Genomic DNA, 115,343 nt, shown 5'->3' with positions numbered 1-115,343 from the left:
CAGTGCCTCGCCGACCCGGCTGAGCCCGGCGGCCAGGGCCAGCAGGACGCCCGCGGCCAGTCCGATCGTGAAGCCGGACGCCGCCCGCCGGAGCGAGGTCAGGATGTCGGTGGGCAGGGTCCCGGCGGTCCACAGATGGGCGCCGGTCTCCACCACCGTCCACGGCGCGGGGATCGCGGCCGGGTCGAGCCGTCCCGCGGCGGAGGCGGCGGCCCACAGGGCGAGGAGGAGGAGAGGACCGACGAGCCGGGCCGCGGGCAGTCGCCGGCCGGGGGAGAGCCGCCGGCGCCTGCGGACCTCCGTGCTCACCTCGGGGGTGGCGACGGCGACCGTCGTGGTCACGGCGCTCACCGCCGGTACTCCGCCGGTACGGACTTCGCGGCGATGCCCTCGAAGCGGTGGTCGAACAGCTCGCCGACGTCGAACTTCTTCACGAAGCCGCCCTCCGCCAGCAGATCCGCGGTCTCCTGCTCCCACTTGATCGCCTCGTCCCACTTCGGCGGGAACAGCGGCTTGTTGGCCAGCGCGGACACCGCCTTCGCCTGTGCGAGGGTCAGGTTCTGCGTCTTCACGTAGAACTCCTCGTTCCAGATGTCGGGGTTCTCGTACGTCCACACCTGGCCCTTGGCCCAGTACGGGATGTACGCGGCGACCGCGGCGGCCTTCGCGGGGTCGCCCAGCACCGAGGTCGGCGCCCACAGCAGATTGAGCAGGTCGACCACGTCGGTGGTGATGGACCGGGCGCCCTTGGCCTCGTACTGCTTGAGGTAGGCGGGGGCCTGGCTGTTGGCGAGCGGCGCCACGTCCACCTGACCGGACTGCAGGGCCGTGAGGAACTGGTTGCTGGTCAGCGGGACCAGCTTCACCTCGTCGTAGGCGATCCGGGCCTTCTTCAACGCCCGCAGCAGGACGACACCCTGGGCCTGGCCCTGGGAGAACGCGAGCTTCTTCCCCCGAAAGTCCTCGACCGTGCGGATGTCACTGCCGGGCTTGGTGGCGAAGAGGTAGTTCGGCTTGCGGGTGATGTTGAGCGCGACGATTTTCGCGTCGTATCCCTGGAAATGCGCCTGGATCGGCGGGATTCCCGCGTTGTTGCCGACGTCCAGGGAGCCCGAGCGGAAGGCGTTGATGACATCGGGGCCGGCTCCGATATTGGCCCAGCTGCTCACCTTGAACGGTGGATCCCCCAGCCTGCCGAGTTTCAGTTGGAGTTGCTGCGCGCCCAGATATGAGGCGATCTTCAGGCTCGTGCCGGCCGGGACCTCGGTGGCGAGCGGGGCGGACAGGGCGTCCTCGGTGTCGGCGGCGGCACTGCTGTCGGCGCAGCCGCTGAGGCCTGCGACACCGGCCGCGGCGCCGAGGACCGAGGAGAGGAACAGCCGCCGGTCGATGCCCGGCGAGCTGATACCGGACGTGCGGAAATGACGCATGGGAAGACTCCCAGGATCGGTGCAGGAAAAAGTCACGAAGAAATGCGTTCATGCAGGGGAAATGAGCGCGTCACGCGGGGCAACGTGTCAGCAACAAAGGGCGCGACAGTAAAGGTGCGGGCTCATGGAAAGGATGTTCTCGGTTCTCCGGAAGCCCTGTCAACATTCGGAGTTTCTGAATTAAATAGCCTCAGGTGACGCGGCCAGCGGATCCCGGTAGAGCACGTCGAGCGCCACCGAACCGCCGGCCACGGCAAGGACGGAGTCCGGGAAACCCGACGGAACGACGGAAGCCGCGCGGTCGTCGCCCACGCCCGCGCGCAGGGCGGCCAGGCAGTCCTCCCGGTGCAGGATGCCGACCTCGGTCACCACGACCGTCTCCGGGTTCAGCACGTCGAGGAGCAGCCGCGCGGCCCGCCCCACGGCACCGGCCCGCTCCACGAGCAGCCGAGCCGCCACCGGGTCCCCCGCGGCCGCCGCCGCGACCACGTGCATCGGGTTCACGCCCTCGACGACCCCCGCTCGCCGGGCCCGCCGGCACAGGGCCCGCTCGCCGAGCTCCACTTGCAGGCATCCGGTCCGCCCGCAGTCGCAGGGCTCGGTGCCGCCCGGCACGGGGAGATGGGCGATCGCGCCCGCCTGGGAGCGCGGCCCGTGATGCACCTCGTCGTTGGTGGCGAACGCCGCGTCCACCATGTTGCCGACGAACAGATGCAGCACGCTCCGGCTGCCGCGCGCCCGCCCGAACAGCCGCTCGGCGTTGACCAGCGCCCGCGCGTGCCCGTCCACATGGACCGGCAGGCCGGTCCGGGCGCCGAGCAGCTCCCGCACCGGCACCTCGTGCCAGCCCAGCAGGGGGTGCTCGACCACGGTCCCGCAGTCCCGGTCCACCCAGCCACCGGCCGCGAAGCCGACGCCCAGGCAGCGCAGCCGCGGCGACCGGGCGAGGAGCGCGGCGAGTCCGTCGGCGGCCCGCGCCAGGACCGCGTCGGCGTCGGCGCCCTCGGCCGCGTCGTGCCGCAGTTCCCGCACGGCCACCACCCGGCCGCGCAGATCGACCAGCGCCACGGTCGTATAGGGGACGGCCACATGGACTCCGCCCACCACGAACCGTGACGCGTCGAGGTCCACGGGCACATGGGGGCGGCCCACACCCTGGGAGCGCCGGGGCGTCTCCGACTCACGGATCAGGCCGAGTTCGGTGAAGCGGGAGCAGTAGTCCGTCACGGAGGCCGGGGACAGCCCGGTCAGCCGGGCAATGGTGCTGCGCGCCACCGGCCCGTGCTCCAGCACGGACCGCAGGACGACGCTGGCGCTGGTCCGGCGCCGGGACGTGACAGGGGGAGAGGGGCGGGAAGGGGCAGGGGGTGCCACGGAAGGGGGCATGGAGGACCGTCCTCGGAACGGGGGCCGACACGTCTCGGAGAGTGAGGCGGGCCGGAGCCCGCCTCACACCGGACGGCGACAGACGGCCGTGCCCACGCGTCGCAGGTCGACATGGCGACGCGAGGAGAAGTACCGGGACTGGGCGACCATGTCTGGAAGGGTAGGTCAGGAACGGTGAATCCGACCAGACCACTAGGGTTCATTGGTGATTCCCCACAGTGAGCTCCCCGGCGTCCGCTGTACCCCGCCTCACCCCACCTCAGTGACAGGCATCACGCCGGACCCGGTGTAGGCCACACTCTTTGTTCGGAGTCCACCAAGCCGTCGTTCAAGGCTTTGTCGACCGTTGACGGTGGTCGGCTCGAGGGCGCCGGGATAGCGTCACCGTGTCCCCTGTCGATCACACCCGCGGAGTCCCCATGAGCACCGCCGTCGCCCCCGTCCGCACCGGCCAGGTCCTCGCCGACCTGATCCCCGCCTCCCGCGTCCGGGACATCGCGCTCGTGGTCGGCGGCGCCGCCCTCACCGGACTCGCCGCGCAGCTCTCCGTGCCCGTGCCGGGCTCCCCGGTGCCGGTGACCGGCCAGACCTTCGCCGCGCTGCTCGTCGGCACCACCCTCGGCGCCCGCCGCGGGGTCGCCTCGCTCGCCCTGTACGCGCTGGCGGGCCTCGCCGGACTCCCGTGGTTCGCCCAGGGCACCTCCGGGTTCTCCGTCTCCTTCGGCTACATCCTCGGCATGATCCTGGCCTCGGCCGCCGTCGGTACCCTGGCCCGTCGCGGAGCCGACCGCAACGTGTGGCGGACGGCCGGCGCCATGCTCGTCGGCGAGGCGATCATCTACGCGATCGGCGTCCCGTACCTCGCCTACGCCGCCGACATGTCGCTGTCCGCCGCCGTCGCGGCCGGCCTCACCCCCTTCCTGCTCGGCGACGCCCTCAAGGCGGCCCTCGCGATGGGCCTGCTGCCCACCACCTGGAAGCTCGTCAAGCGCTGACGCACATGCGCTGACGTACGTGCGCTGACTTACGTGCCGGAGGCATGACCTGACAGATCCCGTCAGGTCATGCCTCCGGTTGTTCTCCCTCGCGGATCAACCGGTGCGCTGTGGCCGCCGTTGCGACCACCACAGCCCGGCCGCACCCGCCGTCAGCAGAGCCGCGCCCGCGGCCCCGAGGGGCAGCAGGTCACGTCCCACACCGGTTTTCGGCAGCTCGCCCGGGGCGTCCCCGCCCGGTGCCACCGGCTTGTTGTCGGTGCCCAGCAGCAGCGGGGTGGCCGGGGCGTTCGGCGACGGGTTCGTCGTACCGAACGGAACCGGGCCCTGCTGCCAGAACGTCTTCTTCCCGTCACTGGTCTGCACCGGCAGACAGATCTTTCCGGTCTTCTTGATATCGAACGTCGCATCGACGGCGTACGACTTCGACTTACCGGCGGCGAGATTGTCGATGGGACAGGCGAAACCGCTGTTCGAGCCCTCCGGTAGATCCTTTTCTTCGATCGGAGAGCAGCCTTGAACGTTTTTGACCGTCATGCCGTCGAAACCGACGACCAAAAGCCTGATCTTTCCGCTGTCCTTGCTCCCGTCGTTCTTCACGGTGGCCGTGAGATCCGTCTTCTGCGAGCTGTTGTCGACGGAGATCTCCTCCGGCAGTGTCGTCGTCAGCTCCACACCGGCCGGTGCCTCGTCAACGGCCTTTCCCCCCTTGCTGCTTGCCGGTCCCTCGTCCGCGCTCGCGGTGAAGGAGAAGATCATCACCGTCGAGAAGGATGCCGCGACCAGCGATCCGGCGATGGTCGTCATACGACGAGAACTCATGTTCGTCCCCCTTGGCTGCGCCTGAATTCGCAGTACTTGAAGAGGTACCACAAGATTTCTCCGCACTATGCTGGTACGGCGCGAAGTGTGACCATTGTGTTCCACTCGGGACATCGTTGAGGGGGTGCAGCGGATTGCCGGGGAATACGGGAGACACGGGAAATACGAGGCGCGGCGGAGTTCCAGGGCTCCTGGTGACGGGGCGCTATCGCCTGGTCGAGAGTATCGGCCAGGGGGGAATGGGGCGGGTGTGGCGAGCCGCCGACGAAATGCTCGACCGGCAGGTCGCGGTCAAGGAGATGCGGATCGACGGCCTCGACGCGGAGGACACCCGCACCCGCCGTGAACGGACCCTGCGCGAGGCCAGGGCGACGGCCCGGATCGACCATCCGAACGTCGTGCGGGTCTACGACGTCGTCGACGAGGGTGAACGCCTGTGGATCGTCATGGAGTTGGTCAAGGGCCGCTCCCTGGAACGGATGACGGTGGAGGACGGCCCGCTCGGCCCGCGCGAGACGGCACTGCTCGGTCTGGGCCTCGTGCGGGCCCTGCGCCAGGTGCACGCGCGGGGCGTCCTGCACCGGGACATCAAACCCGGCAACGTCCTGGTGGAGTCCGGCGACCGCACCGGCCACAGGATCGTCCTGACGGACTTCGGCATCGCCGCGATGCAGGACGCCGAGGCGCTCACCATGGTCGGCATGCTCGTCGGCTCCCCCGACTACATGGCCCCCGAGCGGGTCTCGGGCCGGCCACAGGGGCCGCCGTCGGACATCTGGTCGTTGGGAGCGACCTTGTGCGCGGCTCTCGGCGGCCGCTCCCCCTTCTCCCGCGACACCACCCTCGCCACGCTGCACGCCGTCCTCTACGAGGAGCCCGAACTCCCCGCCACGGCCGGCCCGTTGACCGACATCCTCACGGCCCTGCTGGAGAAGGACCCCTCGATACGTCCGGGCCTGGACGAGGTCGAGTCGTCGCTGAACGCGGTCGCGCTCCCCGCCCCCACACCGACTCTGCGCATGGAGCCGGGGGCGGAGACGGGGACGCCGGAACGGGAACGTCCGGAGGCTTCCGAGCGGGACCGGGATGGAGGCGACGGGGGTTCGGCGGCGCAGGAGGCGGACCTGGGCCGGCGGGACGACCCCAGGGAGCCGAGTGGTGCGGACGGTTCGGGAGTTACGGATGGAGCGGGTACAGCGGGCGGCCGGGGGACAGGGGACTCGCCGGACGCCGTGACTCCGTCGGAGCCATCGGTACCGTCGGTGCCGTCGGGTGCTCCGGCGGAGCCCTCGGGTACTCCGGCGGGCCTGCCCGACGGTTCCGCGGACCCGCCCGACGCCCCGTCGTGGACACCGCGGGAGTCGCCCACGCCGGCCTATCTGGGGACCCGGGTCGTCAGGGCCGTACGGGATCCGAGGGTGCCGACGCCCGAGGCCGTGCCCGAGGCGGCCGTGGACGAGCCCGCCGTCGCGGAGCCGTCGGATGCGGTGCCGGGGCGTACGGGTGTCGCGGAGGGCCCAGTGTCGGAGGCGTCCGCGCCAGAGGCGTCCGCGCCTGAGGAGTCCGCGTCTGAGGAGTCCGCGCCGGAGGTGCCCCGGCCCGCAGAGCCCTCGGATGCCGTGCCGTCCGCCACCCCGCCGGAAGTGGCCGCCTCGTCCGACGCGGAGGGCGCCGAGCCCGTGGCCGTACAGCCGCAGGCCACCGTCGGCCTCCGCCCCAGCGCCTCCACCGAGGCCGTCTCCGAGGAGCGTTCGGAGGTCCGGTCGGAGGCGCCGTCCGGGAACTCGGCGGGGGCCGCGCTGCGCGCCGGGGCCACCACGACCAGCACTCCCCTCGCGAGCGCCCCCACCCAGGACTCCCTCGCGGCGGGCGCCCCCACGGAGCACTTCCCGATGCCGGACGCGCCGACCCGGGACACCCCCACCCGCGTGGCCTCCGCACCCACCCGGGTCGGCCAGGCGCCGACGGCCCGCCGTCGATCCGACCAGCCCGGTGTCTCGCTGGTCCGCGGCGGTCAGGCCGTACCCGGTCAGCACCCCGGCCAGGTCCGCGACCCGGCGGAGTCCGGCGGCACCGACCCCGGCCCCCGCCCTGACCCCCGCACCGACCCCGACCCCCGCCCCGATCCCGGCCAGGACCCCGACCCGGCCCTGGTCCTCGGCCCCCACCCGCACCGCGTCTCCCCGGGCGAACTCCCCGGCGCCGCCCCGCACCGCGGCCGGCGCCGGGCCGCCCTGGTCGCCGCGGGAAGCATGGTGGCCGCAAGTGCCGTCGTGGTCGCGATCATCCTCGCCACCACGTCGGGCTCGCCCGGCGACGACAAGGCGGGCGGCTCCCCGTCGGCCTCCGTCTCCGCCTCGGAACCCGGCGCCTCCACCCCGGGCGGCACCCCGTCCTCCACCGTCGAGGGCACCTCCCGCCCCCGTTCGCTCCCGCCGGGCGCCCACGAGGAGGCCGGCGGATTCGCGTGGGCCACTCCCACCGGCTGGCGGCGCGACGTGAAGACGGGAGCCGAGGTCCACTACACCTCGCCGGACGGGAAGCAGGAGCTCGCGGCCAAGTCCTCGCTCGCCCGGGGCGACTTGATGGAGACCTGGCGGACCTCCGAGCAGAACGCCCACCAGGGCCAGGACTACGAGAAGATCCGCCTGGAGGAGACGACGTTCCGCGATCACCCCGCGGTCGTCTGGGAGTACACCTTCACTCTCGGCGGCGTCCCCTGGCACGCCCGGCTCCTGGGCTTCAACGTGGGTGACAAGTCGTACCAGATCAACACCTGGTACCAGCCGGACGTAGAGAAGCAGGCCCTGGAGACGTACGAAGAGGTGAAGGAGAGCTTCACCGTCCTGTGAGCCGTCCCCACCGGTGAACACGGGAAGGGCCCCGCGGCATACGCCACGGGGCCCCGGTCACACGTCCGTTCAGCCGACGGAGACCTTGTCGGTCACCTCGTCGGCCGGGGGCGCGCCCGCCCGGCCGCGTCCGGCCTTCTCCTTCACCACGGCGATGACCAGCACCACCGCCGCGACGAGCAGCGACAGCAGCACGGTCTCCCGCCCGTCGTGCTCGGTGTCGGTCAGCATGTAGCCGAGGACGAACACGATCAACGCGGCCGTCGCCCAGGTCAGATACGGGTACAGCCACATCTTCACGACCAGCTTCTCCGGCGCCTCGGCCTGGATGATCTTCCGCATCCGCAGCTGCGAGAAGCAGATGACCAGCCAGACGAACAGGGCCACCGCACCGGAGGAGTTGACGAGGAACAGGAAGATCTTGTCGGGGGAGAGGTAGTTGAAGAACACGGCGACGAAGCCGAACACCACCGACGCGAGGATCGCCGCCATCGGCACGCCCCGGCCGTTGACCCGCGCGAACGCCTTCGGCGCGTCACCGCGCTCGCCGAGCGAGAAGGCCATCCGGGAGGCCGTGTAGAGGCCGGAGTTCAGACAGGACAGCACCGAGGTCAGCACGATGAAGTTCATGATCTGACCGGCGTGCGCGATCCCGAGGGAGTCGAGCGCGGCGACGTAGGAGCCGTCGTCCTGGATGGACTTGGAGTCCCAGGGCAGCAGGGTGACCACGACGAAGATCGAGCCGAGGTAGAAGACCGCGATACGCCAGATGATGCTGTTGGTCGACTTGGTCACGGCCCGCTGCGGGTCCTCCGACTCACCGGCCGCGAGCGTGGCGATCTCGCTGCCCATGAAGGAGAAGACGACGAGCAGCACACCGGTGAGGATGGCGCCGGGCCCGTTCGGCAGGAAACCGCCGTGGCCGGTGAGGTTGGACAGCCCCGCCTGGTCGGCGTCGACGCCCGGCAGGACGCCGAACACGGCGAGCAGGCCGATGACGATGAACGCACCGATGGCGACGACCTTGATCCCGGCGAACCAGAACTCGAACTCGCCGTAGGACCCCACGGAGACCAGGTTGGTGGCGGTCAGCACCACCATCACGATCAACGCCCACCCCCACTGGGGTACGGCGGGTATCCAGCCTTCGAGGATCTTGGCACCGGCGGTCGCCTCGACGGCGAGCACGACGACCCAGAAGAACCAGTACAGCCAGCCGATGGAGAAACCGGCCCAGCGCCCGAGGGCCCGGTCGGCGTGCGCCGAGAAGGAGCCGGAGGTGGGGTTCGCGGCGGACATCTCACCGAGCATTCGCATCACGAGGACGACCAGCGTGCCGACGAGCGCGTACGACAGCAGGATGCCGGGGCCGGCGGTGGCGATACCGGAGCTGGAGCCCACGAAGAGGCCCGCTCCGATGACACCGCCGATGGCGATCATCGAGAGGTGACGGTTCTTGAGTCCGGCCTGGAGACCAGTCATACGGGGAATTCCTTCGTGCCGGGTGTGGGGATCCCCGTACGAGCGGTGTACGGGTCGGTCCAGTGAATCGGAGGCAAAGAAATTCGTGAACCTTTGAATCCAGATCGTTACTTGAGGTTTCCTTGAGGTTCCATTGTCAGGTTCACATTTTTCCTGGCCGACACCCGGGGCTGCTTCCCGGAAACAGCCGTGTCACACTCGTCCCATGCGCGTGTATCTCGGCTCCGACCATGCGGGCTTCGAACTCAAGAACCACCTCGTCGACTGGCTCAAGGCGGCCGGTCACGACCCGGTGGACTGCGGCCCCCACATCTACGACGCCCAGGACGACTACCCGCCCTTCTGCCTCCGCGCCGCCGAGCGCACCGCCGCCGACGCCGACTCCCTCGGCATCGTGATCGGCGGCTCCGGCAACGGCGAGCAGATCGCGGCGAACAAGGTCAAGGGCGTCCGGGCGGCTCTCGCCTGGAGCGAGGAGACCGCGTCGCTGGGCCGCCAGCACAACAACGCCAACGTCGTCGCGGTGGGCGCCCGCATGCACTCCACGGAGGAGGCGACGAAGTTCGTCGAGACCTTCCTCGCCACCCCCTTCTCCGGCGACGAGCGCCACCAGCGCCGCATCGACATGCTGTCGGCCTACGAGACCACGGGCGACCTGCCGGCCATCCCGGCTCACCACCCCCAGCAGTAGCCTCCGGCGGTGGGGCGAGGGGTTCGTCGTCGGGTGCGGGGCGGGGCTGGTCGCGCAGTTCCCCGCGCCCCTGAGCGACTCACCTGCACGCAATCCAGCCCCTCCGGCGTTTGAGGAGCGGGGGTCCGGGGGGCGGAGCCCCCTGGGCGGGGTCGAAGGGGCAGCGCCCCTGGAGGATGGGACGGGTAGGGGCGGCGGGGGCGGGAAAGACCCGGCGCTCACCCCCGACACGTACAAGAGGAGCCACCGTGCCTGAAGGGCACACGATCCACCGCCTGGCCCAGGACTACGGTGCGGCGTTCCGGGGGACGAAACCCCGTGTCACCAGCCCCCAGGGCAAGTTCTCCGACGCCGCCGCCCTTCTCGACCGCTCCGAACTCACCCGCACCGAGGCCCACGGCAAACACCTCTTCCTCGGCTTCCGCGACACCGACTGGGTCCACATCCACCTCGGCCTCTTCGGCAAGGTCACCTTCGGCCCGGCCCCCGCACCCCCGCCCACCGACACGGTCCGCCTCCGCCTCGCGAACACCACGGCCTGTGTCGACCTGCGCGGCCCGACGACCTGCGCCCTGATCACCCCCACCGAGAAGCAGTCGATACACGACCGCCTGGGCCCGGACCCGCTGCGCGAGGACGCCGACCCGCACCTCGCGTACCGGCGGATCTCCCGCAGCCGTACGACGATCGCCGCCCTGCTGATGGACCAGAAGGTCATCGCGGGCGTGGGCAACGTCTACCGGGCGGAGGTCCTCTTCCGGCACGGAGTCGACCCGTACCGCGCGGGCAAGGACCTCACCACCGCCGAGTGGGACGCGATCTGGGCCGACCTCGTCGAGCTCATGCGCGAAGGCGTGCGGAACAACCGCATCGACACCGTCCGCCCCGAGCACACCCCGGAGGCGATGGGCCGCCCGCCCCGCGTCGACGACCACGGCGGCGAGGTCTACGTGTACCGCAGGGCCGGCCTGCCCTGTCACATCTGTGGCGGCGAGATCCGCACCGCCGATCTCGCCGCCCGCAACCTCTTCTGGTGTCCGGCCTGCCAGAGCCGCTGAGAACAGGGCCCTAGAAACCGTGCGGCAGCCAGGGCGCCACCGCCGAACCGAAGCCCACCGCCGCCTCGGCGAGCGCCCCCTGCCGCAGTTCCTGCACCAGTCCGGCCCCCGCCAGGGAGGCGAGGCTCACGCCGCCGAGATAGGCCGCGCCCAACTCCCGTACCGACAGGGCGAGATCGGCCGCGTCCGTCGTACGGTCGCAGGAGGCGCCCTTCGCGTCCCCGCTAAGCCGCCAACGCCCGCTGTTCCAGGGGCAGAAGGCGTCCTCGACCTCCAACACCACGTCCACCGGCGTCTGGTAGGTCCGGGCCTCCAGCGCGGCCCCCACGTCCACCAGCCGCACATGCAGTGAGTCCCGCACCAGCAGCGAGCAGCGCCGGACGTCGGAGACGAGGTACTGCCAGGCCTCGTCGACCGGCCGCCGCCGTGCCTCGATCCGCGAGGTGAGGTCCAGGTCGAACAGGAACCGCCACAGCGCGGCGTGCGCGGCCGGATCCAGCGCCTCCAGGTCGGAGACCACCACCGTGCCCTTGGGCCCGGCCGGCTCCCAGTCCGCCTTGACCCGGTACCGCACGAACCCCACGACCTCCCCGTCCCGCTCCGCGACCACGCACTGCAGCGGGGAGGCCCCGCCCCGGTCGCTCTCCGGGTCGAGCAGCCCCAGCTGCTCCCAGCCGGGGATCCTGGCCACCATCCCGGGACGCCGGGGCACCAGGGCTGCGTAGACCGCCTCGCACGCCTCCAGCACGTCGGCGGGCGCCGTGTACCGCAGGTGTACGCCGTCGGTGCCGGGCGGCACGGACAGCCGTACCCGGGTCGTGTCGATGTCCGCGTTGACGTGGTAGGTGCCGGCGCCGTACCCGAACCGGCCGTAGATCACCGGCTCGGAGGCGGTGAGCACGGCCAGCGGCTCGCCCCAGGAGCGCACGTCGTCCAGCTGGCGGCGCATCAGCGAGGTCAGCAGCCCGCGCCGCCGGTGCGTGGCCGCCACGCTCACCATGGTCACGCCCGCGGCCGGCACCCCGGCACCGCCCGGCACGGTCAGCCGGAAGCTGAAGGCCCCCGCCGTGCCCACACACCGCTCGCCGTCCCACACACCGATGGAACGCTCGTGCTCGGTGAGCCGGCGAAACAGCTCCCGTTCCTCGGCCGACTCCGGAACCCCGCCGAAGGCACGGATCAGGTTGTCGTACCACTCGTCCCAGTCGTCCTGCCGAAGCACCCGCAAGTCAGTCCCCATGCACCATGCCTACCAGGGCACCGCGGGACGAGCGAGGGAATTACGCCGGGCCCGTCGCACGCGGGGCGGGCACGGCCCTTGCACGACTGTGAAGTTGGACCTCGCACGGGGGACAAGTCGTACCTCCTGTGCCAAGCAGGGGGTTCGACGGATAAGGTCCCGAACTAATGGCAGCAGGACGAGAGCGGCGCGCGGAAGCCGAGACGTTCACGGCCCGGTTGAGGATGCAGTGGCACCGGGTCCGCGTCGGCCTGCGCAGAAGCGCCGTGGACTACTTCCGCGGCGACGGCTCGGACTGGGTCGCCCTCGCCGGTCTGCTGCTGACCGTCCCGGTGATCGCGGCCATCACCCTGATGAACTCGGTGTGGTGCTCACCGGCCGCACTGGTCCTGCCCATCGTCGCCGGCGGCCTGCTGCTGCGCCCGGCGAGCCTGCTCGGCCTGTACGCGGCGGCGGCGACCGCCCTGATCGTGGAGTCGGTGCAGCTCGGGCCGTACACCGAGGGGCCCTCCCGGGTCACCCCGGGCGTCGTCCTGGTCGTGGCCGCCTGCGGGTTCTTCGGGCTGCTGATCGCCCAGTTCCGCAGCCGGGTCGGGGTGCCCTGGCGGCGTGGCGGCACCATGCTGTTCGACCTGCGCGAACGCATCCGGGTGCAGAGCAAGCTGCCGCACCTGCCGCACGGCTGGCACCGGGAGATGGCGCTGCGCCCCGCGGGCGGGCAGTCCTTCTCCGGCGACTTCGTGGTCGCAGCCCGTACGAACGGCGGCCGGACCCTGGAGGTCGTCCTGACGGACGTCTCCGGCAAGGGCATGGACGCCGGGTCGCGTGCCCTGCTGCTGTCGGGGGCGTTCGGCGGTCTGCTGGGTTCACTGCCCCCGCACGCCTTCCTGCCCGCCGCGAACGGCTATCTGCTCCGCCAGGACTGGGACGAGGGCTTCGCGACCTCCATCCACCTGGTCCTGGACCTGGACTCCGGCGACTACGAGCTCTACTCGGCCGGCCATCCGCCAGGACTGCAGCTCAGCGCCGGCAGCGGCCGCTGGGAGGAGAAAGCCGCGGAGGGTCCCCTCCTCGGGGTCTACGACGGCGCCCAGTTCGACCCCGTCAAGGGATCGCTGCGGCCCGGCGACGTACTGATGCTCTTCACCGACGGTCTGGTGGAGACCTCCGACCGCGACATAGTGGAGGGCATCGACCGCCTGACGGGCGAAGCCGACCGCTATGTGGCCGGCGGCTTCCACGGCGCCGCCTGGCACCTGATCGAGGCGGTGGCCAAGGACGTCAACGACGACCGGGCGCTGCTCCTGATCTGCCGCGAGGGCCCGACGGCCCAGTCGGCGCCGCACCAGCCGCCCATCTGACCGGTACCCGCCCGCGAGCCGCCACACTGGACCCATGACCGACGAGTTGACCCCGGCCGAGGTGGAGGCGCTCGCTCGTGCCGCCCACGAGGGCCAGACGGACAAGGCCGGACGGCCCTACGCCGAACACCTGAGGGCCGTCGCCGAGGGCGTACGCGCGCGTGGCGGCGACGACGACCAGATCGCGGCGGCCTGGCTGCACGACTCCGTCGAGGACGACGCGCTCTCCGCGCAGTGGCTCGAGGAGGCCGCGCTGAGCCGTCGTACGAAGGACATCGTGCTCGCTGTCACGAAGCGGGCCGGGGAGCCGCCCGAGGCGTACGCCGGGCGCATCCTCGCCACCCCGGGCGCGCTGCTGGTGAAACAGGCCGACCTGGCGCACAACGCGGACCCGGAGCGTCTCGCCGTCCTCGACGAGGCGACCAGGAAACGGCTGACCGAGAAGTACGCGGGGATGCGCGCCCTTCTCGGCCTGGCCGCGAGCGACTGACTAGACGCCGGCCTTCTCCCGGGGCGCGGCCTTCGGCTGCTCGTGCCTCCTGACCGGCTCGGCCGCTTCCCGCCGGAACGCCCAGTCCATGTCGGGCTCCATCACACACCGGAAGACCCGCCGCACCGGCGCGGTGCACAGCACGGTGACGGCGACCGCGGCCAGGGCGCTCACGAATACCTCACCGGCCGGCCGGTGCAGCCAGGCGTGGTCGAACCAGCCCGCGAAGTCCGCGCCCTTGATCAGGAAGCCGTGCAGCAGGTAGCCGTACAGCGTGCCCGCGCCGAGCGTGGTGAACCACATCGGCCGGCCCGGCACCCAGGCGAAGAAGCAGGCCGTCAGCAGCAGCGAACTGCCGAACATGACCAGCACCATGACGGGGCCGGTCCACCAGGGCGCACCCATCTCCTGGGCGGCGTTGCGGTGATAGAACCACTCGGTGTTCATGCGCGGCACCGCCCACCAGCCGACGGCGAGGGCCGCGGCGAACACCGGCACCGCCGCGATCCGCAGCGAACGCCGGCGCACCATGCGGAAGTGCTCGGGCTTCATGACCAGGCCCAGCACGAAGTACGGCAGGAACTGGAGCACCCGCTGGAGGTCCAGGTCGTCACCGATGTCCGGGGTCACGGACGCCAGCATCGCGATGCCGAGCGCGAGCGGCAGCGGCCACCGCACCGCCTTCCAGATCGGCGTGGTCAGCCGCCAGATGAACAGCGCCACCAGGAACCAGGTCAAGAACCACGGGTCGAGAAGGCTGATGTCCATGCCCGGGTCGTGGTCGGCGTAGCGCTTGAAGAGGGAGTACGCCGTCTCGAAGACGATGTACGGCACCGCGACGCCGGTGACGAGCCGCTTCAGCCGGTCCGGCCGCATGTCGAAACTGCGCGAGAAGTAGCCGGAGATGAGGATGAACGCCGGCATGTGGAACGAGTACACGACCGTGTACACGCCCTCCAGGATCCGGCTGTCGCCCTTGAGCGGCTCCCAGGAGTGCGCGACCGCCACCAGGACGATCGCCAGGTACTTGGCGTTGTCGAAGAAGGCGTCACGCTGCTTGGCGGCTTGAAACATCTGAGGGACCCTAGCCCCGGCTGTGCGTTTCCGTAAAACCGGCTGTTTCGTACCCCGTTGTTCACTTCTGAGGCGGCTTCAGTCCGCCGCTCTTGTCCGGATTAATCCGTCCCAAACGCCTCATAGGCGTGACCGCCGCACACCTGTGTCGGTCGTTCGAATTCCCTGCGGACGGAATGTGCGGACACCGTGACCGGGGACCGCAAGGAACCGGCCAGTGGGCGCGGGGCGTCTGTCGGCATGGCCAAACGTTGGCTCACCGGCCGCATATGCGGGCCGCGTTGGTGGCACGATGGTTCTGGCGGGGGTCGCGGGGTCGCGTCCCCGGGCCGGGAGAGCGGGACCGACCGAGGGTGTGATCAGTTGTGGCCATTTCGCTGTCAGTGGTGCTGCTGTTGGGGATCATCCTGGTGGTGTTGATGCGGGGAGGGTCCATCAAGGCCGGCCCCGCCATAGTCGCCGTGCTCTTCGGCTTCTTCCTCGCCTCGACCGGCATGGCCGACGACATCCAACGCTTCCTGGACTCGATAGCGGAGACCATCAACTCGATCCAGTTCTAGCCCGGGACCCGGCACCCGGGACCCACACACCAAAAGGCCTCCGGCCCGATCCCCTGGGGGACCGGGCCGGAGGCCTTCTCGGAGCGGGCGACGGGAATCGAACCCGCGTAGCTAGTTTGGAAGACTAGGGCTCTACCATTGAGCTACGCCCGCACAGCACGCGCCGCGGTCCGCTGACCGACGGCACGGAAGCATCGTACCGGGTCGTCACCCCTCGTCGCACACCCCTCCCGCCCCGCGGCCGCCCGCGCGGCGCGCAAAGAGGGCTCGCGGTGGACCGCCGAGGCGCGTGCACCCCTCCGTCGCACTCCCTCACGCGCCGGGCATCCGAAAGCCGGTCCCGGGTCCACGGCCCCCGGCACGCGACGCGCCCGTCGCTCCGGAGGACATCGCGCCCGTGCCGCGGCAGCCAGGGGCAAGGCGCGGCCGGGTCTCGTCGTCCGGGTCCGTTTTCCCGTAACCGCTCGTGAAATGGGGCAACCCCGCTGCCTGCGGGCATGTACCCTACGTGTCGCACCAGACGGGGTGTGGCGCAGCTTGGTAGCGCGTCCGCTTTGGGAGCGGAAGGCCGTGGGTTCAAATCCCGCCACCCCGACCACCTGCGCGATCAGCTCGCGCGACCGAGTCCGTGATCGCCTTTGGGGCGTGTCGCCGCTGCCGTTACTATGCAAGCTGCACGCCCGTGTGTCTCTCCTACTAGAAGTCCTCCGGGCGGCTATCCGCCGGAGCCGTTCTGGCCCCGGCAGAATCCGAGAAGTCAGCCACAAGGAGACCGAACCGTGAAGAGCGCCGTGGAGACCCTGAACCCGACTCGGGTTCGGCTCAGCATCGAGGTGCCCTTCGAGGAGCTCAAGGACAGCCTCGACGCGGCGTACAAGAAGATCAACCAGCAGGTCACGGTGAAGGGCTTCCGGAAGGGCAAGATCCCGGCCCGCGTCATCGACCAGCGGTTCGGCCGCGGTGCGGTGCTGGAGGAGGCCGTCAACGACGCGCTTCCGAAGTTCTACACCGAGGCGGTCAACGAGGCCGAGATCGACGTCCTGGGCCAGCCCGAGGTCGACATCACCGAGCTGAAGGACGGCGAGACGCTGAACTTCACCGCGGAGGTCGACGTCCGCCCGTCCATCGAGATCCCGGACTACTCCGGCATCGAGGTCGAGGTCGACGCCGTCGAGGTCACCGACGAGGACATCGAGAAGTCGGTCGAGCAGCTCCGTGAGCGCTTCGCCTCGACGTCCCCCGTCGAGCGTGCCGCCGAGGACGGCGACGTCGTCACCATCGACCTGGAGGCCAAGGTCGACGGCGAGGTGCTGGAGGACGGCGTCGCGAGCGGCGTCTCCTACACCATCGGCTCCGGCGAGCTGCTCGACGGCATCGACGACGCCGTGAAGGGCCTGGAGGCCGGTGGCGAGGCCACCTTCACCTCCGAGCTCAAGGGCGGCTCCGCGGCCGGCAAGGAGGCCGAGGTCACCGTCAAGGTCACCCAGGTCGCCGCCCGCGAACTGCCCGAGCTGGACGACGAGTTCGCGCAGCTCGCCTCCGAGTTCGACACCCTGGAGGAGCTGCGGGCCGACAGCCGCAAGCGCCTCGAGAACATGAAGCAGTACGACCAGGCCACCCAGGCCCAGGAGCGCGTCCTGGAGAAGCTCCTGGAGCTCGTCGAGGTGCCCGTCCCCGAGAAGCTCCTCGAGGACGAGATCAACACCCGCAAGCACAACCTGGAGCACCACCAGCTCGGTCAGATGGGCCTCGACCTCGCGAAGTACCTGGAGATCCAGGGCAAGACCGAGGAGGAGTTCGACGCCGAGACCAAGGAAGCCGCGGTCAAGGGCATCAAGACCCAGTTCGTGCTCGACGAGCTCGTCAAGCGCGAGAAGCTGAACGTCAACCAGGAGGAGCTCACCGAGCACCTCATGCGCCGTGCCGCCTCCTCCGGCATGTCCCCCGACCAGTTCGCCCAGGCGGTCGTCGAGGGCGGTCAGGTTCCGCTCCTCGTCGGTGAGGTCGCCCGCGGCAAGGCCCTGGCCGTCGTGGTCGAGGCCGCCACGGTCAAGGACACCAACGGCGAGGTCGTCGACCTCGACGACGACGAGGACGAGACCGCCGAGACGGTCGAGGCCTCCACCGAGGAGACCCCGGCCGAGGCCGAGGAGAAGACCGAGGGCTGAGCCCCCGGCACCTCGAACGTCGCAGGAAGGGCCCCGGAGACCAGTTCTCCGGGGCCCTTCCGGCACCCGGCCGCGGGACCGGGCCGGGCGCGCGGGCGGGTGCGCCGCGGGCCACGGATCGCGCGCGCCCGGCGACGAGCCGGCGATACCACGGCGCTACGCCCCCGGCGAACACCCCCCTTACCGGGATTCCCCAAGGGGACCAGCGCGTTAGGGTCCATGAGTACCAGGGCAGGGAAGTCCCGCAGACTGCCCAGCCCCCGGACGGGAACACGTGAAGACGGCCCGGCGCCGTCGTAAGACGAGCAGGTGGATACGTGACGAATCTGATGCCCTCCGCCGCCGGCGAGCCTTCCATCGGCGGTGGCCTCGGCGACCATGTCTACAACCGGCTGCTCAACGAGCGGATCATCTTCCTCGGCCAGCCGGTCGACGACGACATCGCGAACAAGATCACCGCACAGCTGCTTCTCCTTGCCGCCGACCCGGACAAGGACATCTACCTCTACATCAACAGCCCCGGCGGATCGATCACCGCAGGCATGGCGATCTACGACACCATGCAGTACATCAAGAACGACGTGGTGACCATCGCCATGGGCCTCGCGGCCTCCATGGGCCAGTTCCTGCTCAGCGCGGGCACGCCGGGCAAGCGCTTCGCCCTGCCGAACGCCGAGATCCTGATCCACCAGCCGTCCGCCGGCCTCGCCGGCTCGGCCTCGGACATCAAGATCCACGCCGAGCGACTGCTGCACACCAAGAAGCGCATGGCCGAGCTCACCTCGCAGCACACCGGCCAGACGATCGAGCAGATCACCCGCGACTCGGACCGCGACCGCTGGTTCGACGCCTTCGAGGCCAAGGAGTACGGCCTCATCGACGACGTGATCGCCACGGCCGCCGGCATGCCGGGCGGCGGCGGCACCGGGGCCTGAGCCCCGTGCGGGGCCACCACACCCCCGCTCAGCCCCTCAGCCGACCGCCTAAGCCCCTAGGAGACAGACAGTGAACGACTTCCCCGGCAGCGGCCTCTACGCCCGCACCGAGGCCGAGTACACCGGCCCGCGCGCCGAGTCCCGCTACGTGATCCCCCGCTTCGTCGAGCGCACCTCGCAGGGCATCCGCGAGTACGACCCGTACGCCAAGCTCTTCGAGGAGCGCGTGATCTTCCTCGGCGTGCAGATCGACGACGCCTCCGCCAACGACGTCATGGCGCAGCTGCTGTGCCTGGAGTCGATGGACCCCGACCGGGACATCTCGGTCTACATCAACAGCCCCGGTGGCTCCTTCACCGCGCTGACCGCGATCTACGACACCATGCAGTTCGTGAAGCCGGACATCCAGACGGTCTGCATGGGTCAAGGCGGCCTCCGCCGCCGCGATCCTGCTGGCCGCCGGTACGCCCGGCAAGCGCATGGCCCTGCCCAACGCGCGCGTGCTGATCCACCAGCCGTACAGCGAGACCGGCCGCGGCCAGGTGTCCGACCTGGAGATCGCCGCCAACGAGATCCTCCGGATGCGCGCGCAGCTGGAAGACCTGCTGGCCAAGCACTCGACCACGCCGATCGAGAAGATCCGCGAGGACATCGAGCGCGACAAGATCCTCACGGCCGACGACGCCCTGGCGTACGGCCTGATCGACCAGATCATCTCCACCCGGAAGATGAACAACGCGGCCGTCCGCTGACGCGGCCCGTAGGATATGCCGCCCCTTGGCACAGTGCACGTCAAAGTGAACCCTGCCAAGGGGGGCCCGAACGGGGGGCCCGGCAAGGTACCGTCGGACATAAGGCAGCACCAGGAGCCGCTGGACCTAGGCGTCTCCCAGGCGAAGGGGAAGCACACCGTGGCACGCATCGGTGACGGCGGCGATCTGCTCAAGTGCTCGTTCTGCGGCAAGAGCCAGAAGCAGGTCAAGAAGCTCATCGCAGGGCCTGGTGTGTACATCTGCGACGAGTGCATCGATCTCTGCAACGAGATCATCGAGGAGGAACTCGCCGAGACGAGCGAGGTGCGCTGGGAGGAACTCCCCAAGCCCCGCGAGATCTACGAGTTCCTGGAGGGCTACGTGGTGGGCCAGGAGGCGGCCAAGAAGGCCCTCTCCGTGGCGGTGTACAACCACTACAAGCGCGTCCAGGCCGGCGAGAACGGCGGCGGCAACGGCCGTGACGACGCGATCGAGTTGGCGAAGTCCAACATCCTCCTGCTGGGCCCCACGGGCTCCGGCAAGACCCTCCTCGCCCAGACCCTCGCCCGCATGCTGAACGTCCCGTTCGCCATCGCCGACGCGACGGCGCTCACCGAGGCGGGCTACGTCGGCGAGGACGTCGAGAACATCCTGCTCAAGCTGATCCAGGCGGCCGACTACGACGTCAAGAAGGCCGAGACCGGGATCATCTACATCGACGAGATCGACAAGGTCGCGCGGAAGAGTGAAAACCCCTCGATCACGCGGGACGTGAGCGGCGAGGGCGTGCAGCAGGCCCTGCTGAAGATCCTGGAGGGCACCACGGCCTCCGTCCCGCCGCAGGGCGGACGCAAGCACCCGCACCAGGAGTTCATCCAGATCGACACGACGAACGTCCTGTTCATCGTGGGCGGTGCCTTCGCCGGTCTGGAGAAGCTCATCGAGTCCCGGGCGGGCGCCAAGGGCATCGGCTTCGGGGCGACGATCCGCTCCAAGCGTGAGCTGGAGGCCAAGGACCAGTTCGAGGACGTCATGCCCGAGGACCTGGTCAAGTTCGGCATGATCCCCGAGTTCATCGGCCGCCTCCCCGTCATCACCTCGGTCCACAACCTGGACCGCGAGGCCCTCCTCCAGATCCTGGTCGAGCCGCGCAACGCACTGGTGAAGCAGTACCAGCGCCTCTTCGAACTCGACGGTGTGGAGCTGGACTTCGAGCGCGAGGCGCTGGAGGCCATCGCCGACCAGGCCATCCTCCGCCAGACCGGCGCGCGCGGCCTGCGCGCCATCATGGAAGAGGTCCTGCAGGGCGTCATGTACGAGATCCCGTCCCGCAAGGACGTGGCCCGCGTCGTCATCACCGCGGACGTCGTCCACTCCAACGTGAACCCGACGCTGATCCCGAGGGACGCGCGCGGACGGGGTTCGGGCGAGCAGAAGACGGCGTAGGCCCACCGCACACATCGAAGGGGCCCCGGTCGACCGACCGGGGCCCCTTGGCGCTTGCGCCGGCGGAGTCCGTCAGGACTTCACGCGCACGTCGTCGCGGACCTTGGCGGTCAGCTCGGCCGCCTCGTCCATCGTGGTGCTCTTGCCCTCGGTCAGTGCGGCCATGTCGTACGCGAAGACATAGGTGACCGTGCTGTGGTCGCCCCAGATGCACACCGGCATGGTCAGGGTCTGACCGGACTCGGTGGTCTTGATCTCCTGGCACTTCATGACGCCGTTCTCGAAGCCCGCGGGGGTGAACTCCTGGGGGCTGCCCTCGAACGTGCCCGAGTCGGTGTCCTTCGAGGAGCCCTCCTTGGCCTGGGCGAACATCGAGTCGACGACCTTCTCCGGGTCGTCGATCGTGCCGTACACACCGGCGAACATCAGGGACTTCGTGCTGAGGCCCGAGCCCGAGGAGTAGGTGGCGCTGACATCCTTCGCGTCCTGAACGCCCCACGACTCGGCGTCCTTGACGTCGCTCTCGCTCAGCGCGCCCAGCCCGCCGTCGCTGCCCTTCTTGTAGTCCCCGCCGAGGATCGTCGCCGGGGCGGTCAGCTTGTGCGCCCCGTCGTCCGCGATGTCCGACCCGCCGCCGGACCCGCCCCCGCCGATCACCAGGTACGCGCCGACCGCGATCGCGGCCACGACCGCCACCGCCCCGAGGACGAGACCGATCTTCTTGCCGTTGCCGCCGCCCGGCGGCGGGGGCTGGGGAACCCCGTAGGGGGCCCGGCCGTACGGCTGCTGCTGCCCGTAGGGGGCCTGCTGGCCGTAGGGCGCCTGCGGCTGCCCGTACGGCGGGTTCTGCGGAGGGACGCCCCCCTGCTGCGGATAGCCGTAACCCGGCTGCGGGGGCTGCTGAGGAGGCTGTCCCGGCTGCTGGGGCGGCGGCGCCTGCTGCGGGTAGCCGTAGCCGGGCTGGGGCGCCTGCGGGGGCTGGCCGTAGGGGCCCGGCTGGCCGTACGGCCCGGGCTGCGGCGGCTGCCCGGGCTGCTGGGGCTGCCCGTACGGGCCCGGCTGGTTGTGACTCATCTCTGGGTTCCCCTCCAGATGCTTATGTGTTCCCGACATCCTGGCCCAGGCCAGGTCGCCGCACGGCATCGGGGGCCCCACCGTTACAGAACAAACGCGTTTCGGGACACCCCCGCGACACCCCTAAACTGACCCCGTGACCGAGAACGCTCAGCAGCAGCCCACAGCGCCCAGCACCGAACTGCCGACCCAGTACGCGCCGGCCGAGGTAGAGGGGACGCTGTACGAGCGCTGGGTAGAGCGCGGTTACTTCGCCGCCGACGCGAAGAGCGACAAGCCTCCGTACACCATCGTCATCCCGCCGCCGAACGTCACCGGCTCGCTCCACCTGGGCCACGCCTTCCAGCACACGCTCATGGACGCCCTCACCCGCCGCAAGCGCATGCAGGGCTACGAGGCGCTGTGGCTGCCGGGCATGGACCACGCCGGCATCGCCACCCAGAACAAGGTCGAGCAGCAGCTCGCCGAGGAGGGCAAGTCCCGACACGACCTGGGGCGCGAGGAGTTCGTCGAGCGTGTCTGGCAGTGGAAGGAGGAGTACGGCGGCAAGATCCTCGGCCAGATGCGGCGCCTCGGTGACGGCGTCGACTGGGACCGCGAGCGGTTCACCATGGACGAGGGCCTGTCCAAGGCCGTCCAGACCATCTTCAAGCGCCTCTTCGACGACGAGCTGATCTACCGCGCCGAGCGGATCATCAACTGGTGTCCGCGTTGTCTGACGGCGATCTCGGACATCGAGGTGGAGTACCAGGAGGACGACGGCGAGCTCGTCTCCATCAAGTACGGCGAGGGTGACGAGACCCTGGTCGTCGCCACCACCCGCGCGGAGACGATGCTCGGTGACACGGCCGTCGCCGTCCACCCCGACGACGAGCGGTACCAGCACCTCATCGGCAAGCGGATCAAGCTGCCGCTGACCGACCGCTCGATCCCCGTCGTCGCGGACACCCACGTCGACCCGGAGTTCGGCACGGGTGCCGTCAAGGTCACCCCGGCCCACGACCCGAACGACTTCGCCATCGGCCAGCGCCACGGCCTGGAGTCGATCACCGTCATGGACGAGCGGGCGGTCATCACGGCCCACGGCCCCTTCCAGGGCCTGGACCGCTTCGAGGCGCGCAGCGCCATCGTCGCCGCCCTCCGCTCGCAGGGCCGGATCGTCGCCGAGAAGCGGCCCTACGTCCACTCCGTCGGCCACTGCTCGCGCTGCAAGACCACGATCGAGCCGCGTCTGTCGATGCAGTGGTGGGTCAAGGTCGGCCCGCTCGCCAAGGCAGCCGGTGACGCGGTCCGCGACGGCCGGGTCAAGATCCACCCCGAGGACATGTCGAAGCGGTACTTCGACTGGGTCGACAACATGCACGACTGGTGCATCTCACGGCAGTTGTGGTGGGGCCACCGCATCCCGGTCTGGTACGGCCCCGACGGCGAGGTCGTCTGCGTCGGCCCCGACGAGCAGCCGCCCACGGGCGAGGGCTGGAAGCAGGACACGGACGTCCTCGACACCTGGTTCTCCTCCGGCCTGTGGCCCTTCTCGACGCTCGGCTGGCCCGAACAGACCGCGGACCTGCGGAAGTTCTATCCGACCGACGTCCTGCTGACCGGCCACGACATCATCTTCTTCTGGGTCGCGAGGATGATGATGTTCGGCCTCTACGCCATGGACGGCGAGGTCCCCTTCAAGACCATCGCGCTGACCGGTCTCGTCCGCGACGAGCGCGGCAAGAAGATGTCGAAGTCGTTCGGCAACGTGGTCGATCCGCTGGACTGGATGGACAAGTACGGCTCTGACGCCGTCCGTTTCACCCTGGCCCGCGGCGCCAATCCCGGCACCGACGTCCCGATCGGCGAGGACTGGGTCCAGGCGTCCCGGAACTTCGCCAACAAGATCTGGAACGCGACCCGCTTCGCCCTGATGAACGGCGCGACGGTCGAGGGCCCGCTTCCCTCGCCCGAGCAGATGTCGGCGACGGACCGCTGGATCCTCTCCCGTCTCAACAAGACGGTCGCCCAAGTGGACGCGTTCTACGAGGACTTCCAGTTCGCGAAGCTCTCCGACGCGCTCTTCCACTTCGCGTGGGACGAGGTCTTCGACTGGTACGTCGAGCTGTCGAAGACGACCTTCCAGGCGGGCGGCGAGGGCGCCAAGGTCTCCCAGCGTGTCCTCGGTGAGGTCCTCGACGTCACCCTGAAGCTGCTCCACCCGGTCGTCCCGTTCGTCACGGACACCCTGTGGACCACGCTCACCGGCGGCGAGTCGGTCGTCATCGCCGAGTGGCCGAGCGACAGCGGATTCCGCGACGACGCGGCCGAGCGGGAGATCGAGACGCTCCAGTCCGTCATCACGGAGGTCCGGCGCTTCCGCGCCGACCAGGGCCTCCAGCCGGGCCAGCGCGTCCCGGCCCGCCTGACCCTGGACGGCACCGCCCTCGCCCCCCACGAGGCCGCCATCCGCCAGCTCCTGCGCCTCCAGCCGGAGGGCGAGACCTTCGCGGCCACGGCGACCCTCCCGGTCGCCGGTGCCACCGTCGCGCTCGACCTCTCCGGCACGATCGACGTGGCGGCCGAGCGCAAGCGCCTCGCGAAGGACCTGGCGGCGGCCGAGAAGGAGAAGGCCCAGGCCAACGCCAAGCTCGGCAACGAGGCGTTCCTCGCGAAGGCCCCGGACAACGTCGTGGACAAGATCCGAGGCCGCCTGGCCAAGGCGGACGAGGACATCAAGAGGATCCAGGCCCAGCTGGAAAACCTGCCCCAGCAGTAGCCCACGCAGGGGCGCGGGGAACTGCGCGACCAGCCACAAACCTCCCCGCGCCCGCCAGACAGGACCAGCCACCCCTCTCCTCACGCGCAGCCCTAAACTGACCGTGTGAGCGACACCGACCCCTTCGACGAGATCATCGCCAACGAGACCGACCGCGACCCCGACCTCGCGGTCATCGAGGCCGGCAGCCGCACCCTGCGCACCCAGGGCGGAGCCCCAAGCGCAGACGTGCCCGCGCGCCCCGAGGACCCCGAGGTCGACAAGGCTCTGCGCGGGGTCGAGGCGGAGCTCGCCACCCGCTGGGGCGAGACCAAGCTGGAGCCGAGCGTCGGCCGCATCGCCGCGCTGATGGACGTGCTGGGCGAGCCCCAGCGGTCGTACCCCTCGATCCACATCACGGGGACCAACGGCAAGACCTCCACCGCCCGCATGATCGAGGCCCTCCTCGGCGCCTTCGAACTGCGCACCGGCCGCTACACCAGCCCCCACGTCCAGTCGGTCACCGAGCGCATCAGCCTGGACGGCGCCCCGATCTCCGCCGAGCGCTTCATCGAGACCTACGAGGACATCAAGCCGTACGTCGAGATGGTCGACGGGCAGCAGCAGTACCGGCTGTCCTTCTTCGAAGTGCTGACCGGCATGGCGTACGCCGCCTTCGCGGACGCGCCCGTCGACGTGGCCGTCGTCGAGGTCGGCATGGGCGGCTCCTGGGACGCCACCAACGTCATCGACGGCGATGTCGCCGTCGTCACCCCCATCGACCTCGACCACACCGACCGGCTCGGGGAGACCCCCGGGGAGATCGCCGTCGAGAAGGCCGGGATCATCAAGCAGGACGCGACGGTCGTCCTGGCCCAGCAGCCGGTCGACGCGGCGCAGGTCCTGCTGAAGAAGGCCGTCGAGGTGGACGCGACGGTCGCGCGCGAGGGACTGGAGTTCGGGGTCGTCTCCCGGCAGGTCGCCGTCGGCGGCCAGCTGCTCACCCTGCGCGGCCTCGGCGGCGAGTACGAAGAGGTGTACCTGCCGCTGCACGGCCCGTACCAGGCGCACAACGCGGCCGTGGCGCTGGCGGCCGTGGAGGCGTTCTTCGGGGTGGGTGCCCAGCGCCCGGACCCCCTCGACCTCGACACCGTCCGCAAGGCCTTCGCCTCCGTCTCCTCCCCGGGCCGCCTCGAAGTCGTACGGCGGTCCCCGACCGTGGTCCTGGACGCCGCCCACAACCCGGCGGGCGCCCGCGCCACCGCCGAGGCGGTCGGTGAGGCCTTCGACTTCAGCCGGCTCATCGGTGTGGTCGGCGCGAGCGGCGACAAGAACGTGCGGGGGCTCCTGGAGGCCTTCGAGCCGATCTTCGCCGAGGTCGTGATCACCCAGAACTCCAGCCACCGCGCGATGGACGCCGACGAGCTCGCCGCGATCGCCGTCGAGGTGTTCGGCGAGGAGCGCGTCCAGGTCGAGCCGCGGCTGCCGGACGCCCTGGAGGAGGCGATCACGCTGGCCGAGGAGGACGGTGAGTTCGCGGGCGGCGGGGTGCTCGTCACCGGGTCGGTCATCACGGTCGGCGAGGCCCGGCTGCTGCTGGGAAGGAGCTGAGTCCCAGCCATGCGTACGCTCTGTGCATCGACCCTGATCGGCGAGTTCTTCGTGGTCGGCTTCGCCGCGCTGGTCGCGATGAAGGACCCGGACCTGGCCGGCGCCACACTGTGGACGGTCAGCGGCATCGCCATGTTCCTGTGTCTCGCGCTGTGCGGTGTGGTGACCAGGCCCGGCGGCGTCGCCCTCGGCTGGGTGCTCCAGATCGCCCTGATCGCCTCCGGCTTCGTGGTGCCGACCATGTTCTTCATGGGCGCGGTGTTCGCGGCCCTGTGGTGGGCCTCGGTGCACTACGGCCGGAAGATCGACGAGGCCAAGGCGAGATTCGCCGCGCAGGGAGACCGAGCCGCGCAGCCCGACTCCTCTACACCTGACGCTGTGTGACGAGCGCACCGACACGCCCTGTAATCTCGTCCCACCGCACATGTCAGCAGGTTAGGAGCCCCTCGTGAGCCAGCGCACCCTCGTCCTCCTCAAGCCCGACGCCGTCCGTCGTGGCCTGACCGGCGAGATCATCAGCCGTATCGAGCGCAAGGCCGGCTGGCAGATCACCGCGCTGGAGCTGCGCACCCTGGACCAGGAGACGCTGGAGCAGCACTACGGCGAGCACAAGGGCAAGCCCTTCTACGAGCCGCTGGTGGAGTTCATGGCCTCCGGTCCGGTCGTGGCGCTGATCGTCGAGGGCGAGCGGGTCATCGAGGGGGTACGCCAGCTGGCGGGCCCCACCGACCCGATCGCCGCCGCGCCCGGCTCCGTTCGGGGGGACTTCGGTGTCATCGTCCGCGAGAACCTCATCCACGCCTCCGACTCGGAGGAGTCCGCCGAGCGCGAGGTGAAGATCTTCTTCCCCGGCCGCGCGTAGTCTCGCGCAGAGGTCTCGCGCACAGGCCTCGTGCGTAGGTTTGGTGGCAATTTCTGAGGGCGCGTCAGTTCGCACTCCCGTCTGACCTGGGACGGCCGTACTTTTTCGGCCGTCCCTCGGCATATGCGTGCCGATCGGGGGAACGAGTGGCCCTTATGGACCGTCTCCACAAGCGAGGCGGTGTCTGATCTGCTGACAATGGCGAAGACCCTCGCGCAGTGTTCGTGCAGGCGCGTCTACGATGGAAGCCTTCACGTCACAGCACCCACTTCGCCGACCTGAAATGCCCTCAAAAGCTCCCAGGAAGGCCAGACGAATCCTGATGGGGAACTCAATGTCGTTCATCGGCCGTGACATGGCTGTCGACCTCGGGACCGCCAACACGCTGGTGTACGTCAGGGGTCGCGGGATCGTACTCAACGAGCCGTCCGTCGTCGCGATCAACACGAACACCGGTGGAATCCTGGCTGTCGGCGCCGAAGCGAAGAAGATGATCGGGCGGACCCCCGGCAACATCGTTGCCGTGCGGCCGCTGAAGGACGGCGTGATCGCCGACTTCGAGATCACCGAGCGGATGCTGCGCTACTTCATCCTGAAGATCCACAAGCGGCGGTATCTCGCGAGGCCGCGCGTCGTCGTGTGTGTCCCCTCGGGCATCACCGGCGTCGAGCGCCGTGCCGTCATCGAGGCGTCGTCCCAGGCCGGCGCCCGCCAGGTGCACATCATCGAGGAGCCCATGGCGGCCGCCATCGGCTCCGGCCTGCCGGTCCACGAGGCCACGGGCAACATGGTGGTGGACATCGGCGGCGGCACCACGGAGGTCGCGGTCATCTCGCTCGGCGGCATCGTCACCGCCCAGTCCATCCGCGTGGCGGGCGACGAGCTGGACAACGCGATCATCCAGCACATCAAGAAGGAGTACTCGCTCCTGCTGGGTGAGCGGACGGCCGAACAGATCAAGATCACGATCGGTTCGGCGTACGACCTCGACGCTGACGAGCACACCGAAATCCGTGGCCGGGACCTCGTCTCCGGGCTGCCCAAGACCGTGGTCATCTCGGCCGCCGAGGTCCGCAAGGCGATCGAGGAGCCGGTCAACGCCATCGTGGACGCGGTCAAGACGACCCTCGACAAGTGCCCGCCCGAGCTCTCCGGCGACATCATGGACCGCGGCATCGTCCTCACCGGCGGCGGCGCCCTGCTGCGCGGGCTCGACGAGCGGCTGCGCCGGGAGACCGGCATGCCGATCCACATCGCCGAGGACCCGCTGGACAGCGTGGCGCTCGGCTCCGGCAAGTGCGTCGAGGAATTCGAGGCGCTCCAGCAGGTGCTGGACGCCCAGCCGCGCAGATGACGTAACTCTTCGATTCCGCCGTACGAGATGATCTCCTCTCGTGCGGCGGATCGTTGATATCGAGGCATAAGCTCCCACAAACGCAACTCCAATGAGAAGGGCACGGCCGCCGCACGTGAGGGACACACGAGAGAGCCGGCTGCTCCTGGTGCTGCTGATCGCCGTAGCGTTCGCGCTGATCACGGTGGACATCCGCGGCGGGGAGGACTCGCCGGTCGACGGTGCCCGCCAAGGCGCGGCCGCCGTGTTCGGGCCCATCGAGGACGGCGTGTCCTCCGCGGTCGACCCGGTCGGCAACGCCGTCTCCGCCATCCGCGACTCCGGCGAGCGGCACGACCGGCTCGCCGCGCTGGAGAAGGAGAACGCCGCCCTCAAGGCGAAGCTCGGCAGCGACGACCGCAACACCAGCCGCCTCAAGCAGCTCGACAAGATGCTGAAGATCGCCGGCGCGGGGCAGTACGGCATCAAGGGCGCCCAGGTCATCGCCATAGGAGCGGCCCAGGGCTTCTCCTGGACCATCACCATCGACGTGGGCGCCGACGACGGCATCCGGCGCGACATGACCGTCCTCAACGGCGACGGGCTCGTCGGACGCGTCACCACCGTCGGCCCGAACACGGCCACCGTGCTCCTCGCCAACGACCCCGACTTCACCGTCGGCACCCGTATGGAGGCCGGCGACGAGCTCGGCTTCGCCTCCGGACAGGGCGACCGCCCGCTGCGCGTCGAACTGCTCAACGGCAAGGCGGAGGTCAAGAAGGGCGACCGCCTGGTCACCTTCGGCTCGCAGGCCGACAAGCCCTTCGTGCCCGGCGTCCCGGTCGGCGTGGTCTCCCGCGTCGACCCCTCCGGCGGCGACCTCACGCGCACCCTCTACGTCACGCCGTACGTCAGCTTCACCAAGCTCGACATCGTCGGCGTCGTCGTCGAGGCCCCGAAGAAGGACCCGCGCGACACGGTGCTGCCCGCCAAACCGAAGCCGACGCCCACGCCGACCGTGACGGTCACCGTCACCCCGTCCGCCAATGCGCCGGTCGACGGCGAGATCCAGCAAGAGCAGTAGGAGCTGTAGTCATGCGCGTCAACCGGATCCTGCTGTCCTCCGCCCTGATCGTGGTCGCCCTGGTGATCCAGGTGAGCGTCCTCGCCCGCCTCCACCTCCCGGGCGCCGTCCCCGACCTGCTGCTCCTGACCGTCCTCGGCCTGGCCCTCGTCTACGGCCACGTCGGCGGCGCCCTCGTCGGCTTCGCCGCGGGCCTGCTCGCCGACCTCGCCCCGCCCGCCGACCACGCCGCCGGCCGCTACGCCCTGGTGCTGTGCGTCATCGGCTACCTCGCGGGCCTCGCCAAGCCGGAGAACGGCAGACTCAAGTCGGCCACCGGCCCCATGGTCGTCGTGGTCGCCGCGGCCATCGGCACCACCCTGCTCTACGCCGGTGTCGGCGCCCTTGTCGGCGACACCGCCGCCCGCCATGTGGGGCTCGGCAGCCTGCTGTTCACCGCCGCCCTGTACGACCTGCTGCTCGCCCCGTTCGTCGTCCCCGGCATCATGGCGCTCGCCCGCCGCGCCGAGAACGACCCGCTCGCCGAGACCAACTCGGCGGCCAAGTCGGCGGACATCTCCTCGGGCTGGCTCTCCTCGGGCACGGGTCTGAAGATCGGCGGCCAGCGCGGCGGCCTCGGCAGCCTGAAGACGAAGGCGCGCACCCGCACCGCGCGCGTGGGCCGCATCAAGGGGGTCAAGCGGCTGTGACCCCCCGCGAGCCGGCGGACCGCGTTCACAGGTTCGCCGTATATGACACGTACACACACTGAGAGGGGGCGGCAGCCGCAGTGACCAATATCCCCGAGACCGGACGGACCCCACGGGTCCAGATCCGACTCGTCGTCATCCAGATCCTCGTGCTGTCCCTCCTCGGCACCCTCGGCGGCCGCCTCTGGTACCTCCAGATCCGCGAGGGCGACGCGTACGCCAAGGAAGCCTCCGGCAACCACGTCCAGCAGGTCGTCGAGCCCGCCGTGCGCGGCTCGATCCTGGACGCCCGCGGAGTGGCCCTCGCGGACAACGAGACCCGCCTGGTGGTCTCCGCCTCCCGCACCGACCTGCTGAAGATGAAGGACGACGGCAAGGCCGTCCTCACCAAGCTGGCCAAGGTCCTCGGCATGTCCGCCAAGGACGTCATGCTCAAGGTCCGGCTCTGCGACGCGAAGACCCCCCAGCCCTGCTGGAACGGCTCGCCCTACCAGCCCATCCCCATCACCGACGAGGCCACCCCCAAGCAGGCCCTGCAGATCCGCGAGCGCGCCGAGGACTTCCCCGGCATCACCGCCGAGCCGGAGGCCGTGCGCCGCTACGCCGCCCCCGGCAAGTCCAACGCCGCCCAGGTCCTCGGCTACCTCTCCCCGGTCACCGACGAGGAGATCACCAAGGCCCAGGACACCGACTCGCCCTATCTGCGCTCCGACCAGGTCGGCCGCTCGGGCCTGGAGCGCCAGTACGACAAGGAACTGCGCGGCAAGGCCGGCGTGACCCGCTACGAGGTCGACAACCTCGGCCGGGTCATCGGCCAGGCCGAGGCCGACGAGGCGCAGCCCGGCGCCAACCTCGTCACCAGCATCGACGCCCGCGTCCAGCGTGTCGCGGAGTACGAACTGAACGACGCGATGAAGGAAGCCCGCAAGCAGTTCGACGACAACACCGGCGAGAACTACAAGGCCGACTCGGGCGCCGTCATCGTCATGGAGGCCAAGACCGGCCGCATCGTCGCGATGGCCTCCAACCCGACCTACGACCCCAACGCCTGGGTGGGCGGGATCTCCGCCAAGGACTACGCGAAACTCACCGGCAAGAAGTCCAACTACCCGCTGCTGAACAGGGCCATACAGGGTCAGTCCGCGCCCGGCTCCACCTTCAAGGTGATCTCCACGGCCGCCGCCGTCGAGGCCGGCTACGACTTCGACGGCCGCTACCCGTGCACGAGTTCGTACTCCGTCGGCGGCCAGGTCTTCAAGAACTTCGAGTCGGAGAACTTCGGCCCCATCAACCTCGGCCGGGCCCTGGAGGTCTCCTGCGACACCGTCTTCTACGGCCTCGCACACAGGGAGTGGCAGCGCGACGGCGGGATCAACCCGAAGAAGGGCGAGCCCAAGGACTACTTCTTCAAGGCCGCGCACCAGTTCGGCCTCGGCAAGGAGACCGGCATCGACCTGCCGAACGAGGTCACCGGCCGCGTCCCCGACCGCCAGTGGAAGCAGTCGTACTGGAACGCCAACAAGGACGGCTGGTGCAAGACCGGCAAGAAGGACGGCAGCTACGTCGAGAAGATCGCGTACGAGAACTGCCTCGAAGGCAACAAGATGCGTGCCGGTGACGAGATCAACTACTCCATCGGGCAGGGCGACACCCTCGTCACCCCCATCCAGATGGCCACGATCTACGCGGCGATCTCCAACGGCGGCACCCTGTACAACCCGACCGTCGGCAAGGCCGTCGTCAGCGCCGACGGCAAGAAGGTCGACGAGATCAAGCCCACCTCGCACGGCAAGCTGCCGATAAGCCGCGCCACGCTCAGCAAGATGGACGAGGCCCTCGCGGGCGTCGCCACCCGCGGTACCGCCGCCTGGCGCTTCGCCCAGGTCGGCTGGCCGCAGGACAAGATCCCGATGCACGCCAAGACCGGTACCGCCGAGGTCTACGGCAAGCAGACGACGTCCTGGTTCGCCACGTACACCAAGGACTACTCGATCGTCATGACGATCTCCCAGGGTGGTACGGGCTCCGGCGCCTCCGGCCCCGCCGTCCGCAACATCTACGACGCGCTGTACGGCGTCTCCGACGACGGCACCATCGACAAGAAGAACGCCCTGCTGCCGACCCCCCAGAAGAGCCTGCCGAAGGTCCGGACGGACGGGACCATCAAGTCCCCGAAGATCGCCAAGGACCCGGCCAAGGACCAGCGGGCGAGCCAGCAGGGCGCGCCCGAGCCGGACGAGACGCAGCAGGGCGCGACCGTGAACACGTCGACCGGCGGGAACCGTGACACCCGCAGGCGGCGCCGCAGCAGGGGGAGCCGGAGGATGCTGACATGACCGGAGCCAACAGCTTCCAGGTCTCCGGGTACGGCCCCGCACGCGCGGGCTGGACCCGGCTGCTGGCCCGCGACTCGCTCGCCCGCCGCCTCGACTGGCCGATACTGTTCGCGGCCCTCGCCCTGTCCATGATCGGCTCGCTCCTGGTCTTCTCCGCCACCCGCAACCGCACCGAGATCAACCAGGGCGACCCGTACTACTTCCTGATCCGGCACGTCATGAACACCGGCATCGGGTTCGCCCTGATGATCGGCACCGTGTGGGTCGGCCACCGCACCCTGCGCACCGCCGTGCCCCTGCTGTACGGCGCCTCGGTGTTCCTGATCCTGCTGGTGCTCACCCCGCTGGGCTCCACGGTCAACGGCGCCCACTCCTGGATCGTGCTCGGCGGCGGCTTCTCGCTCCAGCCCTCGGAGTTCGTGAAGATCACGATCATCCTCGGCATGGCGATGCTGCTCGCGGCCCGGGTCGACGCGGGCGACAAGCCCTACCCCGACCACCGCACGGTGCTCCAGGCGCTCGGCCTCGCCGCGGTACCGATGCTGATCGTGATGCTCATGCCCGACCTCGGGTCGGTCATGGTCATGGTCATCATCGTGCTCGGGGTGCTGCTCGCCTCCGGTGCCTCCAACCGGTGGGTCTTCGGACTGCTCGGCGCGGGCACGATCGGCGCGCTCGCGGTGTGGCAGCTCGGGGTCCTTGACGAGTACCAGATCGCCCGCTTCGCCGCCTTCGCCAACCCGAGCCTCGACCCGGCGGGCGTCGGCTACAACACCAACCAGGCGCGGATCGCGATCGGTTCGGGCGGGCTGACGGGCGCGGGCCTCTTCCACGGCTCGCAGACCACCGGCCAGTTCGTCCCCGAGCAGCAGACCGACTTCGTCTTCACCGTCGCCGGTGAGGAACTGGGCTTCGTCGGCGCCGGCCTGATCATCGTCCTGCTCGGCGTCGTGCTGTGGCGGGCCTGCCGGATCGCCCGCGAGACGACCGAGCTGTACGGCACGATCGTGGCCGCCGGGATCGTCGCCTGGTTCGCCTTCCAGTCCTTCGAGAACATCGGCATGACCCTCGGGATCATGCCGGTCACCGGTCTGCCGCTGCCCTTCGTGTCGTACGGCGGATCCTCGATGTTCGCGGTGTGGGTGGCCATAGGGCTGTTGCAGTCGATCAAGGTGCAGCGGCCGATGTCGGCGTAGCCGGGGTGCCCCGGGTGGCCGTGGCCCCCTGCCGGAACCGTGGGACGACCACTAGATTCGAATCATGGCGGACACAAAGCGGGAGATCGAACGCAAGTACGAGTCCGACGACAGTGGCCTGCCCGACCTGACCGGAGTCGCCGGGGTCGAGGCCGTCGTCGACAAGGGTGTCGCGCACCTGGACGCCACCTACTACGACACCCCCGACGAACGCCTCGTGGCGTCCTCGGTCACCCTGCGCCGCCGCACGGGTGGATCCGACGCCGGCTGGCACCTCAAGCTCCCCGTCTCCGAGGGCGTGCGCGACGAGATCCGGGCACCCCTGACCGACACCCTCCCCGACGAACTCGCCGCACTGGTCCGCTCCCGCGCCCGGGACGTCGAGCTGGTGCCCGTGGTCCGGCTGCGTTCGGACCGCGACGTGCGCCACCTCCTCGACGCCGACGGGCAGTTGCTCGCCGAGGTCAGCGTGGACGCCGTGCACGCCGAACGGCTCAGCGGCGGCGTCGGCGACGCCCAGTGGACCGAGATCGAGGTGGAACTCGCCGACGGCGGCGACCCGGCCCTCCTCGACAAGGTGGAGAAACGGCTGCGCAAGGCGGGCGTACGGCCCTCCCGGTCCGCCTCGAAACTGGCCCGGGCCCTCGCCGAGACCGCGCCGAAGAAGAAGCGCCCGGTCACCGGGGACCCGGTGACCGCAGGCGACCATGTCCTCGCGTACGCAAGGACCCAGCGGGACGCGATCGTCGCTCTCGACCCGGCCGTCCGCCAGGACGTCGAGGACTCCGTCCACAGCATGCGCGTCGCCACCCGCCGACTGCGCAGCACCTTCAAGTCGTGCGGCAAGGTCCTGGACCGGTCCGTCACCGACCCGATCGGCGACGAGCTGAAGTGGCTGGCCGGCGAGCTGGGCGTGGACCGGGACCGCGAGGTGCTCGCCGAGCGGATGTCGGCGGCCCTGGACGAGGTGCCCGAGGCACTGGTCTCGGGGCCCGTGGCCGACCGGCTGCGGGCGTGGTCGGGGGAGAGCCCCGGCGGGGCCAGCGCGCGGCTGATCGGGGTGCTGGACTCCCGGCGCCATCTCGCCCTGCTCGACGCCCTGGACGCCCTGCTCGCGGACCCGCCGCTGCTCAAGGCGGCCGGGAAGAAGCCGCACAAGGTGATCGCCAAGGCCGTGCGCAAGGACTTCCGCAAGGTCGCCGGGCTGGTCGGACAGGCTCTGGAACTGGAGCCCGGCACCGACCGGGACGTCGCGATCCACGAGGCCCGCAAGAAGACCAAGCGCACCCGCTACGCGGCGGAGGCGGCCCGCCCGGCCCTCGGCAAGCCCGCCAAGACCATGGTGAAGTCCATGAAGGCGCTCCAGAACCTGCTGGGGGAGCACCAGGACGGCGTGATGGCCCGGAGGACCCTGCGCGAGCTGTCCGCGGTCGCCCACGCGGCCGGGGAGAGCGCCTTCACGTACGGGCTGCTGTACGGGCGTGAGGAACAGCGGGCGGCGGCGGTGGAGGCGGAGCTGCCCGGGTTCTGGGACGGGATCAAGGGGGAGGCGGACGCCCTGTGACCTTCCGGGCGTACGGGAGGCGGTCACGGCCGCGTTAGGCTAGATGGTCACCCCTGTCCGTCCATGGAAGTGCGAGATGTCAGCCGAAACCGCCGCGTCGGTGTTCCCGCAGCTCGAAGCTCTGCTCCCGCATGTGCAGAAGCCGATCCAGTACGTCGGCGGTGAGCTCAACTCCACCGTCAAGCCGTGGGAGTCCTGCGACGTCCGCTGGGCACTGATGTACCCGGACGCGTACGAGGTCGGTCTGCCCAACCAGGGCGTCATGATCCTCTACGAGGTCCTGAACGAACAGGACGGCGTCCTCGCCGAGCGCACGTACAGCGTGTGGCCGGACCTGGAGGCGCTGATGCGGGAGCACAAGGTCCCGCAGTTCACAGTGGACAGCCACCGGCCGGTGGGCGCCTTCGACGTGTTCGGCCTGTCCTTCTCCACGGAGCTGGGCTACACCAACATGCTGACGGCGCTGGACCTGGCGGGCATCCCGCTGGAGTCCAAGGACCGCGGCCTCGACGACCCGATCGTCCTGGCCGGCGGCCACGCGGCCTTCAACCCCGAGCCCATCGCGGACTTCATCGACGCGGCGATCATCGGCGACGGCGAGCAGGCCGTCCTCGACATGACGAGGATCATCCGCGAGTGGAAGGCGGAGGGCCGGCCGGGCGGCCGCGAGGAGGTCCTGTTCCGCCTGGCGAAGACGGGCGGGGTGTACATCCCGGCGTTCTACGACGTCGAGTACCTCCCCGACGGCCGTATCGCCCGCGTGGTCCCCAACAAGTCGGGCGTCCCGTGGCGTGTGTCCAAGCACACGGTCATGGACCTGGACGAGTGGCCCTACCCCAAGCAGCCGCTGGTCCCCCTGGCGGAGACGGTCCACGAGCGCATGTCCGTGGAGATCTTCCGCGGCTGCACCCGCGGCTGCCGCTTCTGCCAGGCCGGCATGATCACCCGCCCGGTCCGTGAGCGCTCCATCACGGGCATCGGCGACATGGTGGAGAAGGGCCTGAAGGCGACGGGCTTCGAGGAGGTCGGTCTTCTCTCCCTGTCCTCGGCCGACCACTCGGAGATCGGCGACATCGCGAAGGGCCTGGCGGACCGGTACGAGGAGGACAAGATCGGCCTGTCCCTCCCGTCCACCCGCGTGGACGCCTTCAACGTCGACCTGGCGAACGAGCTGACCAGGAACGGCCGCAGGTCCGGCCTGACCTTCGCCCCCGAGGGCGGCTCCGAGCGCATGCGCAAGGTCATCAACAAGATGGTCTCGGAAGAGGACCTCATCCGCACGGTCTCGACGGCGTACGGCAACGGCTGGCGCCAGGTCAAGCTGTACTTCATGTGCGGCCTGCCCACGGAGACCGACGAGGACGTCCTCCAGATCGCCGACATGGCCACCAAGGTGATCGCCGAGGGCCGCAAGGTCTCCGGCCAGAACGACATCCGTTGCACGGTCTCGATCGGCGGCTTCGTCCCCAAGCCCCACACCCCCTTCCAGTGGGCCCCGCAGCTCTCCGCCGAGGAGACGGACGCCCGCCTGGAGAAGCTCCGCGACAAGATCCGCGGCGACAAGAAGTACGGCCGCTCGATCGGCTTCCGCTACCACGACGGCAAGCCGGGCATCGTGGAAGGCCTCCTCTCCCGCGGCGACCGCCGCGTCGGCGCGGTCATCCGGGCCGTCTACGAGGACGGCGGCCGCTTCGACGGCTGGCGCGAGCACTTCTCCTACGACCGCTGGATGGCCTGCGCCGACAAGACGCTGCCCGCGTTCGGCGTGGACGTCGACTGGTACACGACCCGGGAGAAGACGTACGAGGAGGTCCTGCCCTGGGACCACCTGGACTCCGGCCTCGACAAGGACTGGCTCTGGGAGGACTGGCAGGACGCCCTCGACGAGACGGAGGTCGAGGACTGCCGGTGGACACCGTGCTTCGATTGTGGGGTGTGTCCGCAGATGGACACCCACATCCAGATCGGCCCGACGGGCAAGAAGCTGCTGCCTCTTACGGTCAAGAACGCTGGTCCGGCGCCGGCTTCGAGTGGTCACTCTCACTGAGGTGAGTGGGCACTCGATCGGGTGATTGAGCCGATGGCGGGCCTGGCCTTGTTGGCCCTGGCAGTGCATCGCAGGTTGTCTCCGAAGTCGAGTGGATCTCAGTCGGCTCGTTGTGCTCTCTTGCTGGGAGAGGACTGCCGCTCTGCTCGACCCCGCTGGCAATGAACACGGCGAAATCGTGTGCATGGCTCAGGGGGCCGCTGCGGTCCGGGCTGCTGGGTGAGCGGGGTTCGCGAGCGCGGCGGGGGCTGCGGTGGGGGCAGGCATGGCCGCCCGGGGTGTTCGCATGCAGGCCCTTCGAGTGCGTGAGTTGGAGAAGCAGACCAGGGCAGAGGACGACGCGGACATACGGGTCCCGGCCGAGCCGGACCCGCCGGGTCAGCCCGATCGGCGGCGCGAAAGGCGGGCGATTGGGCGCGCAGGGCAGTGCGTGGCCGCGACCGGTCCTCCGTTCCGGTCGCGGCCTCGTCTGCCTGTATCTCCGTCACGGGCAGGTCGTCAGCAGCCACCGGACGTGGTCGGTGCGCCGATACCGATCTGGAGAGTGGCCGGGGCTGCGCAGCAACCGCCACCGTCGGTGCTCTGGGCAGCCTCGGGGTCGTCGTAGAGGCCGGCGCCCCCGCACACTCCTGTCTCGGGCAGCGTCAGCTCCACGCGTTCGGCGGCCTCACGGTCTCCTGCGATCGCTGCGGGCGACGGACCGGACCTGCTCGTACCCAGTCATGGCGAGGAAGGTCGGGGCACGCCCGTAGGACTTCATGCCGACCAGGTAGATGCCCTGCTCCGGGTGGGAGAGCTCGTTCACGCCGTGGGGGTAGACCGTGCCGCAGGAGTGGACGTTGGGGTCGATGAGCGGGGCCAGCGCGGTCGGGGCCTGGAGGCGCTCGTCGAGCCCGAGGCGGACCTCGGAGAGGAAGGACAGGTCGGGACGGAATCCGGTGAGCACGATGATCTCGTCAACCGGGTCCAGGCGGCGGCCGTCCTCTGCCACGAGGGTCAGCCTGTCGCCGTCGCGTTCGACGGCCTGCGTACGGAAGCCGGTGACCGCGCTGGCGTGGCCGGCCTCGACGGCGGCCTTGGCGCGCAGACCGAGGGCGCCGCGAGCGGGGAGCTGGTCGGCTTCGCCACCGCCGTAGGTGTTTGCACCGATGCCTCGGCGCAGGACCCACGCGGTGTGCGTGCCCGGCTCGTCCTCGGCCAGGTCGGCGAGATAGGCGAGTGCGGTGAAGGCAGAGGCACCGGAGCCGATGACGGCGGTGCGCTTGCCCGCGTACCGGGCGCGGACGGCGGGGTCCTTGAGGTCGGGGACGCGGTACGAGATCTGGCCGACTGCCCTCTTCTCGCCGAGGGCGGGCAGGCCGTCGGCGCCCATGGGGCTGGGAATGGCCCAGGTGCCGGAGGCGTCGATGACGGCACGGGCGGTGAGACGCTCCTCGCGTCCGTCGGCCGTCTCGATGTGCACGGTGAACGGCTGCTCGTCGCGGTCGGCGTCAACGATCCGGTCACGGCCTGCGCGGGCGACACCGGTGACCGTGTTGCCGTAGCGGACCCTGTCGCCGAGGACGTCGGCGAGGGGCTGGAGATACTGCTCTGCCCAGTCACCGCCGGTCGGGTAGGCCGAGCCGTCGGGGCGAACCCATCCGGTCGGGGCGAGGATCTTCTCGGCGGCCGGGTCGACGACCTCGCCCCAGGTGGAGAAGAGACGGACGTGCGACCAGTCGCGCACGGCGCTGCCCGCCGCCGGGCCGGCCTCCAGGACCAAGGGCTCGATGCCGCGCTCGACGAGATGGGCGGCAGCGGCCAGGCCGATCGGACCGGCTCCGATGACCACGACGGGCAGCTGGTCGGTGGTGCGCGCGTTCACAGGGTTCCCCTTTGCTTCGACGTTGGTCGATGTCCTTCGCGGTCAGCGTGCCACCTGATTAGACGGACGTCAACATAGACATGCATCGAATTTGTCGTACGGGAGGGCTCTCGCCAGCGTGGTTTGATGTGTGTCAACATAGATGCATGTCGAATACCAAGGTGCTGCCGCTGCTGGAGTCCGGAGCCGCCGAGCCCGTGGCGCCTTGCTGCCCGCCGCTGACCGAGCGCCCGTTCACGGCCGAGGAGGCGGAAACGGCCGCGCGGATGTTCAAGGCGCTCGGTGACCCGGTGCGGCTGCGGCTGTTCTCGGCGGTGGCCTCACACCCCGGCGGCGAGGCATGCGTGTGCGACATCTCCGACGTGGGCGTCTCCCAGCCGACCGTTTCCCACCACCTGAAGAAGCTCAAGGATGCCGGCCTGCTCACCTCGGAGCGGCGCGGGACCTGGGTGTACTACCGGGTCGAGCCCTCGGTCTTGGCGGCGATGGGCAGGTTGCTGACGATCGATCCGGCTGCGGCCTGATGGGCGGGGCGGAAGCCTGACGCGGTGATGAGCGTTCAGCGCCAAGGGTGAGCTGAGCGTGGTGGAGTCGTGGCGCTGGAGGCGGCGAGGCCGGATTGACCGCCGCCTGTCACCAACACTTGGAAGGCGTGCGTCACTTAGCGGTGGCCTGCTTCGGCGAGAACACGAGGGCGACCAGCGCCAGTCCGATCACCCCGCCGATCAGCTGCATGCCGATGAAGCCCAGCAGGGAGCCCGGAGCGATGCCCGCGAAGGTGTCGCTGAAGGTTCGGCCGATGGTCACCGCCGGGTTGGCGAAAGACGTGGAGGACGTGAACCAGTAGGCGGCACCGATGTAGGAGGCGACTGCCACAGGGGCGAAGCGCAGTTGATCGGTGCGGGCCAGGCCGAAGATCAGCAGGATCAGGCCCGCCGTGGCGACTACCTCGCCCAACAGCAGGTGTCCCGCGGACCGGTCGTGCGTGGACCATTCGACCAGGGGCTCGCCGAACATCGCGTCCGCCAGGACGGCACCCGCAACGGCACCCGCGATCTGTGCGGGGACGTAGACGGCCGCCTCGCGGATGGTCACGCCTGCCCCGCCGCGCTGGCCTGTCCACCACTCGGCCAGCGTCACCACGGGGTTGAAGTGGGCACCGGAGACGGGGCCGAGCAGGAGGATCAGGACGCCGAGGCCGAAGACCGTGGCCAGGGAGTTGGCGAGCAACTGCACCCCTACGTCCTTGGTCAGTTCGGTGGCCTGGATGCCGGAGCCGACCACGACCGCGACGAGAGCGGCAGTGCCGATGAGCTCAGCGGCGGCACGTGCGGCCAGTGGCTTGCGCGGTGGGGTGGCGCCTGGAGCGGGCTGCGGTTCGGCCGTCGGTATCGGTGACTCGGCGGCGGCCTCGGGCGTGGCGGTCAACAAAGACTCCTTGGTGCGGTCGCCAGGGCGGCGGGATCAGGGGCAGGACCGCTTGTTGTCGGCGGCGGTGCGAGCGGACTCGGCCAGGTCGGCGAACTGGCCGGCAAGCGATGCGATGACGTCCGCGCGCAGCTTGTAGTAGGTGAACCGACCGCATGGCTCGGTCTCGACGATCCCGGCTTCGCGCAGCACTCTCAGATGGTTGGAGAGGTTGGTCTGCTTGGCACCGGTCTCCTCCACGAGGTGAGTGGTGCACAGCGTCTCTTCGGCGAGCAGGGTGACGATCTGGAGCCTGAGCGGGTCGGCCAGAACCCGCAACAGATCAGTGTCGACTGACGTCAGCATGCGCTGATACTGTCACATCAGTGGTGACTGATACCACTGGCCGCTGATGTGTGCGGGCCGTCCTCTGTCGCCATGCAGGCGCGAGATCGAAAGAGACCGCTGATGTCCGACAAGCCCTCCGTGCTCTTCGTCTGTGTCCACAACGCGGGCCGCTCGCAGATGGCCGCAGCGTGGCTGAGCCACCTGGCCGAGGGCCGCGCAGAGGTCCGCTCCGCCGGGTCCAACCCGGGCGACAAGGTCAACCCCGCCGCCGTCGAAGCCATGGCTGAGGTGGGTATCGACATCTCCGCCGAGATTCCGAAGATCCTGACCGTGGACGCGGTCAAGGAGTCGGATGTGTGCATCACCATGGGGTGCGGCGACACCTGCCCGATCTTCCCGGGCAAGCGGTACCTGGATTGGCAGCTGGACGATCCGGCCGGCCAAGGTGTGGACGCGGTCCGTCCGATCCGTGACGAGATCGAGCGGCGGGTCCGTGGTCTCCTCGAAGAACTGGACGTGCCGGTTAAGCGCTGACCGTCTGCTGCGCATCCTCAAAAGGCTTGTGCGAAGTCGTCGTCCTTGATGATCAGGCGCTCACGCACGCCCTTGGGGATCATGAGCTTCATGTGATGCGCGGCGCGCGTACACCCTTCACCGTGGTCCGTCTGATCCTGCATCTCACGCCGCTACGGCCGATACGGAGGAGGTCGGCGGCCATGGCCTCCATGCCGCCCTCCTCCCAACGAGTCCGGAACAACTTGCCGTCGTGGACGGCCACCCAACGGTCTTGGGTCGATTCCGGGTCCGTGGCTTCCAGTTGCTTGATGAGATCGTCGAGCGTCTTCTCGGCCTTCTCCGTGGTGAACCGCGTATTCGTGAAGCGGCCTTCCGGCTCCAGTCCGGTCATGTAGTAGCTGATGGACTGTTCGAGGAGTTGGAGTTCCTTGCGGCTTCGGCGCCCTGGCGGTACTCACGCGTCATGACTGGCTCGTCGTCGAGCACCGTCAATACGTCCTCGACGAGTTTGCTGTAGATCCCGTACGGATTCGGCGCGCCGTGGCCTCCTGCCTTGCCGCTGGGCATCACTACCCAGCACGATCTTCGACCGGCGCACGCCCCCGTTCTTGTCCTCCTCCACGCGGTAGCCCGTGAGCGCTGGGTTCCGGAGTCGGCGGAGAAGGGTGGAGGTGGTCAGACCTGGTCCGCAGAGGCCGGCTCGGACGAGAACCTTGGCCATTCGACGGGCGGATGCGGGCTTCGGTCTCATCGCGGCGTTGCGGCACCAGTGCAGTGCCCCTGTACGCGTCCTTGTCGATGACGAGGACGATCCGGCCGGCCTCGTCGTCCGCCGTTTCGTAGCCGAAGGCGGGCATGCCCACGAGCCAGGCGCTCTGTGTCTTCGTGTAGTCCCAGAGGCTTGTGACGCGGGTGCTCGTGTTGGCGGCCTCGATTTCGGCGATGCCGCCGATGATCGTGACCATGATCTTCCCGGTCGTCGTGGTCAGATCGATCGCGTCGTGCTTGGAGACCAGGTTCTTCCCGTACCTGAGGCACCAGTTGATCATGGTGCTCAGGTCGGTGAGTCGACGGACGAAGCGGTCCAGCTTCCAGAACAGGATCTCGTCGAACTCCGGCGCCCGGTTGTTGAGTTAGTCTCCGAGCTCCTTGCGCTTCCAGGGCGGGACTTGTCGCGGACACGTTGAGGTCGCTGGCGACTCCGATGACCCGACGGCCGCGATCCAGAGCCAACTTGCGCAAAACAAGTTCTTGACGGACCGGTGATGTCGTGTCGTCGGTGAGGACGGCGGGAGATGCCGAGAACGCCGCTGCTGCCTCCTGGGCGCTCGAAGGCTGTCCATTCCGGGACTGAGGGCTTGGGAGCCCCTGTAGGCCCTCATCCGGCGGCTGTCGCCCGAGTGGCTGCTCTCTGTTCGCGACGTGCTCCGTGGCTTCCTAGCGTGGCGATATCGCTAGCGAGGAGGCGCCATGTCAGCGAGCGAGCCGTCTGGAGGCAGTCCTCGGTGGGGGAGTCCAGGCCCAGCCTCGCCCCCTCCGGGGCAGTGGACGTCGCCCCCTGGGCCACCGCAGAAGAAGCGGCGAGGCCGGGGCTGTCTGTGGGGGTGCGCCGGAGCTCTGGCCGCGGTGGTCGTGATCGTCATCGTTGTACTGGTGGCCGCGTCGGGTGGCAAGGACGAGAGCACCACCTCGGCGCCCAGTGCGACGCCCACTGCGAAGACGAAGCAGGGGCAGACCCGGGACCCTGCGGGGGAGCGGGCCGACCTCGTCAGCTTCAAGTTCGACGACCGCTCACAAGCTGGCATCACCGACATCTGGCTCGTCTGGACGATCAAGAACAGCAGCAGTGAGAAGTCCGATTACGCATGGGACTGGGAGGCGGTCGACGCCGACGGCACGCGTGTGGAGGACGGTTCGGAGTCGGAGACCAACGTGCAGCCCGGCCAGACGGCTCGGGGTGAGTTCTTCACGACGCTCAAGAGCGTCAAGGGCATCAAGCTCAACGTCACGAGCTTTGACCGGACTACCAGCTACTGAACTGGACAGGCCGACGGAGGCTGCGGTGACAAGCTGCGGCACCCATGGCTGGGGCGGCACTGAGTGGTCACTCGCATTGACGTGCGCGAGGCGTTGCGGGGCATTGTGGGTGGCCTTGAGGACGGCAGCGAGCACCGGACGGTTGTTGTCCTGAGGGCGCTCGGGCGGTGTGCGGGCGGCGGGAGACCGTGCGGGAGGCGCTGAGAACGCCGCTACTGCCTCCTGAGGGCTCGAAGGCTGTCCATTCCGGGGTGGGTGGGTCTGAGGGGCTGCGAGAACCCCGGCCCAGCCTCGCCCTCCCAGGCAATGGACGCTGCCCCCGGGCGTGAAATCCCCACGACGCTCAACAGCGTGGCGAGCCTGGCTGCCGCAACCCTTACACCGGGCCTTGGGCGCGGGTCAGGCTGGGCGACGGGGGCAGTTGTCCGTCCGGCCCGGCCGGGACTCGGGCGATCGCCGCCCAGGCGTGGCGGTAGGTCAGGCGACGACGGCCCGTCCACCCCCCGGCCGAAGCCAGGGGGTGGACGTGACCGGTCGGCCGGCGCGGTCCGGGGGAGCGGACGTGCCAACTGGTCTGGCCGCCTTACTTCTTGTGGCCGTTGCCCTGTCCGTCGGGGTGCAGGACCACCTTGAACCGGCTCCCCTGGCCCGACTTCTCGGCGAGCCGGTCGGGGAGCATCCGGGCCATGCGCTGCGCGATCTCCGTCGGCGCGTCCGGATCCGCCAGAAGAGTCACGACCGTGACGTCCTGCGACGACTCCCGCATGACCGGACCCCTCTCGTCGGCCGTCCCGGACCACCAGTGCCCACGAGACCCACGAGGTAACGCAACGGCCCGACCAGCTTTGACCGGACTGCCGGCTACAGCTGATGGAGGCGGGGCTTGAAGGGGTGGAGTACGTCCTCGCCCGGCTGGACGACGCCGTAGCTGCTCTCGGGGACTTCGTTCCAGGCGCCGGGGAGGTCGCCCAGGGGCTCGGAGACGACCAGGCGGGTCTCGTCGCCCACCTCGCGCAGGAACGCGGTGTCGGGGTGGAGGGCGCGCAGGGATTCCACCCTGGTGCTGTAGAAGAGGGACCTTGAGGCCCCCTCGCTGGAGTAGCGGAAAGCCCAGAGACGGGCACCGTCCGAGAGGGCGACGGTCATCTGGAGGGGGTGGGGGACGCCGTGTCTGCGTCCCGTCTCCTCGACCAGGCCGGCCATGCGGGCCACGGCGCCCGGCGGGTCCTCGGTGAGACCGAAGGTCAGGGACAGGTAGAACATCAGCTCGGAGTCGGTGGAACCCTCCATCTCGGGATAGAGGGCCGGGTCGACGGCCAGGGCCAGGTCACGTCGGAGCCGGTGGAATTCGTTGATCATGCCGTTGTGCATCCACAGCCAGCGGTCCCAGCGGAAGGGATGGCAGTTGGTCTGCTGGACGGCTGTTCCGGTCGTCGCCCTGATGTGGGCGAAGAACAGGCCCGAACTAACGTGGTGAGCGACTTCCTGAAGATTGCGGTTGTTCCAGGCGGGGCCCACGTCCCGCAGGACCGCCGGTGTGGTGAGGTCCTGTGCGTACCAGCCGATGCCGAAACCGTCGCCGTTGGTGGTCTCCACTCCCATGCGGGAGTGCAGGCTCTGGTCGATCAGGTTGTGCCGAGGCTCGAACAGGACGTGGCTGAGCAGGACAGGCGTGCCTGAATAGGCGATCCAACGGCACATGTGCGCACTCACCTTCCTCGGGCGAAGGGCGGCGACACTCACGTAACCAGTATGGACGTCCCGGGCGGGGGCGGCAGGGCGTGGAGTCCGCGGCGCCCCCGCCCGGGGCCCGCTCAGTGAGCGCCGGCGGCGTCCGGACCGTAGAGCGCCGCGATGTCCTTGGACGTGGCCCAGCGGCTGTAGGTGGGGGACTGGGGCCAGCCTTCCGGGGAGTCCTGCCACTGCTCCTGGCGGCCGTAGGGGAGGAGGTCGATCAGGGCGAAGGTGTGGCCGAGCTGCTCGGTGCCGCGGCCGTCGGTGTGCCAGGTGCGGTAGACCTTGTCGCCGTCGCGCAGGAAGACGTTGACCGCGAATCCGCCGTCCGGCGGGGCGCCGACGTCCGCCCCGAAGGGGCTGTTCGCGGTGGAGTACCAGGTCATCCTGTTGCCGACCCGCTCCCGGTAGGCCAGGGCCTCCTCGATCGGGCCCTGGGTGACGACGACGAACCGGGCGTCGTAGTTGTCCAGGAACTCCAGGCGGGTGTACTGCGAGGTGAAGCCGGTGCAGCCCGGACACTGCCACTCCTGGCCGGCGGACCACATGTGGTGGTAGACGATCAGCTGCCGCTTGCCCTCGAAGACGTCCGCCAGCCGTACGGGGCCGTCCTCGCCCTCCAGGGTGTAGTCGGGCAGCTCCACCATCGGCAGGCGGCGACGCTCGGCGGCGATGGCGTCGAGCTCCCGGGTGGCGGCCTTCTCCCGGGCCCGCAGTTCCTCGAGCCGGTGCTCCCACGTCGAGGCGTCGACGACGGGAGGCAGTGCGTGTGCGGTCATGGGCCCCTCACAGAGTGCGTACGCGGTTCTTCCCTGTGCGGAGGCAGACCCTGCGGGGCTCCGGAACTCATCGGTCGGGGAGGGGGAGGGCCGACGGAGTCCTGGCCCTTCCCGCCCCTGTTGTCCGCATTCCGCGTTCTGCGTGCCGCTTTCTGCTTCCCGCGCCCGCTACTTGCTCGCGGCGAAGCGCATCAGCGCCAGTTCGTCGCCCTGCTTGATCTTGCCGGTGACGTTGATGACCTCGAGCTTCCAGGTGGTGCCGACCCGGACCGCCTTGGCGACCGCGCAGCCGTTGTCGGTGGTGAGCATGCTCGGCCAGATGTCGGCGACCTGCTGGGAGCTGCCGCCGGTGGCGTCGTACACCTTGAAGCTGATGTTGCGGGCCTTCTGGAAGGAACTGCCCTTCTTGTAGGCGGCGGCGACGAAGACGATCGACGTGATGTGCGGCGGGATCTTCGCGAACTCGACGGTGACCGTCTCGTCGTCGCCGTCCCCGTGGCCGGTCTGGTTGTCGCCGCTGTGGAGCAGGGAGCCGTTGCCGATGGGGTCGAGCGAGTCCAGGCCCGCCAGGCGTACCGGGTCGCCGTCGTGCATGGCGATGGCGATCAGGTCGAGGTCCGTGCCGGTCTTGCGGCGGAGCTTTCCGATCACCCCACCGCTGGCCCCCGCGGTGGGGTCCCAGGAGACCCCTATGGACAGATGGGTCACACCGTCCAGGTCGGCGGGACCGTCTTCCTTCGTCAGCGTAATCATGGGGACATAGTGCACGGACTCGTACCGACGTCCCAGAGCGGACCCGGCGAACCCCGTGGCCGGCCGGCCCCTCGCCCCGCCGTCACGGGGTGATGCCGCGGCTGACCCTGCCTCATGTCCGGCTCCACGCCTCCTGTCCGGACGCCGTCTGACGTCAACTGGGCAGTGACCGGGCCCTGGTGACCTGTGACGTCACCAACCTCGCGTCTCGTAAGGTGATCGAGGCCAATGGCGGAGAATTCGAGGACCGGCGCGGTGCAATGCTGCTGCGGTACTGGATCCGGACGGGGAACTGAGGCGTCTACGTCGTTATGGACCTGGAGAAGCAGCCCGCGCAGCAGGCGCCCCCGCCCGAGGGATGTCTGACCGTCGCGATTCGCATCCCCGTACGCATCGTCGTGCTCGTGCTGGTCGTGCCCGTACGGATCGTGTGGGACGCGCTGGTCGTGGCGGGGCGCTTCCTGCGGGACAGCCTGCTGCGGCCGTTGTGGCGGGCGCTGGTCGTCTGGCCCTGCACGGCGCTGTGGCGCTACGGGGTCGTGCCCCTCGCCAAGGCCGTCGGCTGGCTCGGCAAGGTGCTCCTCGTCATCCCCCTGGTGTGGCTGTACCGGTCGGTGCTGACGCCGGTCGGGCACGGCATCGCGTGGGTGGTGCGGGGGATCGTGGCCGGTCTGGTGTGGGTGTACGCGCGCGTGCTCACGCCGGTCGGGCACGCGATCGTGTGGCTCCTCAAGGGCGTGGGCGCGGGGTTCGTCTGGATCTGCACGGTGATCGGGCACGGCATCGCATGGGTGGTGCGGGGGATCGTGGCCGGGCTGATGTGGGTGTACGCGCGCATGTTCACGCCGGTCGGGCACGCGATCGTGTGGCTCCTCAAGGGTGTCGGCGCGGTGCTCCTCTGGATCCTCACGCCCGTCGGGCGCGCGGTCGTCCGGTGCGCCAGGGGGCTGGCCTGGCTGATGAGCGCCATCGTCACCGGCGTCGGAGTCGCCCTGTACTGGATCGCCCGCGTCCTGCTGGTCCTGCCCGCCGTCGCCGTGTGGCGCTGGATCCTCGCACCCGTGGGGCGGGTCCTCGCCGTCGTCGGCCGCGAGGTGTGGGACGCGCTCGGACATGCCTGGCGGATCGCCGGGCACATCTCCCTCGCCGTCGGCCGGTTCCTCGCGACCCTCTTCCGGTGGATCTTCGTCGAGCCGGTGCGCTGGGTGTACCGCGAGGTCCTGACCCCCGTGGGGCACGTGGTCCGGGACGTGGTCCTGCGGCCCGTCGCCGAGGCCGCGCGCAGTGTGGGACGGATCACCCGGGCCACGCTCGCCTCGGCCCGCGCGTCCGTGCGGGAGGCCCGCGCCGACTTCCGGCGCATGCTCTTCGGCGAACCCCGTCAGAGGGAAGCGGTGGCCCGGCGGGAACCGACCGCCGCCGACACACGTACTCTTGGTAGCAGTACGACCGCACTCACGAAGGACTGAGCGACACTGGGCAAGCGACAGCCCGAAGGCCCGCCGCCCGCACCGGCGGTGCAGCGCATCCGACTGCGCTACACCAAGCGCGGCCGCCTCCGGTTCACCAGCCACCGTGACTTCCAGCGCGCCTTCGAGCGGGCGTTGCGCCGTGCCGAGGTGCCCATGGCGTACTCGGCGGGGTTCACACCGCATCCGAAGGTGTCGTACGCCAATGCCGCACCCACCGGCACGGGCAGTGAGGCGGAGTACCTGGAGATCGCGCTCACACAGGCGCGCGACCCGGAGAAGCTCCGGCTCCTCCTCGACGAGTCGCTGCCCGCCGGGCTCGACGTCGTCGACGCGGTCGAGGCCCGGACCTCGGGACTCGCCGACCGGCTCACCGCTTCCGTGTGGGAGCTCAGGCTGGACGGCGTGGAGCCGGCCGAGGCCGAGCGCGCGGTCGCCGCGTTCAACGCCGCCGAGGCGGTCGAGGTCCAGCGCACCATGAAGAACGGCCTCAGGACCTTCGACGCCCGCCCCGCGGTCGTACACCTTGAAACGCACAGTGAACCTGCTGATAGGCCGACCGACCAGCCCTGTGCGATACTGCGGCTGGTTGTTCGGCACGTGACGCCTGCCGTACGACCCGACGACGTCCTGTCCGGTCTCCGCGCCGTGGCCGACCTGGCGCCGCCGGTCCCCGCAGCGGTGACCAGGCTGGCGCAGGGGCTGCTCGATGAAGAGACCGGCACGGTGACCGACCCGCTCGCGCCCGACCGCGAGGCAGTCGAGGCCCACTCAACGGCCGAACCGACTGCCGCCGCGAAGGCGCCGGCGTAAGGAAGGTCCCGCGAAGGACGGGCGTCGTAGCGCAGCCCTCGTACTCGGGAGCCACCTGGGTCGGGCAGCGCACCGACCACAAGACTTTCGCCAGGCCGTACCCAGCAAGGGCGTACGGAACCGGCGAGACAGGACACAGAGAGCTCCCGTGCGGCGCCCGCGCCCCGGACGGCGGCACCGCGCATCGCGCGAGCCGCGGACGTCACCGGCATCCTCGCCGGACCAGGTGCGGCGCCCGGGAGCCTGACGGGAGACAAGCCCGCATGCTCGAACCGACCGAACCCATCGAGGGTTCCGAACAGAACACTCCGAGCGACACCCTGCCGCCGCGCCGTCGGCGTCGTGCCGCCTCCAGGCCGGCGGGACCGCCGGTCGCCGCCGCCGCGGGCGGTGAGGAGGTCGTCGCTCCGGCCATACCGGCCGCGGAGACTGAGGACCTCGTCACGGACGAGGAGGAGAAGCCCGACGAGAACGTCGGGACCACCCAGAGCCCCGAGGCCGCCGAGGCGCCGGCCGAGCCCGCCGCGCGTCCGCGTCGGCGTGCCACCCGCCGGGCGTCCGCTCCGGCCGGGGCGCCCGCGGCCGCCGAGACCGCCGAGACCGTGGTGCCCGTGGCCGCCGCGGAGGCGCCCGCCGAGACCGCGGCCGCGGACAGCGCGCCCGCCGTCGAGGCCGAGGACGCGGCTCCGCCCGCGCGTACCCGTCGCCGCGCGACCCGCCGGGTGACCGCGCCCGCCGCCACCCCCGCGGCCGACGAGAGCGCCGCAGCCGAGGCCCCGGTGACCGCGCACACGCCCGCCGCGGCCGAGACCGCCGACGAGGCACCCGCCGCCGAGACCGCCGCACCCGCTCCGCGGACCCGCCGCCGGGCCTCGCGACGGGCCGCCGCGCCCGCCGGTGCTCCGGAGGCCGCGGAGACCGTGGAGGCGGCGCCCGCCGCCGAGGCCACCGAGACCGTCGAGCCGGTGGCCGCCGAAGCGCCCGCCGAGACCGCCGAGACCGACGACGCCGCCCCGCGCCGTACCCGCCGCCGTGCCACGCGTCGCGTGTCCGCGCCCGCCGGTGCCGCCGAGGGCGAGGCCGTCGAGGCCGAGCCGTCCGAGCCGGCCGCCGAGGTTCCCGCCGCGCAGGAAGCCCCCGCCGAGGCCCCCGTCGAGGAGGCCGCCCCGCGTCGTGCCCGTCGCCGGTCCGTCCGTCAGGCCGCCACCGGGTTCTCCGAGCCCGCGCGGCGCGGTGCCGCCGCCGGTGCCGACGACGAGGACGGATCGCCGCGCCGGCCGGCGCGACCCGCGGTCGCCGTGTTCCAGGCGCCCGTCTTCACCGAGCCGCAGTTCCAGACCCCGCAGCGGGCCGCCGCCGAGGCCGCCGCGGAGGCGGAGGCCGGGCAGAGCGAGCAGGCCGAGTCCGTCGAGCCGGTCGCCGCCGAGGAGCAGACCGGTTCGCGGCGCCGCCGTCGGCGCCGGGGTGCCGGTGACGAGGCAGAGGCGCAGGAGACCGCCGCCGAGACCGTCGTCGAGGCTGACGAGTCCGTCGAGGCCGTCGATGAGGAGGAGACGGACGAGGCCGCCGAGGACTCCGCGGACGGGGACGACACCGAGGAGACCGGGTCGCGGCGCCGCCGCCGGCGCGGTGGCCGCCGCCGTCGCCGGGGCGAGTCCGCCGAGGCCTCCGGTGACGAGGACTCGGACGACTCCGACGAAGGCGCCGAGGACACCGGGCGGTCCGCGCGGGACGAGGACGACGAGCACGACGACGAGGACGACGAGGACGCCCGTTCGGACGAGTCCGGCGGCTCCAGCACCAGCAGCCGTCGCCGCCGTCGCCGCAGGCGCCGGGCCGGTGACTCCGCCGTCGACACCGAGCCCGGTGACAACGACCCGGAGCGCACCGTCGTCAAGGTGCGCGAGCCGCGCCCGAAGACCGAGCCGTCCGACGAGGTGCAGTCCATCAAGGGCTCGACGCGTCTGGAGGCCAAGAAGCAGCGCCGCCGTGAGGGCCGCGAGCAGGGCCGCCGCCGCGTCCCGATCATCACCGAGGCCGAGTTCCTGGCCCGCCGCGAGGCCGTCGAGCGGGTGATGGTCGTCCGGCAGAGCGGAGAGCGCACCCAGATCGGCGTGCTCGAGGACGGGGTGCTCGTCGAGCACTACGTCAACAAGGAGCAGGCCACCTCCTACGTCGGCAACGTCTACCTGGGCAAGGTCCAGAACGTCCTGCCGTCCATGGAGGCCGCCTTCATCGACATCGGCAAGGGCCGCAACGCGGTGCTGTACGCCGGTGAGGTCAACTTCGAGGCGCTGGGCATGGCCAACGGGCCGCGCCGCATCGAGTCCGCCCTCAAGTCCGGCCAGCCCGTGCTCGTCCAGGTCACCAAGGACCCGATCGGGCACAAGGGCGCGCGTCTGACCAGCCAGGTCTCCCTCCCGGGCCGTTACCTCGTGTACGTGCCCGAGGGCTCCATGACCGGCATCAGCCGCAAGCTGCCCGACACCGAGCGGGCGCGGCTGAAGACCATCCTGAAGAAGATCGTCCCCGAGGACGCGGGCGTCATCGTGCGCACCGCCGCCGAGGGCGCCAGCGAGGACGAGCTGCGCCGCGACGTCGAGCGGCTCCAGGCGCAGTGGGAGGACATCCAGCGGAAGGCGAAGAGCGGCAACGCCCCGACGCTGCTCTACGGCGAGCCGGACATGACCGTCCGGGTGGTCCGCGACATCTTCAACGAGGACTTCTCCAAGGTCGTCGTCAGTGGTGACGAGGCCTGGCAGACCGTCCACGGATACGTCTCGCACGTGGCCCCCGACCTCGCCGAGCGGCTCCAGAAGTGGACCTCCGAGGTCGACGTCTTCGCCACGTACCGGATCGACGAGCAGCTCGCCAAGGCCCTGGACCGCAAGGTCTGGCTGCCCAGCGGCGGTTCGCTGGTGATCGACCGGACCGAGGCGATGGTCGTCGTCGACGTCAACACCGGCAAGTTCACCGGCCAGGGCGGCAACCTCGAGGAGACGGTCACCAGGAACAACCTGGAGGCGGCCGAGGAGATCGTGCGCCAGCTCCGGCTGCGCGACCTCGGCGGCATCATCGTCATCGACTTCATCGACATGGTCCTGGAGTCCAACCGGGACCTGGTGCTCAGGCGTCTCCTTGAGTGCCTGGGCCGGGACCGGACCAAGCACCAGGTCGCCGAGGTCACCTCGCTGGGCCTGGTCCAGATGACCCGCAAGCGGGTCGGCCAGGGTCTGCTGGAGTCCTTCTCGGAGACCTGCGTCCACTGCAACGGCCGCGGTGTCATCGTGCACATGGAGCAGCCGACCTCCGCCGGTGGCGGCGGCAAGCGCAAGAAGCGCGGGCGCGGCGGCGACGGGCACGAGCACACCCACGAGGCCGCGGCCGCCGTGGAGGCGCCGGAGGAGATCGAGGTCGAGACCGAGGCGGAGGTCGCCGCGGAGGTGGCCGAGCCGATCGCGCTGACCCCGGCCGAGTTCGCGCCGGACGAGGAGCTGTACAGCAGCGTCGCCGAGGCGGAGGCCGCGGCCACGCGCGGCCGTGGCCGTCGCCGGGCCGGGCGCCGGGCGTCCGCTCCGGCCGGTGCCCCCCGGGGCAGCTCGCGGAGGTCGGGCGGTGCCGAGGCGCCGGCCGAGGAGAGCGTGCTCTCCGAGGACGTCGAGGTCCCGACCGCTCAGGCCGTGCCGGCCGAGGCGGAGATCGAGCGTCCGGTGCAGCCGGAGACAGCCGCCGAGGCTCAGGCCGAGCCGGTCGCCGCGGAGGACCCCGTCGTGGAGGCCGCGAGCGAGCCCGCCGCTGCCCCCGAGGCCGCTCCCCAGGGCCGTACGCGTCGCCGGGCCACCCGCAGGGCGTCGGCTCCGGCCGGTTCCCCGACGGGTGCCGAGGCCGCCGTGGTGACGGTCGCCGAGACCGCGCCGGTGGCCGAGGTGCCGGCCGAGCAGGCCCCGGTGGCCGCGCCGGCCGAGCCCGAGCCGGCCGCCGAGAGCGCGGCCCCGGCCCGTCCGCGGCGCCGTGCCGTGCGCAAGGCCACCGCGCCCACCGCGTCCGAGGAGGCGGCCGTCGTGGTCGTGCCCTCGGCCGAGGCGCAGGCCGAGCCGGTCGGCGCGGAGGAGCCCGCCGAGGAGGCGGCGCCGGCCAAGAAGACGGCCCGGAAGACGGCCAAGAAGGCCACGGCGAAGAAGGCCGCGACCAAGAAGGCCACGACCGCCAAGAAGACGGCCGCGAAGAAGACCGCCACCAAGAAGACCACCGCGAAGAAGGCGGCGGCGAAGAAGACGGTGGCGGCCGAGCAGCAGTCGCCGCGGCCGGTCTCGACCCAGGCGGACGAGTCCTGACGGACGGTCACCGCACAGTTTCAGCCGTCTGAAGATCGAAATCCGCTCCCGGTTCGCCGGGGGCGGATTTCGTGATTCTGTGGGTATGGCGTTCGACGGAAAGTTGTCAATCGGTGATCGGTCGTGTGAATGGCCGGTGAATCTCTGGCCTGTCCACAGGGTTATGATGTGAGCCGAGATTGACGCTTAATTTAGACAAATAGGGATTTTCGTGAAGGCTCTCGTGCTCTCCGGGGGGGCGGGCACCCGCCTCCGTCCGATCACTCACACCTCGGCCAAGCAGCTGGTCCCGGTCGCCAACAAGCCCGTGCTCTTCTACGGCCTGGAGGCGATCGCCGAGGCCGGCATCAGTGAGGTCGGCATCGTCGTCGGCGACACCGCGGACGAGATCCGTGAGGCGGTCGGTGACGGCTCCCAGTTCGGGATCAAGGTCACCTACATCCCGCAGGACGCGCCGCTGGGCCTCGCCCACGCCGTGCTCATCGCGCAGGAGTTCCTCGGTGACGAGGACTTCGTCATGTACCTCGGCGACAACTTCATCGTCGGTGGCATCACCGGTCTGGTGGAGGAGTTCCGCAGCGAGCGCCCCGACGCGCAGATCCTGCTGACCAAGGTCCCCAACCCCACCTCCTTCGGTGTCGCCGAACTCGACGGCGACGGCCGGGTGGTGGGCCTGGAGGAGAAGCCGAAGCAGCCCAAGAGCGACCTGGCCCTCGTCGGCGTCTACCTCTTCACTCCGGCCATCCACGAGGCCGTCCGCTCCATCGAGCCCTCCTGGCGCGGCGAGCTGGAGATCACCCACGCCATCCAGTGGCTGATCGACCAGAAGCGCGACGTCCGCTCCACGACCATCTCCGGCTACTGGAAGGACACCGGCAACGTCACCGACATGCTGGAGGTCAACCGGTCGGTCCTGGAGACCGTCGAGCCGGTGGTCGAGGGCACGGTCGACGAGAGCAGCGAGATCATCGGCCGGGTCCGCGTCGAGGCGGGTGCCAGCGTCAGTGGCAGCCGGATCGTCGGGCCTGCCATCATCGGTGCCGGCACGGTGGTCAACGACGCCTACATCGGTCCGTTCACGTCCGTCTCCGAGGACTGCCGGATCGAGGACAGCGAAATCGAGTACTCCATCGTGCTGCGTGGCTCGTCCGTGACCGGCGTACGCCGGGTGGAGGCCTCGCTCATCGGGCGTGACGTGGAGGTCACGCCCGCGCCCCGTAACCCCAAGGCACACCGGCTCGTGCTCGGTGATCACAGCAAGGTGCAGATCTCTTCATGACCACTCGGATTCTGGTGACCGGCGGTGCCGGCTTCATCGGCTCGCACTACGTCCGTACCGTGCTCGGCCCCGAGGGCCCCGGTGACGTCTCGGTCACCGTCCTCGACAAGCTGACCTACGCGGGCAACCCGGCCAACCTCGACGAGGTGCGCGAGCACCCCGGATTCGCCTTCGTGCAGGGCGACATCTGCGACCCCGAGCTGGTCGGCAAGCTGATGGCCGAGCACGACCAGGTGGTGCACTTCGCCGCCGAGTCGCACGTCGACCGTTCCATCGACGGGGGCGCCGAGTTCGTGCGCACCAACGTGGTCGGCACCCACACCCTCATCGACGCGGCCCACCGCGCGGGCATCAAGACCTTCGTCCACATCTCCACCGACGAGGTCTACGGCTCGATCGACGAGGGCTCCTGGCCCGAGACGCACCCGCTGGAGCCCAACTCGCCGTACTCCTCGGCGAAGGCGTCCAGCGACCTGATCGCGCTGTCGTACCACCGCACCCACGGCCTCGACGTGCGGGTGACCCGCTGCTCCAACAACTACGGGCACCACCACTTCCCCGAGAAGGTCATCCCGCTCTTCGTGACCAACCTCCTCGACGGCAAGAAGGTCCCGCTGTACGGCGACGGCGGCAACGTCCGCGACTGGCTGCACATCGACGACCACGTCCAGGGCATCGAGCTCGTGCGCACCAAGGGCCGCGCGGGTGAGGTCTACAACATCGGCGGCGGCACCGAGCTCTCCAACAAGGAGCTCACCGGTCTGCTGCTGAAGGCCTGCGGCGCCGACTGGGAGACCAGCGTCGAGTACGTCGAGGACCGCAAGGGCCACGACCGCCGTTACTCCGTCGACTGCACGAAGATCCGCGAGGAGCTCGGCTACGAGCCCCGCAAGAGCTTCGAGCAGGGCCTCGCCGAGACCGTCCAGTGGTACCGCGACAACCGCGCCTGGTGGGAGCCGCTGAAGGAGCGTGCCGCGCTGTGACCGACAACCGCACCTGGCTGGTCACGGGCGCGGGCGGGATGCTGGGCCAGGACCTCCTGGCCCGGCTGGACCGGGCGGGGGAGCGGTATGTCGCGCTCGACCGCAAGGCGCTGGACCTCACCGACGCCGACGCGGTGAGCGCGGCCCTCGACGAGCACCGGCCCGCCGTGGTCGTCAACTGCGCCGCCTGGACGGCCGTCGACGACGCCGAGACCCGTGAGGACGAGGCGCTCGCCGTCAACGGCGACGGCCCGGCCCACCTGGCCGCCGCGTGCGCCCGCACCGGCGCCGTCCTGCTGCACGTCTCGACGGACTACGTGTTCGCCGGGGACGCCACCACGCCGTACGCCGAGGACGCGCCCACCGCGCCCCGCAGCGCCTACGGCCGCACCAAGCTGGCCGGCGAGCAGGCGGTCCTCGCCACGCTCCCGGAGACCGGCTACGTGGTCCGCACGGCCTGGCTGTACGGCGCGGGCGGCGGCAACTTCGTGCACACGATGATCAAGCTGGAGCGCGTCAAGGACACCCTCGACGTCGTCGACGACCAGCGTGGCCAGCCCACCTGGACCGTCGACCTGGCGGACCGCCTGGTGCGTCTCGGCGAGGCCGCGCTCGCGGGGACCGCTCCCGCCGGTGTGTACCACGGCACCAGCAGTGGCGAGACGACGTGGTTCGGGCTCACCCGGGAGATCTTCCGGCTGCTGGGCGCCGACCCGGAGCGGGTCCGGCCGACCACCAGCGCGGCGTTCGCCCGCCCCGCGCCCAGGCCCGCGTACAGCGTGCTGGGGCACAACCGCTGGCAGCAGGCCGGCATCGAACCGATTCGTGACTGGTCCGAGAGTCTCAGCTGCGCGATGCCCGTGTTGGTCGCGGAGCTCCAGGAGGGGAACCCATGACCGTGAAGGTCAGCATCATCATCCCGGTCTACAACGCGGGGGTCTACATCGAGCGCCCGATCAACTCGCTCCTGAAGCAGTCAATGCCTCAGGACGAGTTCGAGGTGATCTTTGTCGACGACGGATCGACCGATGATTCCGCGGAGCGGCTGAAGAAGATAGCCGACAATGCGGAGAACTTCCGAATATTTTCCATGCCGAACTCCGGCTGGCCCGGACGTCCGCGCAATGTCGGTGTCGCCAACGCGCGCGGCGAGTACATCCATTTCCTCGACCAGGACGACGCCCTGGGCCCGAAGGCCCTGCAGGTGATGTACGACCGGGCACGCAAGAACAATTCCGACATCGTCGTCGGCAAGGTCAAGGGCAACATGCGCGGCCCCATCCGCCTTTTCCGCGAGTCGGCCGACGCGGTCGGCCCGGACTTCGCCGAGCTGTACGAGACGCTGACCCCGCACAAGATGTTCCGCCGTCAGTTCCTGCTCGACAACGACATCAAGTTCCAGGAAGGGCGCTGCCGCCTGGAGGACCAGATGTTCCTGGCGAAGGCCTATCCGCTCGCCAAGCGCATCACGATAGTCGGCGATGTCGTGTGCTACGACTGGAGCAAGCGCGACGACGGCAGCAACAACAGCAAGAGCCGGACCGAGCCGGAGGACTACTACCCCTGGCTCGCCAAGACCGCGCAGATCGTGAAGGCCAACACGAGCCCGGGACCGGTTCGCGACGCCTTCCTGACGCGCAACTACCGCGTCGAGGTCCTGCGGAACACCTCCACAGGGGGCTTCCTCAAGGGCGATCCCTTCAGCATGGGGCACTACGAGGCGGCCCGTAAGGTCGCGGTCGAGGAGTACTCGGACTCCGTCCGTGAGGGGCTGCCGCCGCTGTGGCGGTTCCGTGCCGAACTCCTCGAGGCCGACCGTGTCGAGGATCTGCGCAAGGTGGCCGAGCGCTACCGTGACGCCGTCAGCGAGGTCGAGTTCAGCGGCCCGGCGCGCTGGCGGCGGGGCGTGCTGGTCGCACCGTTCCGCGCGCGGCTGCGCTACCAGGACGGTGCCACGGTGAAGGTGAGGAAGCTGGGCGACGGCTACGGCCTCGACCTCGCCGTGGTCCAGGGGATCGACGGCGGGCCGGAGTGGTCCTTCAAGGACATCGACAACCGCGCGGTCGTCGATTTCCAGCTGCGTCAGCGCAACAAGGCGCAGGCCTGGTTCGCCGACGTCGAGTCCAAGGTGACGGTGGCCTCCGACGGAACGGTGGAGATCACGGGAACCGTCCGCATCGATCCCGACACGGCGGCGTGCGGAGGCCGGCTCCCCAAGGGGCTGTACGACGTCCACGTCAACGTCCAGCTGCTCGGGATCGAGCGCATGGCCCGGATCGAGGGCGGCCCGGTCAGCGAGCTGCTGCCCTGCGGCGGTGAGCGGTCCCAGCGCCTGAACATCCAGGCCGCTCCGTACTGGACCAGGGACGGGCGGCTCGCGCTCGACATCGGCGGAAACATGCACCCGGTCCCGGACAAGTCCCCGGAGTCCGAGGCCACCTGGCGAAAAGTCGCCAAGAAGGTCAAACGAGTTCTCTCATCCTGAACCGGAGGTCCCGCTTCATCATGAAGCCCCTTTCGATCGAAGGCGCCTGGGTCCACGAGCCCAGCGTCTTCCCGGACGAGCGCGGCAGTTTCCACGAGTGGTTCCGCGGAGCGGACTTCCGCGAGAGCACCGGGCACGGCCTGTCCCTCGCCCAGGCGAACTGCTCGGTCTCCCGGCGCGGCACCCTCCGCGGTGTGCACTTCGCCGACGTGCCGCCGAGCCAGGCCAAGTACGTGAAGTGCGTACGCGGCGCCGTGCTCGACGCGGTCGTCGACATCCGGGTCGGCTCCCCCACCTACGGGCAGTGGGAGCTGGTCCGGCTCGACGACGAGACGCACACCTCGGTCTATCTTTCCGAGGGTCTCGGACACGCCTTCCTGGCGCTGACCGATGACGCGACCGTCGTCTACCTCTGTTCCGAGGGTTATTCGCCGGGGCGGGAGCACGGCATTCATCCGCTCGATCCCGAGCTGGGGATCGAATGGCCGACGGATGTGGAACCGCTGCTTTCGGACAAGGACGCCGCTGCCCCGACGCTGGCGGAGGCTGCGGCACAGGGACTGCTGCCCCGTTATGAGGACTGCGTCGCTTATCGCTCCACACTCTGAAAGCCTATGAAGTTACTGGACGGTAGGTGTTTACTCCCCGGTCGAACCCCGGCTAGCTTCCGTGAATCGCTTAGTCGTCAGCCATCAGTGAAGGGCGCACTTTACGTGGATCGGCACGGGTTTCTCCGCCAGCTGCACAGGGTCTATCGTCCCCGTAACTACCTTGAGATTGGAGTGAACGACGGCCGCAGCCTGACGCTGTCCCGAGTGCCCACGGTCGCCGTCGACCCGGCGTTCAAGGTGACGTCCGAGGTCAGTTGCGATGTGCACATGGTCAAGGCCACGAGCGACGACTTCTTCAAGCGCAAGGACCCGTTGATCCACCTGCGCAACGGCCGCAACCCGTTCCGTGCGCTGGCCCGCCGCGATCCGCTGAACCTCCTGGGCAGCGACCCGCGGATCGAGCTGGCGTTCATCGACGGCATGCACCTCTTCGAGTTCGCGCTGCGGGACTTCATGAACGTCGAGCGGCACTCGCGCTGGTCGAGCGTGATCGTGCTGGACGACATGCTGCCCCGCAACGTCGACGAGGCGGCTCGCGACCGGCACACGGGCATGTGGACCGGCGACGTGTTCAAGGTGGCGCAGGTGCTGCGGCGCTTCCGCCCCGATCTCGAGGTGGTGGAGCTCGACACCAAGCCGACCGGTGTCGTGGCCGTCTTCGGTGCCGATCCGACCAGCACCGTGCTGAAGGACAACTACGACAAGATCATCGAGGAGTACGTCGCCGACGACCCGCAGGTCGTTCCGGAGGAGGTGCTCCTGCGCAAGAACGCCGTCCAGGGCGAGATCCTGCTCGGGGCGGACTTCTGGCCGGCCCTCGTGCGGGCCCGCAACCTGCGCCGCTCCCGTTCGGCGTTCGCGCCGATCCGCCGCAGCATCCGGGCGGTCACCGGCTGACAACGGGTTTCGTCCACCGGGCCGGGTACCGCCGGCCCGGTGGACCTCACCCGTTCAGCCCTGCGGTCCTCCCGCTTCCCGGGCGGTCCGAGGTCCGGTTTGACCCCCGCGCCGGGGCCCCGTAACCTTGACCGTCGGCGTGTCCATAGCGGCCGCCACGTCCCCGTAAACCTTTTCCTTCCGGGTACTCCGGTGTCCGGGAGAGGTCGCCCGTGCTCTTGTCCGGGCGGCTGGCCTGCGGGGATGCCGTTCTTCGAGTGAGAGTGAGATCCGCGTGTACGCCATCGTGCGCAGCGGTGGTCGCCAGCACAAGGTTGCTGTCGGCGACATCGTTGAGGTTGACAAGATTTCCACTGCCAAGGTTGGCGACACGGTCGAGCTCTCGACCCTGCTCGTTGTCGACGGCGACGCTGTGACCAGCGACCCGTGGGTTCTGGCCGGCATCAAGGTCCAGGCCGAGGTCGTGGACCACCACAAGGGCGTCAAGATCGACATCCTTCGCTACAAGAACAAGACCGGCTACCGCCGTCGTCAGGGCCACCGCCAGCAGTACACGGCGATCAAGGTCACTGAGATCCCCGCGGCTGCGAAGTAAGGGACTGAGGAGAGATGGCACACAAGAAGGGCGCATCGTCCACCCGTAACGGTCGTGACTCCAACGCTCAGCGCCTCGGCGTGAAGCGCTTCGGTGGTCAGGTCGTCAACGCGGGCGAGATCCTGGTCCGCCAGCGCGGCACCCACTTCCACCCGGGTTCGGGCGTCGGCCGTGGCGGCGACGACACGCTGTTCGCGCTGAACGCCGGTGCGGTGGAGTTCGGCACCCACCGTGGCCGCAAGGTCGTGAACATCGTTCCGGTCGCCTGAGCTCAGGCTTAGACCGAACTTTTCGCGAGGCGGACCTCACTTCCCTGGTGGGAAGGCGGGTCCGCCTTTCGCGTGTTACGCCAGTAGTACCCATGACGTTTTTGGAGGCACCGAACCATGACCACCTTCGTGGACCGCGTCGAACTGCATGTCGCCGCGGGTAACGGAGGTCACGGCTGTGCCTCCGTCCACCGGGAGAAGTTCAAGCCGCTCGGCGGTCCCGACGGCGGAAACGGCGGGCGGGGCGGCGACGTCATCCTGACCGTCGACCAGTCCGTGACCACGCTGCTCGAGTACCACCACTCCCCGCACCGCAAGGCCACCAACGGCAAGCCCGGCGAGGGCGGCAACCGCTCCGGCAAGGACGGCCAGGACTTGGTCCTGCCCGTGCCGGACGGCACCGTCGTCCTCGACAGGGCGGGCAACGTCCTCGCCGACCTCGTCGGACACGGCACCTCCTACGTCGCCGCCCAGGGCGGCCGCGGCGGCCTCGGCAACGCGGCGCTGGCCTCCGCCCGCCGCAAGGCGCCCGGCTTCGCGCTGCTCGGCGTGCCCGGCGACCTCCAGGACATCGTCCTGGAGCTCAAGACGGTCGCCGACGTGGCGCTGGTCGGCTACCCGAGCGCGGGCAAGTCCTCGCTGATCTCGGTGCTGAGCGCGGCCAAGCCGAAGATCGCCGACTACCCCTTCACCACGCTGGTCCCGAACCTGGGCGTGGTCACCGCGGGCGAGACCGTCTACACCATCGCCGACGTGCCGGGCCTGATCCCGGGCGCCAGCCAGGGCAAGGGCCTGGGTCTTGAGTTCCTGCGGCACGTGGAGCGGTGCAGTGTCCTCGTGCACGTCCTGGACACCGCCACACTGGAGTCCGACCGCGACCCGGTCTCCGACCTCGACATCATCGAGGCCGAACTCCGGGAGTACGGCGGCCTCGACAACCGTCCCCGCATCGTCGTCCTGAACAAGATCGACGTACCGGACGGCAAGGACCTCGCCGAGATGGTGCGCCCGGATCTGGAGGCGCGCGGCTACCGCGTCTTCGAGGTGTCCGCGGTCGCCCACATGGGGCTGAAGGAGCTGTCCTTCGCGCTCGCCGACCTGGTCGGCCGGGCCCGGGCCGCGAAGCCCAAGGAGGAGGCGACCCGGATCGTCATCCGGCCCAAGGCCGTGGACGACACCGGCTTCACCGTGGTCCGCGAGGAGGACGGACTGTTCCGGGTGCGCGGCGAGAAGCCGGAGCGCTGGGTGCGGCAGACCGACTTCAGCAACGACGAGGCCGTCGGCTACCTCGCCGACCGTCTCAACCGCCTCGGTGTGGAAGAGGAGTTGATGAAGGCGGGCGCCCGTTCGGGTGACGGCGTCGCCATCGGCCCCGAGGACAACGCGGTCGTCTTCGACTGGGAGCCGACCGTGATGGCCGGTGCCGAGATGCTCGGCCGACGCGGTGAGGACCACCGCTTCGAAGCACCCCGCCCCGCCGCCCAGCGCCGCCGCGACAAGCAGGCCGAGCGCGACGAGGCCGCTCAGGAGTTCGACGACTTCGAGCCCTTCTGAGCCGAGGAGCGGGTCGGGCCGTTCCGCGGCCCGGGATGAACGGCGGGCGAGCCCCGTGTGCCGGAGGACGACCGGCGCACGGGGCTCGTCGTCGTCCGCAGCGGCGTCCATGCGGGTGACGTGATCGATGACGGGCCGGCCGGCACCGCGGGCGGCCCGGCCGGCGAGCGCGGGATGCCGGTTCCGGCCACCGGCCAAGGGCGACAGGCCCGTTCACCTTCGGCCACCCCCTCCTCGGCTCAGCCGCCGCGAAGGCCCGCTGAGCTCGGCTTCGCCCACCGGAACCCAAAAGATCGTCAGTCCGCGGTGTCCTGAAGGCCGTTGTGCCGGGATCACGTTCATCATGTGATACCCGAGTCGCAACGGCTCTTCTGTTGTCTACCAATTTGTCATGCACGCGAACACCTTGGTTCAACGCACGGATCACCCCGAAGCGTGAGCTTCCGAGGTGCCCAAGAGGTCAGCGACGCGAGGGAGTTCGCCCATGTACGGAGCAGCATCACCCGGCCGACGCCGCTTTCTGACCGCCGGTGCCGCCGTGCTCGGCGCCGCCGCCTCCGCCCAGCTGTGGCTGCCGGGCACCGCGCGAGCGGCGGAGACCCCGCTGCCCGACGGGGTGTTCAGCCTCGGCGTGGCGTCCGGCGACCCGCTGCCGGACGGCATCGTGCTGTGGACGCGGCTCGCCCCCGATCCGCTGAACGGGGGAGGCATGCCCGACAGAGTGGTGCCGGTCGAATGGGAGCTCGCCGAGGACCAGCGCTTCAGAAAGGTGGTCCGCCGCGGCACCGCCCAGGCGCTGCCCACGTACGGGCACAGCGTTCACGTCGATGTGCGGGGTCTGCGCGCGGGCCGCACCTACTGGTACCGCTTCCGCGCCGACGGCCAGCTCTCGCGCACGGGCCGCACCCGTACCGCCCCCGCCCCGAGCAGCTCCGGCGGCAGCCTCCGGATCGCGCTCGCCTCCTGCCAGCACTGGCAGCACGGCTACTTCACGCCCTACGCCGACATGCTCGACCAGGACCCCGACATCGTGCTGTTCGTCGGCGACTACATCTACGAGTCGGCACCGTCGTCGACCGCTCTGCGCCGGCACGAGGGCACGGGGGAGCCGTACACCCTCGTCCAGTACCGCAACCGGTACGCCCAGTACCGCACCGACCCGGACCTCGCCGAGATGCACGCGAACGCGCCCTGGGTGGTCACCTTCGACGACCACGAGGTCGACAACGACTGGGCCGGCGAGATCCCGCAGGACCCCGCCAAGCAGCCGCACGACGCGTTCGTGGCCCGGCTGACGGCGGCCTTCCAGGCGTACTACGAGCACATGCCGGTCCGGGCCACCGCCATTCCCGACGGCCCGCACATCCAGATGTACCGGCGCCTGGAGTTCGGCCGGCTCGTCCGGCTGAACGTGCTCGACACCCGCCAGTTCCGCAGCGACCAGGTCACCAGCCAGGCCGACGCCCAGGACCCCGCGCTCACCATGCTCGGTGCCGAGCAGAAGCAGTGGCTGCTCGACGGGCTGCACGGCTCACCGGCCCGCTGGAACGTCATCGCCTCGCAGATCATGATGGCCGAGACCGACATCCTGCCCGGCGAGGGCAAGCTCTGGTACTACGACGCCTGGGACGGCTACCAGGTCGAGCGCAACGCCCTCCTGGCGGAGTTCAGGACCGTGCGCAACCCGGTCGTGCTCTCCGGCGACCGCCACTTCACGATGATCAGCGACCTCAAGGAGGACTACGCCGACCCCGGCTCCCGGGTCGTCGGCGCCGAGTTCGTCGCGACCTCCGTCTCCAGCAACGGCGACCAGGACCAGGCCGCCTTCCACGCCCAGTGGGACCCGCTCATGGCCGACAACCCGCACTGGAAGTTCATCGACGCCCACCGCGGCTACCACCTCTTCGACATCGACCGGAACGGCATCGACGCGCAGGTCCGGGCCGTGGACACGGTGGTCAGGCCCGAGGCGACGGCGAGCACGCTGGCGCAGCTGCGGGTGGAGGCGGGCAGGCCGGGGGTACGGCCCGCGTGAGCGCGGTTGCCCGAGAGGGGCCTGGTCCTCATCCCGGCCCCAGGCTCCTCTCAGGCAGCACTCAGGCACGTCTCCTACCGTCCTGCGACTATGGAGACGGACTGTACGAGAGACGACCTTCCGGTGAACGGCGTGACCGCTCCGCTGCCCGCCGGCACCCGCCTGCTGCACATCGGCCCCCACAAGACCGGCACCACCGCCGTCCAGGGCGCGCTGTTCGCGGCCAAGGACCGGCTGCCCGAGCACGGCGTCGTCTTCCCGGCGCACAGCAGACACCCCATGGAAGCCGCCCTGGCCGCGTGCGCGAGGCCCGCGATGATCGGCGACACCGCTCCCACCGAGAAGCACTGGACCCGCCTGCTGCAACAGGTGGGGGCCACCGGCGCGAAGACCTCGGTGATCAGCAGCGAGTTCTTCGCCGACGCCGAGGACGACACCACGATCGCGCGGATCGTCGAGCAGCTCGGTGGGGAGCGCGTGCACGTACTGGTCACGCTGCGGCCGCTGGTGCGGATCATGCCCTCGCAGTGGCAGCAGTACGTGCAGAACGGGCTGCGCATGGGCTACGAGGACTGGCTCGCCCACATGCTGAGGAAGGCGCCGTACGAGCAGCCCAACCCGAGCTTCTGGCGCCGCCACCGGCACGACCGGCTCGTGCGGCGCTGGGCCCGGGCGGTCGGTCCTGAGCGGATCACCGTCGTCGTGGTCGACGACCGGGACCGCGGTGGTCTGCTGCGCACTTTCGAACAGCTCCTCGGGCTTCCCGAGAATCTCCTCCAGCCTGTTCCGGACGCCGCGAATCGTTCTCTTACTCTCGCCGAGACCGAAATGCTGCGGAATCTTAACAAGGAATTCCGCGGCAATGGACTGCCGGACGAGTTGTATTCCAAGCTCGTCCGCAACGGCGCCGTCATGCATATGAAGAACGCGTGCAGCCCCTCGCCCGAGGACGTGAAGATCCTCACTCCGGAGTGGGCCGTGCAGGCCGCCGCCGGGATCGGTGCCGAGATGGCCCGGAACATCGCGGACGCGGGCGTGCGGATCGTCGGTGACCCGGATCTCCTCTCCGCCGTGCCGAAGGCGCCCGTACCGGCCGGGATCCCCGCCCCGCGCCTCTCCCCGGAGGCGGCGGCCCGGGCGCTGTACGGGGCGCTGGCGGCGGCGGCCGACGCCCCGGTGCGGCACACCTCACCCGCCAAGGCGCGTACGGTGCACCAGACGTCGTCGAAGGAACTCCTGCGGGTACTCGGTCACCGGTGTCTGAAGAAGCTGCGCCGGCGCTGAACTCCCGCACGGTCACCGTTACCGGCAGTGCAAGATGAATGACAGGTGGCGCGTACATTTGCGGCGGACGGCGGTCACCTTGCACTGCGGTAACCGCAAGTGGGACCATTTCCCCGTTCCCTGTCGCCCCGAGGTAGGTCTTCTGTGTCCCAGCACATCGCCAAGCCCCGTACCACCGCAGTGATCCTGGCCGGTGGCACCGGTCAGCGCGTGGGTCTCTCGATCCCCAAGCAGCTGCTGAAGATCGCCGGCAAGGCAGTCATCGAGCACACCCTGACCACCTTCGAGAAGGCCGACTCCGTCGACGACATCATCGTCCTGATGGCGCCGGGTTACGTTCCGGACATAGAGAAGATCGTCGCCAAGGCCGGGTTCACGAAGGTCAAGAAGATCATCGAGGGTGGCTCCACCCGGAACGAGACCACCGAGCGCGCCATCGCGGCCCTCGGCGAGGACCTGGCCGAGGGCGAGGACCTCAACGTCCTGTTCCACGACGCCGTCCGTCCGCTGCTGTCGCGGCGCGTCATCGACGACTGCGTGGTCGCCCTGGAGCGCTACCAGGCCGTCGACGTCGCCATCCCGTCCGCGGACACCATCATCGTCACGCGCAAGCACGGCGAGGACGGCGAGTTCATCACCGAGATCCCGGACCGCTCCCGGCTGCGCCGCGGCCAGACCCCGCAGGCCTTCAAGCTGTCCACCATCAAGCGCGCCTACGAGGTCGCCGCCGGGGACCCCAACTTCCAGGCCACGGACGACTGTTCGGTCGTGCTCAAGTACCTGCCGGACGTGCCGATCCACGTCGTCGCGGGTGACGAGTACAACATGAAGGTCACCCAGCCCGTCGACGTCTTCATCGCCGACAAGCTCTTCCAGCTCGCCTCGACGGCCGCGCCCGAGCAGGTCGGCGACGAGGCCTACCGCGAGCTGCTCACCGGCAAGACCATCGTCGTCTTCGGCGGCTCCTACGGCATCGGCAAGGACATCGGTGAACTCGCCGAGTCCTACGGCGCCAAGGTGTACGCGCTGGGCCGCTCCACCACCGGCACCCACGTGGAGAACCCGGAGGAGGTCGACGACGCGCTGTCCAAGGCGTACGCCGAGACCGGGCGCATCGACTACGTCGTGAACACCGCGGGTGTACTGCGCATCGGCAAGCTCGCCGAGACCGACAACGCCACCATCGAGGAGGCGCTGAAGGTCAACTACCTGGCCCCGGTGCAGATCGCGCGGTCGAGCTACAAGTACCTCGCGGAGACCAAGGGCCAGCTGCTGCTGTACACCTCCAGCAGCTACACCCGCGGCCGCGCCGAGTACAGCCTGTACTCCTCCACCAAGGCGGCGATGGTCAACCTGACGCAGGCCCTGTCCGACGAATGGGCGGCTGACGGCGTCCGGGTGAACTGCATCAACCCCGAGCGCACCGCCACGCCCATGCGCAGCAAGGCCTTCGGCCAAGAGCCCGCGGGCAGCCTGCTGTCCTCCGAGGCGGTGGCCCGTACCTCGCTCGACGTGCTGCTCTCCGAGCTGACCGGCCACGTCATCGACGTGCGGCAGCAGGACCCGACGGCCTCCGCGGGGCAGGCGTCCGGCTTCGAGCAGGCGCTGGCGAGTGTCCTGGACCGTCAGGACGGCGTGGCATAATCAAGGCAAATAGACTCTCGTAATTCAGGCCTCTGTGGCTGCCCGTTCATGGTGCATTCGCAGGGGCCTGAATCCGTAAACAACCGGCATCCCTCCCAGAGCAGGTTTTCAGTGATAAGCACCGCTATTCGCGTCGCCCGGGTGGGCAGCGCGGCCGAACTGGCCGCGGCGGTCCTCATGCTGGCGGGCTTCCCCGCCATAATGGTGGCCGCGCTCGCTCCGAGCGTCCCAGCCTTCGCGGCCGCGACGGCCGTCACGTACCTTGCGGACCACTATCTGCACCGCCAGGGCAGTTATCTGATCAACCGCCTCAGCAAGGTGCGCGCCGGGCTGTCGATCCGCTTCCTGATCAGACAGCTCCTGCTGATCCTGCTGCTGGCCCGGCTCGACCTCTCCAACAACCTGATCTTCTACGGGGCCACCGCCTGCTTCATCGCGTTCTACGGCCTCCAGGCCCCGCACGGCGCGCTGGTCACCCTGATCCGCAACCGCCGCCGGCTCCCGGTCGCCACCCGCAACGTGGACCTGGCCTCCCGCATCCGCATCCCGGACGCGCCGCCGATGGTCCTGCTGAACCGGTCCGCCGAGAAGATGCTCCACCTCGACCTCGCGGCCGTGGTCGGCGTACTCGTCGCCGCCGGGATGGACTCCACGCTGCCGGGCTTCATCGGCATCGGCGTGACGATAGTCCTGGGCTCCCTGTACGTCCTCGCACTGATGCCGTACGTCAGCAAGGGGAAGATCCCGCCGAGCGCCGACGAGGTACTCGCCAAGGTCGACGACTGGCTGCGCGACTACAAGCCGGAGACGGTGCTCTACTTCTCCGGCTCCAAGGACTCCGCCTACCAGGTCAACATGTGGCTGGAGACCATGGAGCAGCTGGAGTCCCGGCCGCTGATCATCCTGCGTGAGCGGGTCATCCTGCAGAACCTCGCGCCCACCACGGTCCCCGTCATCTGCGTGCCCGGAGGGGTGCACCTGATGAACATGGACCTGTCCTCGGTGCGGGTCGCGCTGTACGCGGCCAATGTCGGCAAGAACATCCACCTGCTGCGCGTGCCGACCATGAAGCACGTCTTCATCGGCCACGGCGACAGCGACAAGCTGGCGAGCGTCAACCCGTTCAGCAAGGCCTACGACGAGGTGTGGGTGGCCGGCCGGGCCGGCCGCGACCGCTACGCCATCGCCGACGTCGGCGTCCGCGACGAGGACATCGTCGAGGTGGGCCGCCCGCAGCTCGCGCCGATCCAGAACTGGCAGGGCGTGCCCGACGGACGGATCCCCACCGTCCTCTACGCGCCCACCTGGGAGGGCTGGGACGGCAACCCGGGCAACACCTCGCTGATGCTGGCCGGCGAGAACATCGTGAAGAAGCTGCTGAAGGCCGACCCGCCGGTCCGCGTCCTCTACAAGCCGCACCCCTTCACCGGCACGGTCCTGCCCAAGGCGGGTGCCGCGCACCAGAAGGTCAGCGCGCTGATCGAGAAGGCCACCGCCGAGCGCGCCGCCGACCCCCGGTTCCAGGCCGAGGCGAGCGCGTCGGCCGCGGCCAGGGCCGAGCTCGCCCGCATCGAGGCGCGGCTGGCCGTCCTGGCCGGCAGCGGCACCGAGAAGGGCGACGAGGCCGAGGCCACCCGTGACGGCGTGGTCGACGTGGCCAGGTACGAGGAGATCGCCCGGCTGCGCGGCGAGTGGAACGACGCCTATTGGCGCTCCTTCCCGGTGTGGGAGCACCGGGTGATCACGGGCGCCGAGCCCCGACTGTACGACTGCTTCAACGTCTCCGACGCGATGGTCTCCGACATCTCCAGCGTGGTCTCCGACTTCATCGCGAGCGGCAAGCCGTACGCGGTCACGGACTCCGCCGAGCTCGGCGAGGAGGAGTTCAAGCGGCAGAACACCGCGGTGCGGGCCGCCACGATCCTGTCCAACAAGGCCACCGAGCTGGGCGGACTGCTCGACGCGGTCCGTGACCCGGCGGCCGACCCGCTGGCCGAGGACCGGGTGGAGCTCAAGCAGTACCTGCTCGGACCGGACGAGCCCACCTCCATGGAGCAGTTCAACACCGCGGTGGCGAACCTCGCGATCAAGGCCGAGGCGCGCAACGTCGGCCAGGAGTCACGGGCGGCGGCCTCCGCGGCGGAGGCCACGACCAAGGCCTGACCTCCCTTGCGTAAAGAAAGGGCCCGGTTTCGGGGGTGATCCCCGAAACCGGGCCCTTGCTGCGTATGTCACCAGTACCGGAGAGCAACCCTTCCTCCCGGCCCGCCGTCTAGGGGATTGCCCCCGAGCGGACCTGGGGGAAACAGACCGTGACTGGGGGAGAAGTGACCGTTGCGCAGCCTGATGTGACCGTGGTCATCGGGGCGTACGAGGCGATGCCGTATCTGGTCGACTGCCTGGCCTCCGTCGAGGCCCAGACGATCGGCCCGGCGCGCATCGAGGTCGTCGCGGTCGACGACGGCTCGGCGGACGGCACCGGGGAGTACCTGGAGCAGTTCGCCGCCCGCACGTCCCTCGACGTCACCGTGATCCGCCAGAGCAACTCCGGCGGCCCCAGCGGCCCGCGCAACGTCGGTCTCGGCAAGGCGACCGGGCGGTACGTCTTCTTCCTCGACGCCGACGACCGGCTCGGCCCCGAGGCCCTGGAGCGGATGGTCGCGATGGCCGACCGCAACGGCACGGACGTGGTCCTCGGCCGGGTCGAGGGCGTCAACCGCAAGCCGCCGACCTCGATGTGGGAGCGGACCCTGGAGCGCACCGACGTCTTCTCCTCCAACATCAAGTTCACGCTGAGCGCGCAGAAGCTGTTCCGCCGTGCCCTCCTCGAACGGCACAGCATGCGCTTCGACGAGTCCCTGTGGACCGGCGAGGACGCGCTGTTCACCATGGAGGCCTATCTGCGGGCCGACGGCGTCTCCGTCATCGCCGACCACACCTGCTACTACCTGGTGGGCCGCGAGGACGGCAAGCACGTCACGAAGACCGGCAGCCACACCCTGCGCTTCGACTCCGCGCGCGCCCTGATGAACCTGATCGCCGACATGGTCCCGGCGGGCGCCAGACGTGACGTGCTGATGGTCCGCCCCTTCCTCGTCACGCTGCTCCCGCAGTTCGGCCCGAAGTTCCTGAAGGACAGCGAGGCGGTCCGCCAGGAGAAGCTGGCCCTGGCGAAGCCGCTGGTGGACGCCTACTGGACCGGCGAGGTGGCCCACCGCCTCCGCGTCCACGAGCGTCTGCGGCTCCAGCTGGTGGCGATGGGCCGTCCGGATCTCCTGGTGGAGGTCCTGGAGTTCATACGGGCGAAGGAGATCCCGGAGGCGGTGCTGGAGAAGGGCGGCCGCCGGGTGTACTTCGCCTACCCGTTCTTCCGCGATCCGTCGGCCGGCCTGCCCGACTCCGTCTACCTGGCCGAGCCGCGCGAGGCCCGGCAGGTCCCGGGCTACCGCGAGGTCCGCGCCGACCAGTTGCTGCGCCGGGCGGTCCGCAAGGCGCGCAGGGTGCTCATCCCGGCAGCGTGAGCGTCCCGGAGGCGCACACCGTCTCCTCCTCCCGCCGCTGCCCCGGCAGCCGGCGCTCCCTGGCCGCCGCGCACAACGCCCGAACGGCCATGTCGAACCGTTCCTGCGAGGTCGGCTCGTCCGGCCCCAGCAACCGCCGCTTCAGCTCGGCGCGGGCGCCCGCGAGCGCGTCCCGCTCCGGATGCCGCACCGCGTCCAGCAGGGCGGGCACCCCCACCGCGTCCGGCGTCAGCACGGTGGCCGCCCCCGCCGTGGGGAAGGCCGCACGGAACGCGGCCTCGCCCAGACCGCTGGTGTTCGCCACCGCGTACGGCTTCCCGCTGGCCAGGAAGTCGCTGACCACGCTGGACACATCGCTGATCAGCAGGTCGGCCCGGTTGAAGCAGGCGTACAGCGTGGGCCTGACATCGGTCACGACCTGGTGCTCCCACTCCGGCAGCGAGGCCCAGTACGCCCGCTCCCAGGCGGCCGTCGCCCGGGCCACCGCCTCCGCGCGGCCCGGCTCCGGCGCGCACTGCAGCAGCATCCGCTCGGCCGAGTCGGCGGCGGTCCGGAAGGACGCGGTGGTCAGCCGGTCCAACTCCCTCGTCCTGCGGGGCAGTTCCCCGTCGTCGGCCGGCCGCTCACCGGTCCGCTCCCGGTTCGCCGCCCGTACCAGCTCACGGATCCTGCGGTCCGCCGCGCCCGCCCGCGGGTCCACCGACCCGGTCAGCGGATGCGGCTTGTACAGCAGCCGCACCCCCGGATCCGCCAGCAGCGCCCGCACGATGTTCTCGCCCGCCTCGATCACCGAGGTGTTGCCGGGGTTGCCGTCCCAGCCCTCCCAGGTCGGGGCGTACAGCACCGTCGTGTACGGCCCGGCCGGCGGGCCCTCGTACGGCCGCACGGCGTCCAGCTGGGGGCGGCCGATCTCCACCACGTCCTTGTCCTCGACGCCGACCTGGGCCGCCGCGTACCGCTCGCGGGCCGCGGGACCGGCCACCCACACCTCGTCGTAGGCCTTCGCGTACGGGTTGCAGGAGGACAGCTTGTCGCTCTCGCCGTGGTTGACGAAGGTGTGCTTGATCGTCGGGATGCGCAGGACCTGGGAGGTCTTGCCGGAGTTCGAGGGGTGGATGAGGACCTGGAGCGTGGACTGCTCCAGGCGCAGCAGCGTGGAGACCTTGGGCAGGCAGACGATCGGCACGTCGGTCGCGGCGATCTTCTGCATCATGAACCGCTCGCGCAGGACGATGACCGGCCTGCCGTCGAGCTTCGCGAGCGGCTCCAGCCACATGTTGGCCTGGTAGGCGGAGGAGACCCCGCCGGAGAAGTACAGGCCGACGGTCGGCCGGTACTCGGCGAGCCAGGCGTCGAACCAGTCCAGCACCTCCTGCTCGCCCGCCGGACGACGGCTCGGCAGCAGTCGTAGGAGAAGGTCCGCGAGGCCCACGAGGGCGAGCCCGAGGGACACCGCGATGCCGAAGGCCGCGCACCGAGGCTCACCGGTGGCCGCCGTGACCAGCAGGCCCGTGGTGGCGGGCAGGCCGTGCACCAGCAGGCGGGGGCCGGGGCGGCGCAGCAGGGCGGGCGGGGCCGGGGTCAGACGGAGCGCGGAGGCGTCGATGTTGCGGGTGACCACCGGCAGGGTGCGGGTGCGGCGGACCAGCACGGAGGCCGCCTGGATCGCGCAGTGCAGCGCGTAGAAGGCGAGCAGACCGGCCACCAGCACGGTGTACGCCGTCTCCTCGTCCTCCGGGGTCAGCCGCAGCAGGCCGAAGACCAGCAGCAGGTCGCGCAGCACGTGCCGCACGGTGATGTCCGCGTGGGACTTGGCGAACAGCGACACCATGCCGCGCTGCCAGCGGTGCAGGACGCCCTCCACCGCCAGGGAGGCGGCCGTCGCGGCGAGCAGCAGCGGGACGTGCGGACGCAGGGCCGCGGCGGCCTGGGCGACGACGGCGGCTGCCAGGACGGCGGCGACGAGCGCTCTCGTCGCGGTCTGCCGGCCCGGCAGCCGCAGCGCGGACCGGAGGTGGGGGAGGCGTTTTCGCACGGGGGACACTCCAAGGTCGTCGCGAGACGGACGCCTTGGTTAACGCGTGGCGACCTCCGGACGACACGCGCGTGTCCCCGGGCTTCCGCGGCGGGAAGGTGCTATGCGCGAGGTGCGGTCGGGCCGGCGGGTCCGGGGACTGGACGGACGCGCGTCACAGGGTCCCCTTCGCGTACATTGCGGACGAGGTACCCACACGTGGCGCGAGGGGACAGGACACAAGGTGGCAGGGGCAAGGCAGGCCGTGGGCGAGGCCCGCAGGATCGTCGTCAAGGTCGGTTCCTCGTCGCTGACCACAGCCGCCGGCGGCCTCGACGCCGACCGGGTCGACGCGCTGGTGGACGTCCTCGCCAAGAGCCGCAGCGGCGGGGAGCGCGAGCTCGTCCTCGTCTCCTCCGGGGCCATCGCCGCCGGACTCGCCCCGCTGGGCCTGCGGCGCCGCCCGCGCGACCTCGCCCGCCAGCAGGCCGCCGCCAGCGTCGGCCAGGGACTGCTCGTCGCCCGCTACACCGCCTCCTTCGCCCGCTACGGGGTCCGCGTCGGCCAGGTGCTGCTGACCAGCGACGACATGAGCCGCCGCGCCCACCACCGCAACGCCTCCCGCACCCTCGACAAGCTCCTGGCGATGGGCGCGTTCCCGATCGTCAACGAGAACGACACCGTCGCCACCGACGAGATCCGCTTCGGCGACAACGACCGGCTCGCCGCCCTGGTGGCCCACCTGGTCCACGCCGACCTGCTGGTCCTGCTCTCCGACGTGGACGGGGTGTACGACGGCGACCCGAGCAGGCCGGGGACCTCGCGGATAGCCGAGGTGCACGGGCCGGCGGACCTGGCCGGAGTGGAGATCGGCAGTACCGGGAAGGCCGGGGTCGGCACCGGAGGCATGGCCACCAAGATCGAGGCGGCCTCGATCGCCGCGGCGGCCGGTGTCCCAGTGGTCCTGACCAGCGCGGTGCACGCGGCCGACGCCCTGTCCGGCGGGGACACCGGGACGTACTTCCACGTCACCGGCAAACGCTCCGCCGACCGCCTGCTGTGGCTCCAGCACGCGTCCACCCCGCAGGGCTCGCTGACCCTGGACGACGGCGCGGTCAGTGCGGTCGTCGACCGCCGCAAGTCGCTGCTGCCGGCCGGGATCGCCTCCGTCGAGGGCGAGTTCGTCGCGGGTGACCCCGTCGAGCTGCGGGACGGCAGCGGGCACGCCGTGGCGCGCGGGCTCGTCAACTTCGACGCCAAGGAGATCCCGCGGCTGATCGGCCGCTCCACCCGGGAGCTGGCGCGCGAGCTGGGCCCGGCCTACGAGCGCGAGGTCGTCCACCGGGACGATCTGGTGATCCTGCACCCCTGAGCGCCGCCCGGCGACCCACCGGGCACGGCGTGCCCGAAAACGGGGTGAACGCCCTGCCAAGAGAGTCGCCCTGAGGTGGACGTTCCGCAAAACCGCCCCACAAGCCCTTGCGGCCTGCTCAACTTTGTCCCAGGGACACATTCCGCCCGGCCCTTGGGGCCGACCTGTGCATGAAGGAGGCCGTCGTGAGACGAGTGCGCCCTGGGGCGGCGGCGTCCCGCACAGGTGCGGCCCCGTCCTCGGCCGCGGGCGAGGCGGGTGCGTCGGCCACGCGGGCGGCGGGTGAGGAGCGGGCCCTGACGAGCGTCTCGGCCGGTGAGGAGAGGGCTCTGACGAGCGTCGCGGCCGGCGACCGGTACCAGGCGGAGGAGCCCCGGGACCTGCCGCGGCTGTGGCACGTCACCCTCAGCGTCTCCGGCGAGGAGGCCCCGCTGAAGGAGGTCCGGCGGGCCCTCGAACAGCTCGCCCACGACCACCCCTTCCTGCTGACCAGCCGCTACGCCAACGACCACGCGGAGATCCGGTACTGGGAGGAGGCCCGCGACCTGCACGACGCGGCCGCCGTCGCCCTGCGCCTGTGGGGCGAGCACCGGCAGACCGCGGGACTGCCGCCCTGGGAGATCGTCGGCCTGGAGGTCATCGACCGCCAGACGTACCACCAGCGCATCGCCGAGGGGTACGGCCCGGCACCGGCCTCACCCGTCGGCGTGCACCCCTACTGAGGACGTCACCGTCGGCTTTGCGAGGTCTGGGGGTTCTGCGGGACTTGTCTCGGGGTGTGGAATGCGCGGTGAACCGCGCGGCGGGGCGCACTACCCTTCCCCTATGACCTCGCTCTCGCCGTACGACTCCATGACCCCGGTCACCCAGGCCGCCTACCGGGCCAAGGCCGCCGCCGCCGACCTCGCCCCGCTGCCGAGGGCCGAGAAGGACGACGCGCTGCTCGCCATCGCGGACGCCCTGGAGGTCCGCACGAGCGAGATCGTCGAGGCCAACGCCAAGGACGTCGCCAAGGCCCGCGAGGCCGGCACCAGTGAGTCGATCATCGACCGGTTGACGCTCACCCCGGAGCGGGTGCGGGCCATCGCCTCCGACGTCCGGGACGTCGTGGCGCTGCCCGACCCGGTCGGCGAGGTCGTGCGCGGCTCGACCCTGCCCAACGGCATCGACCTGCGCCAGGTCCGCGTCCCGCTCGGCGTGGTCGGCATCATCTACGAGGCCCGCCCGAACGTCACGGTCGACGCCGCCGCCCTGTGCCTGAAGTCCGGCAACGCCGTCCTGCTGCGCGGCTCGGCCTCCGCCTACGAGTCGAACAGCGCCCTCGTACGGGTCCTGCGCGACGCCGTGGGCGGTGCCGGACTGCCCGCCGACGCCGTCCAGCTCGTGCCCGGCGAGTCCCGCGAGAGCGTGCGCGAGCTGATGCGCGCCCGTGGCCTGGTCGACGTGCTCATCCCGCGCGGCGGCGCCTCGCTGATCCAGACCGTCGTCACGGAGTCGATCGTCCCCGTCATCGAGACCGGCACCGGCAACTGCCACGTCTACGTCGACGCCCACGCCGACCTCGACATGGCGATCGACATCCTGATCAACTCCAAGGCCCAGCGGCCCAGCGTCTGCAACGCCGCCGAGACCCTCCTGGTCCACCAGGACATCGCCCCCGAGTTCCTGCCGCGGGCCCTGGACGCCCTCGCCGAGGCCGGCGTGACCGTCCACGCCGACCAGCGGGTGCTGGCCTACGCGAAGGACACCAAGGCGACCGTCGTCGAGGCCACGCCGGAGGACTGGGACACCGAGTACCTCTCCTACGACATCGCCGCCGCCGTCGTCGACTCGCTCGACAAGGCCGTCGAGCACATCCGGCTGTGGACCTCCGGCCACACCGAGGCCATCGTCACCACCTCCCAGCAGGCGGCCCGCCGCTTCACCCAGCTGGTCGACTCCACGACCGTCGCGGTCAACGCCTCCACCCGGTTCACCGACGGCGGCCAGTTCGGCTTCGGCGCGGAGATCGGCATCTCCACCCAGAAGCTGCACGCGCGCGGTCCGATGGGCCTGCCGGAGCTCACCAGCACCAAGTACATCGTCACCGGCGACGGCCACATCCGCCGCTGACGGCCGCCGCGGCCCGCCCACGAGAGGTGTCTCAGCAGGCGGATGAATTTCCATACCGTCTGCCCAAATTGACCCCCCAGGTCTACTCTGGATCCGTGCCGGAGGACGTGGGGGGCACGCCGTTCCCTGACGGCTGGGAGCCCGACGACGACCACGACCGCGGGGTGTCGGACGAAGAGTTCGCCTCCGTGGTCTTCGACGAGGCCTTCGTACAGGCGGCCGTGGTGCACGAGCCGACCGCCGTCGAGCGCCTCCTGGCCGCGGCCCAGGCGAGAGCGGAGGCCTCCGAGGCCGAGGCCCGCCGCGCCCGCCCCAGAACCGAGCGGTACGACGACGGCTACGGACCCCGCGGTTTCGGCCATGATCCCGACCTCGACGACCTGGACGACACCGAGATCCTCGAAGGGCGCTACGGCGCGCCGGGGACGTACGGCAAACAGGTCCGCTGGCACCGCCCCGTCGCCTGGATGCTCGCCCTCGTCATGGGCGTCGGCATGGTCGCGCTGGCCTTCACCGCGGTCTACCGGGGTGCCTCCTCGGGCAGCCGCGACCGGGTTCCGCCGCCCGCCTCGACCGGTCTGGAGCAGGGGAGCACGGTGACGCCCTCGGCGTCCGCCGACTACTCCCAGCCAGCCGTCTCCGCGGTCCCGCGGACGCCCTGACAATCCTGGTGAGAACCTGTCAGAACTTGTCGCACAGCGGGGCGTTTACCTGAGCTCCCCGAGACCTACTCTGAAGATATGGGAGGGCCGGCAGACCCACCCGAGGGGACTCCCGAGGGCGGCCCCGTGGGTGGTGAGGACGAGTACCGATCCGTCGTCTTCGACGAGTCGTTCGTCCGCGCTGCCCGCCTCCAGGAGTACTCGGCGCGGGAGCGCATGACCGACCACGCCCCCGCCGTCCGCCGCCGCCCGCCACTGCGCCGGGGACTGTCCCGGCAGGCGCTGATCCTGGTCCTGCTGATCGCCGTCGCCTTCGGCACCGCGATCTACATGGGCGTACGGCACCCCTACCAGACCTCCGCGGTCCCGCAGCCCGTCGAACCGCTGCGGATGACCGTCATCCCGCTGGCCCCCCAGGGCAAGGTCCCGGGGCACGCCGACGCCGAGTACCTGTACGCGCACAGCCCCGCCGCGCAGTACCGCGTCGGCGCCGAGGGCATCCCGCTGCCGGCCTCCCGCCGCACCGCGCACTTCTCCGACAGCCAGGTCGTGTCCGCGCTGAGCACCGCCAAGGACTACATCGTGCGGTCCTCCCTCGACCCGGACGTCCTCACCGGCCAACAGGTGCGAGCCGTGCGGGTGCTCCTCGACACGGACCAGCTCGATCAGTTCGACCAGAGCTTCGCCCGTCCCGCCGCGGACGGGCGGCACGCGCCGACCGGATGGCTGGTGCGCTTCGACCCCGCCCAGGCGCGGCTGGCGGACGGCAGGATCCGGGTGCAGGGGAGTCTCCAGGCGGCCGAGACCGACTCGGCGACGCTGGAGGTGACGGCGGACCACACGTTCGTGTACGCGCTGCGGGCGGCGGGGGCCGACGCCTCGGCGCAGACCTCGCTGTTCACCGTCCGCCGTGAGCTGCACTTCCGGTTCGACCGGGACGACCTGCGGATGCACACGGCCCAGCTGGTCGTCTCGTACGTCCAGGCCGGGCCGCTGTCCTGCGCGGAGGACTCCACGAACAGGCTGCACCCGCTGCTGGCCGGCCAGACCGCGAAGACCGGCGGCCCGGCGGGCACGGACCCCTACGCCACCGGCAGTGCGACGGCGCTGTGCGGGTCACTGGCTACGAGTGCGCAGCCGCGGGTGTGAGGGTGCCCTGCCGTGCCCTGTCAGGGAGCGTGAGGTGAGCCGTCGTGGCGTGTGGGGCGTGTGGGGCGTGTTGTCGGTCTGATGTGCGCTGACGGTGGTGTGACGCGCACTGTTCGGCATCGTGGCGCGAGCCGTCGGGGGGCGGGGTGTGTGTGGTCGGGGAGGGGCTGACGTGCCCTGCCGGGGGCGTGAGGTGGGCTGTCGGAGGTCTGCCGCGCTCTGCCGAGCGGGTGGCGCGTGCAGTCGGGGCGTCATGCCTCTGTCGTGAGTGTGGCGCGCTGCCGGGGGCGTGAGGAGAGCAGTCATGGGGGGTGCGCGTGCAGACGGAGGCTGACGCGAGCAGTCGTAGACGTGGTGTGCCCTTGCCGGGCGCGTGACGAGCGCCGTCGCGCGGTGGGGCGCGTGCCCCATGGGGGGCTGACGCGGCAGTCGTAGGGGTGCCATGCCCTGCCGGGGCGTGATCAGAGGCGTCGCGGGGTGTGGCCTGTGCTGTCGGAGGTCTGACCTGCGGTGACGGAGGTCTGACCTGCGGTGACGGTGGGGCGTGTGCAGCCGTGGCGGGTGCTGTCGGCGGCCTGACGTGCCCGGCCGGGATCGGGTGGGGGCGGCGGAGAGGGCGTTGCCCGGTCCGCTGCCCGGTGGCCGGCCGGGGAGGGCCAGGGGGCCCCGGGGGTCAGCCGCCCTCGTTGTTGCGCGGTGTGTCCGTCGGGGGCTCGTCCTCGCGGGGGGCCGAGTTCGAGAAGCCGCCGAAGCCCCTGCGTACCCGGCCGCCCAGGTCGCCCGCGCCGCCCGCGATGTCGCTGACCAGCTTCATCAGCGGGTCCTTGGAGCTCTTGACGTTGGTCGCGTAGCTCGCCGCCGACTCGCGGAAGGAGTCCGTGACCGAGGTGTCCTTGTCCTCGCTGCGGCGCGGGTAGTGGCCGTCCATGATCCGCTGGTGGTCGCGGGACTCGGCCCACTTCTTCAGCTCGGCCGCCCGCACGGTGGTGAACGGGTGGGAGCGCGGCAGGACGTTGAGGATCTTCAGCACGGAGTCGCGCAGGTCGCCGCCGGCCTCGTACTCCTCGGCCTGCTTCAGGAACGCGTCGACGTTCATCTCGTGCAGATGGTGGCCGCCCGCCAGCTTCATCAGACCGCGCATCGAGGCCCGCAGGTCCTGGCCGACCAGCAGGCCCGCCCGGTCCGCCGACAGCTCCGACTTGCGGAACCACTCACGCAGCGCGGTCACGATCGCCATGATCGCGATGTTGCCCAGCGGGATCCACGCCACCCTGAGGGCGAGGCTGGTCAGGAACAGCAGGATGGTCCGGTAGACCGAGTGGCCGGACAGGGCGTGACCCACCTCGTGGCCGACGACCGCCCGCATCTCCTCCTCGTCGAGCAGGTCGACCAGACCCGTGGTGACGACGATGATCGGCTCGTCCAGGCCGATGCACATCGCGTTCGGCTGCGGGTCCTGGTTGACGTACATCGGCGGGACCTTCTCCAGGTCCAGGATGTAACACGCGTCCCGCAGCATGTCGTTGAGGTACGCGAACTGCTGGTCGGAGACGCGCACCGAGTCGGACAGGAACAGCAGCCGCAGGCTCCGCTCGGGGAGCAGACCGCTGAGCGCCTTGAACACCGTGTCGAAACCGCTCAGCTTGCGCAGCGCCACCAGGGCGGAGCGGTCGGCGGGGTGCTCGTACGCACGCGAGGAGATACCCGGGAAACGCCTGCGCTGCCTGCTCGGCACGTTCTCGTGTCCGTTGTTGTGGTGGCCGTCGTCGGACATGTCTTCCCCCATGTGCGTCTTTGGCGGTGCCGTCTGTGGCTGTGCCTCTTCGACCGCTGTGATCCTTTGCGGACCCTTGTGCGGCCCTTTGCGCCCCCGAAGCAGAGCCCAGCCTAGGCGGAGATAGCGTGGACGGGCAGTACAGCGAAGGAGTCCACGTCATGGAGCACACCCGGGCCGCCTGGCTCACCGAGGCCGCGAGCGCCGCCGAGCAGCAAGGGGCCGGAAATCTGCTCCGGGTGGTACTGGTCGTGATGTTCGTGGGCTGTGCGTTCACCGCGTGGTTCCTGCTGCGGGGGTACAAGCGGAAGGACGACTGACGGAGGGCGAAGGTTCCCCGCCGTCCCCCAACGGTGGAGTCGGCGTGATCGCCCTCACCGCGCCCGCTTACGATGGGCCGACACTCTGTCCCGCCCACCGGATAGGTCCTGACGAAGATGAGCTTCCACAGCACCGCTGCCCAGTTGGTCACCCTTGCCGCCGAGGGCGAGGAGCACGGCGGCAACCACGAGAGTCTCGACCCTCTGGTCACCGGCGGCGCCGCCTTCATCATCCTGCTGCTCCTGCTGTGGATCACCACCCGTTTCAACCGCGACCGCTGAGTCCCCGGGTGCCCGAAGCGGGGCATTCCGGGCCCCCGTCGGCCGGAGCCCTCAGGACGGGCCGGTAGGGTCTGCACGCATGGGAGAGCAGGACATGCCTACCGGCCCGGGCAACGCCCCGTCGAGCCCCGGCAAGCGCCGACTCGGCGTCATGGGCGGAACGTTCGACCCGATCCACCACGGGCACCTCGTGGCGGCCAGCGAGGTCGCCGCGCAGTTCCACCTGGACGAGGTGGTGTTCGTGCCGACGGGCCAGCCGTGGCAGAAGACCCACCGCAAGGTTTCCCCGGCCGAGGACCGCTATCTGATGACGGTCATCGCGACCGCCGAGAACCCGCAGTTCTCGGTCAGTCGCATCGACATCGACCGCGGTGGCGCGACCTACACCACCGACACCCTGCGCGACCTCAAGGCCCTCAACCCCGACACCGACCTCTTCTTCATCACGGGCGCCGACGCCCTCGGCCAGATCCTGACCTGGCGGGACACGGAAGAGCTGTTCGCCCTGGCGCACTTCATCGGGGTCACCCGGCCCGGCCACACCCTGGCCGACCCCGGGCTCCCCGAGGGCGGTGTCTCGCTCGTCGAGGTCCCCGCCCTGGCCATCTCCTCCACCGACTGCCGGGCGAGAGTCGCCAAGGGCGACCCCGTCTGGTATCTGGTGCCGGACGGCGTCGTGCGTTATATCGACAAGCGCGAGCTGTACCGCGGCGAGTGAGCCGAGAGGGGCACCGGTGAACGACCGATACGACGCGGGCTACGGCGACGACCAGGGCAACCAGTACGCGCTGGTCGGCTACGACGAGTACGGCCGGCCGGTGTACCAGCAGGTCCAGTCGCACCAGGCCCCGCAGCAGCAGTACGACCCCTACGCCCAGCAGGGCTACGGCTACGACCCGTACGCCACGGGCACCCAGCAGGCCGCGCCGTACGACACGGGCGCCCAGAATCCCGTACCGCCGCCCTACGACCCCTACGGCGCCGACGGCACCGGCCGGCAGGCGCCCGTGCCGCCCTACGACCCCTACGGCCGGGCCGCCGCGAGCGGTCAGCAGCCCCGGGTCGCCGAGCAGACCGCGTACATCCCGCAGCAGGGCGGGCCGACCGGAGGGACCCAGGCCGGTCAGGAGTACGCCGCCGGCTCTCAGCAGGCCCGCGCGGAGGCCGCCGACGGGGACGAACGGCAGTACCACACCGCGCAGTTCGCGTTCGTCGAGGAGCCCGACAGCGACTCCGAGGACGTCATCGACTGGCTCAACTTCACCGAGAACCGCACCGAGCGCCGCGAGGAGGCCAAGCGCCGCGCCCGCAGCCGGCTCGTCGCCCTGGTCGTCGTCCTCGCCCTGGTCGCGGCCGGCGGAGTCGGCTACCTCTGGTACGCCGGGAAGCTGCCCGGGCTGTCGGACTCGGAGAGCAAGAAGGGCAACACGATCGCGGCGAGCGCCCAGAACCGCGACGTGATCGTCGTCCACCTGCACAACACCACGAAGGGCGGCACCTCCACGGCGCTGCTCGTCGACAACACCACCACCAAGCAGGGCACCACCGTCCTCATCCCCAACTCCCTCGTCCTGACGTCCGACGACGGCTCCACGACGACCCTCGCCAAGTCCGTCGACGACGACGGATCCTCCGGAACCGTCGACTCCCTCGACACCGTCCTCGGCACCGACATCGAGGGCACCTGGCGCCTGGACACCCCCTACCTGCAGAACCTGGTCGACCTCGTCGGGAACATCGACGTCGACACCAACGCCGCCGTGCCCGACCCGGACGCCAGGAAGAAGGGGCAGGCGCCCCTGGTGAGCAAGGGCAAGGACCAGACCCTCAGCGGCAAGATGGCCGTCGCCTACGCCACCTACCGTGCCTCGGGCGAGGCCCAGAACGCCCAGCTGGAGCGGTTCGGCCAGGTCCTGCAGGGCGTGCTGCGCAAGCTGTCCTCCGACCCGACGGCCGCGACCACCACCGTGCAGACGCTGGCCCAGATCCTCGACCCGTCCCTGACGGACAAGGACCTCGGCACCTTCCTCGCCAAGCTCGCCGACCTCGCCAAGAGCGGCGACTTCAAGACCGCCCTCCTGCCCGTCCAGCAGGACGGCACCCTGAGCGCGGCGGCCAGCGCGAGCGTGGTCAAGGACGTCCTCGGCGGCAAGGCGAAGAGCCCCGACAAGGACGCCGCCGTGAGCGTCTCCGTCCAGAACGCCACCGGCACCAAGGACAACACCGAGAAGGCGCGTGTCGTCCTCCTCAACGGCGGCTTCACCTTCATCGACGGCGGCACGCCCTCCTCGGCCCGGGCCACGTCCAAGGTGGTCTACGCCGACGCCGCCGACAAGGCGAACGCCACCGAGGTCGCCAAGACCCTGGGGCTGCCCACCAGCGCGGTCGGCAAGGGCACGATCTCCTCGAGCGCGAACGTCTCCGTGGTCCTCGGCCAGGACTACAAGCCGGACTCCTCGTCCTAGGCGCCGTCCCGGGCCCCAGCGGCACCCGCGTGATCTCCGTCATCACGTCGGGTGCCGTCGGCGGTCCGTGAGACCCTTGGTGTCAAGTGACCGCCGACCGAAAGCCTTGTAGTGACCGCCACTGACCGTTCTCTCGAGCTCGTCCACACCGCCGCGCAGGCGGCCGCCGACAAGCTCGCCCACGACGTGATCGCCTACGACGTCAGCGACGTCCTCTCGATCACCGACGCCTTCCTGCTGGCGTCCGCACCCAACGACCGCCAGGTCAAGTCCATCGTCGACGAGATCGAGGAGCGCCTCTCGAAGGAGCTCGGCGCCAAGCCGGTGCGCCGCGAGGGCGACCGCGAGGCCCGCTGGGTCCTGCTCGACTACGTCGACATCGTCGTCCACGTCCAGCACAGCGAGGAGCGGGTCTTCTACGCCCTGGAGCGGCTGTGGAAGGACTGCCCCGAGCTGGAGCTGCCGGCCGACGCCAAGGCGACCCGCGGCAAGGCGGAGGAGCACGCCAAGCTCCGGGCCGAGGAGGACGACGCCGCGTACGGGGAGTCGCGGTGACCGCTCCCGCCGACCGCAAGGGCCGGGGCCGCCGCGTCATCCTGTGGCGGCACGGGCAGACCTCCTGGAACGTGGAGCGCCGCTTCCAGGGCACCACCGACGTCGAGCTCACCGAGACCGGTGTCGGCCAGGCCCGCCGCGCCGCCCGGCTGCTGGCCTCCCTCCAGCCCGACGCGATCGTCGCCTCCGACCTCCGGCGGGCCGCGAACACGGCCGCCGAGCTCGCCGCGCTCACCGGCCTGGACGTGGCCCACGACGAGGGCCTGCGCGAGACCTACGCGGGCGTCTGGCAGGGGCTGACGCACGAGGAGATCATCGCCCGGCACGGCGAGGAGTACGCCGCGTGGAAGCGTGGCGAGCCGGTCCGCCGCGGCGGCGGTGAACTGGAGACCGAGGTCGCCGACCGCGCCGCCCCGGTGGTGCTGCGGCACGCCGAGAAGCTCCCCGAGGACGGCACGCTCGTCGTGGTCAGCCACGGCGGGACGATCCGCACCACCATCGGCCGGCTGCTCGGTCTGGACGCCCGGCACTGGGAGAGCCTCGGCGGCCTCTCCAACTGCTGCTGGTCCGTCCTCGGCCAGGGCGCCCGCGGCTGGCGCCTCCTGGAGCACAACGCCGGGACGCTCCCGGAGCCGGTGCTCGGCGATGACGACTGAGGGCTCCGGACCGGATTTCACTTTCCGGCAGGTCGCAGGCTAAAGTTCTTCTTGTTCGCCCGCCGAGCGGGAAGAACGCAAGGGGCTATAGCTCAGTTGGTAGAGCGCCTGCATGGCATGCAGGAGGTCAGGAGTTCAATTCTCCTTAGCTCCACTCAATGAGGATCCCGTCTCTCTCAAGAGGCGGGATTTTTCATGTGTCTCCTCGTCCGCCGGTGTGTAGACCACGATCCGGCACTCGGGCATTCCGTCGATCGACAGCGACTGGGACGTCATGCGCAGCTCGCCCACCGCCTTGTGACGGAACGTCTTGACCCGGGGCCCCGGCTGCACCACCTCTCCGCTCGCCCAGAGCTCGGCGAAGTACGGGCTGGCCGCCGCCAGCGAGGCTATGAAGCTCTCCCAGGCCGGCTCGCCCACATGTCTGCCGTACGTGGACCGCAGTGTGGCCACCATCACCGGCAGCTCGCGGTCCCGGTGCAGCAGCGGGCAGGCCTCGTCGGAGACCGTGAACAGCGTCCACAGCGCGTTCGCCACCCCGATGTCGACGATCTCGGGGATCAGGAACAGGTCGCGGTAGCCAGGGTTGGTGGCCAGGATGTCGTAGCGCGAGTTGTAGACGACCGCGGGGAGCGGGTCGAGGGCGTCGATGATGCCCTGCACCTCCGGGCCCGTCGACCGCGTCAGACGCTCCGGGTCCGGGGCGAACGGCACCTGCGCCAGGCGGTACAGATGCTCCCGCTCCGGCGGGTCCAGCCGCAGGGTGCGGGCCACGGCGTCCAGGACCTGTGCGGACGCGTTGATCGGCCGGCCCTGCTCCAGCCATGTGTACCAGGTCACGCCGACACCGGAGAGCTGGGCGACCTCCTCGCGGCGCAGTCCCGGAGTGCGGCGCCTGAGGCCGGGTGGCATGCCCACGTCGGCCGGGGTCACCCGGGCCCGCCTGCTGCGCAGGAACGAGGCCAGCTCGGGCCGTCGTCGCTGTGTCGTCCCCATCGTCACGTCCCCCCTCGTCACGACCATCCTCGGTGCCGCGCCCGGCGCTTGCCAGGTGCTGGCAGTACCAGCATCGGCGGGCTCTCGGCACCCGTACCGAGGCGTCCTCATGCTCGACGGCATGACGACCACGCCCCGGACGGGACCGAGTCCCGCGTCCGTTTCCCCACCTGCCAGAAGTGAAGCACCCGCCACTGACAACCGGCCCCGGCCGCTGCTCGCGCTCGTGCTCGCCGCCCAGTTCATGGCGCTGCTCGACGTGTTCATCGTGAACGTCGCGGCCCCCACGATCGGCACGGAACTGCACGCCTCGGGCGGCCAACTCCAGCTGGTCATCGCCGGATACGCCATCACGTACTCGGTGCTGCTGATCACCGGCGCCCGGCTCGGTGAACGGTTCGGGCACGGCCGGGTCCACCTCGCCGGGCTGGCCCTGTTCACGGCGGCCTCACTCGCCTGCGGTCTCGCCCAGGGCGCCACCGAGCTGATCGTCTTCCGGCTGGTGCAGGGCGCCGGTTCCGCGGTGATGATCCCGCAGGTGCTCAGCCTGATCCAGCGCAACTTCACCGGCGGGGCCCGCATGAAGGCGCTCGGCGTCTACTCGGCGGTCCTCGCGGTCGGCGCCGCCGCCGGACAGGTCGTCGGCGGAGTCCTGGTCAGCGCCGACCTGTTCGGCACGAGCTGGCGGCCGGTGTTCCTCGTGAACGTGCCCGTGGGCCTCGTCCTGCTGGCCGCGGGCACACGGGTCCTGCTGCCCGGGGACCGGCCGACACCCCGCGACCGGGCACGCGGCCTCGACCTGCCCGGCCTGGTGCTGCTCGGCGCGGCCGTCTCGCTGTGCACGGTGCCGCTCGTGCTCGGTCAGGAGGAGGACTGGCCGCTGTGGTCCTGGCTGTCCATGGCCGGCGCCGTGATCCTGTTCACCGTCTTCTGCGCCTACGAGTCCCGGCTGGCCGGGCGCGGCGGCACCCCGCTGATCACGCCGAGCGTGCTGCGCCATCCCGGCATGGGGCTCGCCGTCTTCCGGATCATGGCGGTCATGGCCGTCAACGGCGGCTTCCTGTTCGTGCTCACCCTGTACGTGCAGGGCGGTCTCGGCTACAGCCCGCTGAGGGCCGGGCTCTCCTTCGTGCCGACCGCGGCGGTCTTCGGCATCGTCGGACTGACCTGGCGCCACTGGCCCGCCTCCTGGCAGCGGCTGCTGACGCCCGCCGGCTTCCTGATCACCGCGCTGGCCGCGCTGGGCGTGGGCCTGGCGCTGAAGGGCGGCGGCGAGGGCGGTGTCGCGCTGTACGCCGCGTACGCAGGCCTGGGCGGCGGGCTCGCGCTCGCCTTCAGCCCCACGCTCACCGGGGCCCTGGCCACGGTGCCGCCCGCGCACGCGGCGGACGCCAGCGGTCTGCTCGCCACGGTCACCCAGCTCGGGCAGCTGATCGGCGTCGCGGGCTTCGGCACACTGTTCTTGAACCGACTTGAGTCACTCGGCCCCTCCGAGGCGTATACCTCTGCGGAGGCGCTGTGGACGTGCATGTTCGCACTGGCCGGGACCGCCGCGGTGGGCGCCGTGTCCGGACTGGTACTCAGGCGTCGCTGACCGTATTGGTCCGGCCGTGGCAGAATCAAACGGCCGGAAGGGGGCGCGGCCCGACGGGAGGGAGTAGTGATGCCTGCGAGCATCCTCGCGGAGGTCGGCCACCTCCGCGAAGCGGCGTCGACACGGGACACGACAGTCCGCCTCATCTGCCCTTCCTGCGGTTCCGTCCACGTGGCCCAAGTACTTGGCGACAACGGCGGGATCTCCTACGTGTGCACGGCCTGCGGCCACAGCTGGAGCTGATCGATGGGTGCACACAGGCGAAAGTGCGACTGGTGCGGCAGCGGGACGCCGATCGTGCGGGACATGGAGCCGGTCAATCCCGACTACCAGTACTGGTGCGAGGAGTGCGCGCGGGCGCTGATCATAAAAGGCGACCCCATCGAGACGTACCGCGAACTGGAGGGCGAACCGATCTACGGGCGTCTTCTTGAGGAGCACTGCACACTCAAACGTTTCTACTCGTTCGTCACTGCTTGAGCCGGGAAACGATTTGGTGTTCCACCCGGGTGACCGTGTAATGTTGGCACCGCCGCCGGGGGAACCGGGCGGAACACCAAGCAAGGGGCTATAGCTCAGTTGGTAGAGCACCTGCATGGCATGCAGGGGGTCAGGAGTTCAAATCTCCTTAGCTCCACAGAAAGATCCCGCCGGGTCGTCTCGATCCGGCGGGATCTGCTTGTTTCCAGAGGAAGTTACGACAGAGGGGGCCACCCGATCCGGGTGGCCCCCTCTGTCGTCCGCTGTCTGCCTCAGCGGCCCAGCGCACGCCTTCCGCGGCCCTGGGACAGGACCGGCAGGTTGCGGGTGGGGCCCTTGTCGCGCGGGGTCTCCTCCTCCAGGCGCAGGGCGAGCGCGGGGCAGCGGCGCACCGCGCGTAGAGCCTTCGCCTCGGCGTAGCGCGGCACCTGGGCCTGGGCGACCGTCGGGAAGCCGTCGGCGCCGAGTTCGAAGACCTCGGGGAGGATGTCGGCGCACAGGCCGTGGCCCCGGCACAGCGTCCAGTCGACGTAGATCTTCTGACGGCTGGGGCCGTTCTCCTCGGCCTCGCCGCCGCCCGGGATGCCCGTCGGCAGCTTGCCGCCCTCGAAGAGCGGCAGAACTCCCTCCACGGGCCGTCCGCAGCCGTTGCCGAGGACATGGGCGGCCAGGTCGTCCGTGAACGCCTTGATGGTCGACTCCAGGAACATCGCGGAGCCGTCCGGGTGCGAGCACGCGCCGCGCCGCTTCACGTTCTTGGCGACCTGCTTGAGCGCCTCCAGGGCGGCGGGCCCGCCGCCGTTGAGGATGTCCTCCATGCCGCGCGCGGCGGCCGGCAGACCGAGGTAGCAGGGGCCGCACTGGCCCGCGCTCTCCTCCGCCAGCCACTGCGCCACGCGCAGCGACTCGCCCAGCGGGCAGGTCTCCTGAGTGATCGGCAGGATCGCGCCGGCGCCGAGCGCGCCGCCCACGGCGTCCAGGGAGTTGCGGGAGACGATCGCCTCGTTGACGGTCGCCGCGTCGATCCACTTGCCGTGGTAGCCGCCGGTCAGCACACCCTGCGGGACCGGCGGAGCGCCGGCCAACTGCAGGACGTAGCGCAGCGGTACGCCCGTCGGGACCTCGATCACCATGGGGCGCGCCACGGCCCCGGAGACCGTGAGCATCACGGTGCCCGGCTCGTCGTACAGGCCGGTGTTGCCGTAGCGCTCCGGGCCGATGCGCGCGGCGATCGCGAGCTGCGCGAAGGTCTCCGCGTTGGACAGCAGGGTCGGCGCGCCGCCGACGCCGTTCTGCGAGGCACTGACCTTGCGGCCGGGCGGGATGGCCGGGCCGCCGTCGATGGAGCGGATCAGCGAGGCGGCCGCGCCGGTGACCATACGGACGGGATTGCGCTGCACGCGTGCGCGTAGCGCCGATCGGCGGCCGTTGCTCAGGCCGCGCTCGGCGAGGGCGGCCTCCATGGAGCGCTGGGTGGACTCCCGGGTGACCCCCACCACGAGCGTGCGGGCACCCAGGGCTTCGGCGGCCAGGAGGGCGCCGTCCAGGATGAGGTGCGGGGCGCGGTTGATGAGCACCGTGTCCTTGCGGCACGCGGGCTCGTCCTCGCTGCCGTTGACCACGACGACCGGCCGTACGCCGCGCTTGATCGCCGCTTCGGCGACCGAGCGCAGCTTCTTGTGGAAGGGGAAGCCGGCTCCGCCGCGCCCCTTCAGGTTGATGGCTTCGGAGAGCTTCGCGAGCTGCTCCCCGCCCATGGGTTCGAGCGGCCCGTGCACCTTCAGGTGCATGGGCAGGTCAAGTCGTTCGACAAGGTCGAAGCCCGACGTGAGCTGGGGAAGACCGACCACGCGGACTTCGGGTACGTCGGGCAGGGCCTCGTTCACCTATAGCCTCCGGAAGGCGTGTTCCAAGGTTCGCCCGGACCCGGTGAGTCGAAGTCGTACGACTGACCGGGCGTTGGATCAGTGGCGGGACCGCTGTTGTACGTGTCATTCGTGTTGTACGCGCCGTAAAGGGTGTTCGTCTCACCGGTGTCGCGCACATCACCTGACAGATAGCTGGCCGTGCCCGTGTTGCTGCCATATGTGGGGATGTTGTAACCCGTGTCCTGGAGCGGGTCGTAGGCGGAGGGGGGCGCTTCGCCGACCGGCGGCGGGGACGGGACCGGCCAACTGCCGGAGGTGCTGCTGTCCATGCGCGCGATGGGGTCCGTGGCGGCCTGCATGTCCATCGGCATGTCCATGCGCGCGGTCTGGCCGGTGTCGAAGGGCTGCTGTGCGCCCGGTGACATGGCCCGATAGGCGGCGGCGAACCCGCTGCCCGCGGGTTCCGGGGCCGCAGGGGCCTGGTAGGCGGGTATGGATCCGGTCTGGCTCAGGCCCTCGTAGCCCGGCAGGGCGGACTCGGAGCGCCGGCCCGCGGCCTCGGGAGCCCGGCGGCTCTCGCGGCCCGGTGCGGCGCTCTCCGCGGCCCTTCTGGCCCGGCTGGCCTCCAGTTCCTCGCGGCCCGGCCGCTCCTCGGCCCCGAGGAGCATGGCGACCCGGTCGGTGACCTTGCGCTTGAACGGACGCGGCGCCGAACGCAGCGCGAGGGCCGCTATGACGCCGAGCACGCAGAGCGCGTACATGTAGGTGAAGATCGGCGCCTTCACCGCACGCCCCGCGTACAGGCCGTGGATCAGTCCGGCGCACCAGGCCGGGTAGGCCAGCATGTGCATCGCGCGCCAGCGCGCCGCGACCGGGGCGGGGGACGCGAAGCGGTTGCGCAGGGCGCCGGTGATGCCGACGAAGATCATGAGCTGGCCGGCCAGGGTGCCGAGGCCGATGAGGCCCCCGCTGCTGCTGAAGCCGAGCCCGAACGGGATGAACGCGGCGATCCACGTCGTGTGCTCAAGGGTGAGTTTGATTCCGATGTGCAGCAGAAGGAACGCGATCGAGCCCACGGCGGTGATCCGGTGCACACCCTGGGCGACGATCCGCTGCCGGGTGTTGAGGATCAACCGGTCCTGCGCGACCAGCCCCCAGATCACGGAGCAGGTGAGGAGGACAAGCGCCACCACGCCCGCCCCGAAGTTGAGGAAGTCCTGGAGCCAGACGCCTCCGTACACCACGACCAGAGGGATGGCCAGCAGGAAGACGGCCGTCGCCACCCCGTAGGCCGACCGGCCCGTCCTGGGGAGCGTGTTGTTGCTACTGCGAGGGTTCATGGGGGCAACTCCGAGCGGTTCGGGAAGGCGGTCCCGCTGCCGCACTCTAAGTGGCGCCATACCGGTGGGTACGGCGTTTGAGTTATTGCGTTGTTATCAAACGGCCGTGGGGCTGTTGTGATGCCCCTTAGTAGCTGTTACGCGAAGTAATCATTGACCTTGGTTCAGTTCCTGTCGGATCGGACGGTGCGCTCGACTGCGGCGGCGAGTGCGGCACCCGGTGCCGAAGAGGCATACGTAAGCTCGTCGCGGCTTGCTCAACGGCTGCGGTACTCTGACGCCATGCGTGCCGTACGCCTTCTGCTTAGCGAGCCGCGCTGATCAGTCCCGACCACCGGTGAAGACGTGGTCGGAATCGGCGCGGCGTCCCCTCCTGTGCGAGGGGATTTTTCGTTTCCGGACGACACAGCCGCTGGCAGAGACGATCGATGGAGCTTTGAGGACATGAGCGAGACGAACCCCGCTGCCCCCGCCGAGGTGGCCGCGCCGCACCGCTACACGGCCGCCGTCGCGGCCGAGATCGAGGCACGCTGGCAGGACTTCTGGGACGCGAACGGCACCTATGCCGCGCCGAACCCCAAGGGTGACCTGGCGGGCGACCCGGAGGTCGTCGCCCGGCCCAAGAAGTTCATCATGGACATGTTCCCGTATCCCTCGGGTGCGGGCCTGCACGTCGGCCACCCCCTGGGCTACATCGCCACCGACGTCTTCGCCCGCTTCCAGCGGATGACCGGCCACAACGTCCTGCACACCCTGGGCTTCGACGCCTTCGGCCTGCCCGCCGAGCAGCACGCCGTGCAGACCGGCGAGCACCCCCGGGTCACCACCGAGGCCGCGATCAACAACATGAAGTCCCAGCTGCGCCGGCTGGGCCTGGGCCACGACAAGCGCCGGTCGTTCGCCACGATCGACCCGGACTACTACAAGTGGACCCAGTGGATCTTCCTGCAGATCTTCAACTCCTGGTACGACGACGAGGCGAAGAAGGCCCGCCCGATCGCCGAGCTGGTCGCCGCGTTCGAGTCCGGTGAGCGCGCGGTTCCCGGCGGCCGTTCCTGGTCCGCCCTGACCGCCGCCGAGCGCGCCGACGTCCTGGGCGAGTACCGCCTGGCCTACGCCTCCGACGCCCCGGTCAACTGGTGCCCGGGCCTGGGCACCGTGCTGGCCAACGAGGAGGTCACCGCCGACGGCCGCTCCGAGCGCGGCAACTTCCCGGTCTTCAAGGCCAAGCTGCGCCAGTGGAACATGCGGATCACCGCGTACGCCGACCGTCTGCTGGACGACCTGAACGAGCTGGACTGGCCCGAGGCCATCAAGCTGCAGCAGCGCAACTGGATCGGCCGCTCCGAGGGCGCCCGCGTCGACTTCCCGATCGACGGCGAGCGCATCACCGTCTTCACCACGCGCCCCGACACCCTGTTCGGCGCGACCTACATGGTGCTGGCGCCCGAACACCCGCTGGTCGAGAAGTTCACGCCGCAGGAGTGGCCCGAGGGCACGCACGAGGTGTGGACCGGCGGACACGCCACGCCCGCCGAGGCCGTCGCCGCCTACCGCGCGCAGGCCGCCTCCAAGTCCGACGTGGAACGGCAGGCGGAAGCCAAGGACAAGACCGGCGTCTTCATCGGCGCGTACGCCACCAACCCGGTCAACGGCGAGCAGATCCCCGTCTTCATCGCCGACTACGTCCTGATGGGCTACGGCACCGGCGCGATCATGGCCGTCCCGGCGGGCGACCAGCGCGACTTCGAGTTCGCGCGCGCCTTCGAGCTGCCGATCCACTGCATCGTCGAGCCGACCGACGGCCGCGGCACCGACACCTCGACGTGGGAGGACGCCTTCTCGTCCTACGACGCGAAGATCATCAACTCCACCGGCCGGGGCGTCTCCCTGGACGGCCTGGGGGTCGCCGAGGCCAAGGCGCGCATCACCGAGTGGCTGGAGCGCGAGGGCATCGGCGAGGGCACCGTCAACTTCCGGCTGCGCGACTGGCTGTTCAGCCGCCAGCGCTACTGGGGCGAGCCCTTCCCGATCGTCTACGACGAGGACGGCATCGCCCACGCGCTGCCCGAGTCGATGCTGCCGCTGGAGCTGCCCGAGGTCGAGGACTACTCGCCGCGCACCTTCGACCCGGACGATGCGGACACCTCCCCGGAGACCCCGCTGTCCCGCAACGAGGACTGGGTCAACGTCACCCTGGACCTGGGCGACGGTCCCCGCAAGTACCGGCGCGAGACCAACACCATGCCCAACTGGGCCGGCTCCTGCTGGTACGAACTGCGCTACCTGGACCCGCACAACTCCGAGAAGCTGGTCGACCCCGAGATCGAGCAGTACTGGATGGGCCCCCGCGCGGGTCAGCCGCACGGCGGTGTCGACCTGTACGTCGGCGGCGCCGAGCACGCCGTGCTGCACCTGCTGTACGCGCGCTTCTGGTCCAAGGTCCTGTACGACCTGGGCCACGTCTCCTCCGCCGAGCCGTTCCACAAGCTGTTCAACCAGGGCATGATCCAGGCCTTCGTCTACCGCGACAGCCGGGGCTTCCCGGTGCCGGCCGCCGAGGTCGAGGAGCGCGACGGGCAGTTCTTCTACGCGGGCGAGCCGGTCAAGCGCGAGCTGGGCAAGATGGGCAAGTCCCTGAAGAACGCCGTCACGCCCGAGGCGATCTGCGAGGAGTACGGCGCCGACACCCTGCGCCTGTACGAGATGGCGATGGGCCCGCTGGACGTCTCACGGCCGTGGGACACGCGCGCGGTGGTCGGCCAGTACCGCCTGCTGCAGCGGCTGTGGCGCAACATCGTCGACGAGGCCACCGGAGAGGTCACCGTCGTCGACGCCGAGCCCGACGAGGCCACGCTGCGCGCCCTGCACAAGGCGATCGACGGGGTCCGCCAGGACCTGGAGGGCCTGCGCTTCAACACGGCCATCGCCAAGGTCACGGAGCTGAACAACCACCTGACCAAGGCCGGCGGCGCGGTCGCGCGTCCGGTGGCCGAGGCGCTGGTGCTGCTGATCACGCCGCTGGCCCCGCACATCGCCGAGGAGCTGTGGCACAAGCTGGGCCACACCGGATCGGTCGTCCACCAGGACTTCCCGGTCGCCGACCCGCGGTACGTCGTGGACGAGACCGTGACCTGCGTGGTCCAGATCAAGGGCAAGGTCAAGGCCCGCCTGGAGGTCTCGCCGGCCATCTCCGACGACGAGCTGGAGAAGGTCGCGCTGGCCGACGAGAAGGTCGTGGCGGCGCTGGACGGGGCGGGCATCCGCAAGGTGATCGTGCGGGCGCCGAAGCTGGTGAACATCGTTCCGGCGTAACGCCCCCTAAGGGTCTCGTGCGGGCAGGTTCGGGGTTCCTCCGGAACTCCGGGCCTGCCCTTCGCGTTTACCTTGGAAGAACGGCAGGCGACCGCCGGCCGGTCGGAGGAGGAGCGTTGTGGAAGCAGTGATCGCGATCGTGGCCCTGCTTTTCGTGCTCTTCGTGGCGCTCGGCGCCTACGCGACGGTGAAGGTGGTCGGCGCCGCCAAGCGCGGCGTGGACCGCACCATCACCCAGGCCCGGCGCACGGTCGAGGACCACACCCTGCGGGCCAAGTCCTTCGCCCAGCTCGGCCCGGCGGGCGAACTGGCCCAGCTGCGGCTGAAGCTGCGCACCTCGATGCGGGCCACCCAGGACGCGCTGGAAGCGGGCGTCGCCGAGGACGAATCACTCAAGGAGTCCCTGGGCCTGTTCCAGCGGCTCAGCGCACACGGCCACGAACTGGACGGCGAACTCAAGCGCCTGGAGTCCGAGCCCGACCGGGCGAAGCTCGCCGAGCGCCTGCCGGGCCTGCGGGAGCGCACCGAGCGCATCACGGAGTCGGCGGACGCCCTGCGCTGGGCGGCCCGTGACCGTGCCCGCCGCTTCGCCGACGACGACCTGGACACCCTGAGCGCGCAGATCGACGTCGAGTCGGGCGCCCTGCGGCACTGGACGAAGACCGAGCCCGCCGCGACTCCGCCCCCGTGGCCCGAGGCGTCCGCCGCCGACGCCGGCCCCGAGCAGCAGACCTGGCCCGAGGCCCCACGCTCCGGCACCGCCGAGGAGCCGACGCGGCCCGCGATCACCCCGCCCGGCCCTCGCCCCACCTACCCCTGGCAGAAGAAACCCCGTCCCGAGAGCACGACTTGATCCGCACGAGGCAGGCCCGGGTGACAGGGGCCGGGCTGCCACCCGGACGCTACGGCAGGTAACCTCCAGCTCATGTCCCGCCATGTCGCGATCGTCACGGATTCAACGGCCTACCTGCCGCAGGGGACGATGGAGCGGCACGGCATCACAGCGGTACCCCTGACCGTGGTCCTCGGCGACCGCGCGCTGGAAGAGGGCACCGAGATCACGGCCCGCTCACTGGCCCAGGCACTCCAGAAGCGACGCCCCGTCACCACCTCGCGCCCCAGCCCCCAGACCTTCGCGGAGCACTACCGCAAGGTGGCCGAGTCGGGCGCGACCGGCATCGTGTCCCTGCACCTGTCCGCCGAGCTCTCCGGCACCTACGACGCGGCCGTCCTGGCGGCGCGGGAGTCGCCGGTGCCGGTACGGGTGGTCGACACCGGCATGATCGCCATGGCTCTCGGGTTCTGCGCGCTGGCCGCCGCCGAGGCCGCGGAGGCGGGTGGCACGGTGGACGAGGCGGTCACGGCCGCGGAGAAGCGGGCCGCGGGCACCTCCGCCTACTTCTACGTCGACACCCTCGACTATCTGCGCCGTGGCGGCCGGATCGGGGCCGCCCAGGCCCTCCTCGGCTCCGCGCTCGCCGTCAAGCCGCTGCTGAAGCTCGCCGGAGGGCGGATCGAGCCCCTGGAGAAGGTGCGGACCGCGTCGAAGGCCATCGCCCGCCTGGAGGAGATCGCGGCCGACCGGGCCGGCAGCGCGCCGGTGGACATCGCGGTCCATCATCTGTCCGCCCCCGACCGGGCGTCGGCCCTCGCGGACCGGCTGCGGGCGCGGGTGACGGGGCTGGCCGATCTGCATGTGAGCGAGGTCGGGGCGGTGATCGGGGCGCACACGGGGCCCGGGCTGTTGGGGGTTGTGGTCTCGCCGCGGTGAGCGGGGCGCACAAGGTCGAGATCGGGGTCGAGATCGAGATTGAGGGCGAGGGCGAAGGCGTAGAGGTGGGTCCGTCACTCGTTCGGGTGGCGAGGTTTTCCACAACCGGTGGGTAGTCCCCGGGAATTGACCAAGATCATCGCGAGAGTGCGGATGTGTCCGATCCTCGGCGCATGGCACTTCGATCACGTTCACGTACAGCGGCGCTGACCAGCGGGCCGGGTCGCGGTCCCCGTTCCGACGGACGCTCACGACACCGACGTCCGCCTGCCGACCGGGGCCGGGTCCGGCATCGGCACGCCGACTCGGCGGACGAGCTCCAGCGACGGGCGGAGGTGCTCTTCGCCGAACGGGCGGGGGAGCGGAGGGACTCGGGGAAGGGACCGCCGGCGGGCGAGTGGGCCGGGGACGGCACGGTGGTGGGGGATGGATCGGAACAGCTGGAGGGGGATGGCCGGGAACCCCTGACGGGGGAGCACCGCTCCGGCGTCCGGCGCGGCAGCGATTCCGAGGGCGGGGAATGGCGGGAGCGGGCCGGGCCGGCTCTGCGGGAGCGGATGCCGGTGTGGTTGCAGGCGCGGTGCGGGCTGGAGCGGCGGAACGTGGTCGCGCTCTCGGTGCTGCTCGTCGTGGCCGCGGTGTTCGCCCTGCAGCACTTCTGGACGGGCAGGACACAGTCCGTGCAGGCGCCCCAAGTGGTGCGCGCCGCTGCCCCGTTCGGGGAGAGCGGGCAGACCGGTGACGGAGCGAGCGGGCAGACCGGTGACGGTGGCCGGCGAGAGGCCGGCGGGGCGGTCGACTCGGGCGGGGGACCGGTTGCGGCGGGGTCGGCGGGGGCCGAGATCGTCGTGGACGTCAGCGGGAAGGTCCGTGAGCCCGGGATCCAGCGACTGCCGGCCGGCGCGAGGGTGGCCGACGCACTGAAGGCGGCCGGCGGGGTGCGACCGGGCACGAACACCGACACGCTCAACCGCGCACGGTTCCTCGTGGACGGCGAGCAGGTGGTCGTGGGCGGCCAGGCCGCACCCGCGCCCGTGACCGGCATGGGCGGTCCCGTTGCCGGAGGAGCGGCCGGTACGGCGGCGGCGCCCGTCTCGCTGAACACGGCGACCGTCGACCAGCTCGACACCCTGCCCGGCGTCGGCCCCGTGCTCGCCCAGCACATCGTCGACTACCGCACCCGGCACGGCGGCTTCCGCTCGGTGAACGAACTGCGTGAGGTCAACGGCATCGGAGACCGTCGCTTCGCCGATCTGCGGAATCTCGTACGGCCATGAGGCACGGCACGGGGACGCGGCGAAGGCATGAGGAGGAGGGGACGCGTGCACGGGCCACGGTGCACGCGACCTCGGGAAGGCCGCTCGGGGATGCTCACCCGCGGCAGGAGGGGCCCACGGATCTGCGGCTGGTACCGGCGGCGCTCGCGGCCTGGGGCACGGCCGCGCTGACGCTGGACGGGTCGTCGGGGTGGGTCACGGGGCTGGTGGCCGGCTGTCTGGTCGTCGCGTGCGTATTGCTGTCGGGACGGGGGCGCGCAATGCGCGGCCTCGGTGCGGGGGGACGGGTGCCGGTCGCCGCTGTGCTGCTCTGTGTCGCGGCGGCCGCCGTCTCGGCCGGGCTGCACGGAGCCGATCTGCGGCGGGGGCCGGTGCCCGCGCTGGCCCGGCAGTACGCCACGGTGACCGCCGAGGTGCAGGTGACCTCCGACCCCCGGCTGACCCGCCCCAGGATCACCGGGGACCACGCGGCCCCGACCGCCGTCGTCATCGGCGCCGACGTCCGGCGGGTGGAGACGGCGGACGGGAGGGTGCTGGCGACACGGGCACCGGTGCTGCTGATCGTCGACGCGCGGGCGGGGGCCCACGGATCCGGCGTGGACGACGTGCACACCGGTCGTCCCGGGAGCGGCGGGGCGGCGTCCGGCCCGACGACCGCCGTGGAAGGTGCCGCCCGCTCACCCTGGCTCGGGTTGCTGCCGTCCACGCGGGTGCGGGTCACCGCCCGTGCCGCGCCGGCGCTGGTCGGGGGTGACCGCGTCGCGGCCGTCCTGCGGGTGCGGGACCGGGGAGGTCCCGAGGTCGTGGGGGAGGCGTCGGGGACACAGAGGTTCGCGGGGCGGTTGCGGGCGGGACTGCGGGAAGCCACCGACGGATTGCCGGCCGATCCCCGGGCCCTGCTGCCGGGGCTGGTCGTCGGGGACACCGCGCGGATCACACCCGAGCTGGACGAGGCCTTCAAGGAGACCGACCTCGCGCACACGCTCGCCGTCTCGGGCAGCAACCTCACGATCCTGCTCGCCCTGCTCCTCGGTCCGCCAGGGCTCGCGCAACTCGCCGAGCGACGTGGGCCGGCACCTCGCCTCGGGGTGTCGCTGCGGGCGACCGCGCTGCTCGGCGCCGGACTCACCCTGGGATTCGTCGTGGTGTGCCGTCCGGACCCGAGCGTGCTGCGGGCCGCGGCCTGCGGGGCCGTGGCGCTGCTCGCCCTCGCGACCGGACGCCGCAGATCGCTGATCCCGGCGCTGGCGACGGCCGTACTGCTGCTGGTGCTGTACGACCCGTGGCTGGCGCGCAGTTACGGCTTCCTGCTCTCCGTACTGGCCACCGGGGCCCTGCTCACGCTCGCGCCGCGCTGGAGCCTGGCGTTGCGTCGGCGCCGGGTGCCGCCGCGGTTGGCGGAGGCGCTGGCCGCCGCTGCCGCCGCTCAGGCCCTGTGCGCACCGGTGGTCGCCGTGCTGTCGGCGCGGGTGAGCCTGGTGGCGGTGCCGTGCAATCTGCTCGTGGAGTTCGCGGTCGCCCCGGCCACGGTGCTGGGCTTCGCGGCGCTGGCGACGGCACCCTTGGCGATGCCGGTGGCCAAGGCGCTGGCCTGGTGTGCGAGTTGGCCGGCCGGATGGATCGCGGACGTCGCCCGGACGGGGGCGTCGCTGCCCGGTGGGGGAGTGGACTGGCCGGGCAGCTGGACGGGGGCGGGGCTGCTGGCTCTCGCCACCGTGCTCCTGCTGCGCGTCGGGCGGCGGTTGCTGCGACATCCCTGGTGGTGTGCCGTCTGCGCGATGGTGTTCGTGCTCGCGGTCGTGCAGCCGCCGCCGCTGACCCGGGTGATCACGGGCTGGCCACCACCGGGCTGGCGGCTGGCGATGTGCGACGTGGGCCAGGGAGACGCCACCGTGCTGGCGTCCGGTGACGGGACGGGCGTGGTGGTGGACGCCGGGCCCGACCCGGAACTGGTCGACGGGTGCCTGCGCACCCTCGGCATCACCAAGGTGCCGCTCGTGGTGCTGACCCACTTCCACGCCGACCACGTGGCGGGGCTGGCCGGGGTGCTGCGCGGGCGGTCGGTGGGGGCCATCGAGACCACGGGGCTGGAGGAACCACTGGACCAGGCCGAGTCCGTACGGCGGGAGGCGGCGGCCCGGCGCATTCCGGTCACCCGTGCCGTGGCCGGGGAGGAACGGCGCACGGGGGACCTGGCCTGGGAGGTGCTGTGGCCGCCGGCGGATCCGGCGGCGGTCGCGGCGGACGGACCCAACGACGCCAGCGTCACGATGCTCGTCCGGTCGGCCGGGCTGCGCTTCCTCCTGCTCGGGGACCTCGAACCCCCTGCCCAGCAGGAGCTGTTGAGATCCCCCGCAGCCGCACGGCTGGCCGGGGTGGACGTCCTCAAGGTCGCCCACCATGGTTCGGCCTATCAGGACCCGGAGCTGATACGCCGGGCCGCCCCGAGGCTCGCGCTCATCTCCGTCGGCGCCGACAACACCTACGGCCACCCGGCCCCCGGCACGGTCGCCGCGCTGCGGGCAGGAGGCGCGGTGGTGCTGCGGACGGACCGGGACGGGGCGCTGGCGGTCGCCGGGAGCGGCGGCGGAAAAGCGGACGCAGGGGCCGGTGGTGACGCGGTCGGCCGAAACGGCGGTGGTGGCGCGGGCGGTGGGGATCTGTGGGTGGCGCGAGACTGGAGGCATGAATCCCACACAGGTTGACGCATATCTCCGCCGCCTGGGAGCCCAGCACCCGGCGTGGCCCACCGTGGAGGTCCTGCGCGAGCTGCATCTGCGCCATCTGCAGACCGTGCCCTTCGAGAACCTGTCGGTCCACCTCGGCGAGGAGATCGTGCTGGAGGAGGAGCGGCTGGTGGAGAAGGTGGTGGGAGCCCGGAGGGGAGGGTTCTGTTACGAACTGAACGGGGCGTTCGGGGCGTTGCTGGCCGCGCTCGGCTTCGACGTCACTCTCCTCGCGGGCCGGGTGTACGGGGACGAGGGGCGGCTCGGGATCCCCCACGACCATCTCGCGCTGCGGGTGCGGACGGTGGACGGGGGCGAGTGGCTGGCCGATGTCGGGTTCGGGGCGCACAGCCACTATCCGCTGGCGTTCGGGGCGCGGGGTGAGCAGGAGGATCCCGGGGGCACCTTCCGGATCGTGGAGGCGGGGCCCGACGCCGCGGGGGTGCGCGGCGGGGACGGCGAGGTGAAGAGGGGAGGGGGTGACGCCGCGGACCTGGATGTCGTCGTGGGCGGCAGGAGCCAGTACCGGCTGGAGGTGCGGCCCCGGGTGCTCGGTGACTTCGCGGCCGGGGCCTGGTGGCACAGCACCTCGCCGGCCTCGCACTTCACCCAGTCCCTGGTGTGTTCGAGGGTCACGGAGGACGGCGGGCGGATCACGCTCAGCGGCCGGGTCCTCAAGACGACGGATGCGGGCGGGGCGCGGGAGGAACGGGAGTTGGAGACGGACGAGGAGGTGCTGGGGGTGTACCGGGAGCGGTTCGGCATCGGGCTCGACCGGGTGCCGACGGTGCGGCACCGCGAAGGGCACGGGTGAGACGGTCCTGGTCGGTCCGGCCTGGAAAAATGGTGTCGTGAGCGATGTGAGACATGTACTCGTGCTGCCCGATCGGGATGCCGCGGAGGAGGTCGTCGAGGCCCTCTCGGAGCGGTTCGGGGTGGACGAGGAGCCGCAGGTCGTACGGGACGCGCTGGCGGGGGAGGACGACGCGGAGGACGCGCAGTGGCTGGTGGTGCTGCGGGACGCGGCGGGGCGGCTGGATCCCGGGGAGCTGGAGGAGTTCGTGGGGGAGTGGGACGGGTGGCGGGAGGAGCCGTGACGCGGTGACGCCGTGACGCGGTGACGCAGTGGGGCGGCACCGGGACTTCCCGGAACCGTCCCGCTGCTCCCCGGCCCGGCCCCGGCCGACGCTGTCAGTGCCCCGTGCCATGCTGTACGCGATGGCCAAGAAGACTGCTCATGACGACCTCCTCACCCCTGTGACCCTTGCCGTGGGGCAGGAGGAGCTGCTGCTCGACCGGGCTGTGGGGGAGGTGGTCGCCGCCGCCCGGGCCGCGGACGCGGACACGGATGTGCGGGACCTGACCCCGGACCAGTTGCAGCCGGGGACGCTCGCGGAGCTGACCAGCCCCTCGCTGTTCGCGGAGCGCAAGGTCGTCATCGTGCGCAATGCGCAGGACCTGTCCGCCGACACCGTCAAGGACGTCAGGGCCTATCTCGGGGCGCCCGCCGAGGAGATCACCCTGGTGCTGCTGCACGCCGGGGGTGCGAAGGGCAAGGCGCTGCTCGACGCCGCGCGGAAGGCGGGGGCGCGCGAGGTCGCCTGTCCGAAGATGACCAAGCCGGCGGACCGGCTGGCCTTCGTGCGGCAGGAGTTCCGGGGGACCGGGCGGTCCGCCACACCCGAGGCGTGCCAGGCGCTGGTCGATGCGATCGGGAGTGATCTGCGGGAGCTGGCGTCCGCGGTGTCCCAGCTGGTCGCCGATGTCGAGGGGACGATCGACGAGGCCGTCGTGGGGCGGTACTACACCGGGCGGGCCGAGGCTTCGAGTTTCACCGTGGCCGACCGGGCCGTGGAGGGGCGGGCCGCGGAGGCGTTGGAGGCGCTCAGGTGGTCGTTGTCGACCGGGGTCGCGCCGGTCATGATCACCAGTGCGCTGGCGCAGGGTGTGCGGGCGATCGGGAAGCTGTCGTCGGCCCGGGGCGGGCGGCCCGCTGATCTCGCGCGCGAGCTGGGGATGCCGCCGTGGAAGATCGACCGGGTGCGGCAGCAGATGCGGGGGTGGACGCCGGACGGTGTCGCCGTCGCGCTGCGGGCCGTGGCGGAGGCGGACGCCGGGGTCAAGGGCGGGGGGGACGATCCCGAGTACGCCCTGGAGAAGGCCGTGGTGGCGATCGCGCGGGCCGCTCGGTCCCGGGGGCGGGGCTAGGGAGCCCGTCCGGGAGCCGGTGCGGTGGCTGTGGGCCGGTGGCGCGGTTTCCCGTGCCTGGGGTGGCTGGTGGGCCGGTAGCGCGGCTTCCCGTGCCCGGGGAGGGGCCATAGCGCGGTTTCCCGTGCCCGGGGGTGGGTGGGGCCCGTAGCGCGGTTTCCCGTGCCCGGGGTGGGTGGGGCCCGTAGCGCGGTTTCCCGTGCCCGGGGTGGGTGGGGCCTGTTGGCGCCGTTTCCCGTGCCCCGAGGCGGGTGAGGGCGGTCGGTGCCATGTCTGGACCCCGCTGCCGACCCCGAGGAGAATCGGACATGTCAGCCGAACATCGCCGGACAACGGAGAGGTGGCGGTCGTCATGGCTGAGCATCCGCACGCAGTGCTCGTTCGTAAGGGGTTCGAGGCGTTCAGTCGCGGGGATCTCGACACTCTGCGGGAGTTGATCGCGAAGGACGCCACGCATCACGTGCCCGGCAGTCATCCGCTCTCCGGGGACTTCAAGGGCCAGGACGCGATCATCGACATGTACCAGAGGCTCGGCCAGGAGACCCAGGGGTCGATGCGGCTCGAGATGCTGGGGATCGCCGTCGACGGGCGGGGGCACGCGGTCGGCATGTGCCGGGTCACCGCGGAGCGCAAGGGCCGACGCCTTGACGACACCGGATGCATCGTCTTCCGGATCGTAGGGGACAAGGTCACCGATCTCGACGAGTGCGTCGAGGACATCGACAAGAACAACGAGTTCTGGTCGGACTGAGACGCCAGGTGTGCCGAAGGCCCCGGCCGCTCCGCCCTGGGGAAGGGCGAGGTGCCGGGGCCTTCGGTTCAAGCTGGTCGGAGGCCACGCCCGCGTGGCGAACGCAGGCCGCGCGTGGCTCCTGTGGGCCGGTCGGGAGCGGATGAGAGAGGGCCCGCTCTGGGTCCTTCCGGCGGCTCGGTCCCGTGGGATTCCACGCGGACCGGTCAGATCAGGGTGTTCAGCCCTGGAGGGACGCGACCTTCGAAGCAAGCGCCGACTTCTTGTTGGCGGCCTGGTTCTTGTGGATGACGCCCTTGGAGACGGCCTTGTCGAGCGCACGCGCAGCAGCGCGCTGGTACTCGGTGGCCTTCTCGACGTCACCCGCGGCAGCGGCCTCACGGGCCTTGCGGATCGCGGTCTTCAGGGAGGACTTGACGGCCTTGTTGCGCAGCCGGGCCTTCTCGTTGGTCTTGATCCGCTTGATCTGGGACTTGATGTTCGCCACGAATGAGCCTCTACAGGTTCAGGCACGGAGCCAGGAGGATTCCGAGCAGAGGAGCAAGGAGGTCCCCGGGTTCCGTACCGGGTGATTTCTTGAAGGTGTGCCTCGCGCTGAGAGGGCATGAGACACAGCCACCCAGACTACCAGCGGCCCAGCGAGTGGCCCAAACCGGTCGCCGGTCCCCGCCCGTGGGACCATGGAGGCTACGTATCGATCCGACCCGAGACCGCAGACACTGCGGACGCCTCAAGAATCAGGACCCTGCGTGCCCGCGATCCCCAGCCACGTGCCCGAGCCGAGCCGTACCGACCCGGCTCTGATCCGCAACTTCTGCATCATCGCGCACATCGACCACGGCAAGTCCACGCTCGCCGACCGGATGCTCCAGCTGACCGGTGTGGTCGAGCAGCGCCAGATGCGTGCTCAGTACCTCGACCGCATGGACATCGAGCGTGAGCGCGGAATCACGATCAAGTCGCAGGCGGTGCGTCTGCCGTGGGCCCCCACCGGCGACAAGAGCACCACGCACATCCTCAACATGATCGACACCCCGGGGCACGTCGACTTCACCTACGAGGTCTCGCGGTCGCTCGCCGCGTGCGAGGGCACCGTCCTCCTCGTGGACGCCGCCCAGGGGATCGAGGCCCAGACGCTCGCCAACCTGTACCTGGCGATGGAGAACGACCTCACGATCATCCCGGTGCTCAACAAGATCGACCTGCCGGCCGCGCAGCCCGAGAAGTTCGCCGAGGAGCTCGCGAACCTCGTCGGCTGCGACCCCGACGACGTGCTCAAGGTCTCCGCCAAGACCGGGCTCGGGGTCGACGCGCTCCTCGACCGGGTCGTCAAGGACGTCCCGGCCCCGGTCGGTGTCGCCGACGCCCCCGCCCGCGCGATGATCTTCGACTCGGTCTACGACTCCTACCGGGGCGTGGTCACCTACGTCCGTGTCATCGACGGCCAGCTCAACAAGCGCGAGCGCATCAAGATGATGTCGACCGGCGCCACCCACGAGCTGCTGGAGATCGGCACCAACTCGCCCGAGATGCTGGGCGCCGACGGCCTCGGCGTCGGTGAGGTGGGCTACCTCATCACCGGTGTGAAGGACGTGCGCCAGTCCAAGGTCGGTGACACCGTCACCAGCCAGCAGAAGGGCGCCACCGAGGCCCTGGGCGGGTACAAGGACCCCAAGCCCATGGTCTTCTCCGGCCTGTACCCGCTGGACGGCTCCGACTACCCGGAGCTGCGCGAGGCCCTCGACAAGCTCCAGCTCAACGACGCCGCGCTCGTCTACGAGCCGGAGACCTCCGCGGCCCTCGGCTTCGGCTTCCGTGTCGGCTTCCTCGGACTGCTGCACCTCGACGTGATCCGCGAGCGCCTGGAGCGCGAGTTCGGGCTCGACCTCATCGCGACCGCGCCGAACGTGGTCTACCGGGTCGTGATGGAGGACGGCACCGAGCACACCGTCACCAACCCGAGCGAGTTCCCCGAGGGCAAGATCAACGAGGTGTACGAGCCCGTCGTACGCGCCACGATCCTGGCCCCCACCGAGTTCATCGGCTCGATCATGGAGCTGTGCCAGACCCGGCGCGGCACCCTGCTCGGCATGGACTACCTCTCCGAGGACCGGGTCGAGATCCGCTACACGCTTCCCCTCGCGGAGATCGTGTTCGACTTCTTCGACCAGCTGAAGTCGAAGACGCGCGGTTACGCCTCGCTGGACTACGAGCCCACCGGTGAGCAGACGTCCTCCCTGGTCAAGGTGGACATCCTGCTGCACGGCGACAAGGTGGACGCCTTCTCGGCGATCACCCACAAGGACGCGGCCTACGCCTACGGTGTGCGCCTCGTCGCCAAGCTGCGCGAGCTCATCCCGCGGCAGGCTTTCGAGGTGCCCATCCAGGCCGCCATCGGCTCCCGGGTCATCGCCCGCGAGACCATCCGCGCCATCCGCAAGGACGTCCTCGCCAAGTGCTACGGCGGTGACATCTCCCGTAAGCGGAAGCTGCTCGAGAAGCAGAAGGAAGGCAAGAAGCGGATGAAGATGGTGGGTTCCGTGGAGGTTCCGCAGGAGGCCTTCATCGCGGTGCTCTCCAGCGATGACAGCGCGGGATCGGGCAAGGGCAAGAAGTAACCGCGGGTTACAGCCGGTTGCCGGTTGAATCGGACCGAAAGGGGGCCCGTCGTGCGAAAGTGCGACGGGCCCCTACGCGTGCGTAACGTCGCGCTCTGTAGGAAGTGACAGGCCGCCGCCCCTTACCAACGGGTCGGTCGCGCTTTACTCTGATCTCTGCTCGATAGTTACTCGCGAGTTAAACAACAGCCGCAAACCTGAGAGCCAGCCGCACTGTCGCGGGCCCGGAGGATGTCGTGAGCGACACACAGACACTGATCGAGAACCGCCCGCCGAGTGTGGCGACCCTCTTCCTGGAGCGCGTTGCGAGCACACCCGACGCCGAGGCGTACCGCTACCCGGTGCCGGCGGCCTCCGGCCAGGGTCCGGACGAGTGGAAGTCGCTCAGCTGGGCGCAGGCCGCCGAGCGGGTGCACGCCATCGCAGCCGGTCTGATCGAGCTGGGGGTGCAGCCCGAGCAGCGGGTCGCCCTCGCCTCCTCGACCCGGATCGACTGGATCCTCGCGGACCTCGGCATCATGTGCGCGGGCGCCGCCACGACCACGATCTACCCGCAGACCAACGCCGACGAGTCGGCGTTCATCCTCTCCGACTCCGAGAGCCGGGTGCTGATCGCGGAGGACGCGGCCCAGCTCGCCAAGGCGGTCGACAAGCGCGGTGAGCTGCCCGCGCTCACTCATGTCGTGGTGATCGACCCCGCGGGCGTGGAGTCGAGCGACTTCGTGCTCACGCTCACCGAGCTGGAGGCCCGGGGCGCCGCCCGCCTGGAGAAGGACCCCGACCTGATCAAGGAGCGGGTCGGCGCGATCACCAGGGACCAGCTCGCCACCCTCATCTACACCTCCGGCACCACCGGCCGCCCCAAGGGCGTGCGGCTGCCGCACGACAACTGGGCGTACATGGCGAAGGCGATCGCCGCGACCGGGCTGGTCGGACCGGACGACGTGCAGTACCTGTGGCTGCCGCTGGCGCACGTCTTCGGCAAGGTGCTCACCTCCGGGCAGATCGAGGTCGGTCACGTCACCGCCGTCGACGGCCGCGTCGACAAGATCATCGAGAATCTGCCGGTCGTGCAGCCGACGTACATGGCGGCCGTCCCGCGCATCTTCGAGAAGGTCTACAACGGGGTCGCCGCGAAGGCCCGGGCGGGCGGCGGCGCCAAGTACAAGATCTTCCAGTGGGCCGCCGAGGTGGGCCGCGAGTACGCCAAGGCCACCCAGGACAACTTCCGGCGCACCGGGGTCGCCTCCGCGCCCTTCGGGCTGAGCGCCAAGCACAAGGTGGCCGACGCGCTCGTCTTCGCGAAGATCAGGGAGGCGTTCGGCGGGAACCTGCGGGCCTGCGTCTCCGGCTCCGCCGCGCTCGCGCCCGAGATCGGATACTTCTTCTCCGGTGCCGGCATCCACATCCTGGAGGGCTACGGCCTGACCGAGTCCTCCGCGGCCTCCTTCGTGAACCCCGGCGAGGCCTACCGCACCGGCACGGTCGGCAAGCCGCTTCCCGGCACGGAGGTCCGTATCGCGGACGACGGGGAGATCCTGCTGCGGGGCCCCGGGATCATGGAGGGCTACCACGGGCTGCCCGAGAAGACCGCCGAGGTCCTGGAGGCCGACGGGTGGTTCCACACCGGGGACATCGGTGAGCTCTCGCCCGACGGCTACCTGCGCATCACCGACCGCAAGAAGGACCTGATCAAGACGTCCGGCGGCAAGTACATCGCGCCCGCCGAGGTGGAGGGGCAGTTCAAGGCGGTGTGCCCGTACGTGTCCAACATCCTGGTGCACGGGGCGGACCGGAACTTCTGCACCGCGCTCATCGCGCTGGACGAGGTGTCGATCCTGGAGTGGGCCAAGGAGAACGGGCTCGAAGGGAAGTCGTACGCGGAGGTCGTCGCCGCACCCGCCACGGTGGCCATGGTCGAGGGGTATGTGCAGCAGCTCAACGAGGGGCTTCAGCGGTGGCAGACGATCAAGAAGTTCCGGTTGCTGCCGCGGGATCTCGACGTGGAGCACGGTGAGATCACACCGAGCCTGAAGCTGAAGCGGCCTGTTGTGGAGCGGGAGTACAAGCACCTCATCGAGGAGATGTACGCGGGGTCCCGGGAGGCGTAAGGGGTGGCTGGGGAACGTGCGCGGCCGGTGCGTCGTGGCTGGTCGCGCAGTTCCCCGCGCCCCTGGGGGAAACACCTCACCGTTTCTCCAGCAGGCACCGGAGCTCCTTGACTTTCGTGCGCTGAGGGTCTGTCAGCTCCTGCTCCAGATCAGCCAGTTGTCTGCTCACCTCCTCGTAGTCCGTCCGCTGGCGGGCCAGCAGCCGTTCCAACTGCTGGTTCTTGCGGTGCAGTTCCAGAAACACGGTCACCTTCGCGCGGAGGACCCACGGGTCGAACGGCTTGGTCAGGTAGTCCGCCGCTCCTGTCGCGTAGCCGCGGAAGGCGTAGCCCGAGTCGTCGTCCGTGCCGGTGAGGAAGATGATCGGGACGTCCTTCGTCTGGTCCAGGCGCTTGATGTTGGCCGCCGTCTCGAAGCCGTCCATGCCCGGCATGCGCACGTCCAGCAGGACCAGCGCGAAGCGGCGGCGCAGCAGGGCCTTCATCGCCTCCTCGCCCGAACGGGCGCGGATCAGCGGTTCGTTGAGGGACCCCAGGACCGCCTCCAGTGCGATCAGGTTGTCCTCCATGTCGTCGACCAGGAGGATGCCGGCACTGTCGTCGGTCCTTGCCTCAGCGTTCATCTGACTGCCTCATCGAGTCGTCGGTGGGCGGTACCACCGCCTCCTCGGCGTCGGTCCGCTCCTGCGCCTGGGTGCCCTCGGGGTCGAGGAGCGCGCACACGACGGTCAGCAGCTGGTCGACGTCCACCGGCTTGGGTACGTAGTCGTTGGCGCCGCGCGCGATGGACTTCTCACGGTCCCCGGGCATCGCCTTCGCGGTGAGCGCGACGATGGGCAGACCGGTCCAGCGCGGGGTGCGGCGGATGGCGGCGATGGTCTCGTAGCCGTCCATCTCCGGCATCATGATGTCCATCAGGACGAGTTCGACGTCCGGGTTGCGCTCCAGGGTCTCGATGCCCTCGCGGCCGTTCTCCGCGTACAGGACGGGCATGCCCACGCGGCCCAGCACATGGGTGAGGGCGAAGACGTTGCGGATGTCGTCGTCGACGATCAGCACCCGCCTGCCGGACAGCACCTGGCCCGCCCGGCCGGACTGCCACGCCTCCAGCCTGGTGGGCGCCGGCCAGGAGTCCTCGGCGTCGTGGGCGGTCGGATACGGCTCGGTGGACAGGTCCTCAGGGACCGGCAGGGGGTGGTCCTCGGTCGTCGGGCCGGTCGCCGTGTGGCCGGGGCTGACGACGGGGACGTAGAGCGTGAAGGTGGAGCCCTTGCCGGGTTCGCTCTCGGCGACGATACGGCCGCCCAGCAGGCCCGCGATCTCCCGGCTGATGGACAGGCCGAGCCCTGTGCCGCCGTACTTGCGGTTGGTCGTGCCGTCGGCCTGCTGGAACGCCTCGAAGATCACCGGGAGTTTCTCCGGCGCGATGCCGATGCCGGTGTCGGAGACCGCGAAGGCGACCACGTCGTCGCTGTCGCGGACGTACCTGTGCTCGGGGTCCTTGACGCGGTTCACGCGCAGCTCGACCCGGCCACTGGCCGTGAACTTGATCGCGTTGGAGAGCAGGTTGCGCAGGATCTGCTGGAGGCGCTGCTCGTCGGAGTACATCTCGCGCGGCACGTCCTCGCCGACGGCCACCTCGAAGGCCAGGCCGCGGTCCAGGGTGAGCGGGCGGAAGGTGGCGTGGACGTAGTCGAGCAGCTTGATGAGCGGCAGCTTCTTCGGGCGTACGTCCATCCGGCCGGCCTCGATCTTCGACAGGTCCAGGATGTCGTTGATCAGCTGGAGCAGGTCGGAGCCCGAACGGTGGATCGTCGTCGCGAACTGCACTTCCTGGTCGGAGAGGTGGCCGTCCGGGTTGTCGGAGAGCAGCCTCGCCAGGATCAGCAGGGAGTTCAGCGGGGTGCGCAGCTCGTGGGACATGTTCGCCAGGAACTCCGACTTGTACTGGGACGAGGTCGCCAGCAGGGCGGCCTTCTCCTCCAGTTCGGCGTTGGAGCGCTGCAACTCCGCCTGCTGCATCTGGAGTTCGTCGGAGCGTTCCTGGAGCTGCATGGCCAGGCGCTGGGACTCGCCGAGCAGGGACTCGGTGCGGGAGTTGGCGATGATGGTGTTGATGGCGACGCCGATGGTGTTCACGAACTGGTCGAAGAACGCCAGGTGGACATCGGAGAAGCGGGAGAAGGAGGCGAGCTCGATGACACCGAGGAGCTTGTCCTCGAAGAGGATCGGGATGATGACGACACTGCTCGGTGCAGCCTCGCCGAGCCCACTGTTGATCTTGATGTAGTCCGGCGGTGCCTCCTCCACCAGGATCCGCTTCTTCTCCCGGGCGGCCTGGCGGACCAGACCGTGCACCGGCATGCCCCCGGTGTCGACGGTCGCGCCCTGCGCCGAGCCGTAGCCCGCGATGAACGCCAGTCCCTTTGCAGGAACGGTTGTGCGGAGGGAGGCGCTGTCCTCGTCGGGGTCGGCCAGGAAGAACGCGCCGTACTGGGCGTTCACCAGCGGGGTCAGCTCGCGCAGGATCAGGTCGGCGACCTCCATCAGGTCCCGGTGGCCCTGCATCAGGGCGGCGAGGCGCGCGAGGTTCGACTCCAGCCAGTCCTTGGCCCGGGTCGTCTCGCGGAGGTTGGCCACCATCAGGTTGATGTTGTCCTTGAGCTCGGCGACCTCGCCCTGGGTCTCCACGGTGATCGAGCGGGACATGTCGCCCTGGGCCACCGCGGAGGCCACCTCGGCGATCGCGCGGACCTGGGTGGTCAGGTTGGACGCGAGTTCGTTCACGTTGGTCGTCAGTCGCTTCCAGGTGCCGTACACGCCCTCCACCCTGGCCTGGCCGCCGAGTTGGCCCTCGGAGCCCACCTCGCGGGCCACCCGGGTGACCTCGGAGGAGAAGGAGGAGAGCGTGTCGACCATGGTGTTGATGGCGGTCTTCAGCTCCAGGATCTCGCCGCGCGCGTCCACGTCGATCTTCTTGGAGAGGTCACCGTTGGCGACGGCCGTCGTCACCTGGGCGATGTTGCGGACCTGGGAAGTCAGGTTGTCCGCCATGTAGTTGACGTTGTCGGTCAGATCCCGCCACACGCCGGAGACGCCCAGCACCTGGGCCCGGCCGCCCAGCCGTCCGTCGGTGCCGACCTCGCGGGCCACGCGGGTGACCTCGTCGGCGAAGGCACGCAGCTGCTCCACCATCGTGTTGACGGTGTCCTTCAGTTCGAGGATCTCGCCGCGCGCGTCGACCGTGATCTTCTTCGACAGGTCGCCGTTGGCGACGGCCGTCGTCACCTGGGCGATGTTGCGGACCTGCGAGGTCAGGTTCAGGGCCATGAAGTTGACGTTGTCGGTGAGGTCCTTCCAGACGCCGGACACCCCGCGCACCTGGGCCTGGCCGCCGAGGTTGCCTTCCGTGCCGACCTCGCGGGCCACGCGGGTGACCTCGTCGGCGAAGGCGGAGAGCTGGTCGACCATCGTGTTGATGGTGGACTTCAGCTCCAGGATCTCGCCCTTCGCCTCCACCGTGATCTTCTTGCCGAGGTCGCCCTGCGCCACGGCCGTCGACACCAGGGCGATGTTGCGGACCTGGGAAGTCAGGTTGTCCGCCATGAAGTTGACGTTGTCGGTGAGGTCCTTCCAGACGCCGGACACCCCGCGCACCTGGGCCCGGCCGCCGAGGTTGCCCTCGGTGCCGACCTCGCGGGCCACGCGGGTGACCTCGTCGGCGAAGGCGGAGAGCTGGTCGACCATGGTGTTGATGGTCGACTTCAGCTCCAGGATCTCGCCCTGCGCGTCGACGGTGATCTTCTGGCTCAGGTCGCCGTTGGCGACGGCGGTCGTCACCTGGGCGATGTTGCGGACCTGCGAGGTCAGGTTCGACGCCATGAAGTTGACGTTGTCGGTGAGGTCCTTCCAGACCCCGGACACGCCCCGCACCTGGGCCCGGCCGCCCAGCTGCCCCTCGGTGCCGACCTCGCGGGCCACCCGGGTGACCTCGTCGGCGAAGGCCGAGAGCTGGTCGACCATCGTGTTCACGGTCAGCTTCAGTTCCAGCAGTTCGCCCGTGGCCTCGACCGTGACCGTGCGGGTCAGGTCGCCGCGGGCCACCGCCGTCGTCACCAGGGCGATGTCCCTGACCTGGGCGGTCAGCCGGGACGCCATGGTGTTGACGGCCTCGGTCACATCGCGCCAACTGCCCGACAGACCGGTCACCTTGGCCCGCCCGCCGAGCCGGCCCTCGGTGCCGACCTCACGGGCCACCCGGGTCACCTCACCGGTGAACAGGGAGAGCTGGTCGACCATCTTGTTCACGGCCCGGCCCAGCCGCCGCAGATCACCGCGCAACTGCCGGTTGCCGTCGTGCAGGTCGACCCGCTGGGTCAGATCGCCGCCGGCCACCGCGTCCAGGACCCGGGTCGCGTTGGCGGCCGGGGCCACCAGGGCGTCGAGCAGCTGGTTCACGTCGTTGACCCGTGAGGTCCACGAACCCTGCCCCGGGCTGGGCGAGAGCCGTTCGTCGAGCCGGCCGTGCCGCACCAGCTCCCGCTTCACCCGGTTGACCTCACCGGTGAAGTGCAGGTTGCGGTCCACCAGCTGGTTGAAGACGGCCGCCAGTTCGGCCACGATCCCGTCCCCGGACTCCGGCATCCGGCGGAAGTCGCCGTCCCGGGCAGCGGTCATCGCGGCGAGCAGCGGACGCAGATCCGATGCTCGAATCCGGTCGCCGTTCTGTCCTTCTTCGAGCACAGGCGTACCACTGTTCTCACTCATGGCGGCCCACTTCGGTAACTCGGCGCTTATGGGCGTGGCCAGTCTGTCACTCTGTCCGCATCGACTGAGGCGTATTCGTCCGAACTGCTCGGGGAGACGGAGATGGGGGCCATTCCTGTGCAACGGGAGTCCGTTGCCCGCGCGTCCGATCCGCCCGCGCGCGACGGCGGCACGCTCCCGCGCGCCCCGGCGCACACCCGCGCCACCCTCCCCGGCGGCCCGCTCGCCCCGGGCTCGGCCCGGGCCCTGATACGGGAGGCGGTCGCCGAATGGAACGAACTCGCCTTGCCCGGAACCGAGTTGCTCACCGACCGGCAGGCCGACGACGCGGTGGTCGTCGTCAGCGAACTCGTCACCAACGCCGTCGTGCACGCCGGCACCGACATCGAGCTGCACTGCCGCCTGGAGGCGCACACCGGCGCCCTCGTCATCGAGGTCCTCGACCACCACCCCTCACGCGCCCCCCGCGGCGGTGACTTCGAACCCGCGTACGGCACACCGGAGTACGGGCGCGGACTGCGCCTGGTCGCCGCCCTCTCCGAGACCTGGGGGGTCACCTACCGCACCGGTGCCAAGACCGTGTGGGCGCAGCTCCCGGCCGGCGGCAAGGACACCCTCGACGGAATCCAGGCGTACAGCGGCGAGCAGGCGAACGAGCGAGGACTGCGGGTCGCCGGGATGCTCGCCCCGGAACCACCCCCGTCCCGGACCCCGGCCGCGCCCGAGCCCCACGGCGAGCCGGACCGCGACTGGCTCAACCGCGGTGCCCTGTCCTTCCTCGCCGAGGCCTCCGACCTGCTCGCCGGGCAGCTCGACGAGAACCTGGTCGCCGCGCTCGCCGGCCAGCTGATCGTGCCGCGGCTGGCCGACTGGTGCGCGGTGTGGCTGGAGGACGAGGTCGCCGGACGCTGGGGATCCCCTCGTCCGGGTGAGCCCGGGAGCGGGACGGGCTGGGGCGAGGGCGGTGCGTCCGGGCCCCGGCTGGCCCGGGTGTGGCACTGCTCCGAGACCCGGATCGAGGAACTGCGGCGGGCGCTGGAGAAGGAGCCGCCCGTCCCGTCGGGGCCCGACCGGCCCGGGCCCGTGCCGTTCCCCTGGCCCGGCGGCGCACTGGGCGCGCACGGCACCCACGGCTCCGCGCTCGCCTACCGCCTGACCGCCGGGGGCCGCCCGCTGGGCACCCTGGTCATCGGCCGGGCCGGGCTGATCTCCTTCCCCGACGAGATCACCGGGCTCGTCGAGGACCTCAGCCGCCGGGTGGCGCTCGCCATCGGCGCGGCCCGCCAGTACGCCCGCCAGGCCACCATCAGCGCGGTCCTCCAGCGCGGCCTGCTGCCCGGCGCGGTCGCCGAGATCCCCGGGGTGCGCAGCGCCCTGGTGTACGAGCCGTGCGACAAGGGCGGCCCCAGCGGCGACTTCTACGACCTCTTCCCGGCCGGTGACGGCCGCTGGTGCTTCGCCGTCGGCGACGTCCAGGGCAAGGGCCCCGAGGCCGCCGTGGTGATCGGCCTCGCGCGGCCCTGGCTCCGGCTGCTGGCCCGCGAGGGCTACCGCGTCGCCGACGTACTGGACCGCCTCAACCAGCTGCTCCTCGACGACGCCACGGAGGCCGCGGACGCGGCCGCGCGAGCCCTGGCGGCCGCCGGCGGACGCCCCATGAACCCCGGGGACGGCCCCCAGACCCGCTTCCTGTCCCTCCTGTACGGCGAGCTCGCGCCCTTCGAGGGCGGCGTGCGCTGCACCCTCGCCTCCGCCGGGCATCCGCTGCCGCTGCTGCTCGGGGCGGGCGGTGAGGTCCGTACGGCAGCCCGGCCGCAGACCCTGCTCGGCGTCGTCGAGGACGAGACGTACACCAGCGAGACCTTCGAGCTGCGGCCCGGTGACAGCCTGCTGTGCGTCACCGACGGGGTCACCGAGCGGCGCAGCGGCCCCCGGCAGTTCGACGACGAGGACGGCCTCGCCGAGGCGCTCGCCGGGTGCGCGGGACTGGACGCCGAGCTGATCGCGGAGCGGATCAAACGGCTGGTGCACGAGTTCGGGGCCCGGCCCCCGGAGGACGATCTGGCGCTGCTGGTGCTGCAGGCGGAGTAGGTGTCCGCGGGGTGCTGGACAATGGAGGACATGCCTTCCGCACTCCCCGACGGTGAACCCGTCCCCGACGACGGCTCGCTGCCCGCGTCCGCGCTCGCCGGGTCCGCCGACCGCCCTCTCGGCTTCTACCTGCACGTTCCGTACTGCGCCACCCGCTGCGGCTACTGCGACTTCAACACCTACACCGCGACCGAGCTGCGTGGTTCGGGCGGAGTGCTGGCCTCCCGCGACAACTACGCGGACACCCTGATCGACGAGGTCCGCCTGGCGCGGAAGGTACTGGGCGACGACCCGCGGCCCGTCCGCACGGTGTTCGTCGGGGGCGGCACCCCGACGCTCCTGGCCGCCGGTGATCTCGTACGGATGCTGGGGGCGATCCGTGACGAGTTCGGGCTCGCGCCCGACGCGGAGGTGACGACCGAGGCGAACCCGGAGTCCGTGGACCCGGCCTATCTGGCGGCGCTGCGGGAGGGCGGCTTCAACCGGGTCTCCTTCGGGATGCAGAGCGCGCGGCAGCACGTGCTGAAGGTGCTGGACCGCACGCACACGCCGGGGCGGCCGGAGGCGTGTGTGGCCGAGGCCAGGGCAGCGGGCTTCGACCACGTCAACCTCGATCTGATCTACGGCACCCCCGGTGAGTCCGACGACGACTGGCGGGCCTCCCTGGAGGCGGCGATCGGAGCCGGACCGGACCACGTGTCGGCGTACGCGCTGATCGTCGAGGAGGGCACCCAGCTCGCTCGTCGCATCCGCCGGGGCGAGGTCCCGATGACCGACGACGACGTGCACGCGGACCGGTACCTGATCGCGGACGCGGTGTTCGCGGAGGCCGGGTTCGACTGGTACGAGGTCTCCAACTGGGCCACCTCGGAGGCGGGCCGGTGCCTGCACAACGAGCTGTACTGGCGGGGCGCCGACTGGTGGGGAGCGGGGCCTGGAGCGCACTCGCACGTGGGCGGGGTGCGGTGGTGGAACGTGAAGCATCCGGGGGCGTACGCGGCGGCGCTGGCTTCGGGGAAGTCGCCGGGTGCGGGGCGTGAGCTGCTCTCGGACGAGGACCGGCGGGTGGAGCGGATCCTGCTGGAGCTGCGGCTGCGGGAGGGGGTGCCGTTGTCGCTGCTGCGGGAGGAGGGGCTGCGCGCTTCTCGCCGGGCGCTGGGGGAGGGGCTGCTGGAGGCCCGGCCCTATGAGGAGGGGCGGGCTGTGCTGACGCTTCGGGGGCGGTTGCTGGCGGATGCGGTGGTGCGGGATCTGGTGGACTGAGCGCCTACGGGGGTGGGGGGTGCGTGTCGTGTGGCGGCTGCGGGTCGGTGGGGGCTGGTCGCGCAGTTCCCCGCGCCCCTGGGTGGGTGGGGTTGCCGTCGGTGGGATGTCCAGCTGGTTGCATGCGCCTTGGCGGCTGCGGGTGGGTGGGGGCTGGTCGCGCAGTTCCTCGCGCCCCTGAGCAGGTTGCGGCTGCCATCAGTGACACGCCGACGTAGCTGCACCCACCCAAGGGGTGGTGGGAACTGCGCGACCAGTCACAACGAACCCGCAGCCGTTCGACACGCCCCGCCGACCCGCCGCGCAGACCCGCCGCGC

At 70.4% G+C, this 115,343-nt stretch carries 92 protein-coding genes, 4 tRNA genes and 3 pseudogenes (1 of these 99 running past the window's edge); 73 read left to right on the top strand and 26 right to left on the bottom strand.

The window, feature by feature from the left end; translation table 11 throughout:
• From M2163_RS19700 to M2163_RS19690, 3 genes are all read right to left on the bottom strand, one after another.
• Positions 1-351, bottom strand: partial view of an ABC transporter permease gene (locus M2163_RS19700; RefSeq protein ID WP_280894582.1) — the 5' end (the start) only. 489 nt of this gene lie to the left of the window's left edge; the window shows 351 of its 840 coding nt (coding positions 1-351); the start codon lies at positions 349-351; its stop codon lies beyond the left edge, outside the window.
• Positions 348-1,430, bottom strand: coding sequence for an ABC transporter substrate-binding protein (locus tag M2163_RS19695; protein WP_280894581.1), 1,083 nt, complete (start codon positions 1,428-1,430; stop codon positions 348-350). Before M2163_RS19695 ends, M2163_RS19700 begins: the two co-directional genes overlap by 4 nt.
• A gap of 180 nt (positions 1,431-1,610) precedes the next feature.
• Positions 1,611-2,816 (bottom strand): ROK family protein, encoded by a 1,206-nt coding sequence (locus M2163_RS19690; RefSeq protein ID WP_280894580.1) that lies wholly within the window; start codon positions 2,814-2,816, stop codon positions 1,611-1,613.
• Between the two features lie 419 nt (positions 2,817-3,235).
• On the opposite strand from M2163_RS19690, the gene M2163_RS19685 reads away from it, so the two are divergent.
• Positions 3,236-3,811 (top strand): biotin transporter BioY, encoded by a 576-nt coding sequence (locus M2163_RS19685; RefSeq protein ID WP_280894579.1) that lies wholly within the window; start codon positions 3,236-3,238, stop codon positions 3,809-3,811.
• A gap of 96 nt (positions 3,812-3,907) precedes the next feature.
• Here the strand turns inward: M2163_RS19685 and M2163_RS19680 are convergent, their stop codons facing one another.
• A complete protein-coding gene (locus M2163_RS19680; protein ID WP_280897285.1) occupies positions 3,908-4,633 on the bottom strand; it encodes an LPXTG cell wall anchor domain-containing protein in 726 nt (241 codons plus the stop codon).
• Positions 4,634-4,827: 194 nt separating this feature from the next.
• Between M2163_RS19680 and M2163_RS19675 the strand changes: the two genes are divergently transcribed.
• Positions 4,828-7,485 carry a serine/threonine protein kinase gene (locus M2163_RS19675; protein WP_280894578.1) on the top strand — a complete coding sequence of 886 codons (2,658 nt, stop codon included), beginning with the start codon at positions 4,828-4,830 and terminating at the stop codon, positions 7,483-7,485.
• Positions 7,486-7,554: 69 nt separating this feature from the next.
• Here the strand turns inward: M2163_RS19675 and M2163_RS19670 are convergent, their stop codons facing one another.
• Complete coding sequence (locus M2163_RS19670) at positions 7,555-8,967, bottom strand: amino acid permease (RefSeq protein ID WP_280851498.1); 1,413 nt, start codon at positions 8,965-8,967, stop codon at positions 7,555-7,557.
• Between the two features lie 205 nt (positions 8,968-9,172).
• Between M2163_RS19670 and M2163_RS19665 the strand changes: the two genes are divergently transcribed.
• Together M2163_RS19665 and M2163_RS19660 are read left to right on the top strand one after the other, a co-directional pair.
• Positions 9,173-9,658 carry a ribose-5-phosphate isomerase gene (locus M2163_RS19665; protein WP_280851499.1) on the top strand — a complete coding sequence of 162 codons (486 nt, stop codon included), beginning with the start codon at positions 9,173-9,175 and terminating at the stop codon, positions 9,656-9,658.
• Between the two features lie 248 nt (positions 9,659-9,906).
• Positions 9,907-10,716, top strand: coding sequence for a DNA-formamidopyrimidine glycosylase family protein (locus tag M2163_RS19660; RefSeq protein ID WP_280894577.1), 810 nt, complete (start codon positions 9,907-9,909; stop codon positions 10,714-10,716).
• 10 nt (positions 10,717-10,726) lie between these two features.
• On the opposite strand, the gene M2163_RS19655 is transcribed toward M2163_RS19660, so the two are convergent.
• Positions 10,727-11,956 (bottom strand): GNAT family N-acetyltransferase, encoded by a 1,230-nt coding sequence (locus M2163_RS19655; protein ID WP_280894576.1) that lies wholly within the window; start codon positions 11,954-11,956, stop codon positions 10,727-10,729.
• A gap of 167 nt (positions 11,957-12,123) precedes the next feature.
• On the opposite strand from M2163_RS19655, the gene M2163_RS19650 reads away from it, so the two are divergent.
• Both M2163_RS19650 and M2163_RS19645 read left to right on the top strand, forming a co-directional pair.
• Positions 12,124-13,317, top strand: a complete 1,194-nt coding sequence (locus tag M2163_RS19650) for a PP2C family protein-serine/threonine phosphatase (protein ID WP_280851502.1) — start codon at positions 12,124-12,126, stop codon at positions 13,315-13,317.
• Between the two features lie 34 nt (positions 13,318-13,351).
• Positions 13,352-13,807, top strand: coding sequence for an HD domain-containing protein (locus M2163_RS19645; protein ID WP_280851503.1), 456 nt, complete (start codon positions 13,352-13,354; stop codon positions 13,805-13,807).
• Here the strand turns inward: M2163_RS19645 and M2163_RS19640 are convergent, their stop codons facing one another.
• On the bottom strand, positions 13,808-14,881 hold the full coding sequence (locus M2163_RS19640; protein WP_280894575.1) for an acyltransferase family protein: 1,074 nt from the start codon (positions 14,879-14,881) through the stop codon (positions 13,808-13,810).
• A 365-nt stretch (positions 14,882-15,246) separates the two neighbouring features.
• On the opposite strand from M2163_RS19640, the gene M2163_RS19635 reads away from it, so the two are divergent.
• Positions 15,247-15,441, top strand: coding sequence for a hypothetical protein (locus M2163_RS19635; RefSeq protein ID WP_007382026.1), 195 nt, complete (start codon positions 15,247-15,249; stop codon positions 15,439-15,441).
• A gap of 82 nt (positions 15,442-15,523) precedes the next feature.
• Here the strand turns inward: M2163_RS19635 and M2163_RS19630 are convergent.
• A tRNA-Gly gene (locus tag M2163_RS19630) sits at positions 15,524-15,594 on the bottom strand.
• A 368-nt stretch (positions 15,595-15,962) separates the two neighbouring features.
• On the opposite strand from M2163_RS19630, the gene M2163_RS19625 reads away from it, so the two are divergent.
• The 5 genes and pseudogenes from M2163_RS19625 (at position 15,963) to clpX (ending at position 20,742) form a co-directional block, all read left to right on the top strand.
• Positions 15,963-16,039 (top strand) — tRNA-Pro (locus M2163_RS19625).
• 181 nt (positions 16,040-16,220) lie between these two features.
• On the top strand, positions 16,221-17,609 hold the full coding sequence (gene tig / locus M2163_RS19620) for a trigger factor (RefSeq protein WP_280894574.1): 1,389 nt from the start codon (positions 16,221-16,223) through the stop codon (positions 17,607-17,609).
• A 329-nt stretch (positions 17,610-17,938) separates the two neighbouring features.
• Positions 17,939-18,544, top strand: a complete 606-nt coding sequence (locus M2163_RS19615; protein WP_053846476.1) for an ATP-dependent Clp protease proteolytic subunit — start codon at positions 17,939-17,941, stop codon at positions 18,542-18,544.
• A gap of 70 nt (positions 18,545-18,614) precedes the next feature.
• A pseudogene (locus M2163_RS19610) lies at positions 18,615-19,296 on the top strand (ATP-dependent Clp protease proteolytic subunit).
• Between the two features lie 159 nt (positions 19,297-19,455).
• Positions 19,456-20,742, top strand: coding sequence for an ATP-dependent Clp protease ATP-binding subunit ClpX (gene clpX / locus M2163_RS19605; protein WP_053846477.1), 1,287 nt, complete (start codon positions 19,456-19,458; stop codon positions 20,740-20,742).
• A gap of 72 nt (positions 20,743-20,814) precedes the next feature.
• On the opposite strand, the gene M2163_RS19600 is transcribed toward clpX, so the two are convergent.
• Positions 20,815-21,816, bottom strand: coding sequence for a hypothetical protein (locus M2163_RS19600; RefSeq protein WP_280894573.1), 1,002 nt, complete (start codon positions 21,814-21,816; stop codon positions 20,815-20,817).
• A 136-nt stretch (positions 21,817-21,952) separates the two neighbouring features.
• On the opposite strand from M2163_RS19600, the gene M2163_RS19595 reads away from it, so the two are divergent.
• The 11 genes from M2163_RS19595 to M2163_RS19545 all read left to right on the top strand — a co-directional run bounded on the left by M2163_RS19595 (position 21,953) and on the right by M2163_RS19545 (position 37,278).
• Entirely contained in the window at positions 21,953-24,577 is a 2,625-nt protein-coding gene (locus M2163_RS19595; RefSeq protein ID WP_280851507.1) for a valine--tRNA ligase, read from the top strand.
• Between the two features lie 105 nt (positions 24,578-24,682).
• Positions 24,683-26,167 (top strand): folylpolyglutamate synthase/dihydrofolate synthase family protein, encoded by a 1,485-nt coding sequence (locus M2163_RS19590; RefSeq protein WP_280894572.1) that lies wholly within the window; start codon positions 24,683-24,685, stop codon positions 26,165-26,167.
• Positions 26,168-26,176: 9 nt separating this feature from the next.
• On the top strand, positions 26,177-26,551 hold the full coding sequence (locus M2163_RS19585; RefSeq protein ID WP_280851509.1) for a DUF4233 domain-containing protein: 375 nt from the start codon (positions 26,177-26,179) through the stop codon (positions 26,549-26,551).
• A gap of 64 nt (positions 26,552-26,615) precedes the next feature.
• Positions 26,616-27,029 (top strand): nucleoside-diphosphate kinase, encoded by a 414-nt coding sequence (gene ndk, locus M2163_RS19580; RefSeq protein ID WP_280851510.1) that lies wholly within the window; start codon positions 26,616-26,618, stop codon positions 27,027-27,029.
• Positions 27,030-27,363: 334 nt separating this feature from the next.
• Positions 27,364-28,383 (top strand): rod shape-determining protein, encoded by a 1,020-nt coding sequence (locus M2163_RS19575; protein ID WP_004931372.1) that lies wholly within the window; start codon positions 27,364-27,366, stop codon positions 28,381-28,383.
• Positions 28,384-28,498: 115 nt separating this feature from the next.
• Positions 28,499-29,446: a rod shape-determining protein MreC gene (gene mreC / locus M2163_RS19570; RefSeq protein ID WP_280851511.1), complete on the top strand. Its 948-nt coding sequence runs from the start codon at positions 28,499-28,501 to the stop codon at positions 29,444-29,446.
• An 11-nt stretch (positions 29,447-29,457) separates the two neighbouring features.
• Positions 29,458-30,135: a rod shape-determining protein MreD gene (gene mreD, locus M2163_RS19565; RefSeq protein WP_280851512.1), complete on the top strand. Its 678-nt coding sequence runs from the start codon at positions 29,458-29,460 to the stop codon at positions 30,133-30,135.
• An 80-nt stretch (positions 30,136-30,215) separates the two neighbouring features.
• Positions 30,216-32,471, top strand: a complete 2,256-nt coding sequence (mrdA, locus tag M2163_RS19560) for a penicillin-binding protein 2 (protein WP_280894571.1) — start codon at positions 30,216-30,218, stop codon at positions 32,469-32,471.
• Positions 32,468-33,667, top strand: coding sequence for a rod shape-determining protein RodA (rodA, locus tag M2163_RS19555; protein ID WP_280851514.1), 1,200 nt, complete (start codon positions 32,468-32,470; stop codon positions 33,665-33,667). The genes mrdA and rodA overlap by 4 nt, the downstream gene beginning before the upstream one ends.
• 64 nt (positions 33,668-33,731) lie before the next feature.
• Positions 33,732-35,231 (top strand): CYTH and CHAD domain-containing protein, encoded by a 1,500-nt coding sequence (locus tag M2163_RS19550; protein WP_280851515.1) that lies wholly within the window; start codon positions 33,732-33,734, stop codon positions 35,229-35,231.
• Positions 35,232-35,307: 76 nt separating this feature from the next.
• On the top strand, positions 35,308-37,278 hold the full coding sequence (locus M2163_RS19545; protein ID WP_280851516.1) for a TIGR03960 family B12-binding radical SAM protein: 1,971 nt from the start codon (positions 35,308-35,310) through the stop codon (positions 37,276-37,278).
• A gap of 498 nt (positions 37,279-37,776) precedes the next feature.
• Here M2163_RS19545 and M2163_RS19540 read toward each other — a convergent pair.
• Positions 37,777-39,142 (bottom strand): annotated as a pseudogene (locus M2163_RS19540) (NAD(P)-binding domain-containing protein).
• Positions 39,143-39,288: 146 nt separating this feature from the next.
• Here M2163_RS19540 and M2163_RS19535 point away from each other — a divergent pair.
• Entirely contained in the window at positions 39,289-39,666 is a 378-nt protein-coding gene (locus M2163_RS19535) for a metalloregulator ArsR/SmtB family transcription factor (protein WP_280894570.1), read from the top strand.
• Between the two features lie 133 nt (positions 39,667-39,799).
• On the opposite strand, the gene M2163_RS19530 is transcribed toward M2163_RS19535, so the two are convergent.
• Positions 39,800-40,570 carry an aquaporin gene (locus tag M2163_RS19530; protein ID WP_280894569.1) on the bottom strand — a complete coding sequence of 257 codons (771 nt, stop codon included), beginning with the start codon at positions 40,568-40,570 and terminating at the stop codon, positions 39,800-39,802.
• A 36-nt stretch (positions 40,571-40,606) separates the two neighbouring features.
• Complete coding sequence (locus M2163_RS19525) at positions 40,607-40,915, bottom strand: metalloregulator ArsR/SmtB family transcription factor (RefSeq protein ID WP_280851520.1); 309 nt, start codon at positions 40,913-40,915, stop codon at positions 40,607-40,609.
• Positions 40,916-41,017: 102 nt separating this feature from the next.
• Between M2163_RS19525 and M2163_RS19520 the strand changes: the two genes are divergently transcribed.
• The gene (locus M2163_RS19520) at positions 41,018-41,431 is read left to right on the top strand and encodes an arsenate reductase ArsC (protein WP_280894568.1); all 414 of its coding nucleotides are present in this window, start codon (positions 41,018-41,020) and stop codon (positions 41,429-41,431) included.
• An 88-nt stretch (positions 41,432-41,519) separates the two neighbouring features.
• Here the strand turns inward: M2163_RS19520 and M2163_RS19515 are convergent, their stop codons facing one another.
• Positions 41,520-41,804: a hypothetical protein gene (locus M2163_RS19515; protein WP_280894567.1), complete on the bottom strand. Its 285-nt coding sequence runs from the start codon at positions 41,802-41,804 to the stop codon at positions 41,520-41,522.
• Positions 41,805-41,982: 178 nt separating this feature from the next.
• A complete protein-coding gene (locus tag M2163_RS19510) occupies positions 41,983-42,471 on the bottom strand; it encodes a recombinase family protein (protein WP_280854200.1) in 489 nt (162 codons plus the stop codon).
• 568 nt (positions 42,472-43,039) lie between these two features.
• Here M2163_RS19510 and M2163_RS19505 point away from each other — a divergent pair.
• Positions 43,040-43,450, top strand: coding sequence for a hypothetical protein (locus tag M2163_RS19505; RefSeq protein ID WP_280851523.1), 411 nt, complete (start codon positions 43,040-43,042; stop codon positions 43,448-43,450).
• A 583-nt stretch (positions 43,451-44,033) separates the two neighbouring features.
• Here M2163_RS19505 and M2163_RS19500 read toward each other — a convergent pair.
• The 4 genes from M2163_RS19500 to M2163_RS19485 all read right to left on the bottom strand — a co-directional run bounded on the left by M2163_RS19500 (position 44,034) and on the right by M2163_RS19485 (position 46,716).
• On the bottom strand, positions 44,034-44,216 hold the full coding sequence (locus M2163_RS19500) for a hypothetical protein (protein ID WP_280851524.1): 183 nt from the start codon (positions 44,214-44,216) through the stop codon (positions 44,034-44,036).
• Between the two features lie 95 nt (positions 44,217-44,311).
• A complete protein-coding gene (locus M2163_RS19495; RefSeq protein WP_280851525.1) occupies positions 44,312-45,151 on the bottom strand; it encodes a class II glutamine amidotransferase in 840 nt (279 codons plus the stop codon).
• A 113-nt stretch (positions 45,152-45,264) separates the two neighbouring features.
• The gene (locus tag M2163_RS19490) at positions 45,265-45,963 is read right to left on the bottom strand and encodes a DUF899 family protein (protein ID WP_280851526.1); all 699 of its coding nucleotides are present in this window, start codon (positions 45,961-45,963) and stop codon (positions 45,265-45,267) included.
• Positions 45,964-46,131: 168 nt separating this feature from the next.
• A complete protein-coding gene (locus tag M2163_RS19485; protein ID WP_280851527.1) occupies positions 46,132-46,716 on the bottom strand; it encodes a TerD family protein in 585 nt (194 codons plus the stop codon).
• 152 nt (positions 46,717-46,868) lie between these two features.
• On the opposite strand from M2163_RS19485, the pseudogene M2163_RS19480 reads away from it, so the two are divergent.
• The 18 genes and pseudogenes from M2163_RS19480 to M2163_RS19395 all read left to right on the top strand — a co-directional run.
• Positions 46,869-47,012, top strand: a pseudogene (locus M2163_RS19480) (GNAT family N-acetyltransferase); the annotation flags it as partial.
• A 15-nt stretch (positions 47,013-47,027) separates the two neighbouring features.
• Positions 47,028-48,185, top strand: coding sequence for a hypothetical protein (locus M2163_RS19475; RefSeq protein WP_280851528.1), 1,158 nt, complete (start codon positions 47,028-47,030; stop codon positions 48,183-48,185).
• 48 nt (positions 48,186-48,233) lie between these two features.
• Positions 48,234-48,998, top strand: coding sequence for a TIGR03936 family radical SAM-associated protein (locus tag M2163_RS19470; protein ID WP_280851529.1), 765 nt, complete (start codon positions 48,234-48,236; stop codon positions 48,996-48,998).
• A gap of 263 nt (positions 48,999-49,261) precedes the next feature.
• Positions 49,262-53,332, top strand: a complete 4,071-nt coding sequence (locus M2163_RS19465) for a ribonuclease E/G (RefSeq protein WP_280894566.1) — start codon at positions 49,262-49,264, stop codon at positions 53,330-53,332.
• Between the two features lie 211 nt (positions 53,333-53,543).
• The gene (locus M2163_RS19460; protein WP_280851531.1) at positions 53,544-54,611 is read left to right on the top strand and encodes a glucose-1-phosphate thymidylyltransferase; all 1,068 of its coding nucleotides are present in this window, start codon (positions 53,544-53,546) and stop codon (positions 54,609-54,611) included.
• On the top strand, positions 54,608-55,594 hold the full coding sequence (rfbB, locus tag M2163_RS19455) for a dTDP-glucose 4,6-dehydratase (protein ID WP_020116357.1): 987 nt from the start codon (positions 54,608-54,610) through the stop codon (positions 55,592-55,594). Before M2163_RS19460 ends, rfbB begins: the two co-directional genes overlap by 4 nt.
• A complete protein-coding gene (rfbD, locus tag M2163_RS19450; RefSeq protein ID WP_280851532.1) occupies positions 55,591-56,490 on the top strand; it encodes a dTDP-4-dehydrorhamnose reductase in 900 nt (299 codons plus the stop codon). The genes rfbB and rfbD overlap by 4 nt, the downstream gene beginning before the upstream one ends.
• A complete protein-coding gene (locus M2163_RS19445) occupies positions 56,487-58,079 on the top strand; it encodes a glycosyltransferase family A protein (protein ID WP_280894565.1) in 1,593 nt (530 codons plus the stop codon). The genes rfbD and M2163_RS19445 overlap by 4 nt, the downstream gene beginning before the upstream one ends.
• Before the next feature lie 20 nt (positions 58,080-58,099).
• Positions 58,100-58,687, top strand: coding sequence for a dTDP-4-dehydrorhamnose 3,5-epimerase (rfbC, locus tag M2163_RS19440; protein ID WP_280851534.1), 588 nt, complete (start codon positions 58,100-58,102; stop codon positions 58,685-58,687).
• 105 nt (positions 58,688-58,792) lie between these two features.
• Positions 58,793-59,587: a class I SAM-dependent methyltransferase gene (locus M2163_RS19435; RefSeq protein ID WP_280851535.1), complete on the top strand. Its 795-nt coding sequence runs from the start codon at positions 58,793-58,795 to the stop codon at positions 59,585-59,587.
• A 274-nt stretch (positions 59,588-59,861) separates the two neighbouring features.
• Positions 59,862-60,182, top strand: coding sequence for a 50S ribosomal protein L21 (rplU, locus tag M2163_RS19430; protein ID WP_007381993.1), 321 nt, complete (start codon positions 59,862-59,864; stop codon positions 60,180-60,182).
• A 14-nt stretch (positions 60,183-60,196) separates the two neighbouring features.
• The gene (gene rpmA, locus M2163_RS19425; protein ID WP_019063244.1) at positions 60,197-60,451 is read left to right on the top strand and encodes a 50S ribosomal protein L27; all 255 of its coding nucleotides are present in this window, start codon (positions 60,197-60,199) and stop codon (positions 60,449-60,451) included.
• A gap of 117 nt (positions 60,452-60,568) precedes the next feature.
• Entirely contained in the window at positions 60,569-62,005 is a 1,437-nt protein-coding gene (obgE, locus tag M2163_RS19420; RefSeq protein ID WP_280851536.1) for a GTPase ObgE, read from the top strand.
• A 484-nt stretch (positions 62,006-62,489) separates the two neighbouring features.
• Positions 62,490-64,040, top strand: coding sequence for an alkaline phosphatase D family protein (locus M2163_RS19415; protein WP_280894564.1), 1,551 nt, complete (start codon positions 62,490-62,492; stop codon positions 64,038-64,040).
• A gap of 90 nt (positions 64,041-64,130) precedes the next feature.
• Complete coding sequence (locus tag M2163_RS19410; RefSeq protein ID WP_280851538.1) at positions 64,131-65,324, top strand: hypothetical protein; 1,194 nt, start codon at positions 64,131-64,133, stop codon at positions 65,322-65,324.
• Positions 65,325-65,468: 144 nt separating this feature from the next.
• Complete coding sequence (locus M2163_RS19405) at positions 65,469-66,968, top strand: bifunctional cytidylyltransferase/SDR family oxidoreductase (protein ID WP_280894563.1); 1,500 nt, start codon at positions 65,469-65,471, stop codon at positions 66,966-66,968.
• 111 nt (positions 66,969-67,079) lie between these two features.
• Positions 67,080-69,131, top strand: a complete 2,052-nt coding sequence (locus M2163_RS19400; protein ID WP_280851540.1) for a hypothetical protein — start codon at positions 67,080-67,082, stop codon at positions 69,129-69,131.
• A 164-nt stretch (positions 69,132-69,295) separates the two neighbouring features.
• A complete protein-coding gene (locus M2163_RS19395) occupies positions 69,296-70,489 on the top strand; it encodes a glycosyltransferase family 2 protein (protein WP_280851541.1) in 1,194 nt (397 codons plus the stop codon).
• Here the strand turns inward: M2163_RS19395 and M2163_RS19390 are convergent.
• The gene (locus M2163_RS19390) at positions 70,473-72,485 is read right to left on the bottom strand and encodes a hypothetical protein (protein WP_280897284.1); all 2,013 of its coding nucleotides are present in this window, start codon (positions 72,483-72,485) and stop codon (positions 70,473-70,475) included. The two genes, M2163_RS19395 and M2163_RS19390, sit on opposite strands and share 17 nt — an antisense overlap.
• A 283-nt stretch (positions 72,486-72,768) precedes the next feature.
• Here M2163_RS19390 and proB point away from each other — a divergent pair, with 283 nt between their 5' ends.
• The 5 genes from proB (at position 72,769) to M2163_RS19365 (ending at position 77,798) form a co-directional block, all read left to right on the top strand.
• Complete coding sequence (proB, locus tag M2163_RS19385) at positions 72,769-73,875, top strand: glutamate 5-kinase (RefSeq protein ID WP_280854202.1); 1,107 nt, start codon at positions 72,769-72,771, stop codon at positions 73,873-73,875.
• 185 nt (positions 73,876-74,060) lie between these two features.
• The gene (locus tag M2163_RS19380; protein ID WP_280851542.1) at positions 74,061-74,597 is read left to right on the top strand and encodes a hypothetical protein; all 537 of its coding nucleotides are present in this window, start codon (positions 74,061-74,063) and stop codon (positions 74,595-74,597) included.
• Between the two features lie 103 nt (positions 74,598-74,700).
• Entirely contained in the window at positions 74,701-75,987 is a 1,287-nt protein-coding gene (locus M2163_RS19375) for a glutamate-5-semialdehyde dehydrogenase (protein ID WP_280851543.1), read from the top strand.
• 68 nt (positions 75,988-76,055) lie between these two features.
• The gene (locus M2163_RS19370; RefSeq protein WP_280851544.1) at positions 76,056-76,649 is read left to right on the top strand and encodes a hypothetical protein; all 594 of its coding nucleotides are present in this window, start codon (positions 76,056-76,058) and stop codon (positions 76,647-76,649) included.
• Positions 76,650-76,727: 78 nt separating this feature from the next.
• A complete protein-coding gene (locus tag M2163_RS19365; RefSeq protein ID WP_280851545.1) occupies positions 76,728-77,798 on the top strand; it encodes a hypothetical protein in 1,071 nt (356 codons plus the stop codon).
• A gap of 673 nt (positions 77,799-78,471) precedes the next feature.
• Here the strand turns inward: M2163_RS19365 and M2163_RS19360 are convergent.
• Entirely contained in the window at positions 78,472-79,572 is a 1,101-nt protein-coding gene (locus tag M2163_RS19360; protein WP_280851546.1) for a M48 family metallopeptidase, read from the bottom strand.
• Between the two features lie 161 nt (positions 79,573-79,733).
• Between M2163_RS19360 and M2163_RS19355 the strand changes: the two genes are divergently transcribed.
• The 7 genes from M2163_RS19355 (at position 79,734) to M2163_RS19325 (ending at position 84,004) form a co-directional block, all read left to right on the top strand.
• Entirely contained in the window at positions 79,734-79,892 is a 159-nt protein-coding gene (locus M2163_RS19355) for a hypothetical protein (protein ID WP_037716948.1), read from the top strand.
• A 117-nt stretch (positions 79,893-80,009) separates the two neighbouring features.
• Positions 80,010-80,174, top strand: coding sequence for a hypothetical protein (locus tag M2163_RS19350; protein WP_020136208.1), 165 nt, complete (start codon positions 80,010-80,012; stop codon positions 80,172-80,174).
• A 79-nt stretch (positions 80,175-80,253) separates the two neighbouring features.
• Entirely contained in the window at positions 80,254-80,892 is a 639-nt protein-coding gene (gene nadD / locus M2163_RS19345; RefSeq protein WP_280851547.1) for a nicotinate-nucleotide adenylyltransferase, read from the top strand.
• A 16-nt stretch (positions 80,893-80,908) separates the two neighbouring features.
• A complete protein-coding gene (locus M2163_RS19340; protein ID WP_280894562.1) occupies positions 80,909-82,639 on the top strand; it encodes a LytR C-terminal domain-containing protein in 1,731 nt (576 codons plus the stop codon).
• 111 nt (positions 82,640-82,750) lie between these two features.
• Positions 82,751-83,194, top strand: coding sequence for a ribosome silencing factor (gene rsfS / locus M2163_RS19335; RefSeq protein WP_280851549.1), 444 nt, complete (start codon positions 82,751-82,753; stop codon positions 83,192-83,194).
• On the top strand, positions 83,191-83,850 hold the full coding sequence (locus M2163_RS19330) for a histidine phosphatase family protein (RefSeq protein WP_280894561.1): 660 nt from the start codon (positions 83,191-83,193) through the stop codon (positions 83,848-83,850). Before rsfS ends, M2163_RS19330 begins: the two co-directional genes overlap by 4 nt.
• Positions 83,851-83,931: 81 nt before the next feature.
• Positions 83,932-84,004 (top strand) — tRNA-Ala (locus tag M2163_RS19325).
• Here the strand turns inward: M2163_RS19325 and M2163_RS19320 are convergent.
• Positions 83,986-84,846 (bottom strand): helix-turn-helix transcriptional regulator, encoded by an 861-nt coding sequence (locus tag M2163_RS19320; protein WP_280851550.1) that lies wholly within the window; start codon positions 84,844-84,846, stop codon positions 83,986-83,988. The two genes, M2163_RS19325 and M2163_RS19320, sit on opposite strands and share 19 nt — an antisense overlap.
• 226 nt (positions 84,847-85,072) lie before the next feature.
• Between M2163_RS19320 and M2163_RS19315 the strand changes: the two genes are divergently transcribed.
• From M2163_RS19315 to M2163_RS19300, 4 genes are all read left to right on the top strand, one after another.
• Positions 85,073-86,440: an MFS transporter gene (locus M2163_RS19315; protein ID WP_280854203.1), complete on the top strand. Its 1,368-nt coding sequence runs from the start codon at positions 85,073-85,075 to the stop codon at positions 86,438-86,440.
• 69 nt (positions 86,441-86,509) lie between these two features.
• Positions 86,510-86,683 carry a hypothetical protein gene (locus M2163_RS19310; protein WP_107064274.1) on the top strand — a complete coding sequence of 58 codons (174 nt, stop codon included), beginning with the start codon at positions 86,510-86,512 and terminating at the stop codon, positions 86,681-86,683.
• 3 nt (positions 86,684-86,686) lie between these two features.
• Positions 86,687-86,920, top strand: coding sequence for a hypothetical protein (locus M2163_RS19305; protein ID WP_003976229.1), 234 nt, complete (start codon positions 86,687-86,689; stop codon positions 86,918-86,920).
• Positions 86,921-87,004: 84 nt separating this feature from the next.
• Positions 87,005-87,077, top strand: a tRNA-Ala gene (locus M2163_RS19300).
• A 115-nt stretch (positions 87,078-87,192) separates the two neighbouring features.
• Here M2163_RS19300 and M2163_RS19295 read toward each other — a convergent pair.
• Together M2163_RS19295 and M2163_RS19290 are read right to left on the bottom strand one after the other, a co-directional pair.
• A complete protein-coding gene (locus tag M2163_RS19295) occupies positions 87,193-88,806 on the bottom strand; it encodes an NADH-quinone oxidoreductase subunit NuoF family protein (protein ID WP_280851551.1) in 1,614 nt (537 codons plus the stop codon).
• Positions 88,803-90,128: a cytochrome b/b6 domain-containing protein gene (locus M2163_RS19290; RefSeq protein WP_280851552.1), complete on the bottom strand. Its 1,326-nt coding sequence runs from the start codon at positions 90,126-90,128 to the stop codon at positions 88,803-88,805. Before M2163_RS19290 ends, M2163_RS19295 begins: the two co-directional genes overlap by 4 nt.
• A 444-nt stretch (positions 90,129-90,572) precedes the next feature.
• On the opposite strand from M2163_RS19290, the gene leuS reads away from it, so the two are divergent.
• The 9 genes from leuS (at position 90,573) to M2163_RS19245 (ending at position 102,176) form a co-directional block, all read left to right on the top strand.
• Positions 90,573-93,443 carry a leucine--tRNA ligase gene (gene leuS, locus M2163_RS19285; RefSeq protein WP_280894560.1) on the top strand — a complete coding sequence of 957 codons (2,871 nt, stop codon included), beginning with the start codon at positions 90,573-90,575 and terminating at the stop codon, positions 93,441-93,443.
• A 118-nt stretch (positions 93,444-93,561) separates the two neighbouring features.
• Positions 93,562-94,296, top strand: coding sequence for a hypothetical protein (locus M2163_RS19280; RefSeq protein ID WP_280894559.1), 735 nt, complete (start codon positions 93,562-93,564; stop codon positions 94,294-94,296).
• Between the two features lie 72 nt (positions 94,297-94,368).
• A complete protein-coding gene (locus M2163_RS19275; protein WP_280851555.1) occupies positions 94,369-95,214 on the top strand; it encodes a DegV family protein in 846 nt (281 codons plus the stop codon).
• 173 nt (positions 95,215-95,387) lie between these two features.
• Positions 95,388-96,491, top strand: coding sequence for a ComEA family DNA-binding protein (locus M2163_RS19270; RefSeq protein WP_280894558.1), 1,104 nt, complete (start codon positions 95,388-95,390; stop codon positions 96,489-96,491).
• 59 nt (positions 96,492-96,550) lie between these two features.
• Positions 96,551-99,196, top strand: coding sequence for a ComEC/Rec2 family competence protein (locus tag M2163_RS19265; protein ID WP_280897283.1), 2,646 nt, complete (start codon positions 96,551-96,553; stop codon positions 99,194-99,196).
• Positions 99,177-100,031: an arylamine N-acetyltransferase gene (locus M2163_RS19260; protein ID WP_280894557.1), complete on the top strand. Its 855-nt coding sequence runs from the start codon at positions 99,177-99,179 to the stop codon at positions 100,029-100,031. The genes M2163_RS19265 and M2163_RS19260 overlap by 20 nt, the downstream gene beginning before the upstream one ends.
• Positions 100,032-100,068: 37 nt before the next feature.
• Positions 100,069-100,314, top strand: coding sequence for a hypothetical protein (locus tag M2163_RS19255; RefSeq protein WP_037716977.1), 246 nt, complete (start codon positions 100,069-100,071; stop codon positions 100,312-100,314).
• 121 nt (positions 100,315-100,435) lie between these two features.
• Complete coding sequence (gene holA, locus M2163_RS19250; protein WP_280851558.1) at positions 100,436-101,425, top strand: DNA polymerase III subunit delta; 990 nt, start codon at positions 100,436-100,438, stop codon at positions 101,423-101,425.
• A 352-nt stretch (positions 101,426-101,777) separates the two neighbouring features.
• A complete protein-coding gene (locus tag M2163_RS19245; protein WP_280851559.1) occupies positions 101,778-102,176 on the top strand; it encodes a nuclear transport factor 2 family protein in 399 nt (132 codons plus the stop codon).
• A 220-nt stretch (positions 102,177-102,396) separates the two neighbouring features.
• On the opposite strand, the gene rpsT is transcribed toward M2163_RS19245, so the two are convergent.
• Positions 102,397-102,663 carry a 30S ribosomal protein S20 gene (gene rpsT, locus M2163_RS19240; protein ID WP_125193247.1) on the bottom strand — a complete coding sequence of 89 codons (267 nt, stop codon included), beginning with the start codon at positions 102,661-102,663 and terminating at the stop codon, positions 102,397-102,399.
• Positions 102,664-102,925: 262 nt separating this feature from the next.
• Between rpsT and lepA the strand changes: the two genes are divergently transcribed.
• Positions 102,926-104,794, top strand: a complete 1,869-nt coding sequence (gene lepA / locus M2163_RS19235) for a translation elongation factor 4 (protein ID WP_280851560.1) — start codon at positions 102,926-102,928, stop codon at positions 104,792-104,794.
• A gap of 236 nt (positions 104,795-105,030) precedes the next feature.
• Positions 105,031-106,905: an AMP-dependent synthetase/ligase gene (locus M2163_RS19230; protein WP_280851561.1), complete on the top strand. Its 1,875-nt coding sequence runs from the start codon at positions 105,031-105,033 to the stop codon at positions 106,903-106,905.
• 76 nt (positions 106,906-106,981) lie between these two features.
• On the opposite strand, the gene M2163_RS19225 is transcribed toward M2163_RS19230, so the two are convergent.
• Both M2163_RS19225 and M2163_RS19220 read right to left on the bottom strand, forming a co-directional pair.
• Entirely contained in the window at positions 106,982-107,527 is a 546-nt protein-coding gene (locus M2163_RS19225; protein WP_280851562.1) for a response regulator, read from the bottom strand.
• The gene (locus M2163_RS19220) at positions 107,517-111,671 is read right to left on the bottom strand and encodes a HAMP domain-containing protein (protein ID WP_280894556.1); all 4,155 of its coding nucleotides are present in this window, start codon (positions 111,669-111,671) and stop codon (positions 107,517-107,519) included. Before M2163_RS19220 ends, M2163_RS19225 begins: the two co-directional genes overlap by 11 nt.
• Before the next feature lie 102 nt (positions 111,672-111,773).
• On the opposite strand from M2163_RS19220, the gene M2163_RS19215 reads away from it, so the two are divergent.
• Both M2163_RS19215 and hemW read left to right on the top strand, forming a co-directional pair.
• The gene (locus M2163_RS19215) at positions 111,774-113,762 is read left to right on the top strand and encodes an ATP-binding SpoIIE family protein phosphatase (protein WP_280894555.1); all 1,989 of its coding nucleotides are present in this window, start codon (positions 111,774-111,776) and stop codon (positions 113,760-113,762) included.
• 30 nt (positions 113,763-113,792) lie between these two features.
• On the top strand, positions 113,793-115,025 hold the full coding sequence (gene hemW, locus M2163_RS19210; protein WP_280894554.1) for a radical SAM family heme chaperone HemW: 1,233 nt from the start codon (positions 113,793-113,795) through the stop codon (positions 115,023-115,025).
• Positions 115,026-115,343 lie beyond the last annotated feature (318 nt).

Source organism: Streptomyces sp. SAI-135 (assembly GCF_029893805.1).
GTDB lineage: Bacteria > Actinomycetota > Actinomycetes > Streptomycetales > Streptomycetaceae > Streptomyces.
The sequence above is the reverse complement of the archived record's forward strand: the minus strand, read 5'-3'. Positions and strand labels throughout refer to the sequence as shown.

What these genes read in the sequence shown, in the direction of transcription:
- M2163_RS19535 (WP_280894570.1), top strand. Translation starts at nt 39,289, where the DNA reads ATGTCGAATACCAAGGTGCTGCCGCTGCTGGAGTCCGGAGCCGCCGAG.
- M2163_RS19495 (WP_280851525.1), bottom strand. Translation starts at nt 45,151, where the DNA reads ATGTGCCGTTGGATCGCCTATTCAGGCACGCCTGTCCTGCTCAGCCAC.
- M2163_RS19260 (WP_280894557.1), top strand. Translation starts at nt 99,177, where the DNA reads ATGAATCCCACACAGGTTGACGCATATCTCCGCCGCCTGGGAGCCCAG.
- rodA (WP_280851514.1), top strand. Translation starts at nt 32,468, where the DNA reads ATGACCGGAGCCAACAGCTTCCAGGTCTCCGGGTACGGCCCCGCACGC.
- M2163_RS19695 (WP_280894581.1), bottom strand. Translation starts at nt 1,430, where the DNA reads ATGCGTCATTTCCGCACGTCCGGTATCAGCTCGCCGGGCATCGACCGG.
- M2163_RS19645 (WP_280851503.1), top strand. Translation starts at nt 13,352, where the DNA reads ATGACCGACGAGTTGACCCCGGCCGAGGTGGAGGCGCTCGCTCGTGCC.
- M2163_RS19365 (WP_280851545.1), top strand. Translation starts at nt 76,728, where the DNA reads ATGGGAGGGCCGGCAGACCCACCCGAGGGGACTCCCGAGGGCGGCCCC.
- M2163_RS19360 (WP_280851546.1), bottom strand. Translation starts at nt 79,572, where the DNA reads ATGTCCGACGACGGCCACCACAACAACGGACACGAGAACGTGCCGAGC.
- M2163_RS19515 (WP_280894567.1), bottom strand. Translation starts at nt 41,804, where the DNA reads ATGACCGGACTGGAGCCGGAAGGCCGCTTCACGAATACGCGGTTCACC.
- M2163_RS19445 (WP_280894565.1), top strand. Translation starts at nt 56,487, where the DNA reads ATGACCGTGAAGGTCAGCATCATCATCCCGGTCTACAACGCGGGGGTC.
- M2163_RS19690 (WP_280894580.1), bottom strand. Translation starts at nt 2,816, where the DNA reads ATGCCCCCTTCCGTGGCACCCCCTGCCCCTTCCCGCCCCTCTCCCCCT.
- M2163_RS19490 (WP_280851526.1), bottom strand. Translation starts at nt 45,963, where the DNA reads ATGACCGCACACGCACTGCCTCCCGTCGTCGACGCCTCGACGTGGGAG.
- M2163_RS19550 (WP_280851515.1), top strand. Translation starts at nt 33,732, where the DNA reads ATGGCGGACACAAAGCGGGAGATCGAACGCAAGTACGAGTCCGACGAC.
- M2163_RS19680 (WP_280897285.1), bottom strand. Translation starts at nt 4,633, where the DNA reads ATGAGTTCTCGTCGTATGACGACCATCGCCGGATCGCTGGTCGCGGCA.
- M2163_RS19650 (WP_280851502.1), top strand. Translation starts at nt 12,124, where the DNA reads ATGGCAGCAGGACGAGAGCGGCGCGCGGAAGCCGAGACGTTCACGGCC.
- M2163_RS19270 (WP_280894558.1), top strand. Translation starts at nt 95,388, where the DNA reads ATGGCACTTCGATCACGTTCACGTACAGCGGCGCTGACCAGCGGGCCG.
- rfbB (WP_020116357.1), top strand. Translation starts at nt 54,608, where the DNA reads ATGACCACTCGGATTCTGGTGACCGGCGGTGCCGGCTTCATCGGCTCG.
- M2163_RS19290 (WP_280851552.1), bottom strand. Translation starts at nt 90,128, where the DNA reads ATGAACCCTCGCAGTAGCAACAACACGCTCCCCAGGACGGGCCGGTCG.
- M2163_RS19310 (WP_107064274.1), top strand. Translation starts at nt 86,510, where the DNA reads ATGCCTGCGAGCATCCTCGCGGAGGTCGGCCACCTCCGCGAAGCGGCG.
- M2163_RS19320 (WP_280851550.1), bottom strand. Translation starts at nt 84,846, where the DNA reads ATGGGGACGACACAGCGACGACGGCCCGAGCTGGCCTCGTTCCTGCGC.
- M2163_RS19220 (WP_280894556.1), bottom strand. Translation starts at nt 111,671, where the DNA reads ATGAGTGAGAACAGTGGTACGCCTGTGCTCGAAGAAGGACAGAACGGC.
- M2163_RS19600 (WP_280894573.1), bottom strand. Translation starts at nt 21,816, where the DNA reads ATGAGTCACAACCAGCCGGGCCCGTACGGGCAGCCCCAGCAGCCCGGG.
- M2163_RS19585 (WP_280851509.1), top strand. Translation starts at nt 26,177, where the DNA reads ATGCGTACGCTCTGTGCATCGACCCTGATCGGCGAGTTCTTCGTGGTC.
- M2163_RS19520 (WP_280894568.1), top strand. Translation starts at nt 41,018, where the DNA reads ATGTCCGACAAGCCCTCCGTGCTCTTCGTCTGTGTCCACAACGCGGGC.
- rfbC (WP_280851534.1), top strand. Translation starts at nt 58,100, where the DNA reads ATGAAGCCCCTTTCGATCGAAGGCGCCTGGGTCCACGAGCCCAGCGTC.
- M2163_RS19465 (WP_280894566.1), top strand. Translation starts at nt 49,262, where the DNA reads ATGCTCGAACCGACCGAACCCATCGAGGGTTCCGAACAGAACACTCCG.
- nadD (WP_280851547.1), top strand. Translation starts at nt 80,254, where the DNA reads ATGGGAGAGCAGGACATGCCTACCGGCCCGGGCAACGCCCCGTCGAGC.
- holA (WP_280851558.1), top strand. Translation starts at nt 100,436, where the DNA reads ATGGCCAAGAAGACTGCTCATGACGACCTCCTCACCCCTGTGACCCTT.
- M2163_RS19415 (WP_280894564.1), top strand. Translation starts at nt 62,490, where the DNA reads ATGTACGGAGCAGCATCACCCGGCCGACGCCGCTTTCTGACCGCCGGT.
- M2163_RS19615 (WP_053846476.1), top strand. Translation starts at nt 17,939, where the DNA reads ATGCCCTCCGCCGCCGGCGAGCCTTCCATCGGCGGTGGCCTCGGCGAC.
- M2163_RS19545 (WP_280851516.1), top strand. Translation starts at nt 35,308, where the DNA reads ATGTCAGCCGAAACCGCCGCGTCGGTGTTCCCGCAGCTCGAAGCTCTG.
- M2163_RS19485 (WP_280851527.1), bottom strand. Translation starts at nt 46,716, where the DNA reads ATGATTACGCTGACGAAGGAAGACGGTCCCGCCGACCTGGACGGTGTG.
- M2163_RS19410 (WP_280851538.1), top strand. Translation starts at nt 64,131, where the DNA reads ATGGAGACGGACTGTACGAGAGACGACCTTCCGGTGAACGGCGTGACC.
- M2163_RS19350 (WP_020136208.1), top strand. Translation starts at nt 80,010, where the DNA reads ATGAGCTTCCACAGCACCGCTGCCCAGTTGGTCACCCTTGCCGCCGAG.
- hemW (WP_280894554.1), top strand. Translation starts at nt 113,793, where the DNA reads ATGCCTTCCGCACTCCCCGACGGTGAACCCGTCCCCGACGACGGCTCG.
- M2163_RS19245 (WP_280851559.1), top strand. Translation starts at nt 101,778, where the DNA reads ATGGCTGAGCATCCGCACGCAGTGCTCGTTCGTAAGGGGTTCGAGGCG.
- M2163_RS19225 (WP_280851562.1), bottom strand. Translation starts at nt 107,527, where the DNA reads ATGAACGCTGAGGCAAGGACCGACGACAGTGCCGGCATCCTCCTGGTC.
- M2163_RS19525 (WP_280851520.1), bottom strand. Translation starts at nt 40,915, where the DNA reads ATGCTGACGTCAGTCGACACTGATCTGTTGCGGGTTCTGGCCGACCCG.
- leuS (WP_280894560.1), top strand. Translation starts at nt 90,573, where the DNA reads ATGAGCGAGACGAACCCCGCTGCCCCCGCCGAGGTGGCCGCGCCGCAC.
- M2163_RS19685 (WP_280894579.1), top strand. Translation starts at nt 3,236, where the DNA reads ATGAGCACCGCCGTCGCCCCCGTCCGCACCGGCCAGGTCCTCGCCGAC.
- M2163_RS19665 (WP_280851499.1), top strand. Translation starts at nt 9,173, where the DNA reads ATGCGCGTGTATCTCGGCTCCGACCATGCGGGCTTCGAACTCAAGAAC.
- M2163_RS19215 (WP_280894555.1), top strand. Translation starts at nt 111,774, where the DNA reads ATGGGGGCCATTCCTGTGCAACGGGAGTCCGTTGCCCGCGCGTCCGAT.
- M2163_RS19275 (WP_280851555.1), top strand. Translation starts at nt 94,369, where the DNA reads ATGTCCCGCCATGTCGCGATCGTCACGGATTCAACGGCCTACCTGCCG.
- M2163_RS19355 (WP_037716948.1), top strand. Translation starts at nt 79,734, where the DNA reads ATGGAGCACACCCGGGCCGCCTGGCTCACCGAGGCCGCGAGCGCCGCC.
- M2163_RS19375 (WP_280851543.1), top strand. Translation starts at nt 74,701, where the DNA reads ATGACCTCGCTCTCGCCGTACGACTCCATGACCCCGGTCACCCAGGCC.
- M2163_RS19640 (WP_280894575.1), bottom strand. Translation starts at nt 14,881, where the DNA reads ATGTTTCAAGCCGCCAAGCAGCGTGACGCCTTCTTCGACAACGCCAAG.
- rpmA (WP_019063244.1), top strand. Translation starts at nt 60,197, where the DNA reads ATGGCACACAAGAAGGGCGCATCGTCCACCCGTAACGGTCGTGACTCC.
- M2163_RS19305 (WP_003976229.1), top strand. Translation starts at nt 86,687, where the DNA reads ATGGGTGCACACAGGCGAAAGTGCGACTGGTGCGGCAGCGGGACGCCG.
- M2163_RS19500 (WP_280851524.1), bottom strand. Translation starts at nt 44,216, where the DNA reads ATGCGGGAGTCGTCGCAGGACGTCACGGTCGTGACTCTTCTGGCGGAT.
- obgE (WP_280851536.1), top strand. Translation starts at nt 60,569, where the DNA reads ATGACCACCTTCGTGGACCGCGTCGAACTGCATGTCGCCGCGGGTAAC.
- M2163_RS19655 (WP_280894576.1), bottom strand. Translation starts at nt 11,956, where the DNA reads ATGGGGACTGACTTGCGGGTGCTTCGGCAGGACGACTGGGACGAGTGG.
- M2163_RS19575 (WP_004931372.1), top strand. Translation starts at nt 27,364, where the DNA reads ATGTCGTTCATCGGCCGTGACATGGCTGTCGACCTCGGGACCGCCAAC.
- M2163_RS19475 (WP_280851528.1), top strand. Translation starts at nt 47,028, where the DNA reads ATGGACCTGGAGAAGCAGCCCGCGCAGCAGGCGCCCCCGCCCGAGGGA.
- M2163_RS19670 (WP_280851498.1), bottom strand. Translation starts at nt 8,967, where the DNA reads ATGACTGGTCTCCAGGCCGGACTCAAGAACCGTCACCTCTCGATGATC.
- mreD (WP_280851512.1), top strand. Translation starts at nt 29,458, where the DNA reads ATGCGCGTCAACCGGATCCTGCTGTCCTCCGCCCTGATCGTGGTCGCC.